The following is a 99,880-nucleotide window of genomic DNA, read 5'->3' as shown; positions in this document are numbered from 1 at the left end:
GGCGGCTTGTTGCCGCTTTATTAAACCCAAAAACCCCCCCCCCCCCCCCCGGGGGGCCCCCCCCCCCCCCCGCCCTGGGGGTGTCGACCTAGCGCACCGGGTTCGCCGGTTCGGCGAACTTCGTGGTTCCCGGCGGGGCGGTCAGGGTGCTGACCAGGTCGATGCCCGCGATCACGAGTGCGGGCCCGCCCACCACGATGGTGCCGATGACGCCACCGATCGCGGCGCCCGCGACAACGCTGGCGATCACGCCCGGTCCGCTGACGATGCCGGTCAGCCCGACCAGAGCGCCGAGCACCGTGCCGATGAAACCGCCCACCGCCGTGGCGATTCCGAACTGCGACAGGAATGTGTCCTGGGCCTGCTGGTTCTCCGAGGGCGATGCGATCGCGGCCAAGGGCGCCTGGCGGGCCTGCGCGTAGTCCTTGACCGGGGTCAGCTCGAGTACCCGGCCCGCGTTGTGCACGGCGTGCGGCAGCGGGAACTCGAGTCCGTCCTGGCGGAACGACAGCGGCAGCGTGACCACCGTGTTGCCCGCCGGGTCCTTGATGTCGACCGAGTTGCCGGCCACCTCGAACACCCCGCCGGTCAGCGTGGTGACGACCTTGCCGCCGACCACCTTTGTCTCGTACCCGATCTCGGGTGCGGTCGCCGGTTGCGCATGGGAGGTGCCCGCGCCGACCGCCACCGCGGCGACGATCGGGACTGCGGCCGCAGTGATCTTGCGGAGAATCATTGGAGTGTTCCAATCTTCATCAGGTTTCAAGCTCTACCCAACGCCACACACGCCGAAATTCCTTCCCCCGAACGTGCGTGTAGAGACTTGATGTGATCCAGAGAACAGGGACTGCGAAGGTCACCGTACCGCGCGGACGAGTGTTTGGACCACTGTTTGAGGGGTAATCATTTCTGTTTCAGGTTGCGAAATCCGCTATAGCGCTTCGCTATACGGCCAGGCGTGGCCGACTGTGGTCAGTTCAGCACATTGATCGCGCGCGCGATCACCAACGCCGCCAGGACAAGTGATATCGACGACTGCGCCATCATCATCGTCTTCGCCCATCGTGACATCGGCATCACATCGGTCGGACTGAAGGCTGTCGCGTTGGTGAACGCCAGGTACAGGTAGTCCACGAACTGCGGCTCCCATTCGGGCTCGGCCAGTTCCGGGTTCTGCATCTGCACGAACAGGAAGTCCGGCAACGTTGTGCGCGCGTGCGCTCGCGCGGCGGGACCGCCGCGGTCGAACTCCCAATAGCCCAACCCGAACACGACCACATTGGTCAACCAGATGGCGCCGCCGGAGCCGAGCAATTTCGCCGGGTCATCGCTGAGCGTCCTATCGATCAGCCCGACCACCAGCCGATCGGCCGACCACGCGGTCGCCAGCGCCAACAGCCCGATGAGGGCAAGTCCGCCCCACCGCAGCCAGGTCTCCTCGCGGTCGATCCGCACGGGATTCGCCGCCAGGAGGAACCCGAGGACCACCACCTCCAGCGCGGGCAACAGCCACACGGGCTCCGGCATGAACTGATTCGGCAGCAGGACTTGCAGCACCACGATCGCCAACACCGCGGCGGTGGCCGCGATCCGCGACTCACCCGCCGTCCTGCGCTGCCAGGCCGGAACGTCGTCGTCGCTGTCGGTCACACCGGCCAGTATCGCCCTGCCGCGGGCGAATCCGACGTCTGCCACGCGTTGGTCGCGACCAGCAGTGCCGCAGGGCGACGAGCCCCGTCGGCTGCCGCGCACGGGTGCCAACGGGGGAGTCAGAGCAGCAGATCGAGCCCGATCGCGCCGACGCAGACAGCGACGACGACGGCAAGCGCGATCGCGTCGCGGCGACCGGGAGCGCTGGGGTGCGCGGTGAGTTGGCCGGTGCCGCCGCGGGCGGTGATCGCCTCACCCAATTCGCCTGCGCGGCGGGTGGACACCGCCATCGCGGCGGTGAGGATATCGATCAGCGGATTATCGGCGGCGCGCTGCAACATGCCATCCTTCGGCCGCAGCCTGCGGGCCGCTCGCAGTACCCGCATCTCGTCCATGAGCAGCGGCAGACCACGCAGCGTGAGGGCGACGACAACGGCCCATTCATCCACGGGCAACCGAAGTCTGCGCAGTGGCGCCGCCATCTTGGCGAGGGCGGGTGCGACATCGCCGAGCGGTGTGGTCCAGGCGATCATGAGCGACGCGGCGAGCAGGACCAGGCCGAATGTCGCGATCTGCGTATAGCGCAACACGGCCGTGCCGCCGACCGGGACATTGATCAGCGCGCCGACGCCGAGCAACGCCCAGAACCACCAGGGCAGTCGCGGCAGCGTGCCGAGCGGCAGCCGGGCGATCACGCCGATCAGCAGCAGAAACACGACGACGACGCCGAGTACCGGCCACGACGGCTGGAACATCAGCAGCAGGCTGATCAGAAACGCCGCAATCATTTTGGTGCCCGCCCAGAGGCTGTGCACCGGGCTGGACACCGGGACTTCGCGGAAGAGGACTGCGCTCATCATCGTCCTCCGTGCTCGAGGCGCCACGCTGTCGCGGCACGTGGATCGAGGTGTGGTGCGGGCACATCGGGCGCATCGGCGGTGTCGGGCACCGGCGCGGCCCCGAGGACGCGTCCGGACTGCAAGTGCACGGTCCGATCACACACTCCGGCCAGATCGTCGACGTCGTGCGAGATGACGATCAGGGTGAGACCGGAATCGCGGAGGCGGGCGAGGAGTTCGACGACATCGGCGCGCCCCTCGGGGTCCAGGCCTGCCAGCGGTTCGTCGAGTACGACGACCTGCGGGTTGCTGGCCACGATGGCCGCAAGCACCACCCGCTTCGCCTGCCCGCCGCTGAGCTCCTCGATGGATCGCGCGGCCAGCCGCCGATCCAGGCCGACGGCGTCCAAGGCGCGCCCCACCGCGCCGGAGCCGGTGGCCCGCCCGCCCCAGTCGGCGATTTCCGCGCCGACCGTCTGCTTCTGCATCTGCAACCGAGAATGCTGGAACGCCAGCGCGACTCGGCCGATTCGTTTGGCGATCGGCTTGCCCGCGAGTTCGCAGCGGCCCGAGCTCGGTTCGATCAGTCCGGCCATGATCCAGGCGAGGGTGGATTTGCCTGATCCATTGCCGCCGACGATCAGCAGCGCTTCACCGCGCCGGACCGAGAGGTCGACCGAGTGCAATGCCGGTGTCTCCCAAGGCGTTCCACGGTTGTAGGTGTGCCGGACGTCGCGCAGCTCCAGCACCGGCTCGCCCATGGGCCTGCGGCGTGCGTCACGCACCGGCAGCGGCCAGGCGGGCAAGTGCTCGACGGTGCGCCCGCTCGACAGGTGCACGACCCGATCGGCGGCCGCGGCATCGGCTTCGTGATGGGTCACCAGCACCACGGCCATATGGTGTCGTTTCGGCAGTCCGGCCAGCAGCGTGACCAGGTCCCGGCGGCCGTCGGGATCGATCATCGAGGTGGCCTCGTCGGCGATGAGCAGCGTCGGACGCCGCGCCAGCGCCGCGGCGACCGCGAGCCGCTGCTGCTGGCCGCCGGAGAGGGTCGCGGTCTCCTTGTCGCCCATGTCCTCGAGGCCGACCTCGCGCAGCAGCGCGTCGATGTCGACCGCGGCGGCCAGCGCCTCGGACAGGCCCCACACCACGTCGTCGGCCACGAGCACGCCGAGGGTCTGGCTCTCGGGCCGCTGCAGCACCAGCGCGGTCCCGCCGAGGTGGCCGAGACCCGCGGATCCCGGACGGTGCACGGCGCCCGAAGTCGGCGGGTGGCCGGCGAGCAGCCGGGTCAGCGTCGATTTGCCGGAGCCGTTGTGGCCCACGATCGCCACGAACTCATCGATGGCGACGGTGAGGTCGATGCCGTGCAAGGCGTCCACCGCCGCCCCCGGGTAGCGGAAGGTGACATCGCGCAGCGTCACCGGCAGCGGTGCGATGGGGCGGTCGTCGGGCGGCGCATCGAGCCGATCGCGGCCGGGCAGGTCGGCAAGCCGGTCCAATACCGAGCCGAGGACGAACCAGGAGAACACCGCGCTCAGCACGATCCCGGCGGTCATCGCCACGGCGATCCAGACCCACCACGATGCGATCACGGTGTCGGTGAGGTCGGCGGCGAGCCGCCCGAGCGGCTCCGTTTGTGGCTGCCGCGCCGCGAGGTTCTCGAAGCCGTGCGCGAGATTGCGGATGCTGTCGAACAGCAGGTTGCGGGACCGGGAGAAAACCAGCAGGTTTCCGACGGCGAAGGCGGCCCACGCCAGCCCGGCGAGCACCGCGAGTGCGAGCACCGCGAACAGCCCGCCGCCACGGCGCTTGACCGTGCCGATGATGCCCGCGAGAGTGGCGGCGCTCACCAGGCTGATGGCCGGCGCGATGCCCGCGGCGACGAAGGTGACCAGGGCGGCGGCGATGGTGGCGGTGAGCAGGGCACGCAGCCGATAGCGGTAAGCCAGCAGGGCGAGCGGCACTGCGGCGACCAGTTGTAGTCCGGCGGCGAACGGGATCACCGATCCGATCGTGACCAGCCCTACCGTGACACCGCCCAGCACCGCAGCGGTGGCCAATTCGATCGGGCGCAGCGGTCCGCGCTCGATGGGGCCTGCGGCCGAGGGCAGATCGTTCACGCAACAAGTCTGCCCGTTCCCACCGCGCCGCGCTCGGGTCCGCCGAGGTTGCGGCCCGCCCATCGCCGCGCTCGGAGCCGGTCGTGGTGTGGGCCGGGAGGCGCCGTCGCCGGGCCACAGCCGCCCCGCGACGGCGCGGTCAGGCGGCGTGAGTCAGGGTGTAGTCGGCGGCGTTCACCCTGCGGAGTTTGCGGCGGTAGCTGATCTGAGTGCCCGGCCAGTTGTTGGTGATGCGGCCCGACGCGTTGCGGTACCAGCTGGAACAGAAGTTCCACGGTGTCTTGGCCAGACGTTGTTGCAGGGCGGTGTTGAAGCGCTGTTCCGGCTCGGCGCGTACCTCGAGGTAGTGGCCGGGGTTGGCGGCGAGCAGTTCGATCGCTTTGCGGATATAGCGGGCCTGGGATTCGATCATGTAGATGATCGAGCCGACACCGAGATTGGTGTTCGGCCCGTAGACGAGGAACAGATTCGGGAAATCCGGCACCGTGATGCCGTAGTAGGCGTGCGCGCCGCCCTGCCAGGCATCGGAGAGCTTGCGGCCCGCGCGGCCGTAGATATTGATGGGCCACAGGAATTCGGTGCCCTTGAAGCCGGTCCCGTAGATGATCACGTCCGCGCGGTGTGCCGTGCCGTCGGCGGTGCGCAGGCCGTCAGGGGTGATCTCGGTGATGGCCGCGGTCTCCACCCGCACGTTCGGTTGGGTCAGCGCGGGGAAATAGTCATTGGAGAACAGCCCGCGCTTGCAGCCGATCGGATAGTCCGGGCTGAGCTTGGCACGCAGTTCCGGATCGGTGATCTGCTCTTCCAGGTGCCGTGTCGCGACGCCGCCGACCATCCCGGCGATCCGCGGGAATTCGACCAGACCGAGCGCCACGAATTCGGCGATGGCCCACCATCCGAATCGCTCGGCCAGTAGCGCGCCGGGCAACCGTGCGAATAATTTGTGCTGGATCGGCTTGTAGTCGGTGTCGAACTTGGGCAGCACCCAGGCCGGAGTGCGCTGGAACAGCGTCAGGTGAGCGACCGACGGCTGGATCTGCGGGATGTATTGGACGGCGCTGGCGCCGGTGCCGATGCAGGCCACCCGTTTTCCGGTGAGCTCGACGCCGTGGTCCCATTCGGCGGAGTGGAAGGCCCGGCCCGCGAAGGTGTCGATGCCGGGGATATTGGGCATGGCGGGGCGTGAGAGCTGGCCGACGGCGGGGATCAGCACATCGGCGGTTCTCGCGGTCCCGTCGGTGGTCCGCACGGTCCAGCGGCCCGTGACGTCGTCGAACTCGGCATCGGTCACCTCGGCGCCGAAGTGGATGCGCTCGAGCAGGTGGTGCCGGTCGGCGACGCCGCGCAGATAGTCGTGGATGGCGGCCCGTCCGGAGTAGCGCTGCGGCCAGTCCGGCTTCGGCTCATAGGAGAACGAATACAGCGGCGACGGCACGTCACAGGCGGCGCCGGGGTAGGTGTTCTCCCGCCAGACGCCGCCGATATCGGCGGCCCGCTCCAGGATGGTGATGTCGTCGAAACCGTTGCGGCGCAGTTCTATGGCCATCCCGATGCCGCCGAAGCCGGATCCGATGATGATGACCGACGGCTGGTTGTCCGCGTTCATGTGACACCCCTCACAGCAGTGCTTTCCCTACCACTCTAGGACCGTCCGGCACGGAGGATCGAGATTTTCGGCCATAATGGCTCCTGTGGAACGGGTGCAGGATCCGGGAATCCGCGACTGGAACTTCCCGCGCGGGATCGCCAGCGTGGTGCTCATGGTCGGCTACGCGGGTGAGCAGGGCGTGCCCGCGGCGCGGATGCTCGCGGGCACCGGGCTGACCGAGGCGACGCTGCGGGACCCGGACGCGCAGATCGACGCGCACATCGAGCTCACCGTCGTGCGCAACCTGGTGCGCGCGCTGGCCGATCATCCCGCCCTCGGCGTCGAGGTCGGCCGCCGCTACCGGATCACCACCTTCGGGATCTTCGGCTTCGCCTGCGTCAGCAGCCCGACCCTCGGCGAGGCGATCCTGTTCGCGCTGCGCTATCTGGAGCTGAGTTTCACCTTCTGCCTGCCCGTCGCGCAATGGCGGGCGGGCGAATTCGTCGCCTGGGTGCACGACGAGTCGATACCCGCCGATGTACGGCAGTTCCTGGTGGAACGTGACGTGACCGCCATGCATCAGGTCATGAGCGACCTGCTCGGCACGCCTTTCTCGCTCGCTCGCGCCGAATTCCGTTTCGCCGAACCGGTATACGCCGACCGGCTCACGGAGGTCTTGGGGGTGCGAGCGCAGTTCGGGCGCATGCACAACCTGTTCGCCATCGAGCCCGCGATGCTGGAACAACCACTGCCGCAGGCGAACGAGCACACCTGGGCGATCTGTCTCGCGCAGTGCCGTGACCTGGTCGACCGCCGCCGTGCCCGCACCGGCATCGCGGCGGAGGTGCGCGAGCTGCTGGTGCCCGGCGGCGCCGAAGGATTCGCCGCGCCGGCCGGAATCGACACCGTCGCACGCAATCTCAATATGAGCACCCGCACACTGCGCCGCCACCTGGACGCCGCGGGCACCAGCTATCGTGCCCTTCTCGACGAGGTACGCCGCGCCCTCGCGGAGGAAATGCTCACCGCCACACCGCTTTCGGTGAGCGACGTCGCCATTCGCCTCGGGTACGCCGAGTCTTCGACCTTCATTTTCGCCTTCAAACGCTGGACCGGTGCGACACCCGCCGCCTACCGGCGCGAGCGCGCGCTGCGGCGATAGCGGTCAGTTCGGTTGCACTCCGATCCAGCCGCCCATCGGCACGCTGCGGAAATGCGTTGTCATGCGGTGGTTTTCGTCGATGACGTGCAGGGCGAGGGCGGGATCCGGAGCGTAGTCCATCACGTGGTCGGGGAGGTCTAGTTCCCATTCGCCGCCGAGTACGGACGCCGTGCTCGGGGCCACAAGCAGCGGCCGCCCGGCGAAGGTCGTCGCCACCGCGGAGTGGGCGTGGCCGGTGACGACGCCGACGATGCGCTGGTCGCCCGCGACCAGATCGGCGAGGCGATCCGGCTCGGTCAGCAAGATGTCATCGATGACAGGACTGAAGAGATAGGCGGGCGGGTGATGCAGCGCGAGCAGCACTGGTGCGTCGGCGGGAGCCGTGGCGAGCACGCCACGCAGCCAATCGTAGGTCTCGTCGCTCAGGCGGCCTTGCGACTGGCCGGGGATGCTCGAATCCAGCAGCACGACGGTCAACTCGCCGATGCGGTGCGCGTGGTTGATCGGTGCGGTCGAGGCCGGTTCGCCGAGCAGTTCGGTGCGGAAGGCGGCTCGCTCATCGTGATTGCCCGGAATGGCGAATACCGGGATCTCGGTGCGCAGCGCCGCGCGCGCTTCGGCGTACTGATCGGGCTTGCCGGAATCGGTGATGTCGCCGGTCAGCAGGATGGCGTCGGGCTTGCGTCGCAGGTCGGCCAGGAACGCCAGCACTCGTTCGACGCGTTCGGCGTTGCGGGCGCCGAGATCGAAATGGGTATCGCTGACCTGAGCCACCAGGATCATCGGCGTTCGCTTTCTCTGGGGGATCGCTCCGTTGCGTCAGAGTGTGCCCGCGTCGTGTAGACGGCACGCCATCAGGCTAGATGACCTGCGCATTACGCGTCGCCATGAGCCTCGCCACCGGCCGAAACCATATCGGCGGTTTGTGTCGGCACGCACGCCCCCGCGGCCGTGATAGGGCCGCGCCGGGTCATCGCTGCTCGGTCGCTGCCGCCAGCGTCTGCAAGGCGCGCAGGAACGCGCGCCGATCCGCTGGACTCAGCTGGGCGAGCAGTCGATCTTCCTGCTCTTGGATCTCGCGTTGTGCGCGTTCGCGGGTGCTGCGGCCCGCGGGCGTCAGCGACACCAGGTGGGCGCGACGGTCGGCCGGATCGGGCGCGCGGTGGATGAGCCCGCGCTGTTGTAGTTCGTCGAGCACGCCGATGATGCGGGTTTTGTCCGCACGGATCGCCTTGGCCAGCGCGGATTGGGTATAGACGGGTTCGTCGCCGAGTCCGAGCAGCACCACGTAGCCCCACATGGTCAGGTTGTGGCGCTCGAGTACGGGCAGCTCCGCCGCGACGAGCGCGCGGCCGAGCGGCCCGATCATCGCGGCGAGATCTGGGCGCTTGGCTTCGGGCATAGGTAGAAAATACTGCTTGGCAAATAGTAAGCGCATGCATACGATGAGCGTGAGCTTACTATTTGGAGGAAGGGCAGGACATGACTATCGATTCGGACCCCCGCGCCGCACTGCGCATTCTCGATGCCATCGACACCGATCTGGTCGCGCTCGACGCGCAGGCGGTGCGCACCAGCATCGAACTCGTATCGCACGTGACCACGACCGATCTCGCCAAGCCGACGCCCTGCGCCGACTGGACGCTGCACGGCCTGCTGACGCACATGATCGCCCAGCACTACGGCTTCGCGGCCGCTTCGCGAGGCGAGGGCGATCCGGCGCTGTGGAAGCTGCGCCGGCTCGGCGATGACCCCGCCGAGAGCTATCGGGCGGCCGCGGAGCACGTCATCGCGGCCTTTGCTGAGGACGGTGTGCCCGAACGGAAGTTCCCGCTGCCGGAATTCACCACGGACTTCGAATTCTCCGGTGCCCAAGCCGTCGGCTTCCACTTCATCGACTATGTCGTGCATTCCTGGGATGTCGCCCGAACTCTCGGCCGGACAGTGAGTTTCGACGACCGCCTGCTGGCCGCGGCGCGTGTCGTCGCGGAAGCTGTCCCCGGGGGCGAAGTCCGCCTCGCCCCCGGTGCTGCCTTCGCCCCGGAAATCAGCTTCTCCGGCGACTCCGCCCTCGACGGCATCGTCGCCATGCTGGGCCGTTCACCGAACTGGCCCCACTGAATCGATGCGCGGCCGCCGCGCCGACTCGCAATACGAGTTACATAATCAACTGTCGCGCAACGCTTGTCGCGCCGCACAACGTGGTATCGGCGCCGCCGAAGGTGCGATGTCCGTGCTGCCGCACGGCGGCCAGGGGCGCGTTGCGAAATTACCTGTCGCGCAATAGCTGGTCGGCTCGGTCGAGGATCGCCTCGACGTCGTGCTGCTCGGCGCGCACGGGCCGCCAGAAATCCGGGCCCGGTGTCGCCGTCAATGCGAGCTCCGGGGGAGTGCGCCACGGTGCGGCCAAGCCGAGCTGCCATGAGTGCAGGTGCGTGCGCTCGTGGCGGCCGGACTTGTCGAACAGCGGGTCGCCGACGATCGGGTGTCCGATCCAGGCCAGGTGCACGCGGATCTGGTGGCGGCGGCCGGTGATCGGGCGCAGTGCCAGCACTGTGTGGTCCTCGGCGCGGTGGACCGTCCAGAACCGGGTGATCGACGGATAGTTCTTGGTGTCCAACAGGTCTGCCTGGTCGACGAACCAGCGATCCGCCACGGTGCGGATGCTCTCGCGCGGCGCCGCGATGCGGACCCGGTTCTTCCGTCCGACGCTGAGCGGCAGCTCGATGACCCCGCGGTCGGGCAGCCCGGTCGACTCGACGATCGCCAGGTACGCCTTCTCTGCGGTCTGCTTGTTGAACTGCCTGGTCAACTGTCCGTGCGCGCCGAGCTCCTTGGCGAGCAACACCAATCCGGAGGTCACTTTATCGATCCGATGCACCGGATACAGCGTCTCGCCCGCCGCCGCCGCGGCCTCGACGATATCGCTGTCGTGACGCTCCCCGGTCACCGAAATCCCGGCGGGCTTGTTCAACGCCACCACCGCCGCGTCCTCGAACACGACACACTGCCGTCGCACCTGCGCCCAGTCCACATCCACCCGACGAGCTTAGGGGCCGCATTCCACGCCCGGCGACGAGTGGTGGCGCGAGGTTGTGGTGGGTTACCTGTTCTTGCCGTTGCGGCGCAGGGTGTGCGGGCGCAGCCGGTTGAAGCCGCGGACGCGGACACTGCGGAGATTGCGGATGTCGAACTCGGGGTTGTCGGCCAGGGCAGTGGCGGCTACATCGTCGACCAGGACGGTGCCGGGGCGGGCGACGCCGGTGAGGCGGGATGCGATGTTCACCACGGAGCCGTACAGGTCGCCGAAGCGCTGCAGGACGGGCCCGTAGGCGACGGCGACGCGCAGGTCGGGGGTGCCGCCGACCATCATGGTGCTTTCCTGGATCGCCAGTGCGATGTGTGCGGCATCGGCTGGATCCTCGGCGGCGAACATAACTTCGTCGCCGACGTTCTTGATCACCCAGCCGCCATTCTCGGTGATCGCCGCGGTCGTGGTCGATTCGAACGCTTCGAGCAGCATCGCGAGTTCATCGGGGTGTAGATGCCTGGTCAGCCGGGTATAGCCGACCATATCGGCGAAGCCGACCGCCAACTCGCGGACGGATTCGCCCGCCGTCGTCCCCGGGTCGAGTGACCGGGCGAGCGCGGCGGCGAGGTGGCGGCGCCAGGCGTAGCCGTTGAGGTGTTCGAGCGTCGAAATCGCCGCTTCGGTGGCGGTGCGGACCGTATCGGCCGGGTCGGCGCCGGGCTCGGCCTCGGCCACGCGGGCGTTGATCTCCGCGAGCACCAGGTCGACCTGCCATTCCGCGAGCCTGGCCACGCCCTGGCCAAGGGTGCGCACCGTCGCGGCCTGCTGCCTGGCATCGGCCGAGGACAGCACATTCAGCGCGCGAAAATTACGGACCGCGGCGACATCGGCGTCGGTGTAGTCGACGGCATCGTCGGCGACAGCGGGAAAGCCGAGCGCCGCCCACAGCCGCCCGGTGAGCTGGGTTGACGCCCCGGCTTGCGCGGCGACCTCGTTCCTGCTGTAGCGACGCGGTCCGTCGAGCAGATACGACTCCACGACCGACTGCACCAGCTCGGAATTCTCGGTGGGAACCATGGCCGGTACCTTACGGCCACGCCAGCCGGCGCAGGCGGTCAACCGACCAGGGAGCGCTGGATCAGCGTCAGGCCACAGTCGGGGCGAGGAGAAGTCGTGGCCGATCACAAGCTCGGCATCGCGGCGGTGGTTCAGCTCAGGTGCAGCCACTGTCCGGGCGAGGGGATGCCCTGCTGGTCCACGACGCTGATCAGATACCAACCCGGGGGAGCGAGTGCTCGGTTGACCGGGAGGGTGAACGTGACCGAACCCGGTGCGGTGGTGGTGAATTCGAGGTCGACGAGGCGTTGCTCGTTGTCGCAGGAATGGGTGCAGGCGCTGGGGCGCATGAGGGCGGCTTCGCGGACGTCGGCCGTGGTCGTCGCGGTGACGGTCGCGCCGTAACTCGCTGCGGCGGAGGTCAGTTCGAGCTGTGGCCGCGGTCCGCGGAAGAGATAGGACGGCCAGAAGATTTCGATCCGGAGTTCTTCGGTCTTGCGGGCGGGGTTCGAACCCGCGGTGACCACCTTGCCGTCCGGGGTGAGCAGCGCGATCGAGTGGTAGAGCCGGGGCACCCGGGAGGGCCCGGTGTGCATCCAGGCGCCCATCGCCGGATCGAAGATCTCGGCATGCGGCGGCGCATCGTGCGCCATCTCTTCCATGCCGGAGCCGCCGGTCGCCAGCACCGTCCGGTCCGGCAGGAGCACCGCGCTCAGATGCATCCTGGCGTGATCCATCGGTGACGCGGGCTGATAGGCGGGAGCCGCGGCGGTGCAGTCGACGATCCTGGTGTCTGCCAAAGCCGGTGCCGGACTGTGCATATCGAACCCACCGCCGCCGAGGATCATCACCTGTTGAAGTTGGGCGGGCGGCAGCAGCACGCTGGCGGCCTGATTGCGGGAACCAGGGTCGGCGAGCCCGGGCACCTCGACGGTGGCTCCGGTCGCCGGGTCCCAGATCGACGGGCGCATACCGTTGTTCGCGCCGTACTGGCCGCCGCTGTAGAAGAACCTGCCGTCGGCGAGCAACTGCAGATGGCCGTACATCGGGATCGGGCCGGGTGACGGCAGTGGCGACCAGGTTTCGGTCGTGTGGTCGAACAGTTCTGGAACCACCGAAAGGAAATTGTCTGCGCCGAGGCCCGAGACCGCGAGCACATCGCCATTCGGCAGCGGCGCGAGCGTCGGGTACCAACGACCGAAAGCCATGTCCGGCACCGTGGTCCAGGTCAGTGCGATGGGATCGAAGATGAGCGCGTCCGGCAGTCCGTAGAACGGGTCGTATCGCTCGGTGCCGCCTGCCGCGAGCAGTCTGCCGTCCGGCAGGAATGCCTGTCCGACGCAGAACAGATCGATCGGAGTGTCCGGCGCGCTGAGGCCCGGGTTGGGGTAATGCCAGACGCGCGTGCGGAATTCGTGCGCGTTATGGCGATCCGGGTCGTTGCCGGAACCAGCGAAGAACAGCACGTCGCCGGTGTGCAGCAGCGCGGCGTGCACCGGGTTGACCTCGGTGTCGAAATCGAGGATCCGCCACACCCCCAGGTGCGCGGCATGCCGCAGATCGGTGTCGAGTTCGAGCACCCGCAGCAGGCCCGCGTTGACGCCGGGCGGCGCATCGATGGTGAACACCACCAACTCCGGCGCGGCCTCCTCGGCAGGCAGCACAGTGATTGCCGCACCTTGGTTTTCGTACAGTCCCCACTGCGGCGCCGCCGCCCAGCCGCTCCAGCCGTCGATGGCATGCCCGGTGCCGTCCAGGCCCCAGCCGACGGTGTAGCGGCCCGTGTTGACGCCGTCGGGGTTGTCCACCGCGAAGACGATCAACTCCGGCCTGCCGTCGCCGTCCAGGTCCACGGCCGCGACACCCGCGCCCTGGTTTTCCCAGCCATACCAATCGGGCACCGCGACCCATGGTGTCCACTCGTCGACCGCGCCATCCACCGTCAGACCCTTGGCAAGCCGGAACTGCCCCGTATTCTGGCCGGGCGGATTGTCGACCGTAAGCACTACGAGCGTCGGCTGCCCGTCGATGCTGGTGAGGCAGATGTCGGCGCCCTGGTTCTCCCATCCGTACCAGTCCTTCACCGCGAGCCACGGTGTCCAGCCGCCGGTCACCGTGCCATCGGCGGCCAGATCGCGCCCGATGCGGTAGTACCCCTGATTCTGACCCGGCGGGTTGTCGACCACGAACACCACCAGATCGGCCCGGCCGTTGCCGTTCAGATCCGCGACGGCGACCCCGGCGCCCTGGTTCTCCCAGCCGAACCAGTCCGGCACCTCCAGCCACGGCCCCCAACCCTGCACCGATCCATCGGCCGCGACCCCGGCGCCGACTCGGTAGCGTCCGATGTTCTGTCCTTGCGGGTCATCCACCGTGAGGACGACGACATCCGACGTGCCGTCACCGCTGACGTCCGCGATCGCGACTCCACAGTCCTGGTTTTCCCATGCTGCCCAGTCCGGAACCGGAACAAATTGTCCTGCCACGGGATCCATGGTCGTCGGTTGCCGCGTATCCAGTGCGAGCTTTCGTCCGATCTGCCGCAAGAGCCGGCCGACGACTGTGTTGCGGCATCGATGCTGAGTCGACGGTGTCGGAATCCATTGGGCCGGACGCATTTCCGACCGATGCGTTCATCACGACGGAGACGCGGGGATTCGGGTACCGAGCCGGTGGCTTCGTGGGTCTGTTCGAGGGTGCGTCGTCGTCGGCGGCAGTGTTGCTGTGAAAGTGGATGGTGCTAAGACGTTTCCGGATAGGTGTCGTGATGCGGGGCGAGCGATTCCCAGGACCACGTGAGAGTGCCCGCGGTCAGGTCGGCGATAACGCCTTCGAGCCAGCGTGATTCGGCTTCGGTGATGGCGCGCAGGTATTCGTCCTCCAGCATCACCACGCGTGGCAACGCCATGGCGGCGGCTTGTTCGGCGTCGGCCGTCATCTCAGCGAGCTTGGTGCGCAGGGATTGTGCGCGCCGCTCCAGTTCGATGCGGGCGCCGTCCGGGCCGAGCAGCATCAGAAACGACAGTGCCGCAGGGAATTCGGGGTACTCGTTACGTGGATCGCCGATCATGTCGGCCAGCCAGGCGCCGCAGGCCGCGCGGCCCGCTTCGGTGATCGCGTAGACGGTTCGCTCGGGGTACTGCTGGTCGCGTCCGGTCTCGCGGACCGCGACCAGTCCGGCGTCCTGCAATCTGCCGATCGTCTTGTAGAGCGCGGCGCGCTGGCTGACGTTGACGACCTTGTCCTTGCCCCACTCCTTGATCCGGCGCTGGATGGCGTACGGGTGCATCGGCTCCAGATGCAGGATGCCCAGCAGCGCCATCGCCAGTGGAGACCGTTTGAACTGCGTCGATGCCGTCATGGCACCCATTCTAGTGGTATCCGGACAACTAGATTCTTGGAAACTAGTTGCCAAGAAACTAGTTCCTATGTCACTATCAACTCATCAGCGAAGCCGCTCGAAAGGACACCGAAATGACCACCAAGCCCACCGCAGGCAGCACTCGAATCCACGTCGATCACGAGACCGCCAAGCGCCTCGGCAACTGGACCGACGCCAACACTTTCGAGGTGGCCGCCCGCTACGGCAGCCTCGTCATCGACCTGCGCTCGCCGCGGATCACCGGCGATATCGCGGTGCATGCCGACCTCGACCACGCGATGGTCAAGCTGCTCGTCCCCGACGACGCCGTCATCGACCAGACCGATCTGCAGTGGACCGGCCGCGGCCGGGTCAAGGACTTCGCCCGCCCCAAGGACGCGGCAGGCCCTGTCATTCGCCTCACCGGCACCTGCGCTCGCAGCGAGTTCCGCGTTCACCGTGCGGGCGTCGCCGTTCTCTCGGCCATGTTCTCCCGCGAGTTCTTCGAAGACGCCCGCCGCGCCCGTCGCGAAGACCGCACCCCGACCGTCGCCGATCCGGCCAACACCTCGGCCTGAAAAGCCAAGTGCCCCAACCCTGTCCATCGGGGTCGGGGCACTTCGCGTCATGCCGGGAAGTAATGGCCGCAATCGCCGGGCTCACCATTCTGATGCGCTGACTCACTCCACCGCCGCGACGGCCTTTCCGAAGGCGCGCACCCTGGCCGTCTCGTGGTTGCGATGCCAGACGAGGCCGAGGCGTGAACCCTCCAGCCCGCTGACGGGCACGAACGTGACCGATCTGCGACGGTGTTCCTCGGCGGCGGCCTGGCACAGCAGCATCGCGCCGCGGCCCGCCGCCACCAGGGCGAGTCCCTCTTCCAGCGTGCCGACAGCGGGGCCGGTGGGAATGGCGCGACCGGCCGGGGTGGCCTCCAGCGCGATGGCGCTGCGCCAGTAGTGCGGCGCCGGTCCGCGCGGACCGATCAGCGGGCACTCGGTGAGCTCCTCGGCCGATAAGCTCGCCCGTGTCGCGAACGGATGCCTGCTCGCCACCGCGAGGGTTTGCGGTTGTGCCGGGAAGGCCTGCGCGAGCACAAGATCCGGCTCCTGCATCGGCATGAGAACCAGCGCCGCGTCGACCTCGTTGCGATACACCGGGCCGAAGGGGTCCGACAGCGAGATCTCCACCAATTCGGTGGCGCAGTCGGGATGCCTGCGGTGGAACAGCTCGATCGCCGCCATCAGCTCATTGCTCGAGGAGCCCTGAAAACCGATGCGCAACAGCCCTTGTACACCGCGGGCGGCGGCGCGGGCCCCGTCTACTGTTGCCTGGAGCGCGGAATACGCGGGGCGCAGTTCGGCGAGGAAGTCCTCGCCGAGCGGTGTCAGCCTAACCCGGCGGCTGCTGCGTTCGACAAGCCGCGCGCCGACCCGCTGTTCCAGTGTGCGCAACAGCTGGCTCACCCGACTCTGCGACAGGTAGAGCCGCTCGCCTGCGCGGCCGAAGTGGAGTTCCTCGGCCAGCGCGAGAAACGCCTCCATCTCGCGTACTTCCAGGCTGCCCATCCGCATTCCTCTCACCGCCGCAGTACCGGGCTCCACCGTTGACAACGGTCGATGAGCCCAGCTCATAGAACTATGAGGGCTTCGCCGTTGTTTCCTGTGCGGTCGATCTCTTGAGTGAAAGACATGACACAGGTCGATGAAGTCGCGAGCGAGCCACCCGCAGAACAGGACTCGACGCCGCGCGGCTGGCTGGGCGTCGGGGCAGTGGCCGCGGCGACCTTCACGGTCGTCACCTCGGAGATGCTTCCGGTCGGGCTGCTCACTCCGATGAGCGACGGATTGCGGGTCAGCGAGGGTACCGCCGGGCTAACGCTGACGGTGACGGGAGTCGTCGCGGCCGTGTCCGCGCCGCTGCTGACCTCCGGGCTCGGTCGGTTCGACCGGCGGTGGGTGTTCGGCGGGTTGCTGGCAGTGTTGGTGCTCGGCAATCTGGGGGCCGCGTGGTCCCCGAATTTCGGAGTGATGGTCCTCGCGCGGGTCCTCGTCGGCATCGGGATGGGCGGAGTGTGGGCGATGGCGGCGGCGGTGGCTGTTCGCCTTGTTCCACCCAAGTCCGCGGGATCGGCGACCTCCCTGGTGTTCAGCGGCGTCGCGGTGGCGTCGGTGCTCGGCATTCCGGCGGGCGCCTTCATCGGTGCGCTCGCAGGCTGGCGGATGGCGTTCGCGGCCGCCGCAGGCCTGGCGCTGCTTGTCTTGGTGGTGGCGGCGGTGCTGCTGCCGGGTCTGCCCGCGGATCGGGTTGTTTCGCTGGGCGGAGTGCTCGGACTGGCCGGGAACCCTCGGGTGCGGACCGGTCTGCTCATCGTCGCGTTCCTCGTGACGGGCCATTTCGCGGCATATACCTACGTCCGTCCGGTGCTGGAGGAGGTCTCGGGGGCGCGCTCGGAGATGATCGGCGTGCTGCTGCTGGTATACGGAATCGCCGGTGTCGTAGGTAATTTTGTCGCGGGCAGCTCCGTGGCGCGCGCGCCGAGAACGACACTCGTCGCGATCAGCACGGTGCTGGCGATCACCGTGATCGTGCTCCCCGCGCTGGGCGGATCGATGCTGGTTGCCGGACTGCTGATGGTGGTGTGGGGCTTGGCCTATGGTGGCGTCTCGGTCAGCAGTCTGACCTGGGTCGTCGCAGGCGCTCCCGACTTCCGTGAGGGTGTATCCGCCTTGCTCACGAGCGTTTTCAACGCTGCGATCGCGATGGGCGCACTGGTCGGCGGGTTCGCGGCCGACGGTATCGGCATCACCGCCGCGATGTGGCTCGGTGGCGGGCTGGCCGGCGCGGCCTTGCTGACCGCCGCATTCGGGCAGGCCCCGGCAGGTGGAAGGCTGTAATGGCTGCCTTGGCTCGGGACTCTCCAATTCCCACCGATGGGAGCCACGATCACCGGCGATGGTGTTGTGCCGCAATAAACTTCCGTCTGCCGGTCCGACGGCATGTCGTCCGGTAGCCGAGACGGCGCCGGCGATTGGTCCGGACCGATAGGCGTAGACCCCGGGTGGCCTGGTGCAGGGCCCCCCGGGGTTGGCCGAGAAACGGAGTCTCCGCCACTGCCGGTGTCAGGGATATAGCGCATCCAGTCGATCCCACCGCGCCAATAACGCGGCTCGAACCGTATGATTCATAGTCATATTCTGTTGCCAGGCTACGAGCCCGGCCGCTATCTCGCGAAACTGCCTTTCATGTCGCCGAAGCCCCAACCGCTATTCCGGTGTCGTGTGCACCGGTTCTGATCGGCTTAATGGTGATCGGTCATTCCCGTGCGTGGAAACTTAGTGCGCGGAACGGTCTCGGCATTAATGGTGCGCATTAGCGCGATAATGTCGTTTTGGCAGCAAATATTGTTGATACCAATTTGTGTGGTTCGCTCTTTCCGACGCGCGGGCGATCTCCGCGCGCCTTCGACGCCACGCCGACGGCGGCCCGACCGGCGTCACGTTATTCATCAACGCCCGCAGTGCAATCCGGCACAAGAGCAACGTCGACGGTGTCCGGCGCGGCCGGAACCTCAACGGCCGCAACCTCGATGGCGCTGGTGCGCCGCCGGGGTTCGGCGCCGGGGTCGCGCTGTCGGCCGCTGCTGCGGAACATCCAGCAGCAGAGGCGATTTCATCGCTGTGACCCAGCCCACGCGGCGCACCAGCGACTTTACCGCGATGCTCTCCGGACATCACCGTCTGTTCACATGGATGTCTTGCAACATTGCCTATTACAATCGTTCACCCCGGTTTAGGGTTTACGTGTGCCTCGCACGGGAGCCGGACAGCAGACACGATCCCTCAACGACATTTTTCGCCGCATGTTTGCCGGACTTCGGCACTCGCTATTTTCAATCGATCGCGGAGTTTGGCGGCGAAGAGTTGCATGGCTCGGGCTGTTATTTTGCGTGCTGATTGTGTTTCCGGGCGCGGTTGGCGCGGTGGCCACCGCGCAGTACGAGGCAGCCAGCCCATCGCCGGGAGTCTCGGAGATCGACGGACTGAGCTGGATGAAAATCCGTGACTCGTCCGGCGTTCCGCTGGCCGGCTACCAGTTCAGTACCAACCATGGTGGGCCGTTCAACGCGGGCGCCACGATCCTGTGGGCCATTCTCGGGCTGGAGTTCATCGGCTACATGGCCATTGTGACCACGGCGATCTGGTTGATCGGGTTCGCGTTGAGCTTTCGATGGCTGGATATGTTCGGCTCGGCATTGCGTGGCGTCGCCCATGCGTTGACCGGTCAGATCGCGACGCCGCTGATGCTGGTGACGGCGGCGGCGATCGGCGCGTTCTTCGTGGGCTGGTTCATCATTCGTGGCTATCACTCCAAGGCCACTGTGCAGGTTGTCACCATGGTCGCGGTAGCGATAGTCGGTCCGGTGTTCCTTTCCGATCCGCTCGCGGATGTGCTGTCCTCGGACGGGTTGCTTGCGCAGGGGCGAAATGTCGGTATCTCGGTCGCCGCGGGTTTGAACGGCAACAATCATCCGAACCCGACCCAATTGGTTGCGACGATGCAGGGGGACCTGGCGGACAACTTCGCGCGGCGTCCGTTGCAGGTGTGGAATTTCGGGCACGTGGTCGACGAGCGCCCGGCGTGCCAGTCGGCGTGGTCGGCCGGTGTCGTTTCCGGCGACGACGAGCGGATCAAGAACGGCATGAAGGCGTGCGGGGACACCGCCGCTTATGCCAAGGCCGACAACCCGACCATGGGCCAGGTCGGCACCGGACTGATGCTGTTGGTCTGCGCCGGGATTCTGTTGATGTTCGCGGCGTATCTGGCGATCAAAGTCATCAAGGCCGCGCTGGATGCGCTCTACCACGCATTCATGTCGATCTTCGGTTTCGCCGCAGGTGGTTTCGTCTACGGGCCGACGCAGACGTTCCTGGTCCGCAATATCGTGGACAGCTTCGTCGCGGCGGCGCGGATGACCGCCTTCACCGTTTTCCTCGGTGTATATGTCCTGTTCCTGGGCAACCTATTTCGGCAGGCACCGGGGCAGGTCATGGCGGTGATCGTCATCGCGGGCGCGGCCGAGGTCGTCGCCATCTCCCAATTGAAGCGACTCAACCGCAGCCTCGACAGTGGCAATGAATGGATCGCCAACCGCTTTGCTCTTGCGATACAAGGCGGCCAGGCCAGATCCGGCGGCGGCACCGCCCTTGGTATGGGGAGCAGCGGTGCGCGCGCCAAGAGCGGACTGGGAGCGGTAGCGGGCCTCGCCGCCCTCAATACCATCAACAGCTCGCCGATCACCGCGTGGCTCGCCGGAGGCGTTGGTAGTCCATTGAACCCGCTCGCGCGCGGGCGTAAAGGCGTCGACCGCACCAATATCAACGTCGCACCCAAGCGGCAGGAATCGCACACCTGGAACCAGTTGGCTCGGGACAACTGGAAGTCGATAGTCGCAGGAACCAGCAAGTCGGAGGGGATCAGTACGGAGCTGGCGGTCGCGAAAGCATTGAAGAGCCTGGAGGACGGCAAGATTCCTGGCGCGCAGTTGCCTGCTGCTCTGCTGGCCGCTGGAGCGAGTCACGACATGGTCAGCAGCGCCATGCGCGCATCGGGCGCCCAGAAATCCAGTATGTCGCAGAACCCCTACGGGTTCGCGCCTCTACAGAAGGCCGTCGCCGCCGCGCGAGCAGTGCAGAATCACGTGGGCGACGAGGCGCATATGTCCTTCGCCGCCCAAGCCTTGGTGTCGGCCGACAGCTTCGCCAGGCACGCCAACGAGCCGGCGCCCGGTGCTGTGATCGACACTGGTTTTGTCAGAACCGTTGAACAGCACTGGGATTCGGATAAAGCGCTGCGCGCCGCGATCACGCCCGAACAATGGAACAAAGTTGGCCGTGACACCCGCTGGGCTATCGGGCACAAGGTAGCGACGCTGCATCAGGGTGCGGCGCAGGAATACTACGCCAACCCCTCCGATCTCAACCGTGCCCGGCTGATGGCGTCGGTCAGGAGAGTCTCCAACCTCGACCACCTGGAACCCCACGGCGGACTCGACCCCTGGGACCCGTAGCGGTTATCGGGGGAGTCCGTCGTGTGGTGTGTATATCGCAGCGGGTATGACGCAGGGCCGCTCGCGATGGCGCGCGGTGTTTCCCTTCGCCCTCCACGGATACGGACCCGGACTGAACTCATACTCCGGCGGCTATGCCGCATGCGTTTGCTGGTCGCCGACACTTGTCGCGGCCATTCGCCAGCTGGCCGGTGTGGTTGCGGCCGCGCGCCGAACTCGGGGCCGACGCGGCGGAGTGTGAAATCGAAAATAGTGTCCATTGGACACAGTGTGTCCAATTGGACACATTCGGTGTGCGCCACGCCCGCGAAATAGTCTGCCGCAATCCGTTGTAATTCGCTGACGCTGTGCGAAACTTGCCCGGCACAGTAATTTAACTCCTCACCCTCGGAGGACCGTCCATGACGAATTCTGTTGCAGCACTCGATCTGCCCGAACCTCTGGTTATTACGCTGGGGAATCTCAAGGGGGGTGTCGGAAAGACGACATCAGCGTTTTTCTTGGCAAGTTACTTCGCTTCGATTCACGGGCTGCGGGTGCTGGTAATCGACGCCGACCCGCTCAGTCAAACCGGATACTCGTGGCATCGGCGGCTGATCAAGGGGGAAATCGAGGTGCCGTTCGAGTTGATTGCCTTCCCGTCCAGGCACGTCAACGATTGCATCACCGACAATGCCGCCGATTTCGATGTCATCATCGTGGATGCCGGTGGTGAGTCGGCTGAAATATTCAAAGCTGCCATCCCCGCGAGCGATGAGCTCGTGCTGCTGACGAGTGTGAGCCCCTCTGAGGTCAAGCGAGTGCCGAGTACATATAGGGCCGCCGAGGAGGCAGCGGCCGAAGGTAATCGGGAGATTCGAGTGCGAGTCCTGATGACCAAGGTTCCGGTGACGATGAAGAAAGGCGTGAATGTCTCTACCGAATACCGGACGCAACGGGGGAATCTGGAGAGCGCTGGGTACGACGTATTCCAATCCTATTTGAGCTCTTGGAAATGGTATCGAGAGGCGGCCGACGGGGAGGTCGGCGACGGCGCCGAGAACCCGATCGAAGATCTGGGAGAGTATCGGCAGGTGGGCGACGAGCTGGTGAGCGCATATCGGATCGCGGTGGAGGTGCCGGCCTGATGCCTCCCCAACGTAGGAAGGGTTCGATAGGCGGCCTCAATCCACTGGCCGACGGCGCTGAGCACACTCCGCCGGTTTCGCCGCTGCGCGACGCCGAATGGCGGCGGCAGGGTGCTACCGAGACGGTCGCGCCGGCTTCTGTCGCTTCCGCCGCTTTCGTCGCCTCTGCTGCTTCCGCCGCGCCCAAGGAGCCGCCCCCGGGGCGAGCCCCGGAGCCGGCCCCGGGTCTGAATGTCTTGACTATGCCGGTGCCGATCGCCGGTGATGGCCCGCTGAGCGAGCGGGAGCGGTCGCAGTTGACATTGTGCGAGTCGTCGATCGACACGCTGCGCATCGCATTCTGGGCCGCCGGGCGGGCGCTGCAGATCGTGCGCGACGGGCGGCTGTACCGCGACAACCACGAGACATTCGACGAGTACGTGGAACAGCGGTGGGATATGCAGCGGTCTTACGCGCACAAACTCATTCGAGCCTGGCCCCTTGCGGCCCGGCTGCACCCGCTGGCGCCTGCCATCAACGAGGGGCAGGTCCGCGAATTGCTGCCGGTAGCCGCCGAACACGGCGAAGATGCGGCGATCACGGTATACACCACAATCGCTGGTGGCGCCGATGTGAAGGTCACCGCGGGCAAGCTCCGGGAAGCGGTCGCGCTCATTCCCGAGCGTTACGACGAAGCCACGGTGGTCGAGCGACTCCAGGCGTGGCTGCGTGGTGAATTGCCGGACGATTCGAACGACCGAGCGGCGGACATGTTCACCGCCATGGAATCGCGGCTCGTCGCGCTGACCCGGCGAGTTGTCAAGGGGTCGAGCGGCGACCCGGTCGCCGCGCGCGAATTCGCGGCGAAGCTCCGCACGATCGCGGAACAGATCGAGGAGCAGATCACCGCCTGAGATCCACCATCGATGGTGCCCCGCAGTGGAATGAATTTCCGCTGCGGGGCACTTTGTGTAACGGGTCGAAAATGCTGTGCGGAATATGTATCTCCGAATTGGACGGCGAGGCCGTCAAAAGTAGTTATTGTTTCGTTATCGAAAAGGGAGTGTGTCGCGCTTTACGTCGTCCATTATGTACCGAAAGGTAGACGCTCGGATCGGATCCGCTGGATAAACAGATCACCGTGATGGTATTCGAATCAGTTCGAGGTCTTGGTGAAGTCCTGGACGTCATGAAATGCGGCGTCGCACGACTCGTCATCGGCAGTCGATATGAAAATCGGAGGACCGTATCATGGCATCAACTACCGACGTCCGATATTTTTGCTTCCTGCGGCGCGCTGTTCTTTGGGCCCTTGCTGCAGGAGCTGTCGCATTCATCGCAACGTTGCTGAATCCCGGTCAGGCATCGGCCCAGCCGGTGACGATCCCGAGCGTCGGAACATTCGAGATCCCCGACGAAATTTCGATCCCCGCTGATATCGTCGCAATCGACGTACGGCATAACGCTATATTGCCGGAATTCGAAGCCCCAATCGGAGCCGATTTTCTCGGAATCGATGTACGGCACAACGCTATATTGCCGGAATTCGAAGCCCCGGTCGGAGCTGATATTCTCGGAATCGATGTACGGCACAACGCTATATTGCCGGAATTCGAAACCCCGATCGGAGCCGATGCTGTCGGAATCGAGTTTCTCGATCCCGCGCTCGTTCCTGTCATCGAAATTGTGACGCCCGCCAATGCTCCGGGAATTGAGCCTTCGGCGGCCTTGCCGACTCCGGGCGCGCAGCTTTCGCTGCCTGCGACCATTCCGGGAATGGAACTCCTGTTCCCCAGCGGCCTTCCTCGTATTGAGCTCCCATTCCTTACCAGCTTTCCCGGGATGACCGGCTTTCCCGGAATGGCTCCTCCGGCGCAGGCCGCTCCCGCCGTGGTGAAGCCGCAGAAGACCACCGGCGAGGTCGCCGTTGACGCCGCGCGGACGAGGCTTGGTGCTGACTACTCCTACGGCGCGGTGGGCCCACGCGCCTTCGACTGCTCGGGTCTGGTGCAGTGGTCCTACGAGCAGGCCGGCGTGGACGTGCCGCGCACCAGCTACGGGCAGCTCGCCGCCGGAACGCCGGTACCCCTGGACGACCTGCAACCGGGCGATCTGGTGTCGTTCTACGGCGGCAGCCACTCTGCCCTCTACGCCGGTGACGGCGAAGTCATCCACGCATCGACCTACGGCACCGGAGTGACCACGTCGCCGCTCTCGTCGATGCCGGTGGCCGGTGCTCGCCGGTTGTGACCGCCCCAGTGAATGCGCCCACCGGCCCGCCCATGTACGCGGCCGCACCCGAATCCACCCGAATTGCGAGTCGAGGCTCCGATGGACCACATGGCTTTCGCAGACACCCCTAGCTCTCCGTTCGCGTACGACGGGCGCGCTTCCGGCCCACCCGCAGGCCATTCAGCCCGAGATCGGGCGGACCATGGCAAAGTCGCCATCGTTGGTCGGCTCGACGGGGATCGTGTCGGCTTCGTCGAGGTCGTCATATTCGGCGCGGTAGCCGTTGTCGCCCATGTCGCAGAGCGAACCATTCGCGCGCTGGTGCAGCGGAGAGCTGTCCACAGGAGTGAGTCCGGGTTCGAACCGGGCGGCTCCTTGGGAAGACGGCGAGCAGCGCCGCGACGGATGAGGCGATTTCGTTTCGCCGAGGCGGTTCGATCTCGATCATCGGCGCGCGACAGCGATGCCGCCGGGTGTGAAGTCCGTTCCCAGACGGGCGGAACATCCACCGGGAAGGTTCGACCCAGCGCCGGGACATCCCACCGCTTTCGGCCGGGGACGGCAGCACGATGGTTCCGCCTGCGTGCACCATGGAGGCGTTGAGCCGAAACATCGAGGCAATCGCCGTCTGAGCAGGATCAATCTTCACGAGTATCGGTGCCGCTCGCGCTACATGAGCATTGCTCCTGACATCCGATGATCAATGAGAGAGCCGGTCAGGAACGCTCAGCCCGGACACCGGCCCGGCGACTCTGCGCAACGCCCCATAGGTGCCCCTGCTGTCTGCGAGCCGTGCCAGCTCGGCCCTCCTGAGCCGTCGCCTGGGTGTGAACGCCGAACTGTCCTCCGGAGCGATGGCCTGAGCGGCGCGCGACAGCTCGGCCGCCTCCGTGAACGCGTCGTCCGTGAGCTGTTGCCATGCCCGTGTTTCGAGGCACCACGCCGCTATATCTCCGAGTGCTGTGCTTCGTCAGCGAGTTTCCACGCCAGGCGACCGCGCGCCGCTGCGGCGTAGCTCTCCCAGGTCGATATGGCAGGTGCTCGCCAGCAGCGAGAGCCGGCCGACCGTGACGAGCAACCGGCGGCTGGGTCACAACCGGGTTCATGAGATCGACGGTAAACCGTGCGTTGTCGCGGTCGTCCCGCTTGTAGCGACGAACTACTCCGTGTGTGAAAGACACACGCCTAGCGTGTTTTTCAGCCCGCCGCCGGGTCGATGCCTTGGTGGTCCCCGGCGGCAGTGCACGCCGATCGGACGGCTGAAGGGGACAGGAGATGAACCTTCCCCGCACAACTCGACGACGAAGACGCTCAGAAACTAGCTCTGGCCCCGGACGGCGACGGCCCGCGCTACCTCCACTACAGCGACGGGTCATGGTCGTTCGTCGGCGACGACGGATGGCCGGTCAGCCCGGAGGACTTCCATGCCGATGCCTGGCGGCAATCGCCGCCGTGACGTTCGCGCCGCGACATTGAGCCAATCTTGTTGATAGACAACAAGATTCGATGAATGCCAACCGTTCCTCGGGACGATCGCCGAGACGGCTCTTTCGGAGTGACCGGGGAACGCTGGATTTTGCTCGACGGCGTGCTCTCCATATGTGACATGCGTCACAGTGGATTCGCGATGAATCCTGGAAGGAGCCGTCGTCTTCATGGGTGAGCGTGCCGGACATCGCCGCTGAAACTGTTTGCCGAGAAAGGCATGAACGTTGGAGACCATAACCACGCCCGGGGGCATCGATCTGGCATTCGATCGTATCGTCGGCGGCAACGCTGGAACGGTGATCTTGGTCGGCGGAGCATTCAGCTACCGAAAATTTCCCAAAATGGTGGAGTTGGCCGAGAAATTGGCCCATGGGTACGGGCTCACGGTTGTGAATTACGACCGGCGCGGCCGTGGTGACAGCACCGATTCGCCCGGCGCGTACGACGTCGAGAACGAGATCGACGACCTCGCCGCACTGGTCGAGGCGGTCGGCGGCAAGGCCGCGATCTTCGGCTGGTCCTCAGGAGCGGGCTTGGCGCTGCTGGCCGCCGCCTCGCGGCGGATACCGGGCATCACCAAGGTGGTCGCCTTCGAGCCGCCGTTTATCACGAACCATGAAAACTTCGTTCCCCCAGCGGATCTGGCTGTGAATCTGCACGAGATGATCGCCGCGGACCGGCGCGCCGATGTGGTGGGTTACTACATGACCAAGGCCATGGGTATGCCGCGCGTGTTCGCCGCGATCATGCGCTTCACACCCTTCTGGAAGAGTCTGCTGGCCACCGCCCCTGCCACTGCCCATGATTGGGCGATCATGGGTCCGTATATGCGCGGTGAGGCGCTGCGTTCCGCCGATTGGTCGAACGTCGAGGTTCCGACTCTGGTCATTTCCGGCAGCAAGAGCGGAGCCGTGCTGCGTACCGCCGCGCGCGCCATTACCGCCGTGCTGCCGAATGCGCGGCACGAGGAAGTTGCGAAGCTGAGCCACAACCCGAATATCGAACTGCTGGTTCCGGTTTCCGGCGAATTCCTCATCAGCGCAGACCGATTTGCGGCCTGAGCCCTCCCGCCTGCTTTCCCGCCGACACCTATTTCCGAAAGAGGATCGAACTATGCGAACCCGCATCGTGTCGCTGGCCGCCCTGAGCGCCGTGGCCTTGTCCGCCCTGCTGATCAGCGGCTGCAGCAGCGACGAAACCACCGGCGGTGCCGCGTCGACGTCGGAAACCCGGCCCGCTACGGCCGACCAGGTATCCGCAGACGGCAAAGGCCGCTATGCCGAGATCAATGGCAGTCGGCTCTACTACGAGACGCACGGCACCGGGCAGCCGTTGATTCTGCTGCATGGCGGGTACTCGACCGCCGAATCCACCTTCAGCGCATTCATCCCCGAGCTGTCCAAGAATCGCCAGGTCATCGGGGTGGATCTGCAGGCCCACGGCCACACACCCGATCGCGGGGGCCCGATGAGCTACGAGTCGCTGGCCGATGATGTCGCGGCGCTGATCGCCCACTTGAAACTCGGCAAGGCCGATCTGTTCGGTTACTCACTCGGCGGGGCCGTGGCCCTGCAGGTGGCCGCCCGGATGCCGGACCTGGTCAATCGGCTGGCCATCACTTCGGCTCCCTACCGTTCCGACGGCTGGATGCCCGAGACCCGTGCGGGCATCGCCGCCATCAACCCCGATGCCATGCGCGACAGCCCCATGTACCAGCTCTACAGCAGCGTCGCACCGGACCCGGCCGGCTGGAACGCCCTTGTCACCAAGACCAAGCAGCTTCTCACCGAGGATTACGACTGGACCGCGCAGCTGGCGAAGATCAAAGCGCCCGCCCTAGTCATGACCGCCGAATCCGATGCCCTGTATCGAGACCACGTCACCGATATGGTCACTCGGCTGAACGCCGGAAAGCCCGGCAGCGCTCGACTCGAAATAGTTCAGGGCACAACACATTACGACATCATGTACCGGTCCGATCTGATCCTGCCTCTGCTCACTTCATTCCTCGAGCCGGCGACCGTCCGGTAGTGCTCCAACCCGGCCTGCCGCGATCGAGGCTTCGATCGCGGCTTCGCCGCGTCACCATCAGATCGGCGCGGCGAATAATGACCGGCTATTGTTCGACGGACAATGCTTCACAACAACGTCAAACGCTCTGTCCTCGCCAGTACGGTCGGAGCGGGTATCGAGTGGTACGACTTCATGTTGTACGGCGCGGCCGCCGCGCTCGTCTTCCCGAAACTCTTTTTCCCGCACGCCAGCCCGGTCACCGGGATTCTGCTGGCATTCTCCACCTACTTTGTCGGATTCCTCGTCCGCCCGCTGGGGGCGGCGATCTTCGGTCACGTGGGTGATCGAGTCGGGCGCAAGAAATCCCTGCTCGCGACGATCGTCCTGATGGGCGTCGGAACGGTGGGTATCGGGCTTGTTCCGAGCTACGAAACGATCGGTGTCCTCGGCCCTGTCCTGCTGGTATTCCTGCGCGCCCTGCAGGGTATCGGGGTAGGTGGCGAATGGGGCGGGGCGATCCTGCTCGCCATGGAATCGGGTTCCAGGACCGGCAGGGGGTTTCGAGCCAGCTTTCCGCAGGCTGCGGGCGTATTGGGAATCAGCGCCGCCAACGTCGTATTTCTGGCCGTGGGCCTCGGCATGTCGAGCGAGACGTTCATGAGTTGGGGTTGGCGCATCCCCTTTCTGACGAGTGCGGTCCTTGTCGCCGTAGGGTTGTGGATCCGCCACCAAGTGCCGGAGACCGAGGAGTTCCGTGAACTCGAACATTCCGGTCGGATCAGCAAGGCTCCACTGATACAGCTTGTGCGGGACTCTCCGGCGGAGATCGCGTTCACCGCGCTGCTCAAGAGCGCGGAAATGATTCCGATCTATATCTTCATCACCTTCATCCTTTCCCATGGAACACAGGCGCTTTCCTACGACCGGAACATCCTGCTATTGCTGGTATCGCTCGGCGCGTTGATCGCGGCGTCGACGATGCCGATGATCGCGTGGTACGCCGACCGAGTCGGACATGGGCGCGTTTTCACGGCGGGCGCCGCCGCTGTGGCGTTGTTCGTCTTCGCCTACTTCAGGATCATCGATTCCGGATCGCCGGTGGGAGCCGCGATCGTGATCGTGCTGTCGCTGGTGCCGTGCGCCGCGATGATCGCGTCGGAGCCCATGCTGATCGCGGGCAGCTTCCCACCCGAAACCCGCTATAGCGGAGCGTCTCTCGGCTTCAACCTCGCGGGCGTCATCGGTGGCGGCCCGGCCCCGTTCGTCGCGACATGGCTCGTCACGCACTTCGGCAGCATGGCGGTCGCCGCCTACATCGCGGCCTTTTGTGCGGTCGGAATCGCGGCGGTCAAGGCGCTGTCCCGCCGCGCGGCCCGGCTGACCGCCCGCGGCGAGAAACCGGCGCAGCAGTGTGAAACGGCGTTCCGCGTCGGATCGGGTGTTGATCACGGCGCGAGCGGGCCGAGCTGACGGACTGCATCGGCCAGCGCGCGAATCCGTTCACGTACAGGGTCGCCCGTGGCCGCATTCGTCTTCCACCTACCACTAGTGGGAAGCTTTCCGAGGGGGGTCGGGGCAGGATCTTGACAGATCACCGATTGGCAGACGGTCAACGACCGCTGCGGTGGGGTGGTTGATCGATGGTGTCTCGGAAGGAAATTGAACGATGCGTGTGTTCGAACACGGAGCCAGGTTGGGCCTTGCCGTCATGGCAATTCTTGCTGGATCGCTGACCATGGCCGCTCCCGCGAATGCCGCGTCATCCCCGGCCGCCGCGTGCGGAGGCGGCTACCAGACCATCGACAGCCACAACCTCGATGGTCTGGCTACCATCTACCTGCTCTACAACGGCCGAACGAACTGCGTCGTCACCTGGAAGACGGCCAACATCGGCACGAAGACCGGCACGATGGCCTCAGTCGGAATCTGGGGATCCAACAACGGGCCGATAGACCAGGGAATGTTCGCTTACTACGCCGGTCCCGTGAAGGTGGATGCCCCCGGCAAATGCATCGGGTGGGGAGGTTCCGCACATAAGCCCGGCGCACCAAGGAGCGTCGAATGGTACTCGGGTTCGAGCCACTGCGACTGAGCCGTGCGCGCCCCGCACCTGCGGGGCCTAGCTCGAGTTCGATTCCGGCAGTGGGTGTTTACCGCCCCGGACGCAGGATCTGCGAGACCGGGTGCAGGCCGTAGCCCTCGACCTACATCCGGTCAGTGCAGTCAGTTTGTCGTTGTTCACCTCGTTCCGGCTGTGAGGCTGGGCTTTCCGCCAGCAGCCGTGACGATCCCACTCGCGGCCCTCGGCGGCGCTGTCGAACTGCTGCCCGAAAGCCGTGAAGCCATGCGGTTGACCGGAGAGTTCCTGCGCCAGGCGGTACGCGAACCGGCTTTCGTGGATTCACCTGCATAGCGAGTCCGTGCAGTGCGGCAACCGAACTGTATCGGCGGCCGAACTCGACGCTGCTTTGCCGCGATCGGTCGCGAAGGGCGAAAAGTCTTCTCGTGCAGGGGCGAGGTCTCCCGGGACCGGCAGGCGACCGTCTTGGCTGTTGTCGCACCGGCGACCGCGGCCTCGGCCCGCCCGATTCTCGTTCATCGATTCCGTTGTCCGGATACCGGATTTGTGAATGCGGACGTGATCGCTGACAAGGTAGCGGGAGTGGATGTCGATCATCGGGTAGGCGTCGAAATATTTGGCCCTTCGCCGGGCCGGGATGCCTGTCCCATGGAGTGTGGACGTGGTGTGCGACGGGCTGACGGCCGGCCCTGAAATCCCGCGAGTCGCCGGCCTGGTTGCCCATGTTCCGTGTTTCCTGAGGGCTCGAACCAGGCAACTGTTTGACCTGCATATATCGGTTTTTGTTGGTGATCCGAGAGCGATGCGCAGGTCAGGAAAACCTGCTGACCTGAGGAAACACCATCACAGCTCTGTGCCCTCGGCAGGAAACGCAAAACATGGGCAACCGGAAAACGCCTGGTCATCGCAGAGGTATACCCGGTCTGAGCGCTGCTGATCGCACAGTTTCCGTTGGCAACCGCAGGCCGGCGACAAATCCGGGTGGCGGAAGATGCGGTGGCCAGTTGTTCGGTAGTATGCATTTCGTTGGGTAATTGCCAACTATATGCATAGTGCTGGGAGGTGGTGCTGGTGACCGAGCGTCGCAGTGCACTGCTGCCTAGTGAGCTCTGGCGGGCGCCGCTTCGAACCGTGCGGCCGCAGGACTTGGCCGACATCTACGCCCAACCGCGGCCCGAGGTCGCGCGGCTCGTTGATCGGGGCGTGCTGCACCGCGTCGCTCACGGCTACTACATCGTCGTCCCACCGGACTACATCGGCCGGACCTGGCTGCCCGGTCTCGAGGCGGCGGCCGCAGGTATCGCGTCATCGATTTACGGGGCGGATCAGATAGTCGTCATGGGCATCAGCGCGGCCCGCATGCTGGGAGCCGTAGCTCGTGCGTTGGCGACTGCGGTTGTCGCGGTTCCGAGTCAGCACCGGCCGATCGCACTGACCGACCGTTCGGCACGGGTTCGGTTCGTCCGCCGAGATACCGACGCTCTCGACGCCGAGCGGATCGAGACTTCACTGGGGCCAACGCTGGTCACTACTCCGGAACAGACCGTGCTCGACCTTGCCCGGCGCCCGGAGCTGGGCAATGCCGAGGCGGAGGTTCGTTCAGCGATCGAGACGCTCTACCGCCGGAGTGATTCGGCGAGACTCATACAGCTCGCTACTGCTCAGCGTCTGGGTGTGGCGCTTCGACGTGTGGAAAGTTGGAGCGGAGCATGAGCATCGACGAACGTGACAGTGTCGCAATCCAATTCGGAGTTTCCCCGGAGCAGGTCGAGCGCGACCATCTGATCTCCCATCTGCTGGCGGCAGTCAGCCGAGGGTTCGGTGACCGGTTGCACTTCATCGGCGGAACTGCCCTTGCCCGTACGCATCTGGTGAGCGGCAGGCTCAGTGAAGACATCGATCTGGTTGCGTTGGACAACCGAACGGTACTGGCAGCCGAACTCGACGCAGCTTTGCCGCGATCGGTCGCGCGGAGGTACGGTCGGCTGGAATGGGCGCCGTCGCTGAGCAATGTCTCGGACACGGGGGTCGCCAACCTCCGCTCCGCGTCCGGTGTGTCCGTCAAGATCCAGTTGCTGTCGGGACGCGGCCGAACGGTGTGGCCGACCGAACTCCGCGGTCTCGAGCAGCGATACAGCGACGCGCCGCCGGCCGAGCTGTTCGTGCCCACTTTGCCGGCCTTTGTTGCAGGGAAGACGGCGACATGGCACGACCGGCGCGCATCACGCGACCTCTGGGACCTTTGGGCGTTGAGCGGCATCGGTGCGATCGACGGTGCTGCGGGAGTGCTGTACAGGAGATACGGTCCGACAAAGCGGTTCCCCAGCCCGCAATTATTCGATCGTGCACCGAGCGAAGACGACTGGAATACACAATTGGCCGGGCAGACCCGGCTGGTGATTACGGCTGAGACTGCGCTGGCCGCGGTTCGAGATGCCTGGGCGCGAGTTGTGGAATGACCGGCGCATTTGATAAGCATCTGGAACAAGACTCGTGCGTCGGGGGAGAGCGATCCATAGCCTGTAGTCATGGGGACAAGACGGATTCGAACGCCCTACGGTCTGTCGATCCGATCGCCGTGGCGGCATTGGCCGACGGAGGAGGGGCCTCCCTTATGGATTGACGATGTCGGGAGCACTGTAACCCCCGACTTGGATTGGACCACGAACGATCCACCGAGACTGTTTGATCCGAGGCAGCAGGGCCTGACCGTGCCCGGTGGCGTGCCGCAATGTGTCTACCACTGTTGCCGTGACTGCGGCGTACTGGATGCGGACAACCGACTTGCCGAGCGCTGTGGTCAGGGGGCTGGCGTCCGGGTAGTCGAGCTTCGGTCGGCGCGGCGGCGGGCCATAGCCTGCCCCATGTGTTTGCCGGGGGAAGTCACCAAGCTCGATCAATGGCCACAGCCGACGAGCTGCGGCCGATCGTTCGCTGAGCTCCGAGTCACATCGCCCTACACAACTGCCCACAATCGATCAGCGTCCGACAGTCCCGTCGCTGTCATCGGCGTGGTTGGTGCTCTAACGTCGTTTGGGGCTGAGCAGTCGGCTTCAAACAGCAGCTGGCAGGTCCGTACTTCTATGATGCGTCCAGTACCCGCAGCATGACTGCGGCAATCAGTTCGATCCAGTCGATTGAATCGGCGACATGGCGTGAGGTGATTGGGAACTTCTGGCCAGGATTTGCTGGGTCCTTGCCGGACGTGCCGGTGAGCCAGGGCCCGGTGAGCGCCGCGGGCGGAGACGGAGGTCATGCAGTTGCCGGATCGGGTGGTGGCCAGACCGAATTAGCTGTCGAGCAGGCTGTAGACGCGGTGTGTTCCGGGCTGGCGGTGTTTCGAGGTTCGGTACGTCGGCAGTGCGGAAGGAGAACGCATCGCCGCCGCCCAGGCGAAAGTGCTTGCCGCACTGTTGAAATGGCAAGCGGATCACTGTGACGCCGACCCAGTGCTGAATCCAGCGCACTGCCGACCCGGTTTCCCAGGCCTTGTGTTTCAAGAGGTCGTACCAGGGACGGTCGTTTGACTTGCGCGTTTCGGTAGGCGAAATCGTAGACGAACGGTGGATGGTGCCCCTGAGGAATCGAACCTGCGACGCCAAAAACCACCCTGAACTGCGTGAATGCAGTCACAGGTTGGTGCCCTCGGCAGGATTCGAACCTGCGACACCCGCTTTAGGAGAGCGGTGCTCTATCCCCTGAGCTACGAGGGCCTATCAGTGGACGTCGGGGAGTCTACCGGGTTGGGGACCGAGGTTCAGAATCGCTGGCGCGTCGAGGGTGCGATGGGCCAGTCGTGGGTGGGTGTCGCGTTGGCCTCCAGCAAGGCCGGGCCTGCTGTCCGGGCACGGTGGGTGGGGTCAGCTGTCTACTGCTGTGGCCGCTCGGCGCGCCATGGCTGGGGCGGGTTGGGGATGCTGTGGGTGGCCGCTGATGGTCAGAAGCTGTCGAACCCGCCGCCGCCGTCGAACCCGCCGCCGCCTGAGCCGCTGTCGTAGCCACCTTGGTCGCCTCCTCCGGCGTCGTAACCGCTCGCCTCATTGCCGGAGTCGTACCCGGCGGCATCGTTACCGCTCGCGTCGAGCCCGTCCTGATAGCCCTCGCCGTAACCACTTTCGAAGCCTTGCGCGTCGTAGCCGACCCCGGACATCCCGGAGAACAGCGACGAGAACAGCAGTGTGGAGCCGAGTCCCCAAGCACCGCCGATCAAGGCGGGCCTCCACCACGGCTCGGAGTACCAGCCTGCGGGCACCGGACGTCCGGCGACTCGGCCGCCCGGGTAGTAGTTCGGTGTTTCCGAGGACGGATTCGGCGAGGCCGCGACGGCTCGGCCTTCGTATTCGACCGTTCGCTTTTCGGTGACCTGACCGGCCGCGTCCTGTCCGTCGAGCGCGGGCATCGCGGGGCCGGGATCCATGCCCATGGCCGAACGGGCGGCGCGGATGTAGTACATGCCCTCGAGCGCGGTCTGTTTCGCCAATCGCGTCTGCGCGGGCGTGCGCGCCTGGTCGATCTGTGAGCCTGCGGCGATATGACGTTCGGAGGCATCCGCGAGCGCCTGCTTCGCCGCGTCGTTGCTGCCGGTCAGGTTGTACACCTGGCCGCCGAGCCGTTCGATCAGCTGCCTGGCGTCGGCGGCCGCATCCGCGAGTTCGGTCGCCGCGCGCTGCTTGGTCTGCTGTGCACGTATGACGACAAATACGACGGCCAGCACGATGATCACGACGATCAGTAGCCACTCCACCGCTCGCGCCCCTTTCGCCCTTCGGGTCCAGTCATGCCCAGTTTACTGGGGGATTGCTGAGACCGAGCTGAGCTCCGCGGCGGGCGAGATGAGCGCGGATCCGGGTCAGTTCGTCGCGGACTCCGGGCCGGTGGCCTGCGCTTCGTCGTAATCCGCGAGGTCGAAACTCTTTGTCTTCCAACGATAGAGCGCGGTGGCACCCGGCCAGTTGTTGGTGATGCGACCCGCGGCGTTGCGATACCAGCTGGAGCAGAAGTTCCACGGCGTGTCCTTCAGCCGCCGTTGCAGCCACCCGTCCCAGCTCTGCTCGACGCTCGCTCGGGCCGCGAGGTAGCGGCCGGGCCGGTCGGTGAGGTACCCGATGACCTGACGGATGTAGCGGGCCTGGGATTCGAGCATGTAGATGATGGATCCCGAGCCGACGTTGGTGTTCGGGCCGTACATCATGAACATGTTCGGGAAGTGGGGGACCGAAAGGCCGAGGAAGGCGCGGGCACCCTCGTCACTCCAGACGTCGGCGAGCTTGCGTCCGCCGATGCCGTAGATATTCATCGGCGCGAGGAACTCGGTCCCCTTGAATCCGGTGCCGTAGATGATTACATCCACGGGGTGCTCGACGCCGTCCGCGGTGCGGATACCGGTCGGGGTGATCGCCTCGATTGCTGTTGTCTCCACGGCGACGTTCGACTGTGCCAGCGCCGGGAAGTACTCGTTGGAGAACAGGCCGCGCTTACAGCCCGCCGCATAGTCGGGCGTCAGCTTCGCTCGCAATTCGGCGTCCGGTACCTGCTTGGCGCGGTGCCGGTCGGCAAGCGCGATCACGGGCGCCCTCATAGCCGGGATGTCGGTCAGTGCCAGCGCGAGCACCTCGAAGGTCGACCAGATCGCGAACCGTTCGGCCAGCCGGGTCGGCGGCAGGTATTTGAACACGGCCTTGTGTGCCGCGCTGTACTCGACGTCGAATTTGGGCAGCACCCACGCCGCCGAGCGCTGGAACAGCGTGAGGTGCGCGACCTTCGGCTGGATGCGCGGAATGTATTGGATCGCACTGGCTCCGGTGCCGATACAGGCCACTCGCTTGCCGGTGAGGTCGACGCCGTGGTCCCACTCGGCGGAGTGGAAGGCGGCTCCGGTGAAGGTGTCGACGCCGGGGATATTCGGTATGGCGGGACGCGACAGCTGGCCGACGGCGGGGATGAGGATTTCCGCGGTGAGGCGTGCGCCGTCGGCGGTGCTGACGGTCCAGCCGCCGGTCTGCTCGTCGAACTCGGCGTCGGTTACCTCGGTGCCGAATCGAATGTGGCGCCGCAGGTCGTGCTTGTCTGCGACGCCGCGCATGTAGTCGTGGATATCGCGCTGCTCCGAAAACCGCCGCGGCCAATCGGATTTGGGCTCGAACGACCAAGAATACAGCGGTGAGGGCACGTCGCAGGCCGCGCCGGGATAAGTGTTCTCCCGCCACACGCCGCCGAGATCCGCGGCGCGCTCCAGGATGGTGAAGTCATCCACCCCGGCCCGGCGCAGCTCGAGTGCCATACCGAGCCCGGCGAACCCGGCTCCGATAATGATGATGGACGGCGTCGTCATGGCTAGAGCCTAAGCGGGCGACCACCGGGCACGAAGACATTCCAGGACGTCGAATCAACATTTTCGGCCATGCCGGAGGTGCTCAGCTGTCCGCGAGTTGGCGGGCGATGACCAGGCGCTGGATTTGATTGGTGCCCTCGAAGATCTGCATGACCTTGGCCTCGCGCATGTAGCGCTCCACCGGGAAGTCCTGGGTGTAGCCGTAGCCGCCGAAGACCTGGACGGCGTCGGTGGTGACCTTCATGGCGGCATCGGTGGCGATCAGCTTGGCGACACTGGCCTGGCGCGAGTAGGGGAGTCCGGCGTCGCGGCGGCGGGCGGCGTCCAGGTAGGTGGCGCGGGCCGAATCGACCGCGGCGGCCATGTCGGCGAGCACGAAACCGAGGCCCTGGTGGTCGATGATGCGGCGGCCGAACGCGGCCCGCTCCTTGGCGTAGGCGACGGCGTCGTCGAGTGCGCGCTGGGCCAGCCCGACGGCGACGGCCGAGATACCGAGGCGGCCCGAGTCCAATGCGCTGAAAGCGATCGAAAGTCCCTGTCCCGCATCGCCGATCAGCCGGTCGGCGGGCAGTAACGCGTCGTCGTAGGCGGCGGTGGTCGTCGGAATGCCGCGCAGCCCCATCTTCTCCTCGGGCTTGCCGAAGCTCAGCCCCTCGGTGTCGCGGGGAACCAGGAAACAGGAGATGCCGCGCGAGCCCTCGCCGGTCCTGGCGAACAGCGAGTAGAAGTCGGCGCGACCGCCATTGGTGATCCAGGCCTTGGTGCCGTTGATCCGGTATCCGCCGTCCACCGCGGTGGCCCGGCACCGCAACGCGGCCGCATCCGATCCGGCGTGCGCTTCGGAAAGGCTGTAAGCGCCGACGGTTTCCCCCGACAGCATCTCGGGCAGCCAACGCTGTTTCTGTGCGTCGGTGCCGAAGACGAACAGCGGATGGCACGACAGGCTGTGCACGCTGACCGCGACCGCGACCGCGGCCCATCGACTCGCCAACTCCTCGAGCACCTGCAGATACACCTCGTACGGTTGCTCGCCACCGCCGAATTCCTCCGGATACGGCAGGCTCAGCAGCCCCGCCGCGCCGAGCGCGGGGAAGACCCCGTCGGGAAACGTCCCGGTCTTCTCACACTCGACCACCCGGGGCTCGAGCACCTTGTCGGCGATATCGCGAGTCAACTCGAGCAGATCCCGCGCCTCCGGCGTCGGCAGCATCCGTTCAACAGCCATGCCACCTGTTCTACCGTCCGCCCCACGAGCCCGCTCCGGGCAGCCCCGCTCAGCCGGCCTGGTTACGCGGCGGGCCGATGACGGTAGTTGTGCCCGATTCAGGTTCGGCACGCAGGTGAGCTGCTGATGTTCGACACGCTCGTAGGTGTGGCGATCCAGCCGAGGTGATAGGTTGCCCGGCATGTCTCGCCGCGATGAGAAGACCGTCGGCCTTGTCCTGGTTACCTATCAGAGCGCAGAGGATCTGCCGCCTTTCTTGGAGTCGCTGACAGCGGCGGTCGAGCCGCTGACGGTCGATGTCGTCGGTGTCGACAACACATCGACCGACGGCAGCGCCGGCCTCGTCGAGCAGTTCGGCGGGACAGTGATCCGCAATCGCAAGAACGTCGGCCTGTCCGCCGCGATCAACCAGGGTGCCGCCGCGACGAACGCCGAATGGATCCTGGTCGCCAACCCTGATACCCACCTCGCACCGGGCTCGATAGCCGCGCTTGTCGAAACCGCTCGCGCGGACGACAAGATCGGCATGATCGGGCCGCAGGTGACCCGGCTCGACGGGACGCACTACCCGACCGGGCGCCGGTTCCCGTCGCTCGCGGTGGGTGTCGCGCACGCGTTGCTGGGCGGTGTGTGGCCGGGCAATCCCGCCACTCGGCAGTACTTCGGAAAGCCGGTGACCACGGTCAGCGATGTCGACTGGATCTCCGGGTGCTGCATGCTGTTCCGGCGTGCGGCGTTCGACGCCGTCGGTGGGTTCGACACCCGCTATTTCCTCTACTTCGAGGAAACCAAGATGGCACTCGACATGCACCGCGCCGGGTGGCGGGTCGTGCTGGACCCCACCGTCGAGATTCGCCATCGCGAAGGCGGCAGTATGCGGTCGGCCCCGTTCCGGAAGATCCGCAGCCACCACCGCAGCGCCTTGCGGTTCTACTGCGACTACCACCAGGGCTCGCCGTGGCTGCTGTTCGCGCCGCTGGTCGCGGCGGGCCTGGTGGTGCGTGGCGCGGCGTCGGTCCTACGGACCGCGATCACACAACGCCTGCGTCGCTAGGTGAACGACCGCTCTTCCAGACCTGTACCTGCTGCACAGCCGCCTGTTCTACCGTCCGCCCCCGAGCCTGCTCCGGGCAGCCACGTCCTGTCAGCGAGCGGCAGCCCGGTCACACGGGAGCCGTATGCCGCACGGATCTGTTCACGGTGATACTTCGCCGACCGGGGTGTGGAGCGAGCGGCGCTTCCGCCGACCCTCTGAAACGATCGACGCGTACGCGAGCGTCGTCTCGGCAGATCGCACCGGACCTCGAAGTTCGTTCCGCAGGTCGTGTCGCGGGTGCACACTGAGGCTGTGACGGATTCGGAACAGGCGATGCCGCAGATTGCGGTCGAGGCCGAGCAGGTCATCGGCGCCGGTACGGCCCAGAACATCGGCAGCTTCCGCTTTTGGTTCGGCGATCAGCGGTGGGAGTGGTCCGACGAGGTCGCCGCCATGCACGGCTACCAACCCGGGGAGGTCGAGCCGACCACCACACTGCTGCTCGCACACAAACACCCTGATGACCGCGATCGGGTAGCCGGTGCTATCGCCACAATGATCGAGAACGGCGAACCGTTCTCCAGTCGGCACCGGATCATCGACACCGGCGGAACCGAGCATGAGGTGATCGCCGTCGCCGACCTGATGGTCGACGACGAGGGCGACGTGGTCGGCACCCTCGGCTACTACATCGACCTCACCGCTACCCTCACCGAGGGCGGAGAGGAAACCCCCGAGGAAGTCCAGCCCGAATTCTACGAGGGCCGCGAAACGATCGAGCAGGCCAAAGGCGCACTGATGCTCATCTATGGCGTCAGCGCCGACCAGGCATTCCGATTGCTCAGGTGGCGATCACAAGAAACCAACACCAAACTGCGCACCCTCGCTGCCCAGCTGGTCACCGAATTGCGGACGCTCACCGATGAAATTCCTGTCTTCCGCACCCGCTTCGACCATCGACTCCTCACCCTGCACGAACGAACCCAGCCAGACTGACCTCGGGCTTGTCGCGACCCGCGCTGCGGTAGCGCCTTGATGTCCAGGTAACGCGGGGAGGCGGCCGTTCGTGCGTGGCGCTGTCTGCCTTTACTGTTGCGAGACACCCGAGTCGCCAAGGAGCGTGTATGAATACCGAGCCCAGAACGTCGCCGATCCTTTTCCTCAGTGGCGCTGGGCTTCCGGCGTGGATTTGGGATGGCGTGCGCGCCGGTCTGCCGGTTGAATCAGTCGTCGCGGTCTACCCGAAACGGACCGATGCTTCCTTGCGCGACTACGCCGACACCGCGTTGGCGCAGGCGCCCGACGGGACGTTCACGATCGTTGCTCACTCGATCGGCGGAGTCGTGGCCAGCGAGATCGTGGCGATCGCACCCGAGCGTGTCGACGGACTGCTCGGCATCGCAGCGTCGGTGCCCGCCGCAGGGTCGTCATTTCTCGGCGCCTTGCCCGCGCCGCAGCGCTATATCATCGGCCTCATCATGCGATTCGTCGGAACTCGGCCTCCCGAGAAGGCGATTCGCTCGGGGTTGGGCGCCGGGCTCGGTGACGCCGATATCGCGCGCATTGTCGCGGAGTTCGAGCCGGAATCGCAGCGCCTCTATCGGGACGGTGTGTCCCCGCGTACGCTCCCGGCGCGCAGTGGGTATGTCACGACGTCGGCGGACCAGGAGTTCCCCGCCGAGTGGCAACGAAAGTACGCAGCCGAGCTGGCTTCCGAGTTCCGCCGCGAGTTGCCGACGGGGCACCTGCCGATGCTGGAGGATCCGGCGTCGGTGACGCAGCTGCTGAAGGAGTTTGCGTCGGATATCTGACTCATGTGCCGCCCTTGTCGAGGGAGAGTGGGTTCTGCCATGGTGCTCGCCGATTCCCCCTCGACCACGACGACTCGGCCGTCCGGAAGACGGCGTGGGCTGAGCACGCCGAGCTTGCTCCACCCCGCGACCATCTCGTCGTCGGCGACGGTGGCCGCGTCGTTCAAGCCACGCGTCCACGGCCGTCCGGGTGAAGGGAAGCGGAACCCGACGGAGAGATGAAGGGCCACGGCCCCTTTCCGACGCATTCGGTTCACACCCTTACTTTGCACTTTCTGACAGCTTCCGGATTCCGGGGCGGGTATCGGAGTCTGCGTTCCTGTCCTATTATCTGCGTATGAATGCAGATAACGAGCCACTCGCTCCGCCGCTGGCGGAGGACCAGGTGGGGCTGGTTGTCGAGGTTTTCCGGATGTTGGCCGATGCGACCCGGGTGCAGGTGCTGTGGGCGCTGGTCGATCGGGAGCTGTCGGTGAACGACCTCGCCGGGCACATCGGGAAGCCCGCGCCGTCGGTGTCCCAGCACCTGTCCAAGCTGCGGATGGCGCGGCTGGTTCGAACCAGGCGGGCCGGGACGACGATCTTCTACAGCCTCGAGAACGAGCACGTCCGGCAGCTGGTGGTGGACGCGGTGTACAACGCCGAGCACGCGGGTCCCGGTATCCCGCCGCACCATCGCGGCGTCAGCGCGGTGCGCGAGCTGCCCACGCGGGATCGGGCGGTGTCGGAATGAGCCACGAGCGCAATGGTTCCCGCTGGCGCGGGCTCGACCTGCCGCTTCGAGACGGCCAGGCACAGAGCAGGCTCGCCGGCCGGGATGGCAACGGGCACATACACAGTGCTGAGGACGGCCACAGTCATCCGGACGGCTCCGAACATGGTCAGCGGTATGACCACGACTGTGGAGAGGGTCGCGGGCACGACCACGACGTGCACCACCACGGCGAGGCGCAGGAAAACGGCCACGGGCAAGGCCGGGCCGGTGCGCATGGCTACGACGACGGCCGGGCGGGTGCGCATGGCCACGACGACGGCCGGGCGGGTGCGCATGGCCACGACCACGGCCGGGCCGGTGCGGATGATCACGACCCTGCGCAACACCACGGCCGCGGCCACGGACACGAGCACGCGCACGACCATGGGCACGGGCACGGGCACGGGCACGATCACCCGAATGGCTTACGTGGCATCCTGCGGGAGATCTTCGCCCCGCACAGCCATGACGCCGCCGACAGTGTCGATGATGCGTTGGAGGCCAGTGCGGTCGGTATTCGAGCAGTGAAGATCAGTCTCGGCGTGCTCGGGGCGACGGCGCTGGTGCAGGTGCTGATCGTGGCGATGTCCGGGTCGGTGGCGTTGGCGGCGGACACCATTCACAACTTTTCCGATGCGTTGACCGCGGTGCCGCTGTGGATCGCGTTCGCGCTGGGGCGGCGGGCGGCCACCAGGCGCTATACCTATGGGTTCGGACGCGCGGAGGATCTCGCGGGCCTGTTCGTGGTCGCCATGATCGCGTTGTCGGCGGTGATCGCCGGGTACGAGGCGGTGCGGCGGCTGCTGGATCCGGTGCCGATCGAGCATCTCGGATGGGTTGCCGCGGCGGGGATGATCGGGTTCCTCGGAAACGAGACGGTGGCGCTGTATCGGATCAGGGTGGGGCGGCGGATCGGTTCTGCCGCGCTCGTCGCCGACGGCCTGCACGCGCGGACCGATGGATTCACCTCGCTGGCAGTGCTTCTCGGGGTTGCCGGGGTGGCGCTCGGGTTCCCGTTGGCCGATCCGATTGTCGGCCTGCTGATCACCGTCGCCATTCTCGCGGTGCTGCGCACCGCCGCCAGGGATGTGTTCCGCCGCTTGATGGACGGCGTGGAACCGAGTTTGGTGGCCACCGCGGAGCAGGCACTTGTCGCCGAGCCGGGTGTGCTCGGTGTGCGCAGCCTTCGAATGCGCTGGATCGGTCATCGTCTGCACGCCGATGTGGAGTTGGACGTCGCTGCGACCACCTCCCTCGCCGATGCGCACCGGGTGGCCCACGGCGCCGAGCACACCCTCACCCACGCGGTCCCCAAGTTGGACACCGCCCTGGTCCACGCCTATCCGGCGCATTCGGGCTGACCTCGGGAAACTGATGGCAGTCGCCTATAGGCGGCGGCACAAAGTTTTCCAGCGCACCTCGACTGTGGCCTACCGTTGGGTAGCATCGCCGATGTGATGTGGCTCATGGTCGATATATGCCGGTAGGCCAGCCACCGAAGGAAAAGGAGTTCCGATGTTGAGCACCATGCAGGACGAGCCGTTGTCGCTGGCGACGTTGCTGCGCTACGCATCGACGTTCGCGGGTGATTCCACCGTGTCCACCTGGACCGGCACCGATGTGCGCACCATGACCTATCGCGAGCTGGGGGCCGAATCGGCCCGGCTGGCGAATGCGCTGCGCGGGTTCGGGATCGGGATCGGTGATCGTGTCGGCACGTTCATGTGGAACAACAACGAGCACATGGTCGCCTACATCGCGGTGCCCGCGATGGGGGCGGTACTGCACGCGCTCAATATCCGGCTCTTCCCCGAGCAGGTGGTCTACGTGGCCAATCACGCCGAGGACCAGGTGGTCATCGTCGATGGCACGCTGCTGCCGATGTTCGCCCAATACCTGCCGAACCTGAAGACGGTTCGCCACGTGATCGTGGCCAACGGGGATGCCGCCGCGCTGGAGGCGCCCGCCGGGGTGCAGGTGCACTCCTACACCGAGCTGCTCGCCGCGCAGCCGGACTCCTACGACTTCCCGGTGATCGACGAGCGATCCGCCGCCGCAATGTGTTACACCTCCGGCACCACCGGTGACCCGAAGGGCGTTGTGTATTCGCACCGCTCCAACTGGCTGCACGCCATGCAGGTGTGCTCGCCGAACAGCATGGGTTTCAGCGAGGCCGACAATGTGCTCGCCATCGTCCCGCTTTTCCACGCCAACGCGTGGGGTCTGCCCTACGCGGCACTGATGTCCGGGGCGAATGTGCTGATGCCCGATCGTTTCCTGCAGCCGGGGCCGCTGCTGGAGCTGATGGCATCGCAAAAGCCCACCTTCGGCGCCGCCGTGCCGACCATCTGGGGCGGCGTGCTTGCCGGCCTGGCCGCGCAGCCGCAGGACATCTCGCATCTGCGAACGGTGGTGGTCGGTGGCTCGGCGGTGCCGCCGTCGATGATGCGGGCGTTCCAGGAAAAGCACGGCGTGAAGATCCTGCACGCCTGGGGCATGACCGAAACCTCGCCGCTCGGCAGCGTCGCGCACCCGCCCGCAAGCGCCACCGGTGAGGAGGAGTGGGCCTATCGCTTCACCCAGGGCCGGTTCCCGGCGAACGTGCAGGCGCGGCTGGTCGCCGACGACGGCAGCGTGCTGCCCAATGACGGGGAAGCGTTGGGTGAGCTGGAGATTCGCGGGCCCTGGATCACCGCGTCCTACTATTCGCCGGACGGGTCATCGGTCGATCCGGACAAGTTCGATGACGGTTGGCTGCGCACCGGCGATGTCGGCAAGATCAGCCCGAACGGCTACCTCACGCTGGTCGATCGGTCCAAGGACGTGATCAAGTCCGGCGGTGAGTGGATCTCCTCGGTGGACCTGGAGAACGCGGTCGTGGGTCATCCGGCCGTCGCCGAGGCCGCGGTCATCGGCGTCCCGGACGAGAAGTGGGACGAACGCCCGCTGGTCGCCATCGTGTTGCGGGAAGGCGTCGAGGCCAAGCCGGAGGAGCTGCGCGAATTCCTGGCCGACAAGTTCGCCAAATGGCAACTGCCGGAACACTGGACCTTCATCGCGGAGGTGCCGAAGACCAGTGTCGGCAAGTTCGACAAGAAGCGCCTGCGCGCGCAGTACGCCGACGGCGAGCTGACGGTCACCACCCTGTCCTGAGCTACACCGCAGCGGGCCCGGCGCGGGCGAAATATGTTGCCGCGCCGGGCCTGTGCGATGGTGGGCGATCAGCAGTTACGAAGCTCCGGGCTCTGATTGAGCAGTTGAGCGCGGGTGCCGATGAACGTGCTGTATGTCTCGCCGCCGACCGCGGACAGCGGGAAGGCCGCGACTCGGTGACAGTTCTGGAAGGCGAGTTTTACGCCGAAGTGCCGTTCCAAGCCGCCGCGGATCGCGTCGGAGGCCATGGCGCGCAGCAGTTGACCGCGCGCCACTTCGTCCGGCGGCGGAACCACGTTGTCGGCGTATTCCTCGGTGCCGGAGTGCAGTTCACCGGCCACCCGGCTGACTACCTCCCAGGCGTAGGGCAATGAATTGCGAACACATTCGACGAATTCCGCGTCGTCGACCTCGCCGCGTTCGGCGCGTTCGAGTAGTGCGGTGGGAACATCGAGGGACATAACGCTCTCCTCCGGGGATGGGGTGGATGGCGGTGCGATGCCCTTGCATTCTAATCGAAAGTGGTTGTCAACAATCCTGGATTCGTCGTGAAAGTGCCCGTTTCAGAGCGGTTTTCGTATCGGAAGCCAGGGTGCCGACCAGTTCGCCGGCCGGTAGCTCTGAGGTGAGAGTGTGCGTCTGACCAGCCCACAGATTCACTTCCTCCGGATTGCCCGCTGCCCTCGCGGCGGCCCGCAGCGGCGCGGTGGCAAAGTGGATTTCCGGATAGGCGACCGGCGCCGTCGCGGTGTGTTCGTCCAGGAACCGGTTGCGCAGGCCGCGAGCCCGGCGACCGGTGAACGCGCGGGTCAGCATGGTCGCAGTGGCGGAGCCGACGGCGGCGCGGTGCACCGGGTTGGTGCCCGCTTCGGGGCAGCGCAGAAATGCGGTGCCGAGCTGGGCGGCGCCCGCGCCCGCGGCCAGTGTCGCCGCGATCCCCGCGCCGGTGCTGATACCGCCTGCGGCGACGATCGGGAGTTCGACGCTGGTGGTGAGGATTTGCAGCAGCGCGAGTAGCCCCAGTGGGTCGACGTTGTCGTCGGCGACCCGGTCGACGAAGGTGGCGCGATGTCCGCCTGCCTCGGCGCCCTGGGCGATGAGCACGTCGGCCCCTGCCTCGGCCGCGATGCGCGCCTCGGCGGCGGAGGTGACCGTCACCCATGCTTCCGACCCGGCCGTGTGCAGTCGGGCGATCTCGGCGGCGGTGGGACAGCCGAAGGTGAAGGTGACCACCGCGACGGGAGCCGCGATGAGCAGTTCCAGTTTCGCGTCCCAGTCGTCGGTGTCGTACTTCGGCGTGCCGAGCTCGTGCGTCGCGCCGAGCTCGGCCAGATAGCCGGCGAAGGCGGTGGGCGGGGTCTGCGGTCCGGGGGTGAACAGGTTGACGCCGAATGGCGCGGTGGTCAGCTCGCGGGTCGCGGCGAGGCGCGCCGCGGTGTCGGTCGCGCTCAGGTAGCCGGCGGCAAGCAGACCTAGTCCGCCCGCCGCGGACACGGCCGCGGTCAGCTCGGGAGTAGAGGGCCCGCCCGCCATCGGGGCCAGCACGATCGGGACGCGCATTTCGTCGATGATCACGGTCCCAGTGTCGCTCATCTGGACGGTTGACCCCGGTCCACCTGCGATTTCCCGAGAGAAGGTTGCGGAATGGTCACGACGGGGTAGAGTTCCCGTCACAACGGATGCTGAAACGTTACATAGTCCGGAGTCGCCAGATCGTTATAAACGGTGTGGTTCCGGCCCGGGATCCGTTGACCACCAATGTAGGTCGGAAGCTAGGACGCAGCTTTGTCGCACCATCGTGTAGGCCCCAGTTCCATAACCGTGATGAGCCTCATCGGCGACGGTGTTTCGGGTCGGCCGACGCGGCATCGCGCCGAGTCGACCACGACCGAGCGGGTGAAGGTTGCCGCGGGCGTCGCGGTCGCGGCGGGCGCACTGCTCGGCACCGCAACCCAGGTTGCCCCGGCTCTCGCGGCACCGCTGCTGCCCGGCTCGCACGACGCCGACGAAGCTTCGGCTCCCATCAGTTTCAAGGGCACTGGCGCGCAGCCGGTCTCGGAGGCCAGGGCCGCCGCGACTCCCGTCGCCGAGTCCCTCCCCGCGCCGCAGGTCGCGAAGCCGGTGGCCGCGCCGGTCGCCGCCCCGTTCGGTATCGGCAACCTGCCGCCGGAGATCGCGGGCCCGCTGGCCCAGGTCGAGCAGATCCTGAAGGGTGCGCAGCAGCAGCTCGCGCCCGCCCCCGCGGTTCGCCCGGTCGCTGGTGCGATCAGCTCCGGATACGGCAGCCGGTGGGGCGAGTTCCACTACGGCCTCGACTTCGCCGATCAGCTCGGCGCTCCGATTCACTCGGTGAGCAACGGCACCGTCATCGAGGCGGGCCCGGCGTCGGGCTTCGGCCTGTGGGTCCGCGTGCAGCAAGACGACGGCACCGTCGCGGTCTATGGTCACGTGAACGAGATGCTGGTGCACGAGGGTCAGCGGGTCAACGCGGGCGATGTCATCGCCACCGTCGGCAACCGCGGCAACTCGACCGGCCCGCACCTGCACCTGGAGATCTGGGACCAAGCGGGACGCAAGATCGACCCGATGCCCTACCTGGCCTCCAAAGGTGTTCCCCTGCAGTGGGGCCCGTCGGCGCACTGATTTTTGTTGCCCGGCTTGATGTTCGGCGGTTCGCAAGCCTCACGCGAACACCAATCGGTCGTTAGGCTCTGGCGGTGACCGCGCTTGGCGATATCTTCGAGCCTGGATCACCGCACGGCCGCATCTACGCCGTGCTGGTGCATCATCCGCGATCGAGCCTGTCCGATATCGCCGGATATTTAGGTGTGCCAGTCGATGTGGCCGAGGCATCGCTGAAAGTACTGTGCGACCTCGACGCCGCGGAATGTCTTGCCGGTCCCGACGGCGAGCCGCTGTGGGATGCGCACGCCCCGGAGTCACTGTCGGAGGCCGAGGCTCGACGCAGGCAGCAGGACATCAACCACATGCACGCCGCCGCATCGCGACTCAGCGAGACCTTCCGGTCGGTGCGCCGCTCGCCCCGCGCCAATGGCTCCGTGGTGCCGGTATTCGAGCGGCTGGAAATGCTGGCCGACTTCGAGGAGATGCAGACCGCGGCGCGCAGCAGCGTCAAGGTGATCGAGCGCGGGCCGTATCTCAGCGATATCGAACGCGAACAGCAGCTCTTCCAGCTGAAGCGGGCGAGGATCGGCGCGGGCATCCGCTACCAGACCCTGTACCAGGACACCATCTATCAGGACCCGGACCGGCTGCGGCACGCGCTGTCCACCAACGCCAGTGGGGCACAGGCGCGCACGCTGCCCGAGCCGCCGTTCAAGCTGATCATCAGCGATGACGAACGGGCCAGCCTGGTGCTGCATGCCGATGAACGGCGACCGGACCCGATGGGCCTGCGTATCAACGGTTCCGCGGCGTTGCGCCTGGCGATCAAGACCTTCGATGTGCTGTGGTCACTGGCCGCGCCGATCTCGGTGAATCCGTCCGCCGATGAACTCGACGACAAGGACAAGGCGATCCTGACCCTGATGGGCCTCGGCGCCACCGACGACACCATCGCGCGCAGGCTCGGAATGTCGCGGCGCACTGTGGTACGCAGGACCGCCCGATTGCTGGAGCGACTCGGTGCGAGCACGCGTTTTCAGGCCGGGGTTCAAGCGACTCGTCGCGGTTGGCTGTGAAGTTGCTCACGGAGCTGTGAAGTCGCTCACGGATTGGGTATCGGTAGCAACATAGGACGAATCCCGGCCGATAGTCGAACGATCGGCGCGCACGATGCGCTGCCGGTCCGGCAGCTGCCCGAGCCGGGCTCGGCGATGTGCGTTGCTTATATGATTGTCGGGCCGCGCGCCAAGGATCTCGAGTCCTTGGTCTCTTGGTGGCCTGGTGCGGTCGTGCGGCTGTGCTCTATGCGAAGGGTGAAAGTACTCGAATGGATGGTCCTCGTCGTGCTGTGCGTGGAAACCGCCGACGGCGGTCGGGCGCCCCATTATTCGGACAGCTGCTCACCGCGTCGGTCGAGTCCGCCGCCGAGTCGGCGGCGATCCGATTCAACCCGACCGGTGACCCGGCCGATCAGCGCGAACTGAGCTACCGCGAGTTGGATGAGGCCTCGTCCCGGCTCGCACGCGAACTGATCGACCGCGGCGTCGGCCCTGGAGACTTCGTGGCGGTGGGCATCACCCGCTCGGTCGAGTCGATTGTGTCGATGTGGGCAATCGCGAAGACGGGTGCGGCGTTCGTGCCAGTCGATCCGTCCTATCCGCAGGATCGCATCGAATACATCCTGTCGGACTCCGGCGCGAGTCTCGGTGTGACCACCACGGCGCACCGCGATGTGTTCGGGACGTCGATCGAGTGGATCGAACTGGACGATGACGTGCAGGCCGACCGCATCGCGGGCAGACACGAGCATCCCATTTCCTACGCCGACCGCATCGGCACACTCACCGAACAGCATCTCGCCTACGTCATCTATACCTCCGGCTCCACCGGTCGGCCGAAGGGCGTCGCGGTCCCCCATTCCGGGCTGTCCGCCGTCGCGGGCGTCCGGGAGAAGCTCGAGGTCACCGCCGACGCCCGCGTGCTGCATGTGAGCTCGCCGAGCTTCGACTTCTCCATCATGGAGTTCTTCATGGCGTTCACCAGCGGAGCGACGCTGGTGGTCGCGCCACCGGGCGTGTTCGGTGGCGCCGAGCTCGCCGAGCTGTTGCGCCGCGAACGGGTCACGCATGTGATGATCACGCCGGGTGCGCTGGATTCGGTCGATCCCACCGGGCTGGACGATCTGCGGTCCCTCGTGATCGGTGGCGAGCGCTTGCTGCCCGAGCTGATCGGGCGCTGGGTTCGCGATGGCCGCAAGGTGTACAACTTCTACGGTCCGACCGAGACCACCGTCATCATGACCGCCTCCGACCCGCTGAGCGTCGGTGATCCGATCACGATCGGCAAGACCTGGGCCGCCAGCATCGGCACCTTCATTCTGGATGGGCGGTTGCGTCCCGTCCCGGTCGGCGTGACCGGCGAATTGTATGTGGCGGGCCCCGGCCTCACCCAGGGCTATCTCGGGCGGCCCGGGTTGACCGCGGAGCGGTTCGTGGCCAGCCCGTTCGGTATCGAGGCTGGGAATCCGGGGGCGCGGCTGTACCGCACCGGCGATCTGGTGCGCCGCACCGAGTCCGGTGATATCGAGCATTTGGGCCGCTCCGACTTCCAGGTGAAGATCCGTGGTCTTCGCATCGAGCTCGGTGAGATCGACAGTGTGCTGAGCACTCACCCGGATGTCGACTTCGCGGCGACGGTGGGGCGCACGCTGCCCTCCGGTGTGACCGCGCTGGTGTCCTACGTGCTGCCGCGGGCGGATGCGAGCGGGAACCGGGTCGGGGTGGATACCGCGGCACTCGCCGCGCATGTCGGGGAAACGCTGCCCGCCTACATGGTTCCGCAGGTAATCATGGTGCTCGACTCGATTCCGCTGAACCCGGTCGGCAAACTCGATCGTGCGGCACTGCCGGAGCCGGTGTTCACCGCGCGCGAGTTCCGGGCGCCGACCACCAGGACCGAGCAGGTTGTCGCCGAGGTGTTCGCGGCGCTGCTGCAACCCGGCGAGCCGGACGCCCGTGTCGGCGCCGACGACGACTTCTTCGAGCTCGGCGGCAACTCGCTACTGGCCACCCAGGCCGCGGCGCGCATCGGTAGCGCGCTCGACGTGCGGGTGCCGGTGCGGCTGATGTTCGAGGCATCCACCGTCGAGGCGCTCGCCGCACGAGTGGAGCAAGAGACCGGCGCAGGTACCGGACCAGCTTTGCAGGCCCGAGTGCGTCCGGAGCGGATTCCGCTGTCGTACGCGCAGCAGCGGATGTGGTTCCTCAACCGGTTCGATACGACCAGCGGTGTCAACAACATTCCACTCGCGGTGCGGTTGTCGGGTGCGCTCGATATCGACGCACTGCGGGCCGCCGCGCGTGACCTGGTCGCCCGACACGAGGTGCTGCGGACGGTGTATCCGGAGATCGATGGCGACGGCACGCAGGTCGTGCTGCCGATCGACGATGCTCGCGCCGTGCCGGAACTCGACGTCGTGCCGACCACTACGGCGGAGCTGGCCGAACTCGTCATCGGTGTGGCCGTGTCCGGATTCGATGTCGCCCTCGCGCCGCCGATCCGGCTTCGGGTATTCCGGCTGAGCGAATCCGAGCACGTGCTGGTCTGCATCGTGCACCACATCGCCGCCGACGGCTTCTCGATGGGACCGCTCACCCGCGACCTGATCGCCGCCTATTCCGATCGTGCGCGGGGCGCGCAACCGCAGCTGCCGCCGCTCGCGGTGCAGTACGCGGACTTCGCGATCTGGCAGCGCGAGGTGCTCGGCGCCGAAGACGATCCGGAGTCACTGCTCGCCAAGCAGATCGCCTTCTGGCGCGATGAATTGGCCGGGCTGCCCGAGCAATTGGAACTGCCCGCCGATCGGCCCCGGCCCGCGGTGATGTCCAACCGCGGCGATTTCTTCGACTTCGACATCGATGCCGAAACCCATGTCGCGCTGAACCGGCTCGCTCAGAAACATAATTCGACGCTGTTCATGGTCGTGCACGCGGCCCTGGCTGTGCTGCTCGCACGACTTTCCGGCACCAGGGATATCGCGATCGGCACCCCGGTCGCCGGTCGCGGCGAGGCCGCGCTCGACGACCTGATCGGCATGTTCGTCAATACCGTTGTGTTGCGCAGCGATGTCGACCCGGAGCTGTCCCTCGACGAGCTGCTGCAGAAGTTCCGCCAGATCGACATCGCGGCATTCGGACACGTAGACGTGCCGTTCGAGCGGCTGGTCGAACTGCTCGACCCCGTGCGTTCGATGGCAAGGCATCCGCTGTTCCAGGTGATGCTGCTCTTCCAGAACACGGCGCAGACCGAGCTGGAACTGCCCGGGCTCGCGGTGTCGGGTGTCGACCTCGGTGTCGCGATGGCCAAGTTCGATCTCGAACTGACCATCGTGCCGCGTGAAGAAGGCGGTGTGCCGAGCGGCATGTCGGCGTCGTTCACCTACGCCGCCGACCTGTTCGACGAGGCCACGGTGGCCGGGTTCGCGCAGCGCTTGAGCAAGGTACTCGCCGCGATGGCCGATAACCCTGGGCAGGGCGTCGGTGCGGTCGAGTTGCTCGAGCCTGCCGAGCGGCAGCGAATCCTGGTGGACTGGAACGACACCGGTCACCCGGTCACCCAGGAGCTGCTGCTGGACGGGTATCGGCGCGCGGCCGCGACCCACCCCGATGCGGTGGCCGTGGTGTACGAGGGCGCCGAGCTCACCTATCGCGAGTTCGACGAGCGGGTCAACAAGCTGGCCAGGTTGCTGATCAGCGAGGGTGTCGGCGCGGAATCGCTGGTCGGCCTCGCGGTTCGGCGTTCGCTCGATCTGGTGGTCGGCATGTACGCGATCGTCGCCGCCGGTGGCGCGTATGTGCCGCTGGATCCGGATCATCCCGGCGAGCGGATCGCGCACATCCTCGATACCGCCGCGCCGGTCTGCGTGCTGACGACAACCGCCGACGCGGTCGACGCCGACGCGCCGGTGCTGCATCTGGACACGATCGACATGGAACGGTTCTCGGGTGCCCCGATCGCACCGGACGAGCTGTTGCGCCCGGTCTCGGGACACAACCCGGCCTACGTGATCTTCACCTCGGGCTCCACCGGTCGACCGAAGGGCGTGGCGATTTCGCACGCCGCCATCAACAACCAGATCGAATGGATGCTCGCGCAGTACCCGCTCGGTCCCGACGACGTCTACTTGCAGAAGACCGCGACCACCTTCGATGTGTCGCTGTGGGGCTACTTCATGCCGCTGCGCGCGGGGGCCAGGCTGGTCGTCGCCACCCACGACGGTCATCGCGACCCCGCCTACATCGCGGAAACGATTGCCGCGCAACGTGTCACGGTCACCGACTTCGTGCCCTCGATGCTGACGGTGTTCGCGACGCATACCGCGCCCGGCGCCTGCCCGACGCTGCGTGAGGTGTTCGCCATCGGTGAGGCGCTGCCGCCGGAGACGGTGGCGGCACTGGCCGCGGTGTCCGACGCGAGGGTGCACAACCTGTACGGGCCGACCGAGGCCGCGGTGTCGGTGACCTACTGGCCTGCTCGCGTCGGTGAGCTCGCCACCGTCCCGATCGGCCTGCCGCAGTGGAACAATCGGGTATTCGTGCTGGATTCGCGGTTGCGGCCGACGGCGGCCGGTGTGGTCGGCGAGCTCTATCTGGCCGGTGACCAGTTGGCGCGCGGCTACGTGGCCCGTCCGGATCTGACGGCGGACCGGTTCGTGGCCAACCCGTTCGAGCAGGGCGCCAGGATGTATCGCACCGGTGACCTGGTCGTGTGGCGGGAAAACCCGCAGCGGCTCGAATATCTGGGTCGTACCGACTTCCAGGTGAAGTTCCGTGGCCAGCGCATCGAGCTCGGTGAAATCGAGACGGCGCTGCTCGCTCAGCCTGCCGTGAGCCAGGCGGCGGCACTGGTGGTGCCGTCGGTCACCGGCGATCAGTTGGTCGGCTATGTGGTGCCGCGGCCCGGTCAGCAGATCGAGCAGCAACAGTTGCTCGCCGCGATCGCGGAAGTCCTTCCCGCCTATATGGTCCCGGCCGCACTCGTGGCGCTCGACGCCTTCCCGCTCAACACCAGCGGCAAGCTCGACCGCAAGGCGCTGCCCGCACCGACCTTCATCGCGCGCGAATTCCGGGCTCCGGTCACCCAGTCGGAGGAGATCGTCGCCGCCGTTTTCGCCGAGGTGCTCGGCGTCGAACGCGTCGGCGCCGATGACGACTACTTCGCCATGGGCGGTAACTCGCTGCTGGCCACCCGCGCTGTCGCCAGGATCAACGACGCGTTGGAAACCAATGTCGCGGTGCGCGATCTGTTCGAAGCCTCGACTGTCGCCGCGCTCGCGGCCAGGATCGTGCCCGGCGTCGGCCGTGATTCGGCGGCCCGCCCCGCGTTGGCCAAGGCCGAACGGCCGGAGCTGATTCCGCTGTCGCTCGCTCAGCAGCGGATGTGGGTGCTCAACCAGCTCGATACCGAGTCGGCCTCCTACAACCTGCCTTTCGTGCTTCGGCTGACCGGAGCGCTCGACGTGACGGCGCTGCGTCTGGCCGTCGAGGATGTGCTGGTCCGGCACGAAGCCTTGCGCACGCGGTTCCCGACGACGAGTGTCGGCGGCCAGGCCCGTCAGGAGATCCTGTCCGCGGCCGAAGTATTGCCGGACGGACTGCAGGTCGAGACCCCTTCGGATGTGCTCGCTCGGGTCACCGCGCTGGTGTCCGCCGGATTCGACGTCACCGAGCAGGCGCCGGTCCGGGTCCGCCTGCTGGCCAACGGCACCGCCGACGACCACCTGCTCGTCCTTGTGGTGCACCACATTTCGGCCGATGGCGCGTCCTTCGCGCCACTGGCCCGTGACATGATGGCCGCGTACATCGCTCGGATCGGCGGCGAAGCCCCCGGCTGGGCATCACTGCCGGTGCAGTACGCCGATTTCGCGCTCTGGCAACACGCGGTCATCGGCGTCGAGGACGACGAGAACTCGGTGGCGGCACGGCAACTGGCGTACTGGCGCGAGCAGCTGTCGGGATTGTCGGGGACGCTGGAGTTGCCGCTGGATCGCCCGCGGCCGACGGTGCCGTCCAACCGCGGCGCGTCGGTGGGCTTCACCATTCCCGCCGAGGTGCACGAGGGTCTGATCCGCATCGCGCGCGAGCACCGGTCCTCGATGTTCATGGTGGTGCACGCGGCGCTCGCGGTGCTGCTTGCCCGGCTCTCCGGCAGTTCGGATGTCACGATCGGCACGCCGATCGCCGGTCGCGGCGAGCGGGCGCTGGACGAGCTGGTCGGCATGTTCGTCAACACGCTGACGTTGCGCACCTCGGTCGAGCGGACGGCGAGCTTCGAGGAATTGCTGCTGCAGGCGCGCGAGGCGGATCTGTCCGCCTTCGCCAATGCGGACATTCCTTTCGAGCGGGTGGTCGAGGCCGTCCTGCCCGGTCGATCGGCCGCGCAGAACCCGCTGTTCCAGGTGATGCTGGCGTTCCAGAACCTGGAACAGCCCACGCTGGAGCTGCCCGGATTGACCGTCGGTGCGCTGGATTCGGGCGAGATCGCGGCAAAGTTCGATCTGCAGCTCGTGGTCGAGCCGCACGTGCTCGAGGACGGGAAGCCGGGCGAGATCGTCGCGGTATTCACCTATGCCACCGACCTTTTCGAGGAGTCGACGGCGCAGGCGTTCGGTCGCAGGCTGACGCGCATCATGGCGGCCGCGGCCGCCGATCAACAGGTGCTCATCGGCGACATCGATATCCTCGATGCCGAGGAGCATGACCGGGTGCGTATCGGACCGGCCGCGGCCCCTGAACCGAGTGTCGTAGCGGCCTCCGGTGGGACCAGGCTGACCCAGGCGCTGGCCGCGGCGGTGGACGACGATCCCGACGCACCCGCGCTGGTGTGGGGCGAGGAAGAAATGTCCTACCAGCAGCTCGATGCTCAGTCCTCGCGCCTGGCCAGGGTACTGATCGGACATGGTTGCGGTCCCGGTGTCGGGGTGGCGGTCCGGCTGGACCGCGGCACCGACTCGGTGGTCGCGGTGTGGGCGGTGCTCAAGGCGGGTGCCGCGCTGGTACTGCTCGCTACGGCCGATATGCCGTTGCCCGCCGCACCGGTCGTCAAGATCGGGCTGACCGCCGGACAGAAGCCGGTCGATATGGGTGGTGTCGACTGGCTGCGACTGGACGACGCGGCGGTGATCGCCGAGATCGCCGAGCAATCGGCGCGCCCGGTGACCTACGCGGCGCGCAACGGCGTGCTGCGCGGCGAAGATCCGGCACTGGTCGTCGCGGCGAGCGGCGTGACGATGACCTACGACGAGTTGGCAGGGGCCACCGATCGGCTGCGCACCCGTACCGGCCTGACCGTCGAGTCCCGCACCTTCCAGTGCGGACGGCCGGATTCGCCTGCCGCCCTGCTCGAAGTGGTGGCCGCGGGAGCGACCGGTGCCGCCCTGGTCATGGTTCCCGGCGCCGAGCTTGCGGTGGCCGATCTGGCGACTTCGCTGGCCGATGAGTGGGTTACCCATCTGCTCGCCGATCGGTCGACCCTCGACGCCATCGATACCGCGTTGCTGGAGGACCTCCAGGCCGTCGTGCTCGATGACGGGTCTACGGTCGAGTCGGTGTCGGCGTCGGTGTCGGCCGAGGTGGTCCTGCTCGATGAACTGCTGATGGTCAGGTGCTGGTAGCGAACCAAGACTCGCGATCGGTAGCCGCTTCTGTGGCATACGCCCAGTTACTTGTGTTCTTGTGCAAAACAAGCGACAGGAAGAGTTCTGCAATGCTCGGTGTGTTCGGGAATGGGCGACTAGCCCCGCGGTACTGCCGTCGGGCGGTGACGGTGGCATGAGCTGCCCCACTCGCGTACGTCCCACCCGAACCCGCAAAGCCCGCGTCACAACGCTGCCGCAGCTGATGGCGACCGCCGTGGAGTCGAACCCCGGCGGTGTCGCGCTCGTCTTCGCCGATGCCACGACGACCCACGCGCAGCTGAGCTATGCAGAACTCGACGACCGGTCGACCCGACTGGCCCGACTGCTGATCGACCATGGGATCGGACCCGAAGATCTGGTCGTGGTGGGCATTCCGCGGTCGGTGGAGTCGGTGGTCGCGGTGTGGGCGATCGCCAAGAGCGGTGCGGGCTTCGTTCCCGTCGACCCGAACTATCCGGCCGATCGTGTCGCGCACATGGTCTCCGATTCCGGAGCTGTGCTCGGACTGACCGTGGCGTCGGCGCGCTCCGACCTGCCCGGCCAGGTCGAATGGCTGGAAATCGATACCCCGGAGCTCGGGCAGCTGCTGCGGCAATTTCCGGCGGATCCGGTCACCAACGCGGATCGGGCGCGCCAGTTGCGCGCCGAGCATCCCGCCTATGCGATCTACACATCGGGATCGACGGGCCTTCCGAAGGGCGTGGTCGTCACCCAGGCCGGCCTGTCGAGTTTCTGTGACGAGCAGCGCGAGCGGTATCGGGTGACGTCCGCGTCGCGGACGCTGCATTTCGCATCGCCGTCGTTCGACGCGTCGGTGCTGGAGTTGCTGCTTGCACTCGGTGGCGCCGCGACGATGGTGGTGGTTTCCCCAACCGTCTATGGCGGTGACGAGCTGGCCGAGTTGCTGCGCAGGGAGCGGGTGACGCACGGGTTCATCACCCCGGCGGCACTCGCCTCGCTCCCGCCCGAGGGACTCGACGAACTGCGTGTCGTGGTGGCGGGTGGTGAAGCGTGCCCGCCGGAGTTGGTGCGGCGCTGGGCCTTACCGATTCCCGGTGGAACTCGCGAGTTCTTCAATGGTTACGGTCCCACTGAGACCACCATCATGACCAACATCTCCGCGCCGATGACGCCCGGCGAGCCGGTGACGATCGGTGGGCCGATCCGCGCGATCACCGAGTTCGTGCTGGATGATCGGCTGGCTCCGGTCCCGGACCGGGTGCCAGGCGAGCTCTACATCTCCGGCGCACAGCTGGCTCGCGGATATCACGACCGGCCGGGGTTGACCGCTGTCCGGTTCGTCGCGGATCCCTTCGGCCCGCCCGGCTCTCGGCTCTACCGCACCGGTGACCTGGTCCGTTGGACCCCGGACCAGGAGTTGGAATACCTGGGGCGCAACGATTTCCAGGTAAAGATCCGTGGCTTCCGTATCGAACTCGGCGAGATCGACGCGATCTTGGCCGCCCATGAGACCACCGATTTCGCTGTCACCGTCGGTCACGAACTCGACAGCGGCAGCACGATTCTCGTGTCGTATGTGCATGGCGCGGACGGCATGTCCGCGGATCCGGTGCAGTTGACGGCGTTGGCCGAGCGGAGCCTGCCCGCCCATATGGTGCCGACCGTCATCATGGTGCTCGACGAGATTCCGCTGACGCCGGTCGGCAAGTTGGATCGCCGGGCGCTGCCCGCACCACAGTTGCGCACCAAGGTTTTCCGTGCCCCTTCGGATCCGTTCGAGACCGTGGTGGCGAGTATGTTCGCCGAGGTACTCGGTACCGACGAGCAGGTCGGCGCCGACGATGACTTCTTCGCGCTCGGCGGAAACTCGCTGATCGCGACCCAGCTGATGGCCCGTTTGGGCGCGGCGCTGGATACCCGCGTTCAGGCGCGCTGGCTGTTCGAGACGCCGACCGTCGCAGGACTGGCCGCCGTGCTGGCGGAGCATACGGGCTCCGGCGGACGTACCGCGCTGGTCGCCGGTCCACGGCCGGAGCGGATTCCCTTGTCGCTCGCGCAGCAGCGGATGTGGTTCCTGAACCGGTTCGATCCGGAGTCGACGGCCTACAACATTCCGATCGCGGTCCGCTTGCGTGGTGCGCTGGATACCCGAGCTCTCGCCGCGGCTGTCGCGGATCTCGTTGCCAGGCACGAGGTGTTGCGGACCATTTACCCGGAGACCGCGGACGGTCCGGTGCAGGCGATCCTGTCCGCGGAGCAGGCCGCGCCGCAGTTGGACGTCCAGGTGGTCGGCGCGCGGGAGATCGAGTCCGTGGTGGCGCAGTTCCTGTCGACGGTCTTCGATGTGACCGCCGAGGTGCCGTTGCGAGCCGGGTTGTTCCGGCTCGAGGAGTCCGATGGCGAATACGTCCTTGCGCTGGTTGTGCACCATATCGCGGGCGACGGGTCCTCGATCGGTCCGTTGACGCGTGATCTGATGACGGCGTACGCGGCGCGATCGGTGGACCTGGCGCCGGAGTGGGCGCCGCTCGCAGTGCAGTACGCGGACTTCAGCATCTGGCAGCGTGAACTACTGGGTGGCGAGGACGACGCGGAGTCGTTGGCGGCCAAGCAGATCGCGTACTGGCGGGGTGCGCTCGCGGAGCTGCCGGATCAGTTGGATCTGCCGACGGATAGGCCGCGGCCGGCGGTGCAGTCGTTCGCCGGCGGCAAGGTCGAGGTGCGAATCGACGCCGAAACGCACCAGGGCTTGGTGCAATTGGCGCGGGGCGAAGGCGCGACGCTGTTCATGGTCGTGCACACCGCACTCGCGTTGCTGTTGGCCCGTTTGTCCGGAACCGACGATATCGCGATCGGTACACCGATGGCGGGTCGTGGTGAGCGTGAACTCGACGACCTGATCGGCATGTTCGTCAACACCTTGGTGTTCCGCACCCGGATCGACGCGGACGAGTCGTTCACGGATTTACTCGCGCGCCAACGGGAATCGGATATCCAGGCGCTCGCGCATGCGGATGTGCCGTTCGAGCGCCTTGTCGAGGTGCTCAACCCGGTGCGCTCGACCGCGCGCCATCCGCTGTTCCAAGTGGGTCTGTCGTTCCAGAACCTGGCCAAGTCCGAACTGGAGCTGGCGGACCTGACGGTATCGGGTGTGGATTTCGATGCCGCGGTGTCGCAGTTCGATCTGCACTGGATCGTGGGCGACAGCTACGACGCGGAGGGAAATCCGGCCGGGATAGGTGGAGCCCTCACCTACGCCATCGGATTGTTCGACGAGTCGACGGCGCGTGACTTCGTCGAGCGGTTCCAGCGGTTGCTCAGTGCGATTATCGCCGAGCCGCGCGGCGCGGTCGGTGACATCGACATGCTCGACGCGGCCGAGCGGGTCGCGTTGGTGGTCGGCCGAAACGCCACCGAACATCCGGTGGATTCGGCGGCGACCTTGGTGTCGTTGCTGGACGCGACGACGACCGCCGCACCGGGCGCGGTGGCATTGGTCGGTGCCGACGGCAACTCGATGACCTACCGTGAGCTGGACTCGCGAGTGAATCGCCTTGCCAGGTACCTGATTTCACAGGGCGTCGGCCCGGATGCCAGGGTTGCTCTTGCCTTGCGCCGCTCGGTGGACCTTGTGGTCGCCATGTATGCGGTGGCACGGGCCGGTGGTGCGTATGTGCCGGTGGATCCGGATCAGCCTGCCGAGCGAACCGGCTATATCCTCGAAACTGCCCGGCCCGTGTGCGTGCTGACCAGCGCTGCCGAGGACTTCGTCGGCACGGTGGCACCTGTGGTGCGGATGGAAGCGCTCGAGCAGGCAGGTATTTCGGACGCGCCGATCGCCGATGCGGAGCGCGTCGCGCCGGTGGATCCGCGGCACACCGCGTATGTGATTTTCACGTCCGGTTCGACCGGGCGTCCCAAGGGCGTCGCGGTCTCACACGGTGCCATTGCCAACCAGTTGCTCTGGAAGGCAGCAGAATTCGGGCTCGGTCCGGGTGACGCCATGCTGTTGAAGACGGCCGCGACATTCGACCTTTCGGTGTGGGAGTTCTGGTCGGCGACCGTGTGTGGCGGCAGGCTGGTCATCGCCGCGCCGGACGGGCATCGCGACCCGGCCTACCTGAATGACCTGATGGCGCGCGAATCGATCACGACACTGCATGTGGTGCCGTCGATGCTCGACGCGCTGTTGGACGGCCGCCTGCCCTTCACACTGCGCCGGGTGCTGGCCATCGGGGAGGCGCTGCCCCGCGCGCTCGCGCAACGCTTCCTGCGCACCTATCCGGTGAAGGACCTGTTCAACCTCTATGGTCCGACCGAGGCGGCGGTGTCCATCGCCAGCCATCGGGTGACCGCCGCCGACACGGTGTCGGTGCCGATCGGTCTGCCCGAGTGGAACAGCCAAATCTATGTGCTCGATGCGCGACTGCGGCCCGTCCCGCCCGGCGTCGCCGGGGAGTTGTACCTCGCGGGCGCGCAACTGGCCCGCGGCTACTTCGGCCGACCGGATCTGACCGCGGATCGGTTCGTGGCCAACCCCTTCGGATCGGGCAGCCGCATGTATCGGACCGGTGACCTGGTGGTCTGGAATACCGACGGCGTGTTGGAGTACCGGGGCCGCACCGACTTCCAGGTGAAGGTCCGTGGTTTCCGTATCGAGCTGGGTGAGATCGAGGCCGCGCTTGCGGTGCTGCCGTCACTCGCTCAGACCGTCGTACTCGCGAAGTCCGACACCAAGACCGGTGATCGCCTGGTGGCCTATCTGGTGCCTGCCGATCTTGCCGAGGGTGTCGATGTGGCCGAGGTGAGGTCCGCGCTCAGTGCTGCCCTGCCGTCCTACATGGTCCCCGACGCTTTCGTGGTGCTGGACGCATTGCCGCTGAATATGAACGGCAAGCTGGATCGAAAGGCGTTGCCGGAGCCGGAGACCACCGTGCGCGTCTATCGGGCACCGGTCACCGAGTGGGAAACACTCGCCTGTCATGCGTTCGCCGAGGTGCTCGGTGTCGAGCGAATCGGCTTGGATGACAACTTCTTCGAGCTCGGTGGCAATTCGCTGGTCGCCACCAAGTTGGCCGCACGGCTGGGTGCGGCACTGGCCCAACAGGTTCCGGTGATGCTGTTGTTCACCGGACCCACCCCGGCGGAACTGGTTGCCCAGTTGCAAGCACGCGGAGTCGGCCGGCTCGATGTCGGCGCCGCGTTCGATGTGATGCTGCCGCTGCGTCGATCCGGCACGGCCGCGCCGCTGTTCTGTGTCCATCCGATCGGTGGCATCGCCTGGTCGTTCGCGGGCTTGGCGGCTCATCTCGATCAGAACCGGCCGATCTACGGTTTACAGTCGCCGGTACTCGGTTCGGATGAGGCGCTACCGGATTCGATCGACGACTGGGCGCGCCGCTACGTCAAGGAAGTCCGCGCGGTACAGCCCGACGGGCCCTATCACCTGCTCGGCTGGTCGCTGGGTGGCGTGCTCGCGCACGCCATGGCGGTGCAGCTGCAGAGCGAAGGCCAGCAGGTCGCGCTGCTCGCGATGATGGACAGCCATCTGGTTGCGACGCATGGTGCGACGGCGGCCGTGCCGATTGCCGAACTGCTCGGCGGACTGCTCGGCGGCCAGGCGACCGATCTGAGCCTCGGCGCGGATGTGGACGTGACCGAGCTCGCGCGGCGACTTGCCGACCTGCCCGAGCCGTTCGCCTCGTTCGGAGCCGAGCGGATCGCCCGGGTGCTGGAGGCCGGTATTCGCTCGGCGACCTTCATCGGTGCATACCGTGCGCGACCATTCGTCGGTGATGTCGTGTACTTCACCGCCGCCCACGATGACGCGACCGGCAGTGCGGGTGCCGGGACATGGGTCGAGGCGGTATCGGGCGCTGTGCACAACTACCCGGTGCAGTCCACGCACTGGCGCATGACGACCGATTCCGCGCTGACCGAGATCGGCGCGGTCTTGGGTGCGGTCTTGCCTCGCTCCGCGGTCTAGACGAGCGCCTGGGCGAGAGTCTGAACCATCGAATAGTCAGAAAATCTGCCATTGCGACACGCGGGGCCGGCCCTGGAGCGATAATGTAAGTTACCGGGGAGTAACACAGCGTGCGCACATTCGATGGAGGTGAAACCGAGACGGCGCCGCTCGCTCAGCCTGGCGTGAGCCAGGCGGTGGCACTGGTGGTGTCGTCGGTCACCGGCGCAGTCGGTCGGCTTTGTGGTGCCGCGGCCGGGTCGGCAGACCGAGCAGCACCCGTACCGGCCTGACCGTCGAGTCCCGCACCTTCCTTCCAGCGCGGACGGCCGGACTCACCTGTCGTGCCGCTCGAGGCGGTCGCGGCGGGAGCCTCGCTGGTCATTGTTCGCGACGCCGCCGATCCGGCGACGTCGCTGGCCGATGAAATGGTTGACCCACCTGCTTGCCGATCGCGCGACCCTCGACGCGATGGATATGACCTTGCCGGCGGATCTCCAGACCGTCGTGCTCGATGCGGGGTCGACGGTCGCGTCGGTAGCTGTGCCGGGGTCGGTCGCGCTCGTCTTGCTCGATGAGCTACTGACGTCCGGGAGCCGGTAACGAACCCGCGTTCGTAATCGGTATCTGCTGTTGTGGGGTACGCCCCGCGTCACGTGTTCTTGCGTTTACAAGCGGTTGGGAAAGTTCTGCGATGTTCGATGTGTTGGGGGATTGGCCGGTGGCCCAGCGTTGCTGTGATCGAACGGTGACGCAAGCATGAGCCGCCCCACTCGCGTTCGTCCTACCCGAACCCGCAAAGTCCGCGTCACAACATTGCCGCAGCTCATGGCGACCGCGGTGGAGTCGAACCCCGGCGGCGTCGCGCTCGTTCTCGCCGACGCCACCACGACTTTCGCACAGCTGAGCTACGCCGAACTCGACAACCGATCCAACCGGCTGGCCAGACTGCTGATCGACCACGGCGTCGGGCCGGAGAACTTGGTCGCCGTGGGTATTCCGCGGTCGGTGGAGTCGGTGGTCGCGGTGTGGGCGATCGCCAAGTGCGGCGCCGGGTTTGTTCCCGTCGACCCGAACTATCCTGCCGATCGTGTCGCGCACATGGTGTCGGATTCCGGAGCTGTGCTCGGACTGACCGTGGCGTCGGTGCGCGCGGACCTCCCCGACCGGGTCGAGTGGCTGGAAATCGACACCGCCGAGCTGGGGCAGCTGCTGGGGGAGTACCCGGCGGATCCGGTCACCAATGCCGACCGGGTACGGCCATTGCGTGCTGAGCACCCCGCCTACGCGATCTATACCTCCGGATCGACGGGCACGCCGAAGGGCGTGATCGTCACACAGGCGGGGCTGTCGAGTTTCTGCGATGAGCAGCGTGAGCGCTATCGGGTGACTGCCGCATCGCGGACTCTGCACTTCGCGTCGCCTTCCTTCGACGCGTCGGTGCTGGAATTGTTGCTGGCGCTCGGCGGGGCCGCGACGATGGTCGTGGTGTCGCCGACCGTATACGGCGGTGACGAGCTGGCCGAGCTCTTGCGCCGGGAGCGAGTGACGCATGGGTTCATCACCCCGTCCGTCCTTGCTTCGCTGCCACCCGAGGGACTCGATGAGTTGCGGGTTGTGGTGGCCGGTGGCGAGGCATGCCCGCCAGAGCTGGTGCGGCGCTGGGTGTTACCGATATCCACGGGAACTCGCGAGTTCTTCAATGGTTACGGGCCTACCGAGACCACCATCATGGTCAATATCAGCGCACCGATGACCCCGGGCGCGCCGGTGACCATCGGCAGCCCGATTCGGGCGATCACCGAATACGCGTTGGACGCGCAGCTGACGCCGGTACCGGACCGAGTGGCCGGCGAACTCTATGTCTCCGGGGCGCAGCTGGCCCGCGGATATCACGATCGGCCAGGGCTGACGGCAACCCGGTTTGTGGCCGATCCGTTCGGCTCGCCCGGCTCTCGGCTCTATCGCACCGGCGACCTGGTCCGCTGGACCGCGGATCAGGAGCTGGAGTATCTGGGGCGCAACGACTTCCAGGTGAAGATCCGCGGCTTCCGGATCGAGCTCGGCGAGATCGACGCGGTCCTCGCCGAACACGAGACCGTCGATTTCGCCGTGACCATCGGGCACCAACTGGAGAACGCAGGCACGATCCTCGTGTCGTATGTGCATGCCGCGAACGGTGTGCCGGTGGATCCGGCGGAGCTGACGGCGCTGGCCGAGCGCCGCCTGCCCGCGCATATGGTGCCGACCACCATCATGGTGCTCGATGAGATTCCGCTGACGCCGGTCGGCAAGCTGGATCGGGGGGCACTGCCCACGCCGCAGTTGCGTACCAAGGTTTTCCGCGCCCCGTCGGGGGCGGTCGAGACGTTGGTCGCCGATACTTTCGCCGAACTGCTCGGTACCGACGCCGAGGTCGGCGCCGATGACGATTTCTTCGCACTCGGCGGCAACTCACTGATCGCCACGCAGCTGACGGCCCGCTTGGGGGCGGCCCTGGATACTCGCGTTCGGGCGCGCTGGCTGTTCGAGACGCCGACCGTCGCCGGGCTGGCCGCCACGCTGGCCGAGCACGCGGGTTCCGGCGGCCGCGCCGCGCTGGTAGCCGGTCCGCGGCCGGAGCGTATTCCACTGTCGCTCGCCCAGCAGCGGATGTGGTTCCTGAACCAATTCGATACCGCGTCCGCGGCATACAACATTCCGATCGCCGTGCGACTGTCCGGCGATCTGGATCTCGCCGCGCTGCAACAGGCCGTCGCGGATGTCGTGGCCCGTCACGAGGTGCTGCGCACGGTCTACCCGGCACATGACGGCATCGCGTACCAATCGGTTCTGCCGCCCGGGCAGGCGGTGCCGGACGTCTCCCCGGAGCGGGTCGATGCCGCCGCGTTGCGCGAACGGATCGGCGGGCTGGTTGTCGCGGGCTTCGATGTGACCACCGAGGTTCCGTTGCGCGCCAAGCTGTTCCGGGTCGATGGTGTCGATGCGGAAGACGAATATGTGCTGGTGCTCGTCGCGCATCACATCAGTGCCGACGGCTGGTCGATGGGACCATTGACCCGCGACTTGATGCTGGCGTATGCGGCACGCAGTGGTGGCGATGCGCCGGCATGGGCTCCCCTGCCGGTGCAGTACGCGGATTTCGCATTGTGGCAGCGGGCTGTGCTCGGTTCCGAATCCGATCCGGAATCGCTTGCCGGACAGCAGTTGTCGTACTGGACGCAGGCGTTGGCCGGGCTGGCGGATGAACTGAACCTGCCGTCGGACCGGCCGCGTCCCGCGGTGCAGTCCTTCGCCGGTGGCCGCATCGATTTCGTGATCGATGCCGAGCGGCACGCGGCGTTGGTACAGCTGGCGAAGGAGCACAACGCCACGCTGTTCATGGTGATGCACGCCGCGCTCGCGGTGCTGCTCGCGCGATTGTCGGGTACGGACGATATCGCCATCGGCACTCCGGTGGCCGGTCGTGGCGAGGCCGAGCTCGACGACGTGATCGGCATGTTCGTCAACACCCTTGTACTGCGCACCGAGGTGGCCGGGCAGCTGAGTTTCACCGAGTTGCTCGCCCGGACAAGGGAAGCCGACCTGCAGGCCTTCGCGCATGCCGATCTGCCGTTCGAGCGGTTGGTCGATGTGCTGAGTCCGGAGCGCTCCTCGGCGCGGCAGCCGCTGTTCCAGGTGATGCTGTCGTTCCAGAACCTGCCCGATGCCGATTTCGAGCTCCCCGGGTTGCGGATCGGCGCGGTGGATTTCGAGGTCGACACCGCGAAATTCGATCTGTCGCTGACCATTCAGGCGACGACGGGCGCCGATGGCGGGATGGCGGCCTCGCTGTCGTTCGCCGAGGATCTGTTCGACGCCGCCACCGTCGCCGGTTTCGTCGAGCGATTCACCCGGGTGCTCGCGGCGATCACCGGTAGTCCCGACGCGCCGGTCGGCGATCTGCCGGTGCTGGCCCAGGACGAGTACGAGATGCTCACCCGGGTGCATCCGGTCGATGTCACGGGCGCGGACCTGCTGCCGGATATCTTGACCCGTGGTGTGCGATCGGGCGCCGACCGCATCGCGGTGCGGTATCAAGGACGGTCGATCAGTTACGGCGAATTGGACGAGCACACTTCGCGATTGGCGCGGGTGCTGATCGATCGCGGCGTCGGTCCCGACCAGCTGGTTGTGCTGTGCTGCCCGCGCTCCTACGAGACGGTCGCGGCCATGATGGCGGTAGCGAAAGCCGGTGGCGCGTGGGTGCCGGTCGACCCGACGCATCCGCGGGATCGGGTGCGATACATGGTCACCGATTCCACCGCGGTTGTCGGCGTCACCTTCGCCGAATATGTCGATGATCTGCCCGACGACGTGGAGTGGCTGGTTCTCGACGATCCGGAGCTCGAGCAGCTGTGCGCGGCGCAATCCGCGGCCCCGGTCACCGATGCCGATCGGCTGTCGCCGTTGCACATTCGGCACCCCGCCTACGTGATCTACACGTCCGGCTCGACGGGACGCCCCAAGGGTGTCGTGGTCACCCATACCGGCCTCACCAGCCTGCTCGACTACGCGATCGAACTGCACCGGTTCGGGCCGCAGCATCGAATGCTGCACGTGCGCACCACCATTGCCGACCCTTCGGTGCTGGAATGGATGTGCGCCTTCGCCACCGGCGCGACCTTGGTGATCGTGCCGTCGACCATTATCGGTGGACCCGACCTCAGTGAACTGATCCGTGTCGAGCGCGCGACACACACGATCATCACCCCGGCGGTGCTCGGCACCTTGGATCCGACCGGGATGGACGACCTGGTTGTCGTCGATGTCGGCGGAGATGTCACGACAACGGAACTGGTCGACAAATGGCAGCCGGGCCGCAGGTATCTCAACGCCTATGGTCCGACCGAATCCACCATCACCTGCTCCTACGGTGATCTGGTCGCCGGGCGGCCGGTGACCATCGGACCGCCGGTGCCGGGGACCTCTGCCCTGGTACTCGACGGCAGGCTCAATCCGGTCCCGCCGGGTGTGGTCGGCGAGTTGTATCTGGCCGGCGCCGGACTGGCCCGCGGCTACAACAATCGCGCTGAGCTGACTTCGGAGCGCTTTACCGCCAATCCGTGGGGCGAGCCGGGATCCAGGATGTACCGGACCGGTGACCTGGTGCGCCGGGTGCCCGAGCTGACCGGTCCGGCCGGTTGGACACTGGAGTATCTGGGGCGCACCGACTTCCAGGTGAAGATCCGCGGTTTCCGCATCGAGCTCGGTGAGATCGACGCGGTGCTCGGCAGCCATGACGACGTCGAATACGTGGTCACGATGGGTCGTGAGACCGCAGCGGGCGCACAGATTTTGGTGTCGTATGTGCTGGCGGTGCCCGGTCGCGTGGTCGATACGGCGCGCCTCACCGAGTTCGCCGCGCGCAGTCTCGCGCCGTACATGGTGCCCGCGGCGATCGTGGTGCTCGACGAGGTCCCGTTGACTCCGATCGGCAAGCTGGATCGTAAGGCGTTGCCGGAGCCGGAGTTCAAGGTGACGGTGTCGCGTGAACCCGTCGGCGAGGTGGAGTCGCGGCTCGCCGGGTTGTTCGCCCAGGTGCTCGGTGTGGATCGGGTCGGTGTCGACGATTCGTTCTTCGCGGTCGGTGGCGACAGCATCATGTCGATTCAGTTGGTGTCGCGGGCCAAGGCGGCCGGAATCGTGTTCACCCCGCGTGATGTGTTCGAGCAGAAGACGGTGGCCCAGCTGGCCAGGGTCGCGGTGAACGTGGGGGACATCGCCCGGGTGGAGTTGGCCGAGCTGCCCGGTGGTGGTGTCGGTGAGGTCCCGTTGACGCCGGTGGTGGCCGCTTCGCTCGCGGCCGGTTCGTTCGGCCGGTTCGCCCAGGCCATGGTGCTCGGGCTGCCTGCGGATATCGATCACGCGGGTGTGGTCGCGACTGTCGGCGCGGTGCTCGATCATCACGACGTGCTGCGCTCGCGCGTAGCGCAGGTCGATGGACATTGGCGCTTCGAGGTGCAGGCTCACGGCGCCGTCGACGCGGCCGCGCTGGTGCGCGAAGTCGAGGTACCCGCCGGTGTCGACGACGCAGAGCTGAACCGAATCGGCAGCGTCGCTATGGATTCCGCGCTCGCCGCGCTGGATCCCGCCTCGGGCGTGATGCTGGCGTTGCGGTGGTTGCGCAGGCCGGACGCACGTGACGCGCTGATCGTCGCGGCTCATCACGATGTGATCGACGGTGTGTCGTGGCGCATTCTGATCCCGGATCTGGTGCTGGCCTGGGTTCAGCGTGCGGCCGGGCAGCCTATCGCGCTGCCCGCCACCGGCACGTCGTTCCGGCGCTGGGCGCACGGTCTGGTCGAGGAGGCCGCGGGCGCCATTCGGATCGGTGAGCTCGACTACTGGCGCGGCTTGCTGGCGGCATCGGATCCGCTGCTCGGCGTCCGCGCCCTCGACCCTGCGGTGGACACCCATGCGACGGTGCGCCAGTTCTCGGTCCAGGTACCGGCCGAGGTGACCGAGGCGGTGTTGACCACCGTGCCCGCGCTGTATCGGGGTGGCGTCAACGACGGTTTGCTCGCGGCGCTCGCTCTCGCGGTGCGTTCATGGCGAGCCAGGCGCGGCATCGACGCACCGGTCACTCGGGTGCGGTTGGAAGGACACGGCCGCGAGGAGGATGCGGTCCCCGGTGCGGATCTGACGCGCACCGTCGGCTGGTTCACCAGTCTCTATCCCGTGGCGGTCGATCTGTCCGGTGTCGACATCGATGCGGCCAACGCCGGCGGGGCAGCGACGGCGGCCATGCTGAAGTCGGTGAAGGAGCAGCTGCTCACGGTGCCGGACAAGGGCATCGGCTTCGGTATGCTGCGCCATCTCAATCCCGACACCGCCGCCGCACTGGCCGGCGATCTCGGGCAGATCGGGTTCAACTACCTGGGGCGGGTCTCCACGGGCGGGGTGCCCGAGGGGCTGGCCGATGCGGGCTGGCTGCCGACCGGCGATCTGGGCAGTCTCGGCGCGGACCAGGATCCCGCCATGCCCGCCGCCGCGGTGGTGGACATCAACGCGATTGTGACCGACACGGACGCGGGCCCGCTGATGAATGTCGTGTTCCAGTACGCCGGTGAGATTCTCGACGAGGCGGCGGTGCGCGAGCTGGCCGATGATTGGCTTGCCGCGCTGAGCGCGGTGGCTCGGCATGTGGCGGATCCGGCGGCCGGTGGTCTCACGCCGTCGGATGTGCCGCTGGTGCGAGTTTCCCAGGCGGAGTTGGACATGTGGCAGCGGGAGCATCCCGGTCTGGTGGATGTATTGCCGCTGTCACCGCTGCAGTCCGGGTTGCTCTTCCTGATGGATCTGCTGGCCGGTTCGGTGGATGCCTACGTCACGCAATTGGCGGTCGAGCTGTCCGGCGATCTCGATCTGGATCGGATGCGTCGTGCTGCGCAGGCGATGCTGGACCGGCACGCGAATCTGCGGGCCGCCTTCGTACCCGCCGCGGACGGCACCCAGGTGCAACTGATCGCCGACGGCGTCCAGGTGCCGTGGCGGATTGTCGATGAGGTTCCAGATGCCGCTCTGACGTCGATGATGGCGGCCGATCGACGGCTCGGATTCGAACCGGCGACAGCGCCGCTGTTGCGATTCACGGTGTACCGCACCGAAACCGGGCGTACCCACCTGGTGCTGACTTCGCATCATATTCTGCTGGATGGCTGGTCGACGCCGCTGCTGATGAAAGACCTCATGGTCTTCTACGCGACGCACGGTGATGCGTCGTTGCTGCCGCGGGTACGGCCCTATCGCGATTACCTGGCCTGGCTGTCAGCGCAGGATCGGGAACTCACCGTGCGGGCCTGGGGCGCGGCGATGGACGGGGCGGAGCCGACCCTGCTCGCCCCGGCGCTGCCGTCGCCACCGGCTTCGGCGGCCGGCTTCGGCACCAACACCTTCGAGCTGTCCTCAGCAGAGCTGACGGCGTTCGCCGCCGCGGCCGAGGTCACCGCCAACACGGTGGTACAGGCCGCATGGGCGCTGGTGCTCGCTGGCATCACCGACCGCGACGATGTGGTGTTCGGCGCCGCTGTTTCCGGGCGGCCGCCGCAATTGGACGGTGTCGACGACATGGTCGGACTGTTCGTGAACACCATCCCGGTCCGGGTCCGCGTCGATCCGCGGATGACGGTGCACGAGCTGCTGGGCAGGCTGCAGGGCGAGCAGGTCGCGCTGCTGGATCATCACTACCTCGGATTGGCCGATGTCCAGCGCGCCATCGGTGTCGGCGAATTGTTCGACACACTGGTTGCTTTCCAGTCCTACCCTGTCGATGCCGACGGATTGCAGCAGGCGGGCAGCAATATCGACGGCCTCGCGGTCGCGGGGTTGCAGTCGGCCGAGTTCACGCACTACCCGTTCTCCGTGCAGGTCGAGATGGGCGCCCAGATTCATGTGAAGGTGATGCACCGGCGCGACACCGTGACCGATGCGGTGGCGCGCGACATCGTGGAACGATTGCGGATACTGATCACCGAATTGATCGCGGCGCCGCAGCGCAGCATCGCGGCGACGAACTCGGTGCTCGACGCCGCGCACACCGATCTGATCACGCAGGCCAAGTACTGGCGCGGCGCACTCGCCGAGCTGCCGGATGAGCTGAATCTGCCCGCGGATCGGCGACGTCCCGCAGTCCGATCGGCCATGGTCGGGCAGGTGCTTTTCGAGGTCGAGGATTCCGTGTACCGGGGACTTCAGGCCATGGCCCGCGAGCGGGAGACGACGATCTTCACCGTTGTGCACACCGCGCTCGCGGTGTTCCTCGCGCGCATGTCGGCCTCCGGCGATATCGTCGTCGGGTCGCAGGCCACAGGTCGAGCCGTAACCGAATCAGGCGAAGCCACAGGCGCATTCGTCAATACGGTGGTGCTGCGCACCCTGGTGCGCGGCAACGCCACGTTCGCCGAACTGCTCGCGCAGGCGCACGCCGCGGAACTGGATGCGTTCGCGCACGCCGATATTCCGTTCGATCAGCTGGTCGATCTGCTGAACCCGCAGCGCTCGCCGGCTCGGCACCCGCTGTTCCAAGTGGCGCTGTCGGTCGACACCGATGCGGGGGTCGATACCGAAAAGCTCGATCTGGCACTGAACATCCGCCGGACGGACGAGGGCGTGCACGCGGCGTTCGCCTATGCACGCGACTTGTTCGACGAGGACACGGTGCGGGTGTTCGCGCAGCGATTCGTCCGATTGCTTGACACGATTCTCGCCCGGCCGGATGCGCCGGTCGGTGATGTGTCCCTGCTGGCTGAATCCGAATACGAATACCTGACTCGGGTGCGGCCCGGCCAGTCGATGGCCGGTGCGAGTCCTGCCGGGACCGAGCGAGCACGGCCGGCCACCATGCCGGAGCTGATGGCGGCCGCGGTGCGCGCGAACCCCCTCGGTACCGCCGTCGTCTTCGCCGATGCGACGACGACCTCGGCGCAGCTGACCTACGCCGAACTCGACACCAGGTCGACCCGGCTCGCGCGGTCGCTGATCGACCGCGGGATCGGTCCCGAAGATCTTGTGGTGGTAGGAATTCCGCGGTCGGTGGAGTCCGTGCTCGCGGTGTGGGCGGTGGCCAAGACCGGTGCGGGATTCGTGCCGGTCGACCCGAATTATCCGGCCGAGCGGATCGCGCACACGGTGTCGGACTGCGGTGCGGTGCTCGGACTCAGCGTCGCTTCGGTCCGCGACGACCTGCCGGACCAGATCGAATGGCTGGATATCGAGGCGCAGGGATTCGACGCCGCTGGGGCGGAGCATCCGGACGCGCCGATTACCGACGACGACCGCGTGCGGCCGCTGCGCGGCGAGCATCCGGCCTACGTGATCTACACATCAGGGTCGACAGGCACGCCGAAAGGCGTGACGGTCACCCAAGCCGGGCTGGCGGGCTTCTGCGAGGAGCAGCGCGTTCGGTACCGGGTGACCGATACCTCGCGCACCCTGCATTTCGCGTCACCCGCTTTCGACGCGTCGGTGCTGGAGCTGCTCCTGGCACTCGGCGGCGCGGCAACGATGGTGGTGGTCTCGCCCGCGGTCTACGGCGGTGGCGAACTGGCGGCGCTGTTGGGCCGTGAGCGGGTGACGCACGCGTTCGTCACCCCGGCAGCCCTTGCCTCGGTGGATCCGACCGGCCTCGACGACCTGCGTGCCGTGGTTGCCGGCGGTGAGGCATGCCCGCCGGATCTGGTCCGGCGTTGGGCCTTGCCGATCGGGCAGCGGGGCGCCCGCGAGTTCTTCAATGGCTACGGGCCGACCGAGACCACGATCATGACGAACATCAGCGCCCCGATGGTGCCGGGCGCGCCGGTGACGATCGGCGGCCCGATCCGCGAGATCGGCGAGTATGTTCTCGACGAGCGGCTGCGGCCGGTGCCCGATGGCGTGATCGGCGAGCTCTACATCGCCGGGGCACAGCTGGCGCGCGGCTATCACGCACGCCCTGGGCTGAGCGCCGGACGGTTCATTCCCAATCCGTTCGGCACCAGTGGTTCTCGCATATACCGCACCGGCGACCTGGTGCGGTGGACTGCGGACGGCGAACTGGAATACGTGGGGCGCAATGACTTCCAGGTGAAGATTCGCGGTTTCCGCATCGAGCTCGGCGAGATCGATGCGGTGCTCAGCGCACACCAGAACGTCGACTTCGCGGCGACCATCGGCCACGAACTCGACAACGGCACAACGATTCTGGCCGCTTATGTGCATGTGGTCGGCGCGGCCGAAGTCGATGCCGACGAGTTGACCGCGTTCGCGCAGCAGCGGCTGCCCGCGCACATGGTCCCGACCACCATTACCGTGCTCGACCGTATTCCGTTGACGCCGGTCGGCAAGCTGGACCGTCGTGCGCTGCCCGAACCGGTATTCGCGGCGCGGACGTTCCGCGCGCCGTCGACGCCGGTCGAGAAGATCGTCGCGCGGACGTTCGCCGAGGCGCTCGGTCTTACCGAGAGCACCGACGGTAGCGCGGCGGATGGTCGAATCGGGTTGGACGACAACTTCTTCGAGCGTGGCGGAAACTCATTGGTCGCGACGAAACTGGTGCGCCTGCTGAGCACGGCGCTCGGCGAACGTATTCCGGTCATGTGGGTGTTCAACGCGCCTACTCCGGCGGAGCTGGCCACCGAGGTGGAACGGCGCCGCGGCGGCCAGGTCGCCGACGATTCCGCGTTCGAGGTGTTGCTGCCGTTGCGGCAGTCGGGATCGCTGGAGCCACTGTTCTGCATTCATCCGGTCGGCGGTCTGTCCTGGTCGTTCGCTGGTCTGGCCGCGCACGTCGATCGGGAGCGGCCGATCTACGGGTTGCAGTCACCCTCGCTCGGCTCCGATGAAGCACTGCCGGATTCGATCGAAGATTGGGCGCGGCGCTACATCAAGGAGATTCGTTCGGTGCAGCCGCAGGGGCCGTACCACGTGTTGGGCTGGTCGCTCGGTGGTGTCATCGCACACGCCATCGCTGTGCAGCTCCAGGACGAGGGCGAGCAGGTCGGGCTGCTGGCGATGATGGACAGCTTCTTGGCCACCGCCATCGACGGCGAGGCCGTCGAAGCCGACACCGCGCCCGAGCCGCTGCCGATCGCCGAGTTGGTCGGTGGATTGTTCGGCGATGTCGACCTCGACCTCGGTGCGGAGATCGACGTGGCAAGGCTTGCCGAGCAGTTGGCAGGACTGCCGGAGCCGTTCGCCTCGTTCGGCCCCGAGCGGATTACCCGAGTGGTCGACGCGAGTATTCGATCGGCGGCCCTCATGTACGAGTACCGGGCCCGCCCCTTCCACGGTGACCTCGTCTACTTCACCGCGGCCCACGATGCGCCGGTCGGTATGGCCGGAGCCGCGACCTGGGTCGCAGCGGTCGATGGCACTGTGCACGACTTCGCGGTGGCGCAAACACACTGGCGGATGACGGCGGGCCCGGCGCTCGCCCGCATCGGATCGGTACTGGCCGAGGTGTGGGCAGGTTCGCGCGATAGTGCTGGCGCTGTCGAATAACACCTGGTAACAGGTGATAGTCGACGCCGGTCGGGATCGAGTCGGAAGTGGCCGACTCGATCCCGGCCGACACCGCGCTCAACCGGATCGCTAAGGTGCTGACCGCGACGTGGCGGCCACAACGACATTCTGAGTCATCGGCTAGTCGGAACATTCGCAGGCGATTCGTGTCATCCCGGTGCCCGGGTTGAATGAAAGCTACTTGCGCGTAACACTGTGGGCGCGCCTACCCGCGGCGCACGCCTACACTGAGCTCGTTGCGCGGGCGCATTCGCCCAGAACGACGACCTCGAAGTGGGGCTTTGGAGATAGTTCGGCCGCGCGGCCCGGCTTGACGCGAGAGGTGAATGCACTCGAATGGATACTGCTCGGCGTTCTGTTCGCGTCAACCGCCGTCGGCGGTCAGGGGCGCCGCTTCTCGGGCAGCTGCTGACCGCAGCGGTCGAGTCGGCGGCGGATACGGCGGCGATCCGGTTCAATCCGACCGGTGATCCGGCCGATCAGCGTGAGGTCACCTACCGCGAGCTGGACGAGGCTTCCTCACGTCTCGCGCGTGAGTTGATCGATCGCGGCGCGGGCCCGGGAGACCTGGTGGCGATCGCCATCACCCGCTCGGTGGAATCGGTGCTCGCGGTCTGGGCTGTCGCGAAGACCGGGGCCGCGTACGTGCCGGTCGATCCGGCCTATCCCGCGGACCGGATCGCGCACATCCTGTCCGACTCGCAGGTCCTTTTCGGACTCACCACGCAGGCGCATCGCGCCGGCCTCGGGCGATCGGTGTACTGGATCGAACTCGACGATCCGGTGGTCGCCGAACGCTTCGCCGCTCGGCCCGCGCATCCGATCTCCTACACCGATCGGGTCCGGCCGCTCATCGACAAGCATCCGGCCTACGTCATCTACACCTCGGGATCGACCGGACTGCCCAAGGGCGTCGTCGTCACCCACACCGGGCTTTCCGGCCTGGTCATCGCGCAGTGCGAGCGCTACGCGGTGACCGGCGAATCCCGGGTCACGCAGCTGAGTTCGCCGAGCTTCGACTTCTCGCTGATGGAGATGCTGTTCACCTTCTTCTCGGGCGCCACGCTCGTCATCGTGCCGCCGAAGGTGTTCGGCGGCGCGGACCTTGCCGAGCTCGTCCGCCGCGAGCGGATCACCCATCTGCTGATCACGCCGGGCGCACTGGAGACGGTCGAACCCACCGGCCTCGACGAGCTGCGCGTCGTCGTGGTGGGTGGCGACCGGGTCCATCCCGAACTCGTCGGACGCTGGGCGACCGGCGACCGCGAGATGTTCAACGCCTACGGTCCGACCGAGGCCACGGTCATGGTCACCACCAGCGCGCCGATGCGGCCGCGCTCGGAAGTCACCATCGGCGAAGCCATCCCCGGAGTCGCCGCGTTCGTGCTGGATTCGCGGTTGCTCCCGGTGCCCGCGGGCGTGATCGGCGAGCTATACCTCTCCGGGGCCGCGCTGGCGCAGGGCTATCTCGGGCGGCCCGCGCTGACCGCGGACCGGTTCGTCGCCAGTCCCTTCGGCGCCGACACCGGCCGCGAGGGCGCCAGGCTCTACCGCACCGGCGACCTGGTCCGGCGGCACGAATCCGATGGCGTCCTCGAATATCTCGGCCGCTGTGACTTCCAGGTGAAGATCGGCGGCTTGCGAGTCGAACTCGGTGAGATCGACAGTGTGCTGACCAGCTATCCCGGCATCGATTTCGCCGCGACCGTCGGCACCGCGCTCCCGTCGGGCGCGACGGCGCTGGTCGCCTACGTGCTCCCACATCCCGGCGTCATCGTCGATACCGCCGAGGTCGCGGACTTCGCTGGTAAATCGTTGCCCGACTATATGATTCCCAGCGTCGTCGTGGTGCTCGACGAAATTCCGCTCACCCCGGCGGGGAAGCTGGACCGGGCCGCGCTGCCCGAACCGGAGTTCGCGACCGAACAATTCCGCACACCCGCCACCCGGACCGAGCAGATCGTCGCCGACGTCTTCGCGGCGCTGCTGGTGGCGGGCGCCACCGACACCGGTGGCCGGGTCGGCGTGGATGACGACTTCTTCGCGCTGGGCGGAAACTCGGTGCTCGCGGCGCAGGCGGTGGCGCGCATCGGCAACGCACTGGACGCGCGAGTGCCGGTGCACATGCTTTTCGAGGTGTCTTCGGTTGCCGGGCTTGCCGAGCGGGTGCAGCGGCTGGCCGACGACGGCGGTCCGGCGCTCGGCTCGCTGCCGCGACCCGATCGGATTCCGCTGTCGTTCGCGCAGCGGCGGATGTGGTTCCTGAACCGCTTCGACCGGGCGAGCGCGACCGACCACATTCCCGTCGTAGTGCGGCTGTCGGGCCTGCTCGATGTCGACGCGCTGCGCGCTGCGGTGCGCGATGTGGTCGAGCGGCACGAGTCGCTGCGCACGATCTATCCCGATATCGACGGCGAAGGCTGCCAGGTCGTGCTGCCGGTCGAGGATGCGCGGGCGGTTCCCGAGCTCGAGCAACAGCAGGTCGCCGAGATCGATCTGACCCGCTTCGTCACCGCGGCCATCCTCGATGGATTCGATGTGACGACCGAACCTCCGGTGCGGGTGCGGCTGTTGCAGACCAGCGAAGCCGAACACGTGCTGGTGTGCGTTGTCCACCACATCGCGGGCGACGGCTTCTCGCTGGCTCCGCTGACCAGGGACCTGATGGCCGCGTACGTGACTCGTACCCGGGGTGGCCGTCCGGACTGGCAGCCGCCGGCCGTGCAGTACCCCGATTACACGATCTGGCAGCGGGCGATTCTGGGCAGCGAGGACGACGCGAATTCCCTATCGGCCCGGCAGATTGCCTATTGGCAGCACGAATTGGCCGGTCTTCCAGGCCAATTGGAGTTGCCGGTGGACCGGCCGCGTCCCGTGGTCGCGACCAACAATGGCGCGGTCCTCGCCTTCGATCTCGATGCCGAGGTGCATCAGCTGTTGCGCGATGTTGCGCAGCAGCACAATTCGACGCTGTTCATGGTGGTGCACGCCGCGCTCGCGGTGCTGCTCGCGCGGTTGTCGGGCACCAGGGACATCGCGATCGGCACGCCGGTCGCCGGTCGTAGTGCGGAGGCACTCGACGATCTGATCGGCATGTTCGTCAATACCCTTGTGCTGCGCGCCGATGTCGACCCCGGCAGCACCTTCGAGCAGCTGCTTCGCGCGGTGCGGCAGACCGATGTGCAAGCCTTCGGCCACGCCGACGTGCCGTTCGAGCGACTGGTCGAGTTGCTCGATCCGGTCCGTTCCACCGCGCGGCATCCGCTGTTCCAGGTGATGCTGACCTTCCAGAACCTGGCACGGCCGGAGCTGGAACTTCCCGGCCTGTCTGTGTCGGGCGTGGAGATGGCGCTGCCGCGCGCCAAGTTCGACCTGCAGCTGGAAGTCGCCGAGAACATCGATGCCGACGGTGCCGCACACGGTATTTCGGCGTTGTTCACCTATGCGACGGACTTGTTCGACGCCGCTACCGTGCACGACTTCGCCGACCGCTTCGGCAAGATCCTCGCCGCGGTGGCCGCCGATTCCGCCGTCGTCGTCGGCGACATCGACGTGTACGCACCCGGTGAGCGCGAACTGGTGCTCCACGCATGGAACACCCCCGGCGTGCGGGTGCCCGAGGTGACCTTGGTCGACCTCATCGCCGCTCAGGTGCGACAGCGGCCCGACGCCGTCGCCGTGCGTTGCGGGGACGCCGCACTGACCTTCGGCGAGCTGCAGCGCCGTGCCAACCAGGTGGCGCGGGCCTTGATAGCTCGCGGCGCAGGACCGGAAACACTTGTCGCCGTGGCGGTTTCACGGACCGAGGAGCTACCGGTCGCCCTGCTCGGGGTGCTCACGACCGGGGCTGCGTACCTGCCCATCGATACCGCCTACCCGGTGCAGCGGCTGGAGTACATACTCGCCGACGCCGCACCGGTGTGCGTGCTCAGCACCGCGAGTGAACGGGATGCCGTGCCCCCCGGCGATATTCCGTTCGTGCTGCTGGAGCAAACGTCCGAATTCGCCGACGGCAGGATCATCGATGCCCATCGCATCGCGCCGCTGCGCCCGGACAATCTGGCCTACGTCATTTACACGTCCGGCTCGACGGGCGAGCCGAAGGGCGTCGGCGTCGCGCACCGCAATGTCCTCGAGTTGTTCGCCAACACCCAGCTGCTTCTCGAATTCGACGAAACCGATGTGTGGACGCTGTTCCATTCCTTCGCCTTCGACTTCTCGGTGTGGGAGTTGTGGTGTGCGCTGGCCAACGGCGGCAGCGTGGTGATGGTCGACCACTTCACCGCACGCGCTCCGGAACAGTTCCGGGAGTTGCTGATTCGCGAACGCGTCACCGTGCTGAATCAGACGCCCTCGGCGTTCTACCAGTTGGCCGAGGCCGATCGCGCGGCGCATTCCGCCGGTGCGGGCACGCTGGCGCTGCGCTACGTGATATTCGGCGGCGAGGCACTGGATCTGCGCCAGCTGCAACCCTGGTACGAGCGGCACGCGATGAACGAGCCGTGGCTGGTGAACATGTACGGCATCACCGAAACCACGGTGCACGTGTCGTTCCTGTCGCTGGACGAGCGACACATCCACAACGCCGCGAGTGTGATCGGCCGTGCTCTGCCCGGTCTGGACGCCTTCGTGCTGGACAATCGGTTGCATCCCGCCCCGGTCGGGGTGGCCGGGGAGATCTATGTCGCGGGCGGTCAGCTGTCGCGGGGGTATCTCGGCAGGCCGGGACTCGCGGCGACCCGTTTCGTCGCAAATCCGTTCGGCGCGCCGGGATCTCGGATGTACCGCAGCGGCGACATCGGCCGCTGGGTCGGTTTCGGTGGCGAGGCGAGCCTGGAGTACGCGGGGCGCAGCGATCAGCAGGTGCAGTTGCGCGGCTTCCGCATCGAGCTCGGCGAGATCGAGTCCGCGCTGTTGCGCTGTCCCGGAGTGAGCCGGGCCGCGGTGGTCGTCCATTCGGATGAATACGCGGGCGATCGGCTCATCGGCTATGTCGTCCCCGCGGCGCCCGAGGGCGGGCGGCTCTCCCGGCTCGATCCGACCGAACTGCGCAGTCAGGTGGCCGAATTCCTGACCGGCTACATGGTGCCCGACGCGTTCGAGATCATCGAGGCGCTGCCGCTCACGCCCAATGGCAAGCTCGATCGAAGGGCGCTGCCCGCGCCGGCATTCCTCAGCGCCACCAGCTTCCGTGCGCCGGGCTCACCGATCGAACAGGCCGTCGCGGAGGTGTTCGCCGGGCTGCTCGGCGTCGCCGAGGTGGGGCTGGATGACGACTTCTTCCTGCTCGGCGGCAACTCGCTGCTGGCGACCAAGGCTGTCGCCAGGATCAACGAGGCGCTGCACGCGAACATCGTGGTGCGAGAGTTGTTCGAGGCGAGCACCGTCGGCACGCTCGCGGCGCGCATCGTGCCCGGCGCCGCGGCAGCCGCCGAAGCGAGGTCGCCGCTGGTGCGCATGACTCGGCCGGATCGGATTCCGCTGTCGCTGGCCCAGCAGCGGATGTGGGTGCTGAACCGGGTCGATCCGAACTCGCTCGCCTACAACATCCCGATGGCGATCCGGCTGACCGGCGCACTCGATGTCGCCGCGCTGCGCTACGCCATCGCGGACGTGCTCGAACGGCACGAGTCGCTGCGCACCCGCTACCCGACCGACGGGCCTGGCGGGACCGCGTTCCAGGAGATCCTGCCGGTCGACGAGGTACTTCCCGGCGGCCTCGCGGTGGAGGTCACCACCGACCCGGTCGCCAGGCTCACCGAGATGATGTCCACCGGATTCGATGTGACAGCACAGGTTCCGGTGCGAGTGCTGTTGCTGAACGTCACCGCGGCGGTGCGCCGCGCGGGGTCGGCGGAGGTGCACCTGCTGGTTCTCGTCGTGCATCACATCACCGCCGATGGCACGTCGATGGCGCCGTTGTCACGGGATCTGATGACCGCCTATCTCGCACACATCCACGGCAATTCGCCCGGTTGGCAGCCGCTGGAGGTGCAGTACGCGGACTTCGCGATCTGGCAGCGCGAGGTCATCGGAGCCGATGACGACGAGAACTCGGTTGCCGCACGGCAATTGGCGTACTGGCGCGAGCAGCTGGATGGATTTTCCGGCGCACTGGAACTTCCGGTGGACCGGCCGCGGCCCGCTACGCCGTCCATGCGTGGCGCATCGACCGCGATCCGGGTGCCTGCCGCAGTGCACGAAGGACTCGTGCGTATTGCGCGCGAACAGCATTCGACGCTGTTCATGGTCGTGCACGCGGCGCTGGCCGTGCTTCTCGCCCGGCTGTCGGGCAGCTCCGACATCGCGGTCGGCACCCCGTTCGCCGGGCGCGCCGAGCGCGCTCTCGACGATCTGGTCGGCATGTTCGTCAATTCGCTGACGCTGCGTACCGCGGTGCCGTCCGGGATCGGCTTCGCCGCGCTGGTCGATCAGGTCAGGGAGACCGATCTTTCGGCATTCGCCAACGCGGACATCCCGTTCGAGCGGGTGGTCGAGGAGACCGTGCTCGCGCGCGCGGCAGGGCATCATCCGCTGTTCCAGGTGGCGCTGTCGTTCGAGGACACCGAGCCGCCGTCGCTGGAACTGCCGGGACTGACGGTGACCGGACTGGACGCGGGCACGGTGACCGCGAAGTTCGATCTCCAGTTGATCGTCGAGCCGCGCCATCGCGGCGACGGATCGCCCGAGGAGATGGTCGCGGTATTCGCCTACGCGACGGATATTTTCGACCACGCTACGGTGCAGGCCTTCGGGCGGCGCTTCGAGCGGATACTTTCCGCAGTCGTCGCCGACCCGCAGGTGTGCGTCGGTGACATCGACATTCTCGATGCGCAGGAGCGCAGTCGAGCGCAGGCCGTGCCCACCGCGGCCGCGGCGGGCACCGAGAACTCCGCGTCCACCGCGCGGATCGCGCCGACCCAATTGCTGGCTGTCGCGGTGGAATCCGATCCGTTCGGGCCTGCGGTGGTGTCCGGCGAAGCCGTACTGTCCTACCAGGACCTCGATGCCGGATCGTCGCGACTGGCCCGGGTACTGATCGGGCACGGCTGCGGACCCGGCACCGGCGTCGCGGTGCGACTCGACCGCAGCGCCGACGTGGCGACCACCATCTGGGCCGTGCTGAAGGCGGGCGCCGCCCTGGTTCCGCTGCGGGCGGTGGACTCGGCGCTGCCGGGCGAGCTCGCGCTGAAGGTCGGCATCAGCTCGGCGAGCGGTATCACGCGTCGTGGGTCGGTGCCGACCAGCGGTATCGACTGGCTCATCCTCGACGATCCCGCGGTGATCGCCGAAATCGACCTTCAATCATCCAAACCCGTCACCTATGCGAATCGAACAAGGACGCTGCGGGGTGATGATCCGGCGATCATGCTTCCCGACACCGGCGCGACGTTGACCTACGACGAATTGGCGACCGCGGCGGAACGGCTGGTCGCCCGCGCCGGGCTCACTTTCGAATCCCGTACTTTCCGGCACGGTCGCCCCGAGACGATGGCCGCGCTGCTGGAGGTGATCGCTACGGGCGCGGTGGGCGCCTCGGTGGTCACACCGGGACGAGAGCAACTCCATTTGCCCGAGGTGCTTGCCGACGAATGGGTCACCCACCTCTTCACCGACGCCGCCGGTCTGGCAGCCGTCGAAGTCGGCGAACCCGCGGATCTGCAGGTTGTGGTGCTCGACGACGGTGCTGCCCGACCGATGCTGATCGCGGGCGATAGCGTCGAGGTGCTCGCTCTGCCGGATCTGCTCCGGCAGTAGGGCCCCAATCTTCGTCCTCGCCCCCATAATGTAGCGGTCCCCTACGACAGCGGTTACCGTGTCCGTCGCGAGCTCAGGCACGGTACCTCCGGTAGCGATCGCCGTGGACCTCGGCGATCCTCTCGGTAGCGCTGTGGAGGGGAGCGTGTTCGTGTGAATAGGTAAGGTGAGCTGCTTCATGTTTCGCGTGGTCGGACAATATCGGCACGAGACATCGATAGCGGTGCACGCGTGACGCGCACGGCGAGGGTCCGGCCTGCCAGGATCAGAGCGCGCGCGACCACCTTGCCGCAGTTGATCGCGGCCGCCGTGGACGCGAATCCGGCAGGCACCGCCATCGTCTGCGCCGATGCGACCAGCAGATCCGTCGCGCTGAGTTACGCCGAGCTCGACGAGCGCTCGACCCGGCTCGCGCGGTTGCTCATCGCGCGAGGCATCGGCCCCGAAGACCTGGTCGCGGTGGCCATGCCGCGATCACTGCATTCCGTGCTCGCCGTGTGGGCGGTGGCCAAGACGGGCGCCGGGTTCGTTCCCATCGACCCGAACTATCCGGCCGACCTGGTCACGCACATGGTCGGCGATTCCGGCGTGCGCTTCGGGCTGACCGTCGCCGCGGTCCATGACGATCTGCCCGACCTGGCCGAATGGCTGGTCATCGATACTCCGGATACGGCACAGCTGCTGGCGGAGTATCCGGCGGATCTGGTCACCTACCTGGATCGGGTGCGGCCGCTGCATGCCGAACATCCCGCGTACGTCATCTATACATCGGGTTCCGCCGGCACACCGAAAGGCGTGGTCGTCACGCAGGCCGGGCTCGGCCGCTTCTGCGATGAGCAGCGGGTCCGCTATCGGGTCACGCGCACCGCGCGCACCCTGCACTTCGCGTCCCTGTCCTTCGACGCCTCGGTGCTCGAGCTGCTGCTCGCACTCGGCGGCGCCGCCACCATGGTGGTGGTCGCGCCGACGGTGTACGGCGGTGCGGAACTCGCCACCGTCCTGCGCAGGGAAGCGGTGACCCACGCGTTCGTCACGCCGGCGGCATTGGCCTCGGTGGATCCGGCCGGTCTCGACGAGCTGGCCGTGGTGATCGTCGGCGGCGACGTCTGCCCGCCGGAGCTGGTGCGGCGCTGGGTGTTGCCGATCGGGCAGGAGCGCACGCGCGAGTTCTGCAATGGTTACGGGCCGACCGAGACCACCATCATGACCAATATCAGCGCGCCGATGGTTCCTGGTGCGCCGGTGACCATTGGTGCGCCGATCCGTGGCGTCACCGCCCATGTGCTCAACGATCGGCTGCGCCCGGTGCCCGATCGGGTGATCGGCGAGCTGTATCTCGCTGGAGCACAACTGGCTCGCGGCTACCACGACCAGCCGGCGCTCACTGCCGCTCGCTTTGTGGCCAATCCGTTCGATCCCGGCAGCGGCAGGCTCTACCGCACCGGCGATCTGGTGCGCCGTACTCCCAGCGGTGAGCTGGAATACCTTGGTCGCAACGACTCGCAGGTGAAGATCCGTGGGTTCCACGTCGAACTGGGTGAGATCGATGCGGTGCCGGCATCGCATGCGCACGTCGACCTCGCTCGAACCGATTTCCAGGTGAAGATCCGCGGTTTCCGTATCGAGCTGGGGGAGATCGAGGCAGCGCTGCTGGCGTTGCCGCAGATCGCGCAGGCCGTCGTCATCGCGCTATCCGATCCGAGAATCGGTGACCGGCTGGTCGCGTACCTGGTCGCGGCGGATCCCGGCTCCGATACGGACGGCGTTTCGGTCAAGGCGGCGTTGTCGGCGGTCCTGCCGTCGTACATGGTGCCGAGCGCCTACGTGATGCTCGACGCGCTGCCGCTGACCGCCAACGGCAAGCTCGACCGCAAGGCATTGCCGGAACCGGAATTCCAGACGCGGGTCTTCCGTGCCGCCTCGACTCCGGTCGAGGAGATCGTGGCGGGCGTGTTCGCCGAGGTGCTCGGAGTCGAGCTCGTCGGCGCGGACGACGATTTCTTCGCGCTGGGCGGCAACTCGCTGCTGGCCACCCAGGCCACGGCCCGGGTGGGCGCGGCACTGGATACCCGAGTGCTGGTGCGTCAGCTGTTCGAAGCGCCGACCGTTGCGGGGTTGGCCGCCACAGTCGAGCAGCACGCCGGAGTGGGCGGGCGACCCGCGTTGGTCGCCGGAACGCGACCGGAGCGAATCCCGTTGTCGCTCGCCCAGCGTCGAATGTGGTTCCTCAATCAATTCGACGTCGAATCGGCGGCCTACAACATCCCGGTGGCGCTGCGGCTGTCCGGCGACCTGGACATCGCCGCGCTCGACCTGGCCGTGCGTGACATGGTCGCCAGGCACGAAGTGCTGCGCACGCTCTACCCGCAGACCGCCGACGGCCCGATTCAGCAGGTGCTCGCACCGCACGAGGTGCCTGTCGATCTTGCGCCGCTGCGGATCGCGGAAGGGGAGGTCGGCCGACAGGTGCAGCGCCTCGCGGCCGCGGGCTTCGACGTCAGTGCGGAGGTCGCGTTCCGCGCCACCCTGTTCCAACTCGACGACGGCGAATACATCCTGGTCTTCGTCGCCCATCACATCGGAGTCGACGGCTGGTCGATGGGGCCGCTGGTACGCGACGTCATGCTCGCCTACTCCGCCCGCAGCGGCGGTGCGGCCCCGGCATGGGCGCCGCTGCCTGTGCAGTACGCGGACTACAGCATCTGGCAGCGAGCGCTGCTCGGCACGGAATCCGATACGGACAGCGTGATTTCGGCGCAGGCCGGTTACTGGCGCACCGCGCTTGCCGGGTTGCCCGGCGAGCTGAACCTGCCCACCGACCGCACCCGCCCCGTGGTGCCGTCCTTCGCAGGCGGCACCACGGATTTCGTGGTCGACGCGCAGGTGTACGCAGGCCTGCGCCGACTGGCTCGCGAGCATGACGCGACCATGTTCATGGTGGTGCACGCCGCGCTCGCGGTCTTCCTGGCCCGGTTGTCCGGCAGCGACGACATCGCCATCGGCACCGCGGTGGCCGGGCGCGGCGACGCCGAGCTCGACGACATGATCGGCATGTTCGTCAACACCCTGGTGCTGCGTACGCAGGTGCCGGGTGAACTCACCTTCGGTGAGTTGCTCGCCCGGACCAAGGACACCGACCTGCAGGCCTTCGCGCACGCCGACCTGCCGTTCGAGCGTCTGGTCGAGCTGCTCGATCCGCCGCGCTCGACCGCGCGACATCCGCTGTTCCAGGTGGCGCTGTCGTTTCTCAATTTCCCCGACAGCAGCTTCGAGCTACCCGGGCTCAGCATCCAGACCGTCGATTTCGACGTCACCGTCGCGCCGTACGATCTGGCGCTTGCCATCCGAGCGGCGGGCGAATCCGGTGACGGCGCGGGCCTATACGGCGAATTCACCTATGCGCGAGACCTTTTCGATGACGCCACGGTCGGAGTATTCGCCGAACGATTCACCCGGCTGCTCGCGGCGATCGCGGCCGCGCCGCAGATCCCCGTCGGCGACCTGCCGCTGCTCGACGCCGCCGAAAGCGCGCTGCTGACCCGCCCGCACCGGGATCAGGCGATGGCCACCGGGCTGTTGCCCGACCTGCTGACGCGTGCGGTCCACACCGACCCCTACGCCATCGCCGTTCGCCACCAGGGCCGCTCGGTGAGCTATCGCGAACTCGACAAATACTCCTCGCGGTTGGCGCGCGTACTGATCGACCGCGGCGTCGGCCCGGAGAGCCTTGTCGCTCTCGCCTTCTCGCGTTCCTACGACATGGTCGCCATGGTGTGGGCCGTGGCGAAGGCCGGTGGCGCGTACCTGCCGATCGACCCGACCTATCCCGAGGAACGGATTCGGCACATGGTGACCGACTCCGGTGCGATCGTCGGAGTCACCGCCGCCGCGCACGCCGAGGAGCTTCCTGGTCGCGGGTGGCTGGTGCTCGACGATCCCGGCACCCAAGCGGTGGTGACGGCATACGCGGCCGATCCGGTCACCGATCGCGACCGGCTGACGCCATTGCGGCCGCAGCATCCGGCGTATGTCATCTACACCTCCGGTTCGACCGGAATCCCCAAGGGCGTCACCGTCACCCACGCCGGACTCGGCGGCCTGATCGATGACGCGACAGAGGTGTTCAGGGTCGAGCCGCGGCACCGGTTCCTGCATCTGTGCTCGCCGAGCTTCGACCCATCGGTGCTGGAATGGCTGTGCGCCTTCCACACCGGGGCGACCCTGGTGATCGCGCCGCCGACCGTGGTCGCCGGTCAGGAGCTGGCCGAATTACTGCTGGCCGAACGGGTCACCCATGCGATCTGCACGCCCGCGGTGCTCGGCACGGTCGATCCGACGGGACTGCCAGAGCTCGAATTCCTCTGTGTCGGCGGTGATGTGACCACATCGGAGCTGGTGGAGAAGTGGCAGCCGGGTCGCCGGTATGTCAACGGGTATGGGCCGACCGAGGCGACGGTCGCGGCCTCCTATGGTGATCTGCACCCGGGGCGACGCGTCACGATCGGCAAGCCCGTGCGCGGAATGTCGGTGCTGGTGCTGGATTCGCGGTTGCGTCCGGTGCCACCCGGAGTCGCCGGTGAGCTCTATCTGTCGGGTGCGGCGCTGGCACGCGGCTATCACAACCGTGCCGGACTGACGGCGGAACGCTTCGTCGCCGATCCGTGGGGCGGTCCCGGTGCGCGGATGTATCGCACCGGGGATGTGGTGCGCTGGTACGCCGAACCGGGGGAGCGGGCGGGCAATGCCGCTGTGCCCTCGGTGGATTGGGAGCTCGACTGGGTCGGACGCTCGGACTTCCAGGTGAAGATTCGTGGTTTGCGCATCGAGCTCGGCGAGATCGACGAGGTGTTGGCGAGTCACGACGATGTGGAGTTCGCGGTCACCCTCGGTCGTGACACCGGCAGCGGTGAGCAGATGCTCGTCGCCTATACGCTTGCCGCACCCGGCCGGACCATCGATACGGCCGAGCTCGCCGAATATGCCGCGAGCATCTTGCCTTCGCACATGGTGCCCGCGGTGGTCGTCGTGCTCGACGAGATTCCGCTGACCCCGGTCGGCAAACTCGACCGCGCGGCGCTGCCCGAGCCCGACCGCGCGCCGCGGCAGTACCTGGCGCCGTCTACCCCGCTGGAACGGGTTGTCGCGGAGGTGTTCGCCGAGGTACTCGGTGTCGAGCGCATCGGTGCGGACGACGACTTCTTCGCACTGGGCGGCAGTTCGCTGGTGGCGACGCGCGCGGCGAGCCGACTGCGCGGAGAGACCGGTGCCGAGGTGCGGGTGCAGTGGTTCTTCACCGACGCCACCGTCGCGGCGCTGGCTCGCCGGATCGGAGTCTCGGACACCGCCGCCGAGGACGATGCCGCGTCGAGTGTGAACGGCGCGCTGCAAGTGTTGCTGTCGATTCGCGCGGAAGGCGCGGTCGCGCCACTGTTCTGCATTCACCCGATGGCCGGATTGGCGTGGTGCTACGCGGGTCTCGGGTCGTACGTGCCGAGGGATCGGGCGATATTCGGGCTGCAGTCGCCCGCCCTGTCCGAGCCGGGTTACCTGCCGGATTCACTGGACTCGATGGTGGGCCGCTACGTGGCGGAGATTCGCGCGGTGCAACCGGAAGGGCCCTATCACCTGCTCGGCTGGTCCCTCGGCGGCACGCTGGCACACGCGGTCGCGGTCGAGCTACAGACCGAGGGCGCGCAGGTGGCGCTGCTCGCGCTGCTCGACGGTCGCACGGGCGGTGATATCGCCGACTTCCGCGCCGAGATCCGCTCCGCCTTCGCCGAACTCGGTATCGAGGCCTTCCCCGGCGCCGATGACCTGCAGGCGCTCGATGATGCCGCACTGGCCGCCCTGCACGCCGCCATCTCGCCCGAGTTGGCCGTCCTCACCACAGAACGGCTCGGCCGGATCTACCGCGCCGCGGTGCGCTCTGTCGAGCTCGCCGTCGACCACCGGCATCGGGTCTTCCACGGCCGACTGGACTACTTCACCGCCGCAGGCCACGAGACCGAGCACGCGGCCTGGCAGCCGTACGTCGACGGCGCGATCGTCGCGCATCCGGTTCCCGCCCGCCACGAACAGCTGACCTCCCCCGAAGCGCTCGACGTCATCGGCCCACAGCTCGCCGCCCTGCTCGACCGGGAAACCGTTCCGAGTATCGAGGTGCCGGAAGTGGGTGTCGCGCCGGTGTTCACGACGGCGCCCGGCATCGAACGGGCCTCCGAGGCCACCGCCGCCCCGGCGGCCGAGGTACCCGACGCGGCCTTCGCGCCGGGAGCCGCGGCAGCGCCGGGTGTCGAGGAAACACCGGTGGTTCCCGCGCCCGAGGTCAGCGTGCCCCGCGTTGTCCTCGCGCCGAGGGGTACAACAGCGTCGAGTGTCGAAGGTATGCGGGAGGCCCCTGCCGCGGTCGGGGTGCCGGGCGCTGCGGTTGTGCCGATGGCATCGACAGCGTCGAGCGATGAAGGAACGCGAGAGGCCGCTGCCGTACCCGAGGCCGGCGTCTCCGCGGGCGCTGTGGCGCCGGGGGTTTTGACAGCACCGAATGCCGAACCACTCGTCGACGCCGCCCCCCACGAGGCGGCTCCGGAAGCTGCGCGACAGTCGCCGCGACTGGTGGAACCACAGGACGATGTATCGGGTCCGCTGCCGTTGACGCCGAATGCTGTGCGCTTGCTGGAGGCTGGTGTCGAGGTGCGGGCGATCGTGATCGATGTGCCGTCGAATTGTTCGGCCGAAGCCGTGCAGTCGGCCGTCGACACCGTGCTCGAACAGCATCCGATGCTCTGGGTCCGATTGCGCCGCGACGAGCGCTCCGGTGCACCGGAGTTCGAGATCCCGGCCGCGGACCAGCGGCTCGACGAGGCCTTCCTGCAATTGGATGCGACGAGCACGGAGATCGCGCCACCGCTGGATGACGTGGTGCGCGAGGTGGCCACCGAACTGGATCCCGCGCACGGCCGCAATATCCGCTTCGTCCTGGTTCGTGGCCAGAAGGACGCGACACTGGTGGTGGTGGCCAACGGTTTGGTGGTCGACGACTCCTCGTGGCGCACGATCATCGACAAACTCTCCACCGCCTGGTGGCGTGGCAGGCACGCCACCCCCGCGGTGCCGGAATCGGGTCTGCGCGAGCTGCTGCGGGAGTTGTCGCGGCGGTCGGAAGGCCCCGACGTCATCGATGAAATGTCGTGGTGGCAGGCCACATTGGGGGCGGTGCCCGCGACGCTCAATCCCGTGGGCGACTCGCATCCACGATCACGCCGCCGGGTGTCGCTGACCATCACCGCCGAGGGCACCGCGGCCGTGGCCGCCGCGGCCGCGGCGTATCAAGCCGAGGTCGAGGAGGTCCTGCTGACCGCGGTGGCCCTCGCGCTGGTCACCGCCGCCGGTGAGACGGTCACCCGCACCATCGGCCCGGTGATCCGACTGGCCGCCGACGCCCGCTCGGTGACTGTCACCGACACCATCGTCGGCGGGTTCACCACGGACTACCCGCTCCCGCTCTGGCTGGACGGTGTGGATGTGGCGGACGCACTCATCGGTGGACCCGCGGCAGGCGTCGCGATCAGCCAGGTCAGAGAGCTGCGCCGGTCAGCGCCGGGGCGCGGCGTCGGTTATGGCGTGCTGCGCTATCTCAACTCCGACACCGGCGCGCGGCTGCGGGCGCTGCCACGGGGGCGCTTCGCGCTCCGGTATCGTGATCTGCGCCCGGCCCGGGTGCACAGCGAGGCGCCGATCGGTGACCTGTTGCTCGACCTCACCGCCGACGCGACCGCCGAGGGCATGCTGATCCGCTTCGACTACGCCGCCGACGTCTTCGGCGGCGACGAGGTGAAGACCTTCGCCGAGCATTGGATCCGGGCATTGGGCGGGCTGGCCGAGCATGGCCAGCAGCTGATGGGCCGGTGACGCCCGTCTCGGTCGGCGAGGCAGAGGTGCTCATGATTGGCCAGGTCAGGCATGATAAGGCAACATCGCAGTAACGATGGCCCCTGTTGTCACGACTACATAGGCCGTATGGTCGGCGTGGTGCCGACTGTGGATGCCCGGCGGCCAGGGGAAAGCCCAACCGTAATCTCGATACGAAGTGAAGGTGTGAAATTGATCCGTCGACAGACTCGGCGCCTCGGCACGCGTGCCGCCGCGATGATCGCGGCCACCGCAGTTCTCGCGGGCGTTATGTCCGGATTCGGCACATCCACAGCGACGGCTGACCCGATCATTGATCAGAAGGCCCTGCTCGCCAACCCGACCGCGCCCGACGGCTCGAAGATCACGAAGGCCGTATACAAGGACGCGCGCAGCATCCGCCTGACCGTGTTCTCGGCGGCGATGGACAAGAACATCACCATCGACGTGCAGCGCCCCGCCGACGCGTCGGTGCCGCGGCCGACCCTGTACCTGCTCAATGGTGCGGGCGGCGGTGAGGACGACGCGTCGTGGGTGGCCAAGACCGACGCGCTGGAGTTCCTCGCCGACAAGAACGTCAATGTCGTGCAGCCCATCGGCGGCAAGTGGAGCTACTACACCGACTGGATCAAGGACGACCCGACGCTGGGCCGCAACAAGTGGAAGACCTTCTTCACCGAGGAGCTGCCTCCGCTGATCGACGGCGCGCTGGGCACCAACGGTGTGAATGCCATCGCGGGCCTGTCGACTTCGGGCACCACCGTGCTCGCCCTGCCGATCGCGAAGCCGGGTCTGTACAAGGCCGTCGCCGCCTACAGCGGCTGCGCCCAGACCAGTGACGCGGTCGGCTCGGAGTTCGTGAAGCTGACCGTGGAGACCTGGGGCGGCGGTAGCACCGACAACATGTGGGGCCCGGCGGGTTCGCCCGAGTGGATTGCCAACGACCCGTTCGTGAATGCGGAGGGTCTGCGTGGTCTCGACCTCTACATCTCGACCGGCAACGGACTGCCCGGCCAGTACGACCAGCTGAACAACCCCTACGCGCTGCCCGGCTCCTTCGGCCTGGCCAACCAGATCCTCATCGGCGGCGTGATCGAGGCGGGCACCAACTTCTGCACCCACAACCTCCAGGGCAAGCTGAACCAGCTGGGCATCCCGGCGACCTTCAACTTCCGGAACGCGGGCACCCACTCGTGGGGCTACTGGAACGACGAGCTGCACGCCTCCTGGCCGGTCCTGGCCAAGGGCCTCGGCATCTGATCCCATCGCCCGGCGGATCGAACCCGGCCGCCCTGATTGTGTCGACCGACACAATCAGGGCGGCCGTTTCGTATTCCAGGGTTCTGCGCCGCGGCTGATCTCGTTCGTCCCTGGGTAACTTCACCGGGCACCGGCTAACCCCGACCGCTAGCTACCGACGACACCGTTGTAGCGCCCGAATCCGGCCCGAAGATCCGGAGCGGCGGCCCAGGCTAACCAAAAAGTTTGGTAACCCGTAAAATTCTGTTCTGTGAGTACAACCCTGGCCGAGTCGGCGCGCACCGCGTCGCATCGGGCGAGATCTGTCAGTGTCTTGCTCGGTCCGGCATTCGTAGCTGCCATCGCCTATGTCGACCCGGGAAATGTGGCGTCGAATATCAGCGCGGGCGCGCAGTTCGGATACCTGCTCGTGTGGGTCATCGTGATGGCCAATGTGATGGCCGGGCTGGTGCAGTTCCTGTCCGCGAAGCTGGGATTGGTCACCGGCATGTCGCTGCCGGAGGCGGTGCGGGACAAGGCGAGTCGCCCGGTCCGACTCGCGTATTGGGGTCAAGCCGAGACCGTCGCGATGGCGACCGATCTCGCCGAAGTGGTCGGCGGCGCGATCGCGCTGAAGCTGTTGTTCGGGCTGCCGCTGGTGGTCGGCGGCGTGATCACCGGTGTGGTCTCGATGGGACTGCTGCTGGTGCAGGACCGGCGCGGACAGCGGCCGTTCGAGCGGGTCATCACCGGCTTGCTCGCCATCATCGCCATTGGCTTCCTCGCCAGCGTGGTGATCTCGCCGCCCTCGGTGTCCGGCACGATCGGTGGCCTGCTGCCGCGATTCCAGGGCACCGAGAGCGTGCTGCTCGCGGCGGCAATGATCGGTGCGACGGTGATGCCGCACGCGGTGTACCTGCACTCCGGACTGGCCAGGGACCGGCACGGCCACCCCGAGCCGGGCCCGCTGCGGGTCCGGCTGCTGCGCGTCACCAAATATGATGTCGGACTCGCCATGGTGCTGGCGGGCACGGTCAATCTGGCGATGCTGCTGATGGCCGCGAATACCCTGCGTGGCCGCGAGAATGTCGACACCCTCGAGGGCGCCCACGCCGCGGTCGGCGAGGTCCTCGGTCCCGTCGCCGCTCTGCTGCTGGCGATCGGCCTGCTGGCCTCGGGCCTGGCCTCCACGTCGGTCGGCGCCTACGCGGGCGCGATGATCATGGAAGGCCTGCTGCGCCGCAAGATTCCGCTGCTCACGCGTCGCCTGGTGACCCTGATCCCCGCGATCACCATCCTCGCTATCGGCATCGATCCCACGCGCGCCCTGATCATCTCGCAGGTCGTGCTGTCCTTCGGTATTCCGTTCGCGCTGATCCCGCTCGTCCGCTTCACCAGCGACCGCGCCCTGATGGGCGCCGACGTCAACCATCGCGTGACGACATCGCTCGCCTGGCTGGTCGCGATCGTCATCAGCCTGCTCAATGTGGCGCTGATCTACCTGACGGTCACCGGTAACTGAGCGGCTCAGGCCCAGTTCTCGATCCAGTATTTCCAGATCAGCGGGGCATAGGCGGCCAGCGGCGGCACCTTGATATCGGTGCCGCTGAGCGCGGCGGTGGCGTGGCGGCAGTCGAACCAGCAGGTGAATTCGCTGTGCTCCAACACATCCAGCGGGACGCCGACGCGGGGGAGCAGCCAGTTGGTGCCCGGCACCCGCAGCATCATGTTCAGGGTGCGTTTGGGCATCACCTCCACCAGGTGTGGCGCCCCGGCCTCGTCGGCGAACAGGTTCAGCGCCTCGACCGCACTCTGCCTGCGCGGATCGACGAGGTGGTAGGTGGCCGGCGTCGAGCCCGGCTGGTGAGCAAGGTGATCCAGGGCACGGGCGACGAAGTCGACCGGCACCATATTGGTTTCGCCGAGCTTGGGCACCAGCACCGGCAGGATTCTGGGCAGCTGCGCAGCCATCCGCAGCAGCCGGAAGAAGTAGTAGGGCCCGTCGATCCGGTCGATTTCGCCGGTGCGGGAGTGTCCGACCACGATCGGCGGCCGATAGATACGCCAGTTCAGCGCGGACTCGCGCACGATCCGCTCAGCCTCGAACTTGGCCCGCTGCATCGGCGTTGTCAGCACCTGGCCCTCGTCGAACATGTCCTCGGTGAAAAGGCCCGTGCACGACCCTGCCACCTCCACCGTCGAGACATGATGCAGCAGACCGGCTTTCAGGTCCTCCGCGACATCGACCACGTGCCTGGTGCCGCCGCCGCGCGCGGTCAGGTCGTAGCTGGATGCCAGATGGAAGACGTGATCGATCGATCCGCGGTGCTCGGCGAGCCACGCCGGATCGATGCCGAGCCCGTCGGCCCCGAGGTCGCCGCGGACCGGCCGCACCCGGTCGCCGCCGTCCCACTCGCGCGCGCAGCAGGCATACCGCGCGGCCGAGTCGGCGCCGGGCCGGACAAGCACATGGATATCACCCTCGCGTTCGAGCAGCCCGGGGATGAGGAATCGACCGATAAACCCAGTTGCTCCGGTAACCAGGTAAGCCATAGCCGATGAACATAGTCGCTCCGCTCGTCGGGTTCGCCGCCGGGACGGTCACTGCATCCAATAAGTCGCGACTATCGCCACCGACGCACCGCTCGGCACGATGACACCTTCCCAGCGCAGCGAGACCAAGGGGGCCGCGAACACGCAGCGCCGCGGGCGCTGCCAATCAAACACCGAAGACCGGCTTGCGCTTGGTGAGCATCGCCGTCGCGCCTTCGAAGAAGTCGGGGGATTGCAGGAGTTCGATCTGGCCGCTCTTCTCGGCCGCGAGCGCGGCGTCGAGTTGGGTCAGCGTCGCCGCGTTGAGCGCCTTCTTGGTGAGCTCGAGGGCGCGCCGCGGGCCCGCGGCGATCTTCGCAGCGGCGGCCTCCACCGTCGCGTCCAGTTCGTCCGCACCGAGCACCGCGGTGAACAGGCCCGCCGCCTTGGCCTGTGGTGCGGGCAGTCGCTCGCCGAGCAGTGCCATCTCGGCCGCGAGCGGGCGTCCCGCGGCCGCGGCGACCATCGCGGCGGCGCCGCCGTCGGGCATCAGGCCGATATTGATGAAGGCGAGCAGCAGGTAGGACTCCTCGCTGGCGTAGACGAGGTCGGCGGCAAGCGCGATGCCTACTCCGACGCCCGCCGCTGCGCCCTTGACTCGCGCGATAACCGGAATCGGCACATCCACAATGGCTTTCACGAGCCGGTTGGCCGCATCCATCACCTGGTCGGAGGTGATGCCGCGTTGCGCCTCCGATGCGGTCGCCGCCAGATCGGCGCCGGTGCAGAAGTCGGCGCCCGCACCGGTCAGTACGATTACCCGGACCGAGGCGTCCTCGGCGGCAGCGAGGAAGGTATCACCGAGCGCGACCATCGTGTCGTAGTCGACGGCGTTCTTGCGCGTGGGCTTGGTGATGGTCACTCGGAGCACCTTGCCGTCGTGGACGGCCGAGAAGCCCGCAGGAGTGGTTGCGGAATCGGCGTTGCTCATGGGGTGCTCCTGGTCTGGAATTCGGTGGACCGGTTCTTGCGAGCCATCTGTAAGCAATCGCTTCGGGAAGCCATGAATAATGGTTAACTTTGCGAATTGTGGTTAACTTAGGTTGATTTGTCCGGCGCTGTCAACCAGCGGCGCCGTCCCAGAACGGAGAGGTACATGGTCGCGGATCGCAGCGAGGTACATCTCGCTTCCGCGCGGCCTGATGCCGGCCAGTCGGTGCGGCGGCGTCCGAAGGATCGCAAGGTGCAGATCATCAGGGCGGCCGCGCGCGCGTTCAGCGAACGCGGGTATTACCCGGTCGGTGTCGACGAGATCGCGGCCGAGGTCGGGATCTCCGGGCCCGCGCTATATCGGCACTTCCGCAATAAGTACGCGCTGCTCGTCGCGGCCGCGGAGGAGGGCGCCCGGCATCTGCTGAAGGTCGCCGAGGCCGCGGACGATCCGCAACAGGAGCCTGCGCGGCGGCTGGACGCCCTGATCAGGGCGATGAGCGAACACACCATCGACATTCGGCGCGAGGCGGGACTGTACCGCTGGGAGCGGCGCTACCTCGAGCAGGCCGACCGGCTTCGGATCCGGAAGATCTACGACGATCTCAACGCGACGGTCGCGGCGCCGATCGCGCTACTGCGGCCGACCGCGCCACCCGAGGACGTGGCGATGCTCGCTGCCGCGGTGCTCAGCGCGATCGCCAGCGTCTCCGCGCACCGCACCGCGTTGTCCACCGCCCGGCTGCTTCCGTTGCTGCACGACATGTGCTGGTCGATCCTGCGCGCCGAGCTGCCGCCCGCACCGCAGCAGCTGAATCCCGGCCCCGCCACCCGCGGCCTTCCGGTCACCTCGAAACGCGAACAGCTGCTCACCGAGTCGATCCGGATCTTCGGCAGGCAGGGCTATCACGAAGCCAGCATCGAGGAGATCGGCGCGGCTGTGGGCATCAACGCCTCCAGCGTGTACCGGTACTTCACCAGCAAGGCCGACCTGCTCGCCGCGGCCTTCCATCGCACCGGAGACCGGGTCGCCATCGCGATCACCGAGGCGCTTGCCGAGGCGACGAGCCGTCCGGACGCGGTCCGGCGCATCGCCTACCGCCAGGCCAGGCTCACCTTCTCGATGCCCGAGATCATGCCGGTCTACTACGCCGAGTTCAGCAATCTGCCGCAGGCCGAGCAGCACAAACTGCGCGCCATTCAGCGTCAGAACGTGCTCGAATGGGCCAACCTGCTCGACGGCGACCCCGTCGAGGCCCGCTTCCGGGTGCACGCCGCCATCGGCCAGGTCATCGATGTCGGCAGGCTGACCAAGTTCGACTCGCGCCCCGAACAACTGGCCCGCGTCTGTGCGCTGATGGAAGCGGTGCTTCTCGGCGCGAGCTGAGTCAGCCCATACGCCGGTGGCGGACCCGGAAGATGGCCTTGGCCACGCGGAGATCGCGGGGATGGCGGTCGAAGGTCGAGAGGTTCACCGGCGCCTGGTAGCGCTTGCGCGCGATGGCCAGCGTCCGGCTGAACTCGCGCAAGCCCTGGTCGCCGTGGTGGTGGCCCTGGCCGTATTCCCCGACCCCGCCGATCGGCAGCGCGGGAATCCCGGCGTATGCGGTTGCGGAATTCACAGTCACAACGCCGACTCTGAGCTGCTCGGCGAACGCCTCGGCGCCGTGCACGTCGCGAGTGAATACCGAGACCGCGACACCGTTGCCGACCGCGTTGATGCGTTGCACGGCCTCGTCCACATTCGCCACTTTGTTGACGATCAGCACCGGCCCGATGCCCTCTCCGGTGATCGCGACGCTCTCCTCCGGCACGTCGGCGAGCACGATGGGCTCGATATAGGGCTCGCGGATCGACTCCAGCCCGCCGACTACCGCCCTGCCGCCGCGAGCCAGCGCGTCGCGCACCTGTTTGCGGACTACATCGACCTGCGACTCCAGAATCATCGGGCCGTAGGACGCCCGCTTGTCCGCGCCGGGTCGCAGCCGCCGCGCCTGATCGGTCACCAATTCGAGGAATCGTTCGTAGACCGAGCTCGCGACGTAGGCGCGCTGGATGCCGTTGGCATTCTGGCCCGCATTGGCCATGGCGCCGAACACCGCGGCCTCCGCGGCGTCGTCGAGCTTCGCGTCGACATGGACGATCATGGCGCCCTTGCCATTGCGCTCGACGACGACCGGCGTCATCGTCTGCCCGCACAGCGAGATCACCTCACGCGCACCCGCGTCGGAGCCCGCGTACGCGATCTTGTCCACCTTGGTCCGGCACAGGGCGGCGCCCGTCCCGTGGTCGCCGGTAACCACCTGCAGCACAGGCTGGTTCGGTGCGAGCCGACTCCAGCTCTCGGCCAGCCACACGCCGACGCCGGTGGTGAGTTCGTTCGGTTTGAACACCACCGTGTTGCCCGCCGCCATCGCATAGGCGATCGAGCCCATCGGGGTGAACACCGGGTTGTTCCACGGCCCGAGCACCCCGACAACGCCGAGCGGCAGATAGCCGACGGAGGCGCGCTGATTGCGGGTCAGCCAGGTGGATCCGAGGCGGCGCCGGTCCAGTACGCGGGCGGCATTACGTGCCGCCCAGTCCAAGTTCTCGACGGCGAGCATTACTTCGATTGCCGCGTCCGCCTCCGGTTTTCCGGTCTCCTCGCACAGGATTTCCACCAATTCGCCTGCCCGCCTGGCAATGCTGCGCTTCCAGTCGAGCAGCCAGCGTTTGCGCCCGCTGAATCCCAGTTCGGCCCACCACTTTTCGGCCGAGCGGGCCGCGCGCACCGTGCGGTTCAACTCGCCGGTGCCCATCACGGCGTAATTCCCGACGACTTCGCCGGTGCGCGGGTCGTAGGACGTCAGCACGTTCGATCGGCCCGATCGCTGCGCGGTCTCGGCCATGGTCACCTCCCGCGGAGTCGATCCGGCACAGGCGCTTCGGGGAGAAGCGGCGCTGTCGCCGACGAATGAGTGCGTGTGTCCCCCGAATAGCAGACTATGGTCGCCACGGCGGCCCGACAAGGCACTGCCGCCGCCCCTGTGCTGCCCCAGAGGGCCGAGAGCGGCATCAACCCAGCGCCGAGCCGATCGCCCGCGGCTAATGTGAGCAAGCACACAGTTGGGTGCGCGGTCCTGTGGGTATCGCGCTGGCGATCGTTCGCGGATCAACGGGCCGGTAACATCGCGCCAGGCGCTACGGATCACCAACCCGGACGTAATTGTGCGTGCGTGCCGACGACCTGGCCGCCCCCCGGCCGATAGTGGAGAGTTGATGCCGAGCTTGAACCAAGCAGATTCACACCCTGACGATGCCGTGTCCGGCACCAGCGAGGTCCGGGACGCCGAGTACGCGGTCGTCGTGGACGATGTCCGGAAATCGTTCGGTGACGTGCACGCGCTGCAAGGTGTCAGCTTCCGCGCCGAGCGGGGGAGCGTGCTCGGCATCCTCGGTCCGAACGGCGCGGGCAAGACCACCGCGGTGAAGATCCTGTCCACGCTGCTGCGCCCGGACTCCGGCACGGCAACCATCGCGGGGCACGACGTCCGCAAGGACCCGGCCGCGGTGCGCCGATCGATCATGATGACCGGTCAGTACGCCGCGCTCGACGAACACCTGTCCGGCCGCGAGAACCTGGAACTGTTCGGCCGGCTGATGGGGCTGGGCAAGTCCGCCGCCCGCAAGCGCGCCGATGTGCTGCTGGAGGAATTCGACCTCGTCGGTGCGGGCCGCAGGCCGGTGCACGGCTATTCCGGCGGCATGCGTCGCCGTGTCGACATCGCCTGTGGTCTGGTGGTGCGGCCCGAGGTCGTGTTTCTCGACGAGCCGACCACCGGCCTCGACCCACGCAGTCGCCAGGGTGTCTGGGATCTGGTGACCGCGCTGCAGAACCAGGGCATCACGGTGCTGCTGACTACGCAGTACCTCGAAGAAGCCGACGTGCTCAGCGACAACATCATCGTCATCGACAAGGGCAGGGTGATCGCCGAGGGCACGGCCGACGAGCTCAAGGCGAAGACCGGCGGCAGCTATTGCGAGGTTGTTCCGCTGGACCCCAAGCAGCTCGATAGCGCCGCGGCCGCGCTCGGTGATCTGGTGCCCGCCGCGGTGCTCGCCGAAATCAACGGCGGCGACCGGCTCTCCATCCCCGCGCCCGAAGGCGCGGCCACCCTCACCGAGGCGCTGCGCCGGCTCGACTCCGCCGGGATCGACCTGGCCGACATCGCGCTGCGGCGGCCCTCCCTCGATGACGTCTTCCTCTCCATCACCGGTCATTCGGGTGGTGCGGCGTGACCGCGTCGACCGCCGAGCGGCCCATCGACGTCGACGCGCCCGCACTGTTCGCCGAGCTACCCACCGCCACACTGTCGGCGTTCGCGCAGTGGCGCGCGCTGACCGGCCGCATCGTCAGGACGATGGTGATGAAAGGCGAGTTGGCTGTCGCCATCGTCACCCCGCTGGTGTTCACCGTCGGCTTCTATCTGCCGCTGCGCTATGTGATGAAGGTCTTCCAGGGCATCGATTACGCGCAGTTCGTGATGCCGATCATCGTGTTGCAGACGATGGCGTTCACCATGATGTCGAACGCGCAGCTGGCCGCACTCGAGTCGGTGACCGGCTTCACCACTCGGTTGCAGACCATGCCGATCGGCGCTCTGGTCCCGTTGACGGCGCGGATCTGCGCCGGAATGGTCCGTTCGGTCACCTCGTTGACCGCGGCGCTGCTCTTCGGTCACATGATCGGTTTCCGTTTCGTCGCAGGGCTCGAACAGGCCGTGCTCTTCTGCGCGTTCTCGCTGGCGATCGGGACCGTGCTCGCGATCGGCGCCGACACGCTCGGCAGCCTCAGCAAGAACCCGGAATCGCTGAGCCAGGCACTGACACTGCCGACCCTGATCTTCGGCATGCTCTCCTGCGGGTTCGTCCCGGAAAAGAGCTTCCCCGAGTGGATCCAGCCGTTCGTGCGCAATCAGCCGATCTCCCAGTTCTCCTTCGCGTTGGCCGACATGGCCCACAACGGGGTGACGTGGCAGGTCCTGTGGGTTCCCTTGGCGTGGCTGGGCGGGCTAGCGATCGCGTTCGTCCCGTTGGCGGTCTGGGCGAGCGTGAGGCGGGCATGAGTACAGCAGAGGCAACCATGACCCATCCGGTCGCCGACGATATCGAGTCGGCAGGCAACTCCCCGCTTCCCGTGGTGACCGCCAGATCCGAACGCGCGCTGAGCACCTGGGCGTTGCACAGCGTGATCCAGTGCAAACGATTGCTGCTGACCTGGTCGCGTGATCCGTCGACCACTATCCAGACGTTGATCTATCCGGCGCTCTCGCTGCTGATGTTCCGCATTGTGCTCGGTAAACCGATCACCGCGGCCACCGGTATTCCGAGCATCTACGGCCAGGTCGCGATGATGACCCTCATCGCGGCGATGACCGGCGCCGTGGTCAGCGCACTCGGCTTCAAGACCGAAAAGGCCACCGGCCTGCTCGGCCGTTTCTGGACGATGCCGGTGCACCGGGCCGCGGGCCTGACCGGACGGATACTCGCCGAGGCCGTTCGCGTCTTCCTCACCACCCTGTTCGTCGTCGCGGTCGGTGTCGTCATCGGCTTCCGCTTTGGGCAGGGGCCGCTGGCGGGCATCGCCTTGATCGGCATTCCGGTGCTGTTCGGAATCGGCTTCGCCGTGCTGATCACAGCACTGGCGACCATCACCGAAGGCGTACTGCTGATCGGCCTCATCGGCACCGTGAATACCTTGCTGATGTTCTTCAACTCGGGCTTCGTCCCGGTCTTCGCCTACCCGGTCTGGCTGCAGAGCACGGTCGAGAATCAGCCCATGAGCTGTGCCATCGATGCGATGCGCGGCCTGTCGTATGGCGGGCCGGTGGCCGAACCCCTCATGAAGAGCCTCGCCTGGACCATCGGCCTGATCGTGGTCTTCGCCTATCCCGCGATTCGCGGCTATCGCCGCGGGGGGGGGCCCCCGCCCCCCCCCCCCCGCCCGCGGGGGGGGGGGGGGGGGGGGGGGGGGGGCGCGCGCGGCCCGCGCGCGGGGGGGGGGCGGCGGGGGGCGG

General features: G+C 66.9%; 54 protein-coding genes, 1 tRNA gene and 2 pseudogenes. 35 read left to right on the top strand and 22 right to left on the bottom strand.

Annotated elements, in window-relative coordinates; genetic code table 11:
• Positions 1 to 88 precede the first annotated feature (88 nt).
• The 5 genes from ACFU4Z_RS02345 to ACFU4Z_RS02325 all read right to left on the bottom strand — a co-directional run bounded on the left by ACFU4Z_RS02345 (position 89) and on the right by ACFU4Z_RS02325 (position 6,218).
• Positions 89 to 736 (bottom strand): ammonium transporter, encoded by a 648-nt coding sequence (locus ACFU4Z_RS02345; RefSeq protein WP_379059082.1) that lies wholly within the window; start codon positions 734 to 736, stop codon positions 89 to 91.
• Positions 737 to 972: 236 nt separating this feature from the next.
• Positions 973 to 1,650: a hypothetical protein gene (locus ACFU4Z_RS02340; protein ID WP_379059080.1), complete on the bottom strand. Its 678-nt coding sequence runs from the start codon at positions 1,648 to 1,650 to the stop codon at positions 973 to 975.
• A 119-nt stretch (positions 1,651 to 1,769) separates the two neighbouring features.
• Positions 1,770 to 2,507 (bottom strand): CbiQ family ECF transporter T component, encoded by a 738-nt coding sequence (locus ACFU4Z_RS02335; protein ID WP_379059077.1) that lies wholly within the window; start codon positions 2,505 to 2,507, stop codon positions 1,770 to 1,772.
• The gene (locus tag ACFU4Z_RS02330) at positions 2,507 to 4,612 is read right to left on the bottom strand and encodes an ABC transporter ATP-binding protein (protein ID WP_379059074.1); all 2,106 of its coding nucleotides are present in this window, start codon (positions 4,610 to 4,612) and stop codon (positions 2,507 to 2,509) included. The genes ACFU4Z_RS02335 and ACFU4Z_RS02330 overlap by 1 nt, the downstream gene beginning before the upstream one ends.
• Before the next feature lie 139 nt (positions 4,613 to 4,751).
• Positions 4,752 to 6,218: a flavin-containing monooxygenase gene (locus ACFU4Z_RS02325; protein ID WP_379059072.1), complete on the bottom strand. Its 1,467-nt coding sequence runs from the start codon at positions 6,216 to 6,218 to the stop codon at positions 4,752 to 4,754.
• Between the two features lie 85 nt (positions 6,219 to 6,303).
• Between ACFU4Z_RS02325 and ACFU4Z_RS02320 the strand changes: the two genes are divergently transcribed.
• Positions 6,304 to 7,362: an AraC family transcriptional regulator gene (locus tag ACFU4Z_RS02320; RefSeq protein WP_379059069.1), complete on the top strand. Its 1,059-nt coding sequence runs from the start codon at positions 6,304 to 6,306 to the stop codon at positions 7,360 to 7,362.
• Positions 7,363 to 7,365: 3 nt separating this feature from the next.
• On the opposite strand, the gene ACFU4Z_RS02315 is transcribed toward ACFU4Z_RS02320, so the two are convergent.
• Complete coding sequence (locus ACFU4Z_RS02315) at positions 7,366 to 8,145, bottom strand: metallophosphoesterase (protein WP_379059067.1); 780 nt, start codon at positions 8,143 to 8,145, stop codon at positions 7,366 to 7,368.
• A gap of 187 nt (positions 8,146 to 8,332) precedes the next feature.
• Positions 8,333 to 8,764, bottom strand: coding sequence for a MarR family winged helix-turn-helix transcriptional regulator (locus tag ACFU4Z_RS02310; protein WP_379059064.1), 432 nt, complete (start codon positions 8,762 to 8,764; stop codon positions 8,333 to 8,335).
• Positions 8,765 to 8,844: 80 nt separating this feature from the next.
• On the opposite strand from ACFU4Z_RS02310, the gene ACFU4Z_RS02305 reads away from it, so the two are divergent.
• The gene (locus tag ACFU4Z_RS02305; RefSeq protein WP_379059061.1) at positions 8,845 to 9,483 is read left to right on the top strand and encodes a TIGR03086 family metal-binding protein; all 639 of its coding nucleotides are present in this window, start codon (positions 8,845 to 8,847) and stop codon (positions 9,481 to 9,483) included.
• A gap of 148 nt (positions 9,484 to 9,631) precedes the next feature.
• Here the strand turns inward: ACFU4Z_RS02305 and ACFU4Z_RS02300 are convergent, their stop codons facing one another.
• The 4 genes from ACFU4Z_RS02300 to ACFU4Z_RS02285 all read right to left on the bottom strand — a co-directional run bounded on the left by ACFU4Z_RS02300 (position 9,632) and on the right by ACFU4Z_RS02285 (position 14,810).
• Positions 9,632 to 10,402, bottom strand: a complete 771-nt coding sequence (locus ACFU4Z_RS02300) for an RluA family pseudouridine synthase (protein ID WP_379059059.1) — start codon at positions 10,400 to 10,402, stop codon at positions 9,632 to 9,634.
• A 63-nt stretch (positions 10,403 to 10,465) separates the two neighbouring features.
• Positions 10,466 to 11,470, bottom strand: a complete 1,005-nt coding sequence (locus ACFU4Z_RS02295; RefSeq protein ID WP_379059056.1) for an adenylate/guanylate cyclase domain-containing protein — start codon at positions 11,468 to 11,470, stop codon at positions 10,466 to 10,468.
• Positions 11,471 to 11,601: 131 nt separating this feature from the next.
• Positions 11,602 to 13,935, bottom strand: coding sequence for a galactose oxidase-like domain-containing protein (locus ACFU4Z_RS02290; protein ID WP_379059054.1), 2,334 nt, complete (start codon positions 13,933 to 13,935; stop codon positions 11,602 to 11,604).
• Between the two features lie 254 nt (positions 13,936 to 14,189).
• Positions 14,190 to 14,810 carry a PadR family transcriptional regulator gene (locus tag ACFU4Z_RS02285; RefSeq protein ID WP_379059051.1) on the bottom strand — a complete coding sequence of 207 codons (621 nt, stop codon included), beginning with the start codon at positions 14,808 to 14,810 and terminating at the stop codon, positions 14,190 to 14,192.
• Between the two features lie 113 nt (positions 14,811 to 14,923).
• Here ACFU4Z_RS02285 and ACFU4Z_RS02280 point away from each other — a divergent pair, with 113 nt between their 5' ends.
• Positions 14,924 to 15,388, top strand: a complete 465-nt coding sequence (locus ACFU4Z_RS02280; RefSeq protein WP_379059048.1) for a hypothetical protein — start codon at positions 14,924 to 14,926, stop codon at positions 15,386 to 15,388.
• Between the two features lie 102 nt (positions 15,389 to 15,490).
• Here ACFU4Z_RS02280 and ACFU4Z_RS02275 read toward each other — a convergent pair whose 3' ends face one another.
• On the bottom strand, positions 15,491 to 16,378 hold the full coding sequence (locus tag ACFU4Z_RS02275; protein ID WP_379059045.1) for a LysR family transcriptional regulator: 888 nt from the start codon (positions 16,376 to 16,378) through the stop codon (positions 15,491 to 15,493).
• 123 nt (positions 16,379 to 16,501) lie between these two features.
• Between ACFU4Z_RS02275 and ACFU4Z_RS02270 the strand changes: the two genes are divergently transcribed.
• The 12 genes from ACFU4Z_RS02270 to ACFU4Z_RS02215 all read left to right on the top strand — a co-directional run bounded on the left by ACFU4Z_RS02270 (position 16,502) and on the right by ACFU4Z_RS02215 (position 32,258).
• Positions 16,502 to 17,707: an MFS transporter gene (locus ACFU4Z_RS02270; RefSeq protein ID WP_379059042.1), complete on the top strand. Its 1,206-nt coding sequence runs from the start codon at positions 16,502 to 16,504 to the stop codon at positions 17,705 to 17,707.
• A gap of 908 nt (positions 17,708 to 18,615) precedes the next feature.
• Complete coding sequence (locus tag ACFU4Z_RS02265; RefSeq protein WP_379059039.1) at positions 18,616 to 20,880, top strand: hypothetical protein; 2,265 nt, start codon at positions 18,616 to 18,618, stop codon at positions 20,878 to 20,880.
• Between the two features lie 401 nt (positions 20,881 to 21,281).
• Positions 21,282 to 22,007, top strand: a complete 726-nt coding sequence (locus ACFU4Z_RS02260) for a ParA family protein (protein ID WP_379059037.1) — start codon at positions 21,282 to 21,284, stop codon at positions 22,005 to 22,007.
• Positions 22,007 to 22,900, top strand: a complete 894-nt coding sequence (locus ACFU4Z_RS02255) for a hypothetical protein (protein ID WP_379059034.1) — start codon at positions 22,007 to 22,009, stop codon at positions 22,898 to 22,900. Before ACFU4Z_RS02260 ends, ACFU4Z_RS02255 begins: the two co-directional genes overlap by 1 nt.
• Positions 22,901 to 23,237: 337 nt before the next feature.
• Positions 23,238 to 24,236 carry a C40 family peptidase gene (locus tag ACFU4Z_RS02250; RefSeq protein ID WP_379059031.1) on the top strand — a complete coding sequence of 333 codons (999 nt, stop codon included), beginning with the start codon at positions 23,238 to 23,240 and terminating at the stop codon, positions 24,234 to 24,236.
• 1,694 nt (positions 24,237 to 25,930) lie between these two features.
• A complete protein-coding gene (locus ACFU4Z_RS02245) occupies positions 25,931 to 26,767 on the top strand; it encodes an alpha/beta fold hydrolase (RefSeq protein WP_379059029.1) in 837 nt (278 codons plus the stop codon).
• Positions 26,768 to 26,819: 52 nt separating this feature from the next.
• Positions 26,820 to 27,737: an alpha/beta fold hydrolase gene (locus ACFU4Z_RS02240; RefSeq protein WP_379059027.1), complete on the top strand. Its 918-nt coding sequence runs from the start codon at positions 26,820 to 26,822 to the stop codon at positions 27,735 to 27,737.
• 102 nt (positions 27,738 to 27,839) lie between these two features.
• On the top strand, positions 27,840 to 29,189 hold the full coding sequence (locus tag ACFU4Z_RS02235; RefSeq protein WP_379059025.1) for an MFS transporter: 1,350 nt from the start codon (positions 27,840 to 27,842) through the stop codon (positions 29,187 to 29,189).
• 223 nt (positions 29,190 to 29,412) lie between these two features.
• A complete protein-coding gene (locus ACFU4Z_RS02230) occupies positions 29,413 to 29,811 on the top strand; it encodes a hypothetical protein (protein WP_379059023.1) in 399 nt (132 codons plus the stop codon).
• Between the two features lie 189 nt (positions 29,812 to 30,000).
• The gene (locus ACFU4Z_RS02225) at positions 30,001 to 30,132 is read left to right on the top strand and encodes a hypothetical protein (protein ID WP_379059021.1); all 132 of its coding nucleotides are present in this window, start codon (positions 30,001 to 30,003) and stop codon (positions 30,130 to 30,132) included.
• A gap of 738 nt (positions 30,133 to 30,870) precedes the next feature.
• Complete coding sequence (locus ACFU4Z_RS02220; protein ID WP_379059019.1) at positions 30,871 to 31,512, top strand: type IV toxin-antitoxin system AbiEi family antitoxin; 642 nt, start codon at positions 30,871 to 30,873, stop codon at positions 31,510 to 31,512.
• Complete coding sequence (locus ACFU4Z_RS02215; RefSeq protein WP_379059017.1) at positions 31,509 to 32,258, top strand: nucleotidyl transferase AbiEii/AbiGii toxin family protein; 750 nt, start codon at positions 31,509 to 31,511, stop codon at positions 32,256 to 32,258. Before ACFU4Z_RS02220 ends, ACFU4Z_RS02215 begins: the two co-directional genes overlap by 4 nt.
• 1,178 nt (positions 32,259 to 33,436) lie before the next feature.
• Here ACFU4Z_RS02215 and ACFU4Z_RS02210 read toward each other — a convergent pair.
• The 4 genes from ACFU4Z_RS02210 to ACFU4Z_RS02195 all read right to left on the bottom strand — a co-directional run bounded on the left by ACFU4Z_RS02210 (position 33,437) and on the right by ACFU4Z_RS02195 (position 37,355).
• Positions 33,437 to 33,512, bottom strand: a tRNA-Arg gene (locus ACFU4Z_RS02210).
• Between the two features lie 224 nt (positions 33,513 to 33,736).
• Positions 33,737 to 34,543 carry a DUF1542 domain-containing protein gene (locus ACFU4Z_RS02205; protein ID WP_379059015.1) on the bottom strand — a complete coding sequence of 269 codons (807 nt, stop codon included), beginning with the start codon at positions 34,541 to 34,543 and terminating at the stop codon, positions 33,737 to 33,739.
• A 105-nt stretch (positions 34,544 to 34,648) separates the two neighbouring features.
• Entirely contained in the window at positions 34,649 to 36,130 is a 1,482-nt protein-coding gene (locus ACFU4Z_RS02200) for a flavin-containing monooxygenase (RefSeq protein WP_379059013.1), read from the bottom strand.
• 82 nt (positions 36,131 to 36,212) lie between these two features.
• Positions 36,213 to 37,355 (bottom strand): acyl-CoA dehydrogenase family protein, encoded by a 1,143-nt coding sequence (locus ACFU4Z_RS02195; protein WP_379059011.1) that lies wholly within the window; start codon positions 37,353 to 37,355, stop codon positions 36,213 to 36,215.
• Positions 37,356 to 37,536: 181 nt separating this feature from the next.
• Here ACFU4Z_RS02195 and ACFU4Z_RS02190 point away from each other — a divergent pair, with 181 nt between their 5' ends.
• From ACFU4Z_RS02190 to ACFU4Z_RS02165, 6 genes are all read left to right on the top strand, one after another.
• Positions 37,537 to 38,409: a glycosyltransferase family 2 protein gene (locus tag ACFU4Z_RS02190; RefSeq protein WP_379059008.1), complete on the top strand. Its 873-nt coding sequence runs from the start codon at positions 37,537 to 37,539 to the stop codon at positions 38,407 to 38,409.
• A gap of 315 nt (positions 38,410 to 38,724) precedes the next feature.
• Complete coding sequence (locus tag ACFU4Z_RS02185) at positions 38,725 to 39,387, top strand: PAS and ANTAR domain-containing protein (RefSeq protein ID WP_379059307.1); 663 nt, start codon at positions 38,725 to 38,727, stop codon at positions 39,385 to 39,387.
• Positions 39,388 to 39,515: 128 nt separating this feature from the next.
• Positions 39,516 to 40,202, top strand: coding sequence for an alpha/beta fold hydrolase (locus ACFU4Z_RS02180; RefSeq protein WP_379059006.1), 687 nt, complete (start codon positions 39,516 to 39,518; stop codon positions 40,200 to 40,202).
• 337 nt (positions 40,203 to 40,539) lie between these two features.
• Positions 40,540 to 40,935 (top strand): ArsR/SmtB family transcription factor, encoded by a 396-nt coding sequence (locus tag ACFU4Z_RS02175; RefSeq protein ID WP_379059003.1) that lies wholly within the window; start codon positions 40,540 to 40,542, stop codon positions 40,933 to 40,935.
• Positions 40,936 to 41,390: 455 nt separating this feature from the next.
• Entirely contained in the window at positions 41,391 to 42,317 is a 927-nt protein-coding gene (locus ACFU4Z_RS02170; protein ID WP_379059305.1) for a cation diffusion facilitator family transporter, read from the top strand.
• Between the two features lie 154 nt (positions 42,318 to 42,471).
• Positions 42,472 to 44,109, top strand: coding sequence for a long-chain fatty acid--CoA ligase (locus ACFU4Z_RS02165; protein WP_379059001.1), 1,638 nt, complete (start codon positions 42,472 to 42,474; stop codon positions 44,107 to 44,109).
• 68 nt (positions 44,110 to 44,177) lie between these two features.
• Here the strand turns inward: ACFU4Z_RS02165 and ACFU4Z_RS02160 are convergent, their stop codons facing one another.
• Positions 44,178 to 44,570, bottom strand: a complete 393-nt coding sequence (locus ACFU4Z_RS02160; RefSeq protein WP_328409101.1) for an SCO5389 family protein — start codon at positions 44,568 to 44,570, stop codon at positions 44,178 to 44,180.
• Between the two features lie 67 nt (positions 44,571 to 44,637).
• The gene (locus ACFU4Z_RS02155; RefSeq protein WP_379058998.1) at positions 44,638 to 45,684 is read right to left on the bottom strand and encodes a nitronate monooxygenase; all 1,047 of its coding nucleotides are present in this window, start codon (positions 45,682 to 45,684) and stop codon (positions 44,638 to 44,640) included.
• Positions 45,685 to 45,933: 249 nt separating this feature from the next.
• Between ACFU4Z_RS02155 and ACFU4Z_RS02150 the strand changes: the two genes are divergently transcribed.
• From ACFU4Z_RS02150 to ACFU4Z_RS02135, 4 genes are all read left to right on the top strand, one after another.
• Positions 45,934 to 46,752, top strand: a complete 819-nt coding sequence (locus ACFU4Z_RS02150) for a M23 family metallopeptidase (protein WP_379058996.1) — start codon at positions 45,934 to 45,936, stop codon at positions 46,750 to 46,752.
• A 74-nt stretch (positions 46,753 to 46,826) separates the two neighbouring features.
• A complete protein-coding gene (locus ACFU4Z_RS02145; RefSeq protein ID WP_379058994.1) occupies positions 46,827 to 47,810 on the top strand; it encodes a DNA-binding response regulator in 984 nt (327 codons plus the stop codon).
• A 251-nt stretch (positions 47,811 to 48,061) separates the two neighbouring features.
• Positions 48,062 to 55,405: an amino acid adenylation domain-containing protein gene (locus ACFU4Z_RS02140; RefSeq protein ID WP_379058992.1), complete on the top strand. Its 7,344-nt coding sequence runs from the start codon at positions 48,062 to 48,064 to the stop codon at positions 55,403 to 55,405.
• Between the two features lie 61 nt (positions 55,406 to 55,466).
• Positions 55,467 to 61,376 (top strand): amino acid adenylation domain-containing protein, encoded by a 5,910-nt coding sequence (locus ACFU4Z_RS02135; RefSeq protein ID WP_379058990.1) that lies wholly within the window; start codon positions 55,467 to 55,469, stop codon positions 61,374 to 61,376.
• A gap of 154 nt (positions 61,377 to 61,530) precedes the next feature.
• Here the strand turns inward: ACFU4Z_RS02135 and ACFU4Z_RS02130 are convergent, their stop codons facing one another.
• Positions 61,531 to 61,740 (bottom strand): hypothetical protein, encoded by a 210-nt coding sequence (locus ACFU4Z_RS02130; protein ID WP_379058988.1) that lies wholly within the window; start codon positions 61,738 to 61,740, stop codon positions 61,531 to 61,533.
• Between the two features lie 38 nt (positions 61,741 to 61,778).
• On the opposite strand from ACFU4Z_RS02130, the gene ACFU4Z_RS02125 reads away from it, so the two are divergent.
• The 6 genes and pseudogenes from ACFU4Z_RS02125 (at position 61,779) to ACFU4Z_RS02100 (ending at position 91,821) form a co-directional block, all read left to right on the top strand.
• Positions 61,779 to 61,958 (top strand): hypothetical protein, encoded by a 180-nt coding sequence (locus ACFU4Z_RS02125; RefSeq protein WP_379058985.1) that lies wholly within the window; start codon positions 61,779 to 61,781, stop codon positions 61,956 to 61,958.
• 162 nt (positions 61,959 to 62,120) lie between these two features.
• Positions 62,121 to 73,373: pseudogene (locus ACFU4Z_RS02120) on the top strand (amino acid adenylation domain-containing protein); the annotation flags it as partial.
• A 357-nt stretch (positions 73,374 to 73,730) separates the two neighbouring features.
• A complete protein-coding gene (locus ACFU4Z_RS02115; RefSeq protein ID WP_379058983.1) occupies positions 73,731 to 81,152 on the top strand; it encodes an amino acid adenylation domain-containing protein in 7,422 nt (2,473 codons plus the stop codon).
• A gap of 231 nt (positions 81,153 to 81,383) precedes the next feature.
• Positions 81,384 to 89,060, top strand: coding sequence for an amino acid adenylation domain-containing protein (locus tag ACFU4Z_RS02110; protein ID WP_379058981.1), 7,677 nt, complete (start codon positions 81,384 to 81,386; stop codon positions 89,058 to 89,060).
• 237 nt (positions 89,061 to 89,297) lie between these two features.
• Entirely contained in the window at positions 89,298 to 90,320 is a 1,023-nt protein-coding gene (locus tag ACFU4Z_RS02105) for an alpha/beta hydrolase (protein ID WP_379059303.1), read from the top strand.
• A gap of 262 nt (positions 90,321 to 90,582) precedes the next feature.
• Positions 90,583 to 91,821: an Nramp family divalent metal transporter gene (locus ACFU4Z_RS02100; protein WP_379059301.1), complete on the top strand. Its 1,239-nt coding sequence runs from the start codon at positions 90,583 to 90,585 to the stop codon at positions 91,819 to 91,821.
• 5 nt (positions 91,822 to 91,826) lie between these two features.
• On the opposite strand, the gene ACFU4Z_RS02095 is transcribed toward ACFU4Z_RS02100, so the two are convergent.
• Positions 91,827 to 92,852: an SDR family oxidoreductase gene (locus tag ACFU4Z_RS02095; RefSeq protein WP_379058979.1), complete on the bottom strand. Its 1,026-nt coding sequence runs from the start codon at positions 92,850 to 92,852 to the stop codon at positions 91,827 to 91,829.
• Between the two features lie 166 nt (positions 92,853 to 93,018).
• Positions 93,019 to 93,822: an enoyl-CoA hydratase-related protein gene (locus ACFU4Z_RS02090; protein WP_379058976.1), complete on the bottom strand. Its 804-nt coding sequence runs from the start codon at positions 93,820 to 93,822 to the stop codon at positions 93,019 to 93,021.
• A 165-nt stretch (positions 93,823 to 93,987) separates the two neighbouring features.
• Here ACFU4Z_RS02090 and ACFU4Z_RS02085 point away from each other — a divergent pair, with 165 nt between their 5' ends.
• Positions 93,988 to 95,208 (top strand): TetR/AcrR family transcriptional regulator, encoded by a 1,221-nt coding sequence (locus ACFU4Z_RS02085; RefSeq protein WP_379058973.1) that lies wholly within the window; start codon positions 93,988 to 93,990, stop codon positions 95,206 to 95,208.
• Between the two features lies 1 nt (position 95,209).
• On the opposite strand, the gene ACFU4Z_RS02080 is transcribed toward ACFU4Z_RS02085, so the two are convergent.
• On the bottom strand, positions 95,210 to 96,712 hold the full coding sequence (locus ACFU4Z_RS02080) for an aldehyde dehydrogenase family protein (RefSeq protein ID WP_379058970.1): 1,503 nt from the start codon (positions 96,710 to 96,712) through the stop codon (positions 95,210 to 95,212).
• A 370-nt stretch (positions 96,713 to 97,082) separates the two neighbouring features.
• Between ACFU4Z_RS02080 and ACFU4Z_RS02075 the strand changes: the two genes are divergently transcribed.
• The 3 genes and pseudogenes from ACFU4Z_RS02075 to ACFU4Z_RS02065 all read left to right on the top strand — a co-directional run.
• Positions 97,083 to 98,102, top strand: a complete 1,020-nt coding sequence (locus ACFU4Z_RS02075) for an ATP-binding cassette domain-containing protein (protein WP_379058967.1) — start codon at positions 97,083 to 97,085, stop codon at positions 98,100 to 98,102.
• A gap of 44 nt (positions 98,103 to 98,146) precedes the next feature.
• On the top strand, positions 98,147 to 98,929 hold the full coding sequence (locus ACFU4Z_RS02070) for an ABC transporter permease (protein ID WP_379059299.1): 783 nt from the start codon (positions 98,147 to 98,149) through the stop codon (positions 98,927 to 98,929).
• 17 nt (positions 98,930 to 98,946) lie between these two features.
• Positions 98,947 to 99,777: pseudogene (locus ACFU4Z_RS02065) on the top strand (ABC transporter permease); the annotation flags it as partial.
• Positions 99,778 to 99,880 lie beyond the last annotated feature (103 nt).

The sequence above is a fragment of the Nocardia sp. NPDC057440 genome, assembly GCF_042802915.1.
Lineage (GTDB): Bacteria > Actinomycetota > Actinomycetes > Mycobacteriales > Mycobacteriaceae > Nocardia.
The sequence above is the reverse complement of the archived record's forward strand: the minus strand, read 5'-3'. Positions and strand labels throughout refer to the sequence as shown.

Excerpts from the sequence above, each read along its gene's own strand:
- ACFU4Z_RS02315 (WP_379059067.1), bottom strand. The coding sequence starts at position 8,145 with ATGATCCTGGTGGCTCAGGTCAGCGATACCCATTTCGATCTCGGCGCC.
- ACFU4Z_RS02090 (WP_379058976.1), bottom strand. The coding sequence starts at position 93,822 with ATGAGCAACGCCGATTCCGCAACCACTCCTGCGGGCTTCTCGGCCGTC.
- ACFU4Z_RS02140 (WP_379058992.1), top strand. The coding sequence starts at position 48,062 with ATGGATGGTCCTCGTCGTGCTGTGCGTGGAAACCGCCGACGGCGGTCG.
- ACFU4Z_RS02235 (WP_379059025.1), top strand. The coding sequence starts at position 27,840 with ATGCTTCACAACAACGTCAAACGCTCTGTCCTCGCCAGTACGGTCGGA.
- ACFU4Z_RS02105 (WP_379059303.1), top strand. The coding sequence starts at position 89,298 with ATGATCGCGGCCACCGCAGTTCTCGCGGGCGTTATGTCCGGATTCGGC.
- ACFU4Z_RS02085 (WP_379058973.1), top strand. The coding sequence starts at position 93,988 with ATGGTCGCGGATCGCAGCGAGGTACATCTCGCTTCCGCGCGGCCTGAT.
- ACFU4Z_RS02260 (WP_379059037.1), top strand. The coding sequence starts at position 21,282 with ATGACGAATTCTGTTGCAGCACTCGATCTGCCCGAACCTCTGGTTATT.
- ACFU4Z_RS02250 (WP_379059031.1), top strand. The coding sequence starts at position 23,238 with ATGGCATCAACTACCGACGTCCGATATTTTTGCTTCCTGCGGCGCGCT.
- ACFU4Z_RS02180 (WP_379059006.1), top strand. The coding sequence starts at position 39,516 with ATGAATACCGAGCCCAGAACGTCGCCGATCCTTTTCCTCAGTGGCGCT.
- ACFU4Z_RS02175 (WP_379059003.1), top strand. The coding sequence starts at position 40,540 with ATGAATGCAGATAACGAGCCACTCGCTCCGCCGCTGGCGGAGGACCAG.
- ACFU4Z_RS02270 (WP_379059042.1), top strand. The coding sequence starts at position 16,502 with ATGACACAGGTCGATGAAGTCGCGAGCGAGCCACCCGCAGAACAGGAC.
- ACFU4Z_RS02165 (WP_379059001.1), top strand. The coding sequence starts at position 42,472 with ATGTTGAGCACCATGCAGGACGAGCCGTTGTCGCTGGCGACGTTGCTG.
- ACFU4Z_RS02280 (WP_379059048.1), top strand. The coding sequence starts at position 14,924 with ATGACCACCAAGCCCACCGCAGGCAGCACTCGAATCCACGTCGATCAC.
- ACFU4Z_RS02130 (WP_379058988.1), bottom strand. The coding sequence starts at position 61,740 with ATGACCAGCGAGGCTCCCGCCGCGACCGCCTCGAGCGGCACGACAGGT.
- ACFU4Z_RS02275 (WP_379059045.1), bottom strand. The coding sequence starts at position 16,378 with ATGGGCAGCCTGGAAGTACGCGAGATGGAGGCGTTTCTCGCGCTGGCC.
- ACFU4Z_RS02150 (WP_379058996.1), top strand. The coding sequence starts at position 45,934 with ATGAGCCTCATCGGCGACGGTGTTTCGGGTCGGCCGACGCGGCATCGC.
- ACFU4Z_RS02080 (WP_379058970.1), bottom strand. The coding sequence starts at position 96,712 with ATGGCCGAGACCGCGCAGCGATCGGGCCGATCGAACGTGCTGACGTCC.
- ACFU4Z_RS02125 (WP_379058985.1), top strand. The coding sequence starts at position 61,779 with ATGAAATGGTTGACCCACCTGCTTGCCGATCGCGCGACCCTCGACGCG.
- ACFU4Z_RS02310 (WP_379059064.1), bottom strand. The coding sequence starts at position 8,764 with ATGCCCGAAGCCAAGCGCCCAGATCTCGCCGCGATGATCGGGCCGCTC.
- ACFU4Z_RS02305 (WP_379059061.1), top strand. The coding sequence starts at position 8,845 with ATGACTATCGATTCGGACCCCCGCGCCGCACTGCGCATTCTCGATGCC.
- ACFU4Z_RS02075 (WP_379058967.1), top strand. The coding sequence starts at position 97,083 with ATGCCGAGCTTGAACCAAGCAGATTCACACCCTGACGATGCCGTGTCC.
- ACFU4Z_RS02185 (WP_379059307.1), top strand. The coding sequence starts at position 38,725 with ATGCCGCAGATTGCGGTCGAGGCCGAGCAGGTCATCGGCGCCGGTACG.
- ACFU4Z_RS02335 (WP_379059077.1), bottom strand. The coding sequence starts at position 2,507 with ATGAGCGCAGTCCTCTTCCGCGAAGTCCCGGTGTCCAGCCCGGTGCAC.
- ACFU4Z_RS02295 (WP_379059056.1), bottom strand. The coding sequence starts at position 11,470 with ATGGTTCCCACCGAGAATTCCGAGCTGGTGCAGTCGGTCGTGGAGTCG.
- ACFU4Z_RS02325 (WP_379059072.1), bottom strand. The coding sequence starts at position 6,218 with ATGAACGCGGACAACCAGCCGTCGGTCATCATCATCGGATCCGGCTTC.
- ACFU4Z_RS02160 (WP_328409101.1), bottom strand. The coding sequence starts at position 44,570 with ATGTCCCTCGATGTTCCCACCGCACTACTCGAACGCGCCGAACGCGGC.
- ACFU4Z_RS02190 (WP_379059008.1), top strand. The coding sequence starts at position 37,537 with ATGTCTCGCCGCGATGAGAAGACCGTCGGCCTTGTCCTGGTTACCTAT.
- ACFU4Z_RS02200 (WP_379059013.1), bottom strand. The coding sequence starts at position 36,130 with ATGACGACGCCGTCCATCATCATTATCGGAGCCGGGTTCGCCGGGCTC.
- ACFU4Z_RS02240 (WP_379059027.1), top strand. The coding sequence starts at position 26,820 with ATGCGAACCCGCATCGTGTCGCTGGCCGCCCTGAGCGCCGTGGCCTTG.
- ACFU4Z_RS02345 (WP_379059082.1), bottom strand. The coding sequence starts at position 736 with ATGATTCTCCGCAAGATCACTGCGGCCGCAGTCCCGATCGTCGCCGCG.
- ACFU4Z_RS02255 (WP_379059034.1), top strand. The coding sequence starts at position 22,007 with ATGCCTCCCCAACGTAGGAAGGGTTCGATAGGCGGCCTCAATCCACTG.
- ACFU4Z_RS02115 (WP_379058983.1), top strand. The coding sequence starts at position 73,731 with ATGGATACTGCTCGGCGTTCTGTTCGCGTCAACCGCCGTCGGCGGTCA.
- ACFU4Z_RS02195 (WP_379059011.1), bottom strand. The coding sequence starts at position 37,355 with ATGGCTGTTGAACGGATGCTGCCGACGCCGGAGGCGCGGGATCTGCTC.
- ACFU4Z_RS02095 (WP_379058979.1), bottom strand. The coding sequence starts at position 92,852 with ATGGCTTACCTGGTTACCGGAGCAACTGGGTTTATCGGTCGATTCCTC.
- ACFU4Z_RS02215 (WP_379059017.1), top strand. The coding sequence starts at position 31,509 with ATGAGCATCGACGAACGTGACAGTGTCGCAATCCAATTCGGAGTTTCC.
- ACFU4Z_RS02285 (WP_379059051.1), bottom strand. The coding sequence starts at position 14,810 with ATGACGGCATCGACGCAGTTCAAACGGTCTCCACTGGCGATGGCGCTG.